This window comes from Martelella mediterranea (genome assembly GCF_021021415.1).
Lineage (GTDB): Bacteria > Pseudomonadota > Alphaproteobacteria > Rhizobiales > Rhizobiaceae > Martelella > Martelella mediterranea_C.
On the sequence record NZ_JAINWJ010000014.1, the window covers coordinates 1 to 113,558 of the forward strand.

Annotated in this window: 105 protein-coding genes, 1 tRNA gene, 2 pseudogenes and 2 riboswitches (1 of these 110 running past the window's edge); of the genes and pseudogenes, 48 read left to right on the plus strand and 60 right to left on the minus strand. The window is 61.7% G+C overall.

Going from position 1 to position 113,558, the window contains the following annotated elements; all coding sequences use genetic code 11:
* Positions 1-149: 149 nt before the first annotated feature.
* The 7 genes from K7H91_RS10485 to K7H91_RS10515 all read right to left on the minus strand — a co-directional run bounded on the left by K7H91_RS10485 (position 150) and on the right by K7H91_RS10515 (position 8,095).
* Positions 150-527, minus strand: a complete 378-nt coding sequence (locus K7H91_RS10485) for a GtrA family protein (RefSeq protein WP_230720181.1) — start codon at positions 525-527, stop codon at positions 150-152.
* A 35-nt stretch (positions 528-562) separates the two neighbouring features.
* Positions 563-1,846, minus strand: coding sequence for an NAD(P)/FAD-dependent oxidoreductase (locus K7H91_RS10490; protein WP_230720182.1), 1,284 nt, complete (start codon positions 1,844-1,846; stop codon positions 563-565).
* An 11-nt stretch (positions 1,847-1,857) separates the two neighbouring features.
* Positions 1,858-2,790: an NAD-dependent epimerase/dehydratase family protein gene (locus K7H91_RS10495; RefSeq protein WP_230720183.1), complete on the minus strand. Its 933-nt coding sequence runs from the start codon at positions 2,788-2,790 to the stop codon at positions 1,858-1,860.
* The gene (locus K7H91_RS10500) at positions 2,790-3,524 is read right to left on the minus strand and encodes an SDR family NAD(P)-dependent oxidoreductase (RefSeq protein ID WP_230720184.1); all 735 of its coding nucleotides are present in this window, start codon (positions 3,522-3,524) and stop codon (positions 2,790-2,792) included. The genes K7H91_RS10495 and K7H91_RS10500 overlap by 1 nt, the downstream gene beginning before the upstream one ends.
* A gap of 2 nt (positions 3,525-3,526) precedes the next feature.
* Positions 3,527-4,870 carry an FAD-binding oxidoreductase gene (locus K7H91_RS10505; protein WP_230720185.1) on the minus strand — a complete coding sequence of 448 codons (1,344 nt, stop codon included), beginning with the start codon at positions 4,868-4,870 and terminating at the stop codon, positions 3,527-3,529.
* Positions 4,867-6,330, minus strand: a complete 1,464-nt coding sequence (locus K7H91_RS10510; RefSeq protein WP_230720186.1) for a UbiA family prenyltransferase — start codon at positions 6,328-6,330, stop codon at positions 4,867-4,869. The genes K7H91_RS10505 and K7H91_RS10510 overlap by 4 nt, the downstream gene beginning before the upstream one ends.
* 223 nt (positions 6,331-6,553) lie before the next feature.
* Positions 6,554-8,095, minus strand: coding sequence for an ArnT family glycosyltransferase (locus K7H91_RS10515; protein WP_230720187.1), 1,542 nt, complete (start codon positions 8,093-8,095; stop codon positions 6,554-6,556).
* 334 nt (positions 8,096-8,429) lie between these two features.
* Here K7H91_RS10515 and K7H91_RS10520 point away from each other — a divergent pair.
* Together K7H91_RS10520 and K7H91_RS10525 are read left to right on the plus strand one after the other, a co-directional pair.
* Positions 8,430-9,039, plus strand: a pseudogene (locus K7H91_RS10520) (transposase); the annotation flags it as partial.
* A gap of 108 nt (positions 9,040-9,147) precedes the next feature.
* Positions 9,148-9,336, plus strand: a pseudogene (locus tag K7H91_RS10525) (integrase core domain-containing protein); the annotation flags it as partial.
* 514 nt (positions 9,337-9,850) lie between these two features.
* Here the strand turns inward: K7H91_RS10525 and K7H91_RS25830 are convergent.
* Together K7H91_RS25830 and K7H91_RS10530 are read right to left on the minus strand one after the other, a co-directional pair.
* Entirely contained in the window at positions 9,851-10,063 is a 213-nt protein-coding gene (locus K7H91_RS25830; protein WP_419197474.1) for a helix-turn-helix transcriptional regulator, read from the minus strand.
* A 350-nt stretch (positions 10,064-10,413) separates the two neighbouring features.
* Entirely contained in the window at positions 10,414-11,490 is a 1,077-nt protein-coding gene (locus K7H91_RS10530; RefSeq protein ID WP_230720188.1) for an NAD(P)H-dependent flavin oxidoreductase, read from the minus strand.
* Between the two features lie 133 nt (positions 11,491-11,623).
* On the opposite strand from K7H91_RS10530, the gene K7H91_RS10535 reads away from it, so the two are divergent.
* Entirely contained in the window at positions 11,624-12,517 is an 894-nt protein-coding gene (locus K7H91_RS10535) for a LysR substrate-binding domain-containing protein (RefSeq protein ID WP_230720189.1), read from the plus strand.
* A 215-nt stretch (positions 12,518-12,732) separates the two neighbouring features.
* On the plus strand, positions 12,733-14,208 hold the full coding sequence (locus K7H91_RS10540; protein WP_230720309.1) for a protein adenylyltransferase SelO: 1,476 nt from the start codon (positions 12,733-12,735) through the stop codon (positions 14,206-14,208).
* A 271-nt stretch (positions 14,209-14,479) separates the two neighbouring features.
* On the opposite strand, the gene K7H91_RS10545 is transcribed toward K7H91_RS10540, so the two are convergent.
* From K7H91_RS10545 to K7H91_RS10555, 3 genes are all read right to left on the minus strand, one after another.
* On the minus strand, positions 14,480-14,821 hold the full coding sequence (locus tag K7H91_RS10545) for a helix-turn-helix transcriptional regulator (RefSeq protein ID WP_230720190.1): 342 nt from the start codon (positions 14,819-14,821) through the stop codon (positions 14,480-14,482).
* Between the two features lie 44 nt (positions 14,822-14,865).
* The gene (locus tag K7H91_RS10550) at positions 14,866-15,267 is read right to left on the minus strand and encodes an AraC family transcriptional regulator (RefSeq protein WP_269066131.1); all 402 of its coding nucleotides are present in this window, start codon (positions 15,265-15,267) and stop codon (positions 14,866-14,868) included.
* A gap of 52 nt (positions 15,268-15,319) precedes the next feature.
* Positions 15,320-15,409, minus strand: a tRNA-Ser gene (locus K7H91_RS10555).
* A 254-nt stretch (positions 15,410-15,663) separates the two neighbouring features.
* Here K7H91_RS10555 and msrA point away from each other — a divergent pair.
* From msrA to K7H91_RS10605, 10 genes are all read left to right on the plus strand, one after another.
* Entirely contained in the window at positions 15,664-16,314 is a 651-nt protein-coding gene (gene msrA, locus K7H91_RS10560) for a peptide-methionine (S)-S-oxide reductase MsrA (RefSeq protein ID WP_230720192.1), read from the plus strand.
* Between the two features lie 234 nt (positions 16,315-16,548).
* Complete coding sequence (locus K7H91_RS10565) at positions 16,549-17,541, plus strand: BMP family lipoprotein (RefSeq protein WP_230720193.1); 993 nt, start codon at positions 16,549-16,551, stop codon at positions 17,539-17,541.
* Between the two features lie 138 nt (positions 17,542-17,679).
* Positions 17,680-19,185 carry an ABC transporter ATP-binding protein gene (locus K7H91_RS10570; RefSeq protein WP_230720194.1) on the plus strand — a complete coding sequence of 502 codons (1,506 nt, stop codon included), beginning with the start codon at positions 17,680-17,682 and terminating at the stop codon, positions 19,183-19,185.
* Positions 19,186-19,192: 7 nt separating this feature from the next.
* Complete coding sequence (locus K7H91_RS10575; RefSeq protein WP_018063512.1) at positions 19,193-20,305, plus strand: ABC transporter permease; 1,113 nt, start codon at positions 19,193-19,195, stop codon at positions 20,303-20,305.
* Between the two features lie 3 nt (positions 20,306-20,308).
* The gene (locus K7H91_RS10580) at positions 20,309-21,280 is read left to right on the plus strand and encodes an ABC transporter permease (RefSeq protein ID WP_018063511.1); all 972 of its coding nucleotides are present in this window, start codon (positions 20,309-20,311) and stop codon (positions 21,278-21,280) included.
* A 1-nt stretch (position 21,281) separates the two neighbouring features.
* Positions 21,282-21,680 carry a cytidine deaminase gene (gene cdd / locus K7H91_RS10585; protein WP_230720195.1) on the plus strand — a complete coding sequence of 133 codons (399 nt, stop codon included), beginning with the start codon at positions 21,282-21,284 and terminating at the stop codon, positions 21,678-21,680.
* Entirely contained in the window at positions 21,677-22,471 is a 795-nt protein-coding gene (locus tag K7H91_RS10590) for a purine-nucleoside phosphorylase (protein ID WP_230720196.1), read from the plus strand. The genes cdd and K7H91_RS10590 overlap by 4 nt, the downstream gene beginning before the upstream one ends.
* A 3-nt stretch (positions 22,472-22,474) precedes the next feature.
* Entirely contained in the window at positions 22,475-23,248 is a 774-nt protein-coding gene (gene deoC, locus K7H91_RS10595; RefSeq protein ID WP_230720197.1) for a deoxyribose-phosphate aldolase, read from the plus strand.
* A gap of 4 nt (positions 23,249-23,252) precedes the next feature.
* Positions 23,253-24,581: a thymidine phosphorylase gene (gene deoA / locus K7H91_RS10600; RefSeq protein ID WP_230720198.1), complete on the plus strand. Its 1,329-nt coding sequence runs from the start codon at positions 23,253-23,255 to the stop codon at positions 24,579-24,581.
* A 35-nt stretch (positions 24,582-24,616) separates the two neighbouring features.
* Positions 24,617-25,141 carry a hypothetical protein gene (locus K7H91_RS10605; protein ID WP_230720199.1) on the plus strand — a complete coding sequence of 175 codons (525 nt, stop codon included), beginning with the start codon at positions 24,617-24,619 and terminating at the stop codon, positions 25,139-25,141.
* Here the strand turns inward: K7H91_RS10605 and K7H91_RS10610 are convergent, their stop codons facing one another.
* The 6 genes from K7H91_RS10610 to purU form a co-directional block, all read right to left on the minus strand.
* Complete coding sequence (locus K7H91_RS10610; protein ID WP_230720200.1) at positions 25,142-25,414, minus strand: usg protein; 273 nt, start codon at positions 25,412-25,414, stop codon at positions 25,142-25,144. It lies immediately after the preceding gene.
* A 139-nt stretch (positions 25,415-25,553) separates the two neighbouring features.
* On the minus strand, positions 25,554-26,372 hold the full coding sequence (locus K7H91_RS10615; RefSeq protein WP_230720201.1) for an aldo/keto reductase: 819 nt from the start codon (positions 26,370-26,372) through the stop codon (positions 25,554-25,556).
* A gap of 68 nt (positions 26,373-26,440) precedes the next feature.
* Positions 26,441-26,827: a hypothetical protein gene (locus tag K7H91_RS10620; RefSeq protein WP_230720202.1), complete on the minus strand. Its 387-nt coding sequence runs from the start codon at positions 26,825-26,827 to the stop codon at positions 26,441-26,443.
* A gap of 36 nt (positions 26,828-26,863) precedes the next feature.
* Positions 26,864-27,193 (minus strand): DUF883 family protein, encoded by a 330-nt coding sequence (locus K7H91_RS10625; protein WP_230720203.1) that lies wholly within the window; start codon positions 27,191-27,193, stop codon positions 26,864-26,866.
* 87 nt (positions 27,194-27,280) lie between these two features.
* A complete protein-coding gene (locus tag K7H91_RS10630; RefSeq protein WP_230720204.1) occupies positions 27,281-27,487 on the minus strand; it encodes a hypothetical protein in 207 nt (68 codons plus the stop codon).
* Between the two features lie 543 nt (positions 27,488-28,030).
* Complete coding sequence (gene purU / locus K7H91_RS10635; RefSeq protein ID WP_230720310.1) at positions 28,031-28,915, minus strand: formyltetrahydrofolate deformylase; 885 nt, start codon at positions 28,913-28,915, stop codon at positions 28,031-28,033.
* Between the two features lie 321 nt (positions 28,916-29,236).
* Here purU and K7H91_RS10640 point away from each other — a divergent pair, with 321 nt between their 5' ends.
* Positions 29,237-30,334: a glycoside hydrolase family 5 protein gene (locus tag K7H91_RS10640; RefSeq protein ID WP_230720205.1), complete on the plus strand. Its 1,098-nt coding sequence runs from the start codon at positions 29,237-29,239 to the stop codon at positions 30,332-30,334.
* A 3-nt stretch (positions 30,335-30,337) separates the two neighbouring features.
* Here the strand turns inward: K7H91_RS10640 and epmA are convergent, their stop codons facing one another.
* Entirely contained in the window at positions 30,338-31,408 is a 1,071-nt protein-coding gene (gene epmA / locus K7H91_RS10645; RefSeq protein WP_230720206.1) for an EF-P lysine aminoacylase EpmA, read from the minus strand.
* Positions 31,409-31,541: 133 nt separating this feature from the next.
* Between epmA and efp the strand changes: the two genes are divergently transcribed.
* Positions 31,542-32,111 (plus strand): elongation factor P, encoded by a 570-nt coding sequence (efp, locus tag K7H91_RS10650; protein ID WP_230720207.1) that lies wholly within the window; start codon positions 31,542-31,544, stop codon positions 32,109-32,111.
* Positions 32,112-32,456: 345 nt separating this feature from the next.
* On the opposite strand, the gene hisG is transcribed toward efp, so the two are convergent.
* The 4 genes from hisG to K7H91_RS10670 form a co-directional block, all read right to left on the minus strand.
* Entirely contained in the window at positions 32,457-33,146 is a 690-nt protein-coding gene (gene hisG / locus K7H91_RS10655) for an ATP phosphoribosyltransferase (RefSeq protein ID WP_230720208.1), read from the minus strand.
* Positions 33,143-34,282: an ATP phosphoribosyltransferase regulatory subunit gene (locus K7H91_RS10660; protein ID WP_230720209.1), complete on the minus strand. Its 1,140-nt coding sequence runs from the start codon at positions 34,280-34,282 to the stop codon at positions 33,143-33,145. The genes hisG and K7H91_RS10660 overlap by 4 nt, the downstream gene beginning before the upstream one ends.
* 78 nt (positions 34,283-34,360) lie before the next feature.
* Complete coding sequence (locus K7H91_RS10665; protein WP_230720210.1) at positions 34,361-34,723, minus strand: VOC family protein; 363 nt, start codon at positions 34,721-34,723, stop codon at positions 34,361-34,363.
* A gap of 17 nt (positions 34,724-34,740) precedes the next feature.
* Complete coding sequence (locus K7H91_RS10670) at positions 34,741-36,111, minus strand: aspartate aminotransferase family protein (protein ID WP_230720211.1); 1,371 nt, start codon at positions 36,109-36,111, stop codon at positions 34,741-34,743.
* Positions 36,112-36,538: 427 nt separating this feature from the next.
* Here K7H91_RS10670 and K7H91_RS10675 point away from each other — a divergent pair, with 427 nt between their 5' ends.
* From K7H91_RS10675 to K7H91_RS10690, 4 genes are all read left to right on the plus strand, one after another.
* Positions 36,539-37,723, plus strand: a complete 1,185-nt coding sequence (locus K7H91_RS10675) for a M24 family metallopeptidase (RefSeq protein WP_230720212.1) — start codon at positions 36,539-36,541, stop codon at positions 37,721-37,723.
* Positions 37,724-37,726: 3 nt separating this feature from the next.
* Entirely contained in the window at positions 37,727-38,884 is a 1,158-nt protein-coding gene (gene argE, locus K7H91_RS10680; protein ID WP_230720213.1) for an acetylornithine deacetylase, read from the plus strand.
* On the plus strand, positions 38,881-39,537 hold the full coding sequence (locus tag K7H91_RS10685) for a GntR family transcriptional regulator (protein ID WP_230720214.1): 657 nt from the start codon (positions 38,881-38,883) through the stop codon (positions 39,535-39,537). The genes argE and K7H91_RS10685 overlap by 4 nt, the downstream gene beginning before the upstream one ends.
* 609 nt (positions 39,538-40,146) lie before the next feature.
* Positions 40,147-41,355: a GTP-binding protein gene (locus K7H91_RS10690; RefSeq protein WP_419197477.1), complete on the plus strand. Its 1,209-nt coding sequence runs from the start codon at positions 40,147-40,149 to the stop codon at positions 41,353-41,355.
* 6 nt (positions 41,356-41,361) lie between these two features.
* On the opposite strand, the gene dgcA is transcribed toward K7H91_RS10690, so the two are convergent.
* The 4 genes from dgcA to K7H91_RS10710 form a co-directional block, all read right to left on the minus strand.
* Entirely contained in the window at positions 41,362-42,348 is a 987-nt protein-coding gene (gene dgcA / locus K7H91_RS10695; protein ID WP_230720216.1) for an N-acetyl-D-Glu racemase DgcA, read from the minus strand.
* Positions 42,345-43,346: an N-acetyltransferase DgcN gene (gene dgcN / locus K7H91_RS10700; RefSeq protein WP_230720217.1), complete on the minus strand. Its 1,002-nt coding sequence runs from the start codon at positions 43,344-43,346 to the stop codon at positions 42,345-42,347. The genes dgcA and dgcN overlap by 4 nt, the downstream gene beginning before the upstream one ends.
* Before the next feature lie 231 nt (positions 43,347-43,577).
* Positions 43,578-45,011 (minus strand): mannose-1-phosphate guanylyltransferase/mannose-6-phosphate isomerase, encoded by a 1,434-nt coding sequence (locus K7H91_RS10705; RefSeq protein ID WP_230720218.1) that lies wholly within the window; start codon positions 45,009-45,011, stop codon positions 43,578-43,580.
* A gap of 45 nt (positions 45,012-45,056) precedes the next feature.
* Positions 45,057-46,475 (minus strand): phosphomannomutase, encoded by a 1,419-nt coding sequence (locus K7H91_RS10710; RefSeq protein ID WP_230720219.1) that lies wholly within the window; start codon positions 46,473-46,475, stop codon positions 45,057-45,059.
* Positions 46,476-47,017: 542 nt separating this feature from the next.
* Here K7H91_RS10710 and K7H91_RS10715 point away from each other — a divergent pair.
* Both K7H91_RS10715 and K7H91_RS10720 read left to right on the plus strand, forming a co-directional pair.
* Positions 47,018-48,514, plus strand: a complete 1,497-nt coding sequence (locus K7H91_RS10715) for an HWE histidine kinase domain-containing protein (protein ID WP_230720220.1) — start codon at positions 47,018-47,020, stop codon at positions 48,512-48,514.
* A 212-nt stretch (positions 48,515-48,726) separates the two neighbouring features.
* The gene (locus K7H91_RS10720; RefSeq protein WP_230720221.1) at positions 48,727-49,797 is read left to right on the plus strand and encodes a PRC-barrel domain-containing protein; all 1,071 of its coding nucleotides are present in this window, start codon (positions 48,727-48,729) and stop codon (positions 49,795-49,797) included.
* A 54-nt stretch (positions 49,798-49,851) separates the two neighbouring features.
* Here K7H91_RS10720 and K7H91_RS10725 read toward each other — a convergent pair whose 3' ends face one another.
* Positions 49,852-50,529: a phosphoribosyltransferase gene (locus K7H91_RS10725; protein WP_230720222.1), complete on the minus strand. Its 678-nt coding sequence runs from the start codon at positions 50,527-50,529 to the stop codon at positions 49,852-49,854.
* 134 nt (positions 50,530-50,663) lie between these two features.
* On the opposite strand from K7H91_RS10725, the gene K7H91_RS10730 reads away from it, so the two are divergent.
* The 7 genes from K7H91_RS10730 (at position 50,664) to folD (ending at position 55,465) form a co-directional block, all read left to right on the plus strand.
* Positions 50,664-51,641: a magnesium transporter CorA family protein gene (locus tag K7H91_RS10730; protein WP_230720223.1), complete on the plus strand. Its 978-nt coding sequence runs from the start codon at positions 50,664-50,666 to the stop codon at positions 51,639-51,641.
* Positions 51,642-51,825: 184 nt separating this feature from the next.
* On the plus strand, positions 51,826-52,167 hold the full coding sequence (locus K7H91_RS10735) for an AtpZ/AtpI family protein (RefSeq protein WP_230720224.1): 342 nt from the start codon (positions 51,826-51,828) through the stop codon (positions 52,165-52,167).
* A 58-nt stretch (positions 52,168-52,225) separates the two neighbouring features.
* Positions 52,226-52,978 (plus strand): F0F1 ATP synthase subunit A, encoded by a 753-nt coding sequence (locus tag K7H91_RS10740; protein WP_230720225.1) that lies wholly within the window; start codon positions 52,226-52,228, stop codon positions 52,976-52,978.
* 88 nt (positions 52,979-53,066) lie between these two features.
* On the plus strand, positions 53,067-53,294 hold the full coding sequence (locus K7H91_RS10745) for a F0F1 ATP synthase subunit C (RefSeq protein ID WP_018063478.1): 228 nt from the start codon (positions 53,067-53,069) through the stop codon (positions 53,292-53,294).
* A gap of 87 nt (positions 53,295-53,381) precedes the next feature.
* Entirely contained in the window at positions 53,382-53,966 is a 585-nt protein-coding gene (locus K7H91_RS10750) for a F0F1 ATP synthase subunit B (protein ID WP_230720226.1), read from the plus strand.
* Between the two features lie 4 nt (positions 53,967-53,970).
* On the plus strand, positions 53,971-54,456 hold the full coding sequence (locus K7H91_RS10755; protein WP_230720227.1) for a F0F1 ATP synthase subunit B: 486 nt from the start codon (positions 53,971-53,973) through the stop codon (positions 54,454-54,456).
* Positions 54,457-54,565: 109 nt separating this feature from the next.
* Positions 54,566-55,465: a bifunctional methylenetetrahydrofolate dehydrogenase/methenyltetrahydrofolate cyclohydrolase FolD gene (gene folD / locus K7H91_RS10760; protein ID WP_230720228.1), complete on the plus strand. Its 900-nt coding sequence runs from the start codon at positions 54,566-54,568 to the stop codon at positions 55,463-55,465.
* Between the two features lie 50 nt (positions 55,466-55,515).
* On the opposite strand, the gene K7H91_RS10765 is transcribed toward folD, so the two are convergent.
* Complete coding sequence (locus tag K7H91_RS10765; protein WP_230720229.1) at positions 55,516-55,758, minus strand: Lrp/AsnC family transcriptional regulator; 243 nt, start codon at positions 55,756-55,758, stop codon at positions 55,516-55,518.
* A gap of 380 nt (positions 55,759-56,138) precedes the next feature.
* On the opposite strand from K7H91_RS10765, the gene K7H91_RS10770 reads away from it, so the two are divergent.
* The gene (locus tag K7H91_RS10770) at positions 56,139-57,623 is read left to right on the plus strand and encodes an NAD-dependent succinate-semialdehyde dehydrogenase (RefSeq protein ID WP_230720230.1); all 1,485 of its coding nucleotides are present in this window, start codon (positions 56,139-56,141) and stop codon (positions 57,621-57,623) included.
* A 189-nt stretch (positions 57,624-57,812) separates the two neighbouring features.
* Here the strand turns inward: K7H91_RS10770 and K7H91_RS10775 are convergent, their stop codons facing one another.
* The 4 genes from K7H91_RS10775 to K7H91_RS10790 are packed head-to-tail and all read right to left on the minus strand — an operon-like array spanning position 57,813 to position 61,190.
* Entirely contained in the window at positions 57,813-58,751 is a 939-nt protein-coding gene (locus K7H91_RS10775; protein ID WP_230720231.1) for a biotin-dependent carboxyltransferase family protein, read from the minus strand.
* Positions 58,748-59,464, minus strand: a complete 717-nt coding sequence (gene pxpB / locus K7H91_RS10780) for a 5-oxoprolinase subunit PxpB (RefSeq protein ID WP_230720232.1) — start codon at positions 59,462-59,464, stop codon at positions 58,748-58,750. The genes K7H91_RS10775 and pxpB overlap by 4 nt, the downstream gene beginning before the upstream one ends.
* Positions 59,465-59,514: 50 nt before the next feature.
* Entirely contained in the window at positions 59,515-60,426 is a 912-nt protein-coding gene (locus tag K7H91_RS10785) for an NAD-dependent epimerase/dehydratase family protein (protein WP_230720233.1), read from the minus strand.
* Positions 60,423-61,190, minus strand: coding sequence for an SDR family NAD(P)-dependent oxidoreductase (locus K7H91_RS10790; protein WP_230720234.1), 768 nt, complete (start codon positions 61,188-61,190; stop codon positions 60,423-60,425). The genes K7H91_RS10785 and K7H91_RS10790 overlap by 4 nt, the downstream gene beginning before the upstream one ends.
* Positions 61,191-61,341: 151 nt before the next feature.
* On the opposite strand from K7H91_RS10790, the gene K7H91_RS10795 reads away from it, so the two are divergent.
* The 3 genes from K7H91_RS10795 to K7H91_RS10805 all read left to right on the plus strand — a co-directional run bounded on the left by K7H91_RS10795 (position 61,342) and on the right by K7H91_RS10805 (position 64,481).
* Positions 61,342-62,313 (plus strand): Bug family tripartite tricarboxylate transporter substrate binding protein, encoded by a 972-nt coding sequence (locus K7H91_RS10795; RefSeq protein ID WP_230720235.1) that lies wholly within the window; start codon positions 61,342-61,344, stop codon positions 62,311-62,313.
* A gap of 152 nt (positions 62,314-62,465) precedes the next feature.
* Positions 62,466-62,966, plus strand: coding sequence for a tripartite tricarboxylate transporter TctB family protein (locus K7H91_RS10800; RefSeq protein WP_230720236.1), 501 nt, complete (start codon positions 62,466-62,468; stop codon positions 62,964-62,966).
* 30 nt (positions 62,967-62,996) lie between these two features.
* Positions 62,997-64,481: a tripartite tricarboxylate transporter permease gene (locus tag K7H91_RS10805; protein WP_230720237.1), complete on the plus strand. Its 1,485-nt coding sequence runs from the start codon at positions 62,997-62,999 to the stop codon at positions 64,479-64,481.
* 21 nt (positions 64,482-64,502) lie between these two features.
* Here K7H91_RS10805 and K7H91_RS10810 read toward each other — a convergent pair whose 3' ends face one another.
* Positions 64,503-65,078: a hypothetical protein gene (locus K7H91_RS10810; RefSeq protein ID WP_230720238.1), complete on the minus strand. Its 576-nt coding sequence runs from the start codon at positions 65,076-65,078 to the stop codon at positions 64,503-64,505.
* Positions 65,079-65,149: 71 nt separating this feature from the next.
* On the opposite strand from K7H91_RS10810, the gene K7H91_RS10815 reads away from it, so the two are divergent.
* A complete protein-coding gene (locus tag K7H91_RS10815; RefSeq protein ID WP_230720239.1) occupies positions 65,150-65,704 on the plus strand; it encodes a DUF2975 domain-containing protein in 555 nt (184 codons plus the stop codon).
* 3 nt (positions 65,705-65,707) lie between these two features.
* A complete protein-coding gene (locus tag K7H91_RS10820) occupies positions 65,708-65,923 on the plus strand; it encodes a helix-turn-helix domain-containing protein (RefSeq protein ID WP_230720240.1) in 216 nt (71 codons plus the stop codon).
* Between the two features lie 9 nt (positions 65,924-65,932).
* Here K7H91_RS10820 and K7H91_RS10825 read toward each other — a convergent pair whose 3' ends face one another.
* From K7H91_RS10825 to K7H91_RS10850, 6 genes are all read right to left on the minus strand, one after another.
* Complete coding sequence (locus tag K7H91_RS10825) at positions 65,933-66,784, minus strand: IclR family transcriptional regulator (RefSeq protein ID WP_230720241.1); 852 nt, start codon at positions 66,782-66,784, stop codon at positions 65,933-65,935.
* Positions 66,785-66,852: 68 nt separating this feature from the next.
* A complete protein-coding gene (locus K7H91_RS10830; RefSeq protein ID WP_230720242.1) occupies positions 66,853-68,565 on the minus strand; it encodes a thiamine pyrophosphate-binding protein in 1,713 nt (570 codons plus the stop codon).
* Positions 68,566-68,970: 405 nt separating this feature from the next.
* A complete protein-coding gene (gene ribH, locus K7H91_RS10835; RefSeq protein WP_230720243.1) occupies positions 68,971-69,411 on the minus strand; it encodes a 6,7-dimethyl-8-ribityllumazine synthase in 441 nt (146 codons plus the stop codon).
* Positions 69,412-69,458: 47 nt separating this feature from the next.
* Complete coding sequence (ribB, locus tag K7H91_RS10840) at positions 69,459-70,670, minus strand: 3,4-dihydroxy-2-butanone-4-phosphate synthase (protein ID WP_230720244.1); 1,212 nt, start codon at positions 70,668-70,670, stop codon at positions 69,459-69,461.
* Positions 70,667-71,674 (minus strand): bifunctional diaminohydroxyphosphoribosylaminopyrimidine deaminase/5-amino-6-(5-phosphoribosylamino)uracil reductase RibD, encoded by a 1,008-nt coding sequence (gene ribD, locus K7H91_RS10845; RefSeq protein ID WP_230720245.1) that lies wholly within the window; start codon positions 71,672-71,674, stop codon positions 70,667-70,669. Before ribD ends, ribB begins: the two co-directional genes overlap by 4 nt.
* Before the next feature lie 100 nt (positions 71,675-71,774).
* A riboswitch (FMN riboswitch) is annotated at positions 71,775-71,929 on the minus strand.
* A gap of 109 nt (positions 71,930-72,038) precedes the next feature.
* Complete coding sequence (locus tag K7H91_RS10850) at positions 72,039-72,392, minus strand: DUF1428 domain-containing protein (RefSeq protein ID WP_230720246.1); 354 nt, start codon at positions 72,390-72,392, stop codon at positions 72,039-72,041.
* Between the two features lie 68 nt (positions 72,393-72,460).
* Between K7H91_RS10850 and K7H91_RS10855 the strand changes: the two genes are divergently transcribed.
* Positions 72,461-72,943, plus strand: coding sequence for a MarR family winged helix-turn-helix transcriptional regulator (locus tag K7H91_RS10855; protein WP_230720247.1), 483 nt, complete (start codon positions 72,461-72,463; stop codon positions 72,941-72,943).
* Here K7H91_RS10855 and uxuA read toward each other — a convergent pair.
* The gene (gene uxuA / locus K7H91_RS10860; RefSeq protein WP_230720248.1) at positions 72,924-74,120 is read right to left on the minus strand and encodes a mannonate dehydratase; all 1,197 of its coding nucleotides are present in this window, start codon (positions 74,118-74,120) and stop codon (positions 72,924-72,926) included. The genes K7H91_RS10855 and uxuA overlap by 20 nt on opposite strands.
* A 250-nt stretch (positions 74,121-74,370) precedes the next feature.
* On the opposite strand from uxuA, the gene K7H91_RS10865 reads away from it, so the two are divergent.
* The 5 genes from K7H91_RS10865 to K7H91_RS10885 all read left to right on the plus strand — a co-directional run bounded on the left by K7H91_RS10865 (position 74,371) and on the right by K7H91_RS10885 (position 79,636).
* Entirely contained in the window at positions 74,371-75,066 is a 696-nt protein-coding gene (locus K7H91_RS10865; RefSeq protein ID WP_230720249.1) for a GntR family transcriptional regulator, read from the plus strand.
* A 53-nt stretch (positions 75,067-75,119) separates the two neighbouring features.
* Entirely contained in the window at positions 75,120-76,103 is a 984-nt protein-coding gene (locus tag K7H91_RS10870) for a C4-dicarboxylate TRAP transporter substrate-binding protein (RefSeq protein WP_230720250.1), read from the plus strand.
* Positions 76,104-76,247: 144 nt separating this feature from the next.
* Positions 76,248-76,772, plus strand: a complete 525-nt coding sequence (locus tag K7H91_RS10875) for a TRAP transporter small permease (protein WP_230720251.1) — start codon at positions 76,248-76,250, stop codon at positions 76,770-76,772.
* A 4-nt stretch (positions 76,773-76,776) separates the two neighbouring features.
* Positions 76,777-78,057: a TRAP transporter large permease gene (locus K7H91_RS10880; RefSeq protein ID WP_230720252.1), complete on the plus strand. Its 1,281-nt coding sequence runs from the start codon at positions 76,777-76,779 to the stop codon at positions 78,055-78,057.
* Between the two features lie 271 nt (positions 78,058-78,328).
* On the plus strand, positions 78,329-79,636 hold the full coding sequence (locus K7H91_RS10885; protein WP_230720253.1) for a sensor domain-containing diguanylate cyclase: 1,308 nt from the start codon (positions 78,329-78,331) through the stop codon (positions 79,634-79,636).
* A gap of 30 nt (positions 79,637-79,666) precedes the next feature.
* On the opposite strand, the gene K7H91_RS10890 is transcribed toward K7H91_RS10885, so the two are convergent.
* The 3 genes from K7H91_RS10890 to K7H91_RS10900 all read right to left on the minus strand — a co-directional run bounded on the left by K7H91_RS10890 (position 79,667) and on the right by K7H91_RS10900 (position 83,973).
* A complete protein-coding gene (locus K7H91_RS10890; RefSeq protein WP_230720254.1) occupies positions 79,667-80,665 on the minus strand; it encodes a TRAP transporter substrate-binding protein in 999 nt (332 codons plus the stop codon).
* Positions 80,666-80,679: 14 nt separating this feature from the next.
* Entirely contained in the window at positions 80,680-82,476 is a 1,797-nt protein-coding gene (locus K7H91_RS10895; protein WP_230720311.1) for a TRAP transporter large permease subunit, read from the minus strand.
* 164 nt (positions 82,477-82,640) lie between these two features.
* Positions 82,641-82,743: riboswitch (TPP riboswitch) on the minus strand.
* A gap of 90 nt (positions 82,744-82,833) precedes the next feature.
* Positions 82,834-83,973: a lytic murein transglycosylase gene (locus tag K7H91_RS10900; RefSeq protein WP_230720255.1), complete on the minus strand. Its 1,140-nt coding sequence runs from the start codon at positions 83,971-83,973 to the stop codon at positions 82,834-82,836.
* A gap of 413 nt (positions 83,974-84,386) precedes the next feature.
* On the opposite strand from K7H91_RS10900, the gene K7H91_RS10905 reads away from it, so the two are divergent.
* Complete coding sequence (locus tag K7H91_RS10905) at positions 84,387-85,694, plus strand: UDP-glucose dehydrogenase family protein (RefSeq protein ID WP_230720256.1); 1,308 nt, start codon at positions 84,387-84,389, stop codon at positions 85,692-85,694.
* 136 nt (positions 85,695-85,830) lie between these two features.
* Here K7H91_RS10905 and K7H91_RS10910 read toward each other — a convergent pair whose 3' ends face one another.
* The 6 genes from K7H91_RS10910 to K7H91_RS10935 all read right to left on the minus strand — a co-directional run bounded on the left by K7H91_RS10910 (position 85,831) and on the right by K7H91_RS10935 (position 95,218).
* Positions 85,831-87,945: a GumC family protein gene (locus tag K7H91_RS10910; RefSeq protein ID WP_230720257.1), complete on the minus strand. Its 2,115-nt coding sequence runs from the start codon at positions 87,943-87,945 to the stop codon at positions 85,831-85,833.
* Positions 87,946-88,458: 513 nt separating this feature from the next.
* The gene (locus tag K7H91_RS10915; protein ID WP_230720258.1) at positions 88,459-89,604 is read right to left on the minus strand and encodes a glycosyltransferase family 4 protein; all 1,146 of its coding nucleotides are present in this window, start codon (positions 89,602-89,604) and stop codon (positions 88,459-88,461) included.
* A gap of 506 nt (positions 89,605-90,110) precedes the next feature.
* Entirely contained in the window at positions 90,111-90,896 is a 786-nt protein-coding gene (gene cysQ / locus K7H91_RS10920) for a 3'(2'),5'-bisphosphate nucleotidase CysQ (RefSeq protein WP_269066156.1), read from the minus strand.
* Positions 90,897-90,910: 14 nt separating this feature from the next.
* Positions 90,911-92,803: a sulfate adenylyltransferase subunit CysN gene (gene cysN / locus K7H91_RS10925; RefSeq protein WP_230720259.1), complete on the minus strand. Its 1,893-nt coding sequence runs from the start codon at positions 92,801-92,803 to the stop codon at positions 90,911-90,913.
* Entirely contained in the window at positions 92,803-93,702 is a 900-nt protein-coding gene (gene cysD, locus K7H91_RS10930; RefSeq protein ID WP_230720260.1) for a sulfate adenylyltransferase subunit CysD, read from the minus strand. The genes cysN and cysD overlap by 1 nt, the downstream gene beginning before the upstream one ends.
* A gap of 454 nt (positions 93,703-94,156) precedes the next feature.
* Entirely contained in the window at positions 94,157-95,218 is a 1,062-nt protein-coding gene (locus tag K7H91_RS10935; protein WP_230720261.1) for a LacI family DNA-binding transcriptional regulator, read from the minus strand.
* Between the two features lie 119 nt (positions 95,219-95,337).
* On the opposite strand from K7H91_RS10935, the gene K7H91_RS10940 reads away from it, so the two are divergent.
* The 5 genes from K7H91_RS10940 (at position 95,338) to K7H91_RS10960 (ending at position 101,640) form a co-directional block, all read left to right on the plus strand.
* The gene (locus K7H91_RS10940; RefSeq protein ID WP_230720262.1) at positions 95,338-96,150 is read left to right on the plus strand and encodes an ABC transporter permease; all 813 of its coding nucleotides are present in this window, start codon (positions 95,338-95,340) and stop codon (positions 96,148-96,150) included.
* Between the two features lie 21 nt (positions 96,151-96,171).
* A complete protein-coding gene (locus tag K7H91_RS10945; protein ID WP_230720263.1) occupies positions 96,172-97,257 on the plus strand; it encodes an ABC transporter ATP-binding protein in 1,086 nt (361 codons plus the stop codon).
* 86 nt (positions 97,258-97,343) lie between these two features.
* Entirely contained in the window at positions 97,344-98,387 is a 1,044-nt protein-coding gene (locus K7H91_RS10950) for an ABC transporter substrate-binding protein (RefSeq protein ID WP_230720264.1), read from the plus strand.
* 1 nt (position 98,388) lies between these two features.
* Positions 98,389-99,219 carry an ABC transporter permease gene (locus K7H91_RS10955; RefSeq protein WP_230720265.1) on the plus strand — a complete coding sequence of 277 codons (831 nt, stop codon included), beginning with the start codon at positions 98,389-98,391 and terminating at the stop codon, positions 99,217-99,219.
* A 15-nt stretch (positions 99,220-99,234) separates the two neighbouring features.
* Positions 99,235-101,640, plus strand: coding sequence for a beta-glucosidase H (locus K7H91_RS10960; protein ID WP_230720266.1), 2,406 nt, complete (start codon positions 99,235-99,237; stop codon positions 101,638-101,640).
* A gap of 75 nt (positions 101,641-101,715) precedes the next feature.
* On the opposite strand, the gene K7H91_RS10965 is transcribed toward K7H91_RS10960, so the two are convergent.
* From K7H91_RS10965 to K7H91_RS11005, 9 genes are all read right to left on the minus strand, one after another.
* A complete protein-coding gene (locus K7H91_RS10965) occupies positions 101,716-102,630 on the minus strand; it encodes a dihydrodipicolinate synthase family protein (protein WP_230720267.1) in 915 nt (304 codons plus the stop codon).
* On the minus strand, positions 102,627-103,814 hold the full coding sequence (locus tag K7H91_RS10970) for a mandelate racemase/muconate lactonizing enzyme family protein (protein WP_230720268.1): 1,188 nt from the start codon (positions 103,812-103,814) through the stop codon (positions 102,627-102,629). The genes K7H91_RS10965 and K7H91_RS10970 overlap by 4 nt, the downstream gene beginning before the upstream one ends.
* Complete coding sequence (locus tag K7H91_RS10975) at positions 103,811-104,749, minus strand: dihydrodipicolinate synthase family protein (protein ID WP_230720269.1); 939 nt, start codon at positions 104,747-104,749, stop codon at positions 103,811-103,813. Before K7H91_RS10975 ends, K7H91_RS10970 begins: the two co-directional genes overlap by 4 nt.
* On the minus strand, positions 104,746-105,582 hold the full coding sequence (locus K7H91_RS10980; RefSeq protein WP_230720270.1) for a carbohydrate ABC transporter permease: 837 nt from the start codon (positions 105,580-105,582) through the stop codon (positions 104,746-104,748). Before K7H91_RS10980 ends, K7H91_RS10975 begins: the two co-directional genes overlap by 4 nt.
* Complete coding sequence (locus K7H91_RS10985; protein WP_230720271.1) at positions 105,582-106,532, minus strand: carbohydrate ABC transporter permease; 951 nt, start codon at positions 106,530-106,532, stop codon at positions 105,582-105,584. Before K7H91_RS10985 ends, K7H91_RS10980 begins: the two co-directional genes overlap by 1 nt.
* 68 nt (positions 106,533-106,600) lie before the next feature.
* Complete coding sequence (locus tag K7H91_RS10990) at positions 106,601-107,845, minus strand: extracellular solute-binding protein (protein WP_230720272.1); 1,245 nt, start codon at positions 107,843-107,845, stop codon at positions 106,601-106,603.
* Between the two features lie 96 nt (positions 107,846-107,941).
* Entirely contained in the window at positions 107,942-108,754 is an 813-nt protein-coding gene (locus tag K7H91_RS10995) for an SDR family NAD(P)-dependent oxidoreductase (protein WP_230720273.1), read from the minus strand.
* Positions 108,751-109,824, minus strand: coding sequence for an ABC transporter ATP-binding protein (locus K7H91_RS11000; RefSeq protein WP_230720274.1), 1,074 nt, complete (start codon positions 109,822-109,824; stop codon positions 108,751-108,753). The genes K7H91_RS10995 and K7H91_RS11000 overlap by 4 nt, the downstream gene beginning before the upstream one ends.
* Before the next feature lie 19 nt (positions 109,825-109,843).
* On the minus strand, positions 109,844-111,556 hold the full coding sequence (locus tag K7H91_RS11005) for an SMP-30/gluconolactonase/LRE family protein (RefSeq protein WP_230720275.1): 1,713 nt from the start codon (positions 111,554-111,556) through the stop codon (positions 109,844-109,846).
* Positions 111,557-111,644: 88 nt separating this feature from the next.
* Here K7H91_RS11005 and K7H91_RS11010 point away from each other — a divergent pair, with 88 nt between their 5' ends.
* Positions 111,645-112,799: a mandelate racemase/muconate lactonizing enzyme family protein gene (locus K7H91_RS11010; RefSeq protein ID WP_230720276.1), complete on the plus strand. Its 1,155-nt coding sequence runs from the start codon at positions 111,645-111,647 to the stop codon at positions 112,797-112,799.
* Between the two features lie 155 nt (positions 112,800-112,954).
* On the opposite strand, the gene K7H91_RS11015 is transcribed toward K7H91_RS11010, so the two are convergent.
* Positions 112,955-113,558 carry the 3' portion of an ABC transporter permease gene (locus K7H91_RS11015; protein ID WP_230720277.1) on the minus strand. It continues 398 nt past the right edge of the window, so 604 of the gene's 1,002 nt are visible here — the last part of the coding sequence; its start codon lies beyond the right edge, outside the window; its stop codon occupies positions 112,955-112,957.

Consider the following 113,558-nt stretch of genomic DNA (forward strand, 5'->3'; position numbering starts at 1 on the left):
TGTCAAGCTGATTACCGATGCGGCGCAGACGACGCTTACGAAAAATCCAACATCCGGCGGACCAATAAATGGCGCACAGCAAAATGCTGGACGTCTAATCGCAGCTGGATGAAACCTCAGCGGCAGGTCAACGGTTCAGAAACTCTATCTCAACGTTTTGAGAAAGTGAAATACTTGTGCAGGAAATAACTTGTTATGGTTGGGCTGAGAACACCGATACTATGGGCGACCGTCTCGGAGTGGCGCACAAACCCGATCCAGGGGAAAACATAGTCCTCAAGGCCGACGCTGATAAGCCAGATCTGGAAAAGTGCGAAAAGATTGACCAATCCGAAACGAATGTACTCCTGGTGGAGATGACGGCCGGAGCGCTCGAAAGCGAACGCCCTCATCAAAACATAGGCCGTTGTCATGCCGAATAGATAAGCAATAATGATGGCGGGCGTGAAGCCCATAAAATTGGACAGCTCGATCCGCGTGAGAATGTTGACCAGAGCGGCAACGCCTCCTGCAAACAGGAATCGCATGAACGGTGACCGAAAGCTGGCCTCTAAAAAGGCCCTCATCCGTCAATAGCCTCGGCCATCATCTGGCCGTAACGCACACTCTCGGCAATACCTCTGTCTTCCGGATAATAATAGCAGGTGTCAGCGATCTGCAGGCCTCTAATCGGGGTCTCGATCGGTGGCAATTTGTCGAGGAAATCGGGCTCGCACACAGGCTGAGCATAACGAAGACGCCCGACAGTCGAATCCAGGAGATCGGTATCCTTGATCTCCGGATTGATCTTGCGAATATATGAGAAGGCCTCGTCAACAAACTGCTGATCGGTCCAGTTCCACTTCGACTGTGTCGTCGGCATATAATACGGCACATAGACGATAGTATCTTTAACAGGGCGGAGATTTGAAAATTCAATCAGCCCTGGAACCTCCATCCCCTCTTCGACAATATTCAGCCAGAAATTCTTGCTGATTGAAGTCTTCAAGCGAAGCAGCAGGCAGACAACGCCGATATTCTTGATCGCATCATATTGATCTTTCCAGTCCTGCGGCAGGTCTGGAACCAGGTTGGAAACCAGAGGGGTCGGCACAGTCGAAATCACAGCATCCGCTTCGAAAAAGCGATCGCCGGCCTTCACGCCCGAGACGCGACCATTTTCAGCAACGACTTGCTCTACCTTGGTTGCCAGATGCAGGCGACCGCCATTTTCCTCATACGCAGAAACCAAAGCATCCACGAGTGTCTGGCTACCGCCTTCTATGTACCCGAGCTCTTCCTGAAACACCGTTTTCCGGGAGTTTCCGACACGTCTGACGCGCGTTGCGATCCAGGAAGCCGAAATTTCATCTGCCAGCTCGTAAAACTTCAGATCCATCAGCCGCTTCCAGAGCGTATTGTAGACCTCTTTTCCGGAGCCTTTTTCCAGCCATTCGCGTGCGGTAAGGGACTCGATTTTCCTGAAGTTCTTGGCCTTGGTCGTCAGGAACATATGCAGGCCAGTGCGCAGTTTGGCGCCAAAGCTGAGATGCGGGAAACGAAGCAACGCAAAGGGCTCACCCCAAGCATGGATCTTGCCCTTGATATAATACGCCATCGATGTTGCGCGCCAGCGAAGCTTATCTTCTATCCCCAGCTCTTTCATCAACGCGAAAGTCGGCTCGTCCGACTTGCAAATGAAATGGTAGAAACGTTCGATGGACAAGCCGCCAAAGTCGAAATGTGCGGCCATACCGCCGGGCACGCTGTCGATTTCAATAAGGTCAACCTCGTGGCCAAGCTTCGCCGCCCGATAGGCTGCGGCAAGCCCCATGGCGCCAGCTCCGATTACAACGACTCGACTCATTCCACTATCCTTCAAAAATCCAGTACGATCTTGCCATAGGTCGAATCGAGATAGGTCTCGCGGATCGCATCCCTAAGTGGGGTCGCGGACACATCAAATATCTGCGGCCAGTCTATAACCGGAAAGGTCTCTGGCAGGACCAGCGCTTCGAGCTGGCTGGTGGTGAAGGGAGGGTTGCTGTTCAGCTTGCCATAGACGAACAGAAGCAACCAAAACAGGCTGTACGGAATGTGCACGATTCGGGCCTTGGGCTTCACCGTCTCATGGATCAGCCGGATGAGATCACCGTAGTAGATCTTTTCGAGGCCGGAGATATCGTACGTGCCGGTCTTTTGGCTATCGAGCGATGATATGATGATCGCTGCAAAGTCACCGACATAAAGCGGCTGACGTGTAAACTTGCCATCGCGCGGAATTGGGAACACGGCGGTCCGATCCATGAAACGACGCAACCAACCGAGATGCTTCCTGTCAAACCAGCCAAACATCAATGTCGGACGAAGCACCACATGCGGGATATCCTTCACCTGATCAATCAGTTGCTCCTGACGGGTCTTCGTCTGCGTGTAAAAGTCATCGGCTTCCGAGTTGACGACGGAAGATGAGATGTGAACGAAATAGGGCACTTTGTGGCGACGCATGGCGGCGACAATGTTTTCCGTCGCGACAACATTGTTGTCGATAAACTCCTGCTCATCAAGCCCGCCGATTTGCGCCTGGTTCAGCAGAACGGAATCAGCTCCTTCAAAATGAACTTCCCAGTCGCCCGGCTCAGCCAGGTCCGCTTCCACTACCTCAATTTCCGGATGGAGCTTGCGAAGCAGTGCGGTATTGGTCGGATGTTTGTCAATCGCCAGAAGCTTCAAGTCGGGCCGGTTGCTGAGGCGTGCAATGACATTCTGGCCAACCAGACCAGCGGCGCCGGTAATAACAAGTTTTTTCATCAAATATCCATTCGGTTGAAAATCGCAGACGGAAGATTGCGAATGATCAACATGATGTAGCGCCAGAACCAGGGGGCATAGTGAATGCCACCTTTGCGACCGCATCTTTCGACTACTTTGGCGATTTGTTCGGGAGTGGCCCACAGCAATCCGCCGCGTTCCATGCCCTCTGTCATGGGTGTAATCGTCGGGCCGGGTTTCACGAGACCGGCCCGTGGCCCCTTGTTGGCGAAGCGATGGGAAATCCCCTCAACAAGAGTCTCGAGTCCAGCCTTTGCCGCTCCATAAACAAAATTCGCGCGTCGACCGCGATCACCGGCAACGGAACCGATGACTACCAGGTTTCCATGACCCTGGCTCTCAAGCAGATTGGCCGCAGCAAGACACCATTGTGCAGCAGACGTGAAGTTCACCGCCAATATCTCGGCAGCGACCTTTTCATCCTGCTCGGCTTCGGGTTGGTTGCCGAGCGTTCCATAGGCGAGAAGTATAAGGTCAACGCCGCCGATCAGCTCTCGCGCATGATTCAGACCGGCGTCCTTATCGCCACAGTTCCCAAGGTCAGCCACAAGCGTCTTGACCAAAACCGCACCGCGCACAACGAGGTCATTCGCTATGACGACAAGCCGGTCTTCATTGCGGCCGACAAGCACGATCTCAGCCTTTTTCGCTGCGTAAAGCTTGGCTGTCTCCGTCGCAATGGCGGACGTGCCACCGAGGATCACGACCTTCATGTTTAGTCCCCCACATATGAAACGCGCTGCCAGAAAAGCGATGAAAAACCCGGATCGACATGGTTGGAGAATGCCTGCCAGTTCTCAAATCCAGATTGGAACATACGAGCAGACATGCGTCCATCCTTAGCCGGGTAAAGCCGACCGCCTGCTTCCTGCACGATATCGTCCAACCGATCAAGAAGGGCAAGCGTCGAAGGCCCATGATTGGGAAAGTCGAGTGCAAGCGTCGTGCCAGGCTTGGGGAAGGAAATCATTCCAGGAGCTTTGCGATGACCAAAGGTTTTCAGGACAGCCAGAAATGATCCCTGTCCGCCACGTTCGATCGCGTTCAACATCTCGCGTGTTGCATCCCGCTGATTTTCCGGAGGAACAACCGACTGATACTGGAACATGCCGCCGCGTCCATACATTCGGTTCCAATGTCCGATTGAATCAAGAGGATAGAAGAACGGATAAAGCGACACAGTCGCATTTTTTCGAGAAAGGCGTCCTTTCCAGTAATACAGTTTGTTGAAAGTCGAAATTGAATACCGATTCATGCACATCGTCGGCAGTTCGACCGGCATTGAAAAGCGTGTATTGCCTGCCCTAGGCCGGGCCGCCCCGTTCTTTGCATGGTTGCCGCGCACGAAAAGCCCGCGCCCTGTTGAAAGTCCGCCGGCCATGCAGTCGATCCAAGACACCGTGTATTCATGCGTTTCATCGCTTCTGCTGGACAGCTCGAAAAATTCATCGAGATTGCCAAAGGCGATCGTCTCCGCATCTATATAGCCATTCGACGCAGGAACTACTTCGAGCTCGACCCAGGTGATGAGGCCAGTCAAACCAAGGCCTCCAATCGTGGCGCGGAACAGTCCGCTTTGGTCGTCCGGACCGAGAATTATCTCCCGCCCATCGGAACGGAGCAGACCCAGCTTTCGCACCCAATCTCCGATGGAGCCATTTCTGTGATGGTTTTTGCCATGAACGTCATTGGCCACGGCACCGCCGAGCGTAACAAAACGTGTCCCCGGTGTGACCGGCAGAAAAAGCTGGTTCTCAAGAAGCAAAGGAATAAGCATATCGAAAGAGGCGCCGGCTTCCGCTCGCAACAACCTGTTCTCTCGATCAAGTGAGATCATTCTCGAGACCTGGTCCATCCTGATTACGGCACCAGCCGGATTGAGGACGCTATCTCCGTATGACCGGCGCAGTCCGGCAGCCAGCAATGGCTGATCTTTCCCGACAGCGGTTGCCACCAGGCCCTGCAGTTCATCCCGCCAATGTGGGACGGCGACCCGATGCTGTGCCTTGACGACACGGCCCCAAGACTGGAAATCATCTACAACATGAAAGCGGTTCATAGCGCACCGACGAACAACAACGCGATCAGCAGTGCAAGCCATAGACTTACACGATCGCGAATGGCAAAGCTGACCGGATCATCCGTCATCTTGCCGCGATGGGAAAGAAGCCAGATGCGCCCAAGCCAGATCGAAAGCAGAAGTGGAATCCCCCCCAGTAACTCGGGACGGGCATAGGCGTTCCCGGGGAGCATTTCCTGCAATATAAACAAAACGATCACGACGAGCGATGCCAATGCTGCTCCGACACCAATCGCCAGCGTCAACGGTTCATCCTCAGGCTCATAACCGCGCGCCCTCAGACTTTCGCTTCCCAAGGCGCTTGCACGCAGTATTTCTGTATGCCGCTTCGCTGCAGCCAGGGAGAAAAAGAAGAAAACAGCGAAGGTGAGCAGCCAAGCCGGGCTCGGTCCGTCAATCAAGACGATGCCCACGACGAGACGGATGGTGAACAACACTCCGATAACCAGCATATCCAACAGAGGCACGCGCTTCAGTCCGAGTGAATAAGCACCAGTGAGCACGAGATAGCCCAGAAGCGCCAGGAGAAGCTTCAGCGACAAGAACGCGGCAATCCCGAAGCCGAGGATGAACAAGGCCAACGATAAAGCCAAGCCTGTCCTGATAGACAAAGCACCGCTTGCAAGCGCACGGTTCTTCTTCGACCAGTGAAGACGGTCAGACCTGAGATCGGAAATGTCGTTGAGGAGGTACGTCCCCGACGTAACGGAAAGTAGGGCAATGAAGGCAAGAACAGTCTCCAGAACAAGGGCAATATCCCCCCACGCGTGAGCCAATATGAGCGGGACAAAAACCAGCGCATTCTTGCTCCAGTGATGAACGCGAATGGCCTTGGCAATAGCACTCACGCTCAGGCGCGGATTCTCAAAGCGTTCGAGGACTGGAATATCGAGTCTATCAACTGCCTTCTTGACGTCGCCCGAAATGCCGGCCGTCACGATCCCCTTGCTATGACGCCAGATTTCAAGATCGGCCCGATCGTTGCCAACATAGATGAATCCGTCGGGAAACCGGTCCACCAGATGCCGTGCCTTAGCCGCACCTTTGAGATTCTCACCGTTCGACCCCACAGCAGTCGCAAAAATACCCAATGACGCGGCAACCGCATCGACAATGCGTTGGTCGGCAGCAGAGCAGAGATGAAGTTCACACCCCTCCTGCTTCTTCTGATGCAGCCAGGAAACCAGATCCTCCCGAAAGGGCAGCGGAAAATCGACCAAGGACACCACATCAGCGACCTTTGCCTTGAATGCATGCCGCCCGTTCGCCAATGTCCACGCGCAGGAAAGCAGCGTCTGAGGATGGCGGAAGAGAGCAATCATAAGGCTCTCATGAAGAGAATCGGAATGAACGAGTGTCCCATCCAGATCGACAACTATCGGATATTGAACGTGCTGTGCATTTCCCAAGGGCGTCATCTCGGACGACGAAATCATCATGAGTATTCTCAACTCTTCAAAGGCAGACTTAAAGATAGACGAGCAATATCAGCAGGCAGCAGTTCGACCAAGTCTCGAATATCCATGCAGAATACAATCACCTAGCCATAGACGCCAATTAGCGGACGCCGACGACGCCGATTGCATTGCACGGCTGAGCAAGCCCTAAGTCAAACTGCGGAAAAGTGCGGGGTGCAAGACGGAGACTCTCGGGCCGCGTTCTTCAGCCTGTGGGAATTGGAATGTTCTCGGGACGGTATACCTTGCAGAAATCAAAGACACCCGCAGCTTCATGCGCTGCGAACCAATCGTCGGCTTTGGGAGAAGCGCTCTGTTCCTGCGACCATCGGCAATCGATGATTGCGCCCAGCTGTTTGTCGCCGAATATTTTCGTTGGATTCTCGAAGATAGCGTCTACCTGCTCCTTTGGAAGCCAGTCGGGAACGGCAATACCGCGTCGTCCAGCGTAGTAGGGAACCTCAGAGGACCAATCCTGGCCGAACACAACGATCGCGTCGTCCGGATGGGTGATCTTGCTCGCGAATTGGCCTGCCTGGTATTGGGCCATGTCCGGGTGATCATGCGCGGCTTGGATGAACATGTCATTGGTGAGCGCATAATAGATTTGACTGATGGAAATCACTGCGACGGCAATGGTCGCAATAATCTTGGTCCTTGCGCCGTAGGCGACTGAGATACTTACAGTCACAGCAAGAACCGCAAATATGCCACTGGCATACAGATAATAATCGTGAACGAAATAAAGATTCGTAAATATCATAAATGACGACACGAACACCAGCATCAAGAGTACAACAAGATAAAAGAATTTCGGTCTCGCCACGACGAGAAACAGCGACAACAATGCTGATATGCCGATGATGCCGAACAGGTCTACGAACATTCGCTTCACAACGACGCCCAGCCATAGGCCCTCGCTTATACGTTGAGAAAACGTGCCGAAATTCCATCCTTTAAGTGAGCCTGACATTAAATAGGCAGCTGCAATCGGGTTCTCCGACTTCACGGCATCGCTGTATGCCACCCAGCCGTAACCTATAGCCAGCGGCACCAATCCTGCGATCAGATAGGTGATAGTCAGAGGCACCAGCGCGCTCGATGTCCTTTGCCGATATAGAAGGAACAAGCAAAGAAGGAAACCAGCCAATCCCCAAACCAAAAAGGTTGTTGATTTCGTCAGCGCGGCCAGAGTTCCCATGATCACGCAGATTAAAATCTTCCCGAAGTCCTGCGGCTTCTCAATGTAAAGCAACATTGCGATCCAGGCAGCCGAGAAAAACAGGGCCGTCGATTCCATCATGAAGCTTCGCGACCAGAAGACATAGAGCGGCGAAGACAGGAAAATAATCGAGAAAATTAGAAATGACCTAGGGCCGATGGAGAGTTTGCGAAATATGAAATGAAACGGGATCAGCGTAGCAAGAAAGAAGAGGAACGAAATAGTTCGACCGGCGGCATTCAGTGGAATCCCCATGCGGGCAAAGAGAGCTACAATGCCCTGATATACTGGGAATTCGAAGGGAATTGACCATGGCGCGCCCAGTACCGGCGTCTCGTAGCGCAGCCAGTCACCTCCATGCATAAGCCAATAGGCGGATATCGCTGTTTGCGATTGGCGGAATGCGTGCTTGTCAAATACGACATTATCGAGCGAGGAAGTGAAGAAATAAGCCAAATTGCACAGACTTAAGGCGATTAAAATGTATAAAACCGCGTCGCAATATCGGTCCTTCCTTGCAAACATGTGCCGCTCCTCTTTTCAAACGCCTGGCAGGTAAAAAACCTTGAGAAGGCACCTATATGCTGTGCTGGCCGCTTACCAGGCATTGGCGCTTTCTGCGCGGGTCGATGTCGCATCGTTGCAGTTCTATAAGGCGCTCATTGGTAAGGCCCGTGCCTCCGGATACTCATCGGTAATGTTCCAGTCAAGGTTGCCATATGGTCGCCTCGAAATACCTGCCAGTTTCCGGCGTTTCATGATTCAGTTGGTTCGGGTTGAATTTTCGGAGATTGGTCATGCGCGGGCAGCCTGGTTTTTTGATGTTGATGAGCGGTATGCGCGGTTGAGCGCTGTCGGTGAGCGTTTCGGCGTGAGTGCTGCGAGCGTCAGCCGCTGGCGCAATCTGCACCTCCGTCAGGGTGACGCCCGACCCGGCCCTCTTGGCGGGGATCGGAACTCCCGGAAGACCGAAGCGCATGCGATTGAGATCATGGCCTGGCTCACCGGGAATCACGACGGCATACTGTTCGAACTCCGCGATGCTCTTTCCGCTCAGGACATCATGATCAGCAAGTCGGCACTGCACCGGTTCTTGGTCCGGCATGGCCAGACACGTAAAAAAGACTGGCCACGCGATAGAGCAGAGCCGCCCCGATCTCTTGGAGCAGCGCCAGCGCTGGTTCGACGATCAACTGGACCTTGATCCCGCCAAGCTCGTCTTCATCGATGAAACCTGGACGGCCACGAACACGGCGCACACTCATGGGCGGTGCAAAAAGGGGGAGCGGCTACGCATGGGCTTTCCTCACGGCCACCGAAAGACGACTACGCTCGTTGCGGGCCTGCGCAATACCGGAATGGTCGCGCCGCTCGTGATTGACGGGCCGATCAATGGAGAATGGTTCGAGGCCTATGTCGCGCAGGTTCTCGTCCCAACATTGAAGCCTGGAGATGTCGTCATCCTTGAACCGCGCCGGGTTTGCCGGAGATCCCAACTCCTGAGAAGTCGGGTCTATGACAAGCAAGACGACCAATAAGTATTCGCCAGAGGTCCGCACCCGGGCTGTTCGGATGGTGAAGCGCGCCGAAAACTGGCCCTGTGGCGATACGACTACAACAATATCAGGCCGCACTCATCGCTGGGTAATAAAACGCCGAACGAAGTGCGGAGAGAAATGGAAGAGCTTGATGCGGGCGCCACACAGGCCCCTGCCCACGCAGACCAACCAAACTACCAATCACTAACCCGCAGACTCTCGAATTGAACGTGGGACGCAAGGGGTGCAGGTCACTGCCGTTTGCGGTGCTGACAATATCATATGCGCATGGGGGCGAGCCATGTGTGCGTGGTTCGCAGTGAAGATCTTTCGGCAGATCGGGCGTGGAAGTCCGGCGATCGGGCCGGCCAGCACTTCCGCCTCTGGCGACTGAAAGTAGGCGTAAAGCACGTCGAAATTATTGGGAACGGTGAAGTAAGGCCTCATGGTCCCAGCACTCCCACGACATGCACGAGGGCTGACGCTTGCGTGTGCGCTATGCGCAGCAACCGTGCCTTTTCAGCCCGGGTCAGGTGCGTACACATCTGAAGATCTCTAACGATCGCCATGATTTCGCCAGTGCGGCGATCAAGCTCTTGCAGCCTTGCGCCGCCACCAGCCAGAAGGCAGAGACGAATATACCGCGACTTTTGCTGCTCGCGGCATTGCAGCATATGCCACCGGACTACCGGCGCCTCCGATCGCGTAAGGCGAGTCTGGAAAATTTCCGTCCTTCGAGAACTCATCGCCACTCCTCCTCCGCCAGAGGAAGCGAGTCGATGTACGCCAGCACTTCGGCCAATCGCCATCGGACGGTGCGAGGCCCCAGACGGACGGGTCTCGGGAAATCGAGGTCCTCGCGCAGCCTCCTGTCGATGGAGCTCTCGCTCCATGACAGCAGCTCCATGAGCTTCTGCTTGGGAGTCAGTCGGTGTTCTAGAGGGATTTTTGCCATCGTGGCCTCCGGAGAGTGTTTCGATGGCACGCCAATTTAAACAGATTTTCGGATTTCGATATAGGGGGAGTGGCTGGAAATGTGGAAAGTGGGCGGTTCCGCACGAATTATGTGGATAAACAAACTTCAGGTATTCCAATTCATAAAAGCGCTCGGCGAATTCTCGCGATTGTCCAACCGCCACGATGGCAGGCGCGGTCCAGCCCGCACCCGTTCATTGAACAAAGGGCCAAGAAACTATTTCTTTCCGGAAGATCTGCCATCAATTCTGCGGCCGGTCAGGGTTCTCGGGACGCTGCTCTATGTGATCGGCACCAGAGAGGAATCGAGGCGAGACCTCACCGTCACTTTTAACGGCGATCGTCGATGCACGACGCTGCACCGAGCCGCATTTCACGCGCGAGTGTTGCCATCAGCTCTGCCGCGGGCATGGCCCGCGCGAGCGGCGCACCTTGCCCCGCCCATTGCGCACCGTAACCAGCCTCGCCGCAGGCTTTGGCGGCGGCGTGAAGGGCCTTTCCGGCGTCGTAGGCAATGGGATAGTCGGGCGGCGTGGTTCCGTGAAGCGATGTTTCCGCCAGTTCCGTGAACCGGTTGGCAAGCGCACGTGCCGGCCGGCCGGAAATTGCAGTCGTCAGCCGCGTGTGGAAGGCGCCCGGTCCCTTCAGCGCCGCGCGATAGGCATCATCGGCGGCCGACTCGGGGCAGGCGGTGAAGGCTGTGCCGAGCTGCGCGGCGATCGCGCCGAGATCGCAGGCGGCGGCAATGCCCGCGCCATCCATGATCCCGCCTGCCGCGATGACGGGGATGCCAGTCTTCCTTGCCAGAAGCCGCGTCAGCGCAAATGTACCAAGGCCATCATCAACGGCCAGCGGATCGAACACGCCACGATGCCCGCCGGCCTCGATCCCCTGTGCGATGACGGCATCGAGCCCGGCGGCCTCGACGGCTTCGGCCTCGGCAAGGCTTGTCGCCGTCGCGAAAAGTCGGATGCCAGCGTCCTTCAGGGCAGTGATCGTTTCCGCCGGCGGCAGGCCGAAATGAAAGCTGACGACTGCCGGCTTTTTCTCGACCAGAAGAGACAGCATCTCCGGGTCATCGGAAAAGCTCTTGTAGATGACGCGCAGATCGGACGGCGGCGCGGCGTCGAATTCGGCGAAGACGGGCTCGAGTGCCGCCAGCCATGCCGCCTCCCGTTCCGGGTCCTGCACGGCAGGGCCATGCACGAAGACGTTGACGTTGAAGGGCCGGTCCGTTTGGGCGAAGGTCTCGTCGATCATCGCGCGGGCACCGGCGACATCGCTCGCGCCAATACCGATCGAGCCAAGACCGCCAGCGTTCGACACCGCCGCCGCCAGCGCCGGCGTCGAGACGCCGGCCATCGGCGCCTGAATGATTGGCAGCGTCATTCCGAGTCCTTCAAGCATACGCCATCTCCTTTCACCGTTCCGCATACATATCGACCAGGTCGGCACAAATTCCCTGAAAGAGAATTCACCTTGACGTTTATTTCCATTTAAAGAATATATATTTCCATTGGTTCTGCAATGGAGAATTCCGATGGACCTCGCCACACTCGCCGTCTTCAGGGCCGTCGCCAGAGAGGAAAGCATCACCCGGGCCGCCGAACTGCTGGGTCGCGTGCCATCGAACGTCACCACCCGGATTCAGCAGCTGGAGGCGGAGATTGGCGTGGCGCTGTTTGCCCGCGAGACGCGACGCATGGTGCTGACCAGCGAGGGCAAAACCTATCTCGACTATGCCGAGCGCATCCTCAATCTCGCCGAAGAGGCACGCCAGCAGATCAATCCCGAAGGCCCCGGCGGCACACTGCGCATCGGCTCGATGGAAAGCACGGTCGCAAGCCGCCTGCCCTCATTGCTTGCCACCTTCAACCGCGACTGGCCGGAGGTGGCGATCGAGCTCTCGACGGTGCCGACACGCCAGCTTGTCGATGCGGTTCAGGCCCACCGTATCGACTGCGCCCTCATCGCCATCGCGGTGGATGATGGCTGGAGCGCGCTCGACGCGCTGGAAACAGTCCCCGTCTTTCGCGAGGAGCTCGTCCTGCTCATGCCAAAGGGGCACCGCGCGGTTCGCGCGCCAGCGGACGTGGAGCGCAAGGCGCTGGCAGCCTTCGCGCCGGGCTGCACCTACCGGATGCTGGCGGAGGAGTGGCTGATGGGCGGAAGCCCCGCCCGCTCGCGTCTGAAGATCCAGGAGGTCGGCTCCTACCACGCCATGTTCGCCTGCACTGCGGCGGGGGCCTGCGTTAGCGTCATGCCGAAAAGCGTCGCCGACACGCTGTCCCATCTCGGCTCCGTGGAAGCTCATGGGCTGATGACCGTGGATACCCATCTGGCCTTCCGGCCGGGGTTCGCCACGCCCGCATTCCTCGAATGGCGCAAACGTCTTCTGGCGGCCTCGAACATCGAACCTTCCGCGAGCGCATGAGAGACCGGATGTCAGCAAAGAACTATGCCGGCCCGAAAGACGCTGCCGGGCTTGCCCTGCGTCCGCTTGGGGTTGGCTGCTTCGCCTTTACCGGCGTCTATCCGATGATGGTCTGTCAGGAATTGCCCTGGAAATCCGGCATCGGCAACGCCACCTATGTGCAGAATGGTCGAGAGCCAGCGGCCGATCAGTACGACGGAAGCGATGCGGAAAAGATGACGGTACATTTCGACTTCGATAACAGCTACGCGCGTCTCGGCGGCGCGTTCCACCGGCCTACCGCGCCGTCGCCCGTCACCGCGCCGAGTCTCCTGAAGCTGAACCGGCCACTCGTCAAAGAGCTCGGGCTCGACGCGGATGCGTTGGACACTGCTGAAGGGGTTGAGATCTTCGCCGGCAACCGGCTCCCGACAGGAGCCGAGCCGATCGCGGCCGCTTACGCCGGACATCAATTCGGAAACTTCGTGCCGCAACTCGGCGATGGGCGCGCCATCCTCCTCGGCGAGGTCGTCGACCGAAAGGGTCGGCGTCGCGACATTCAACTGAAAGGGGCTGGCCCCACCATCTTCTCGCGCAGCGGCGACGGACGGGCAGCACTCGGCCCGGTCCTGCGGGAGTATCTCGTCAGCGAGGCCATGGCCGCGCTCGGCATTCCAACCACGCGGGCACTGGCCGCGGTCGCGACGGGAGAGCCAGTCTACCGGGAAACGGCCCTGCCGGGCGCGGTCCTCACGCGTGTTGCCTCCAGCCATATACGCGTCGGCACGTTCCAGTTCTTCGCGGCACGGGGCGATGACCAAGCGGTTCGCCAACTCGCCGACCATGTGATCGACAGGCATTACCCCGAGGCCGCGGGCGCTTCCAATCCCTACCGCGCTCTGCTCGAAGGCGTCTGCGCCCGTCAGGCCGAACTCGTCGCACGCTGGATGCAAATCGGCTTCGTGCACGGCGTCATGAACACCGACAATATGTCCATCACCGGGGAAACGATCGACTACGGCCCGTGCGCCTTCCTCGACGCCTACGATCCCGCGACCGTCTTCTCCTCGATCGACCGGAACGGGCGTTACGCCTACGCCAACCAGCCCGGCATCGCGCACTGGAACCTCTTTCGTCTGGCAGAATGTCTGCTTCCTCATCTCGATCCTGATGAAAACAAGGCCATTGAAGCCGCGCAGGACGTGCTTTCCGGCTATGCCGACGCGTTCAACACCGCTTATCTCGACGGCTTTCGCGCGAAGATCGGTTTGCAGACATCGCAGACGGAAGACGCCGCTTTGATCGAGGATCTTCTTGGGCACATGGCACAGCAGAATGCGGACTTCACCCTGACCTTCCGCAGTCTCGGCAAAGCGGCGGAAAGCGCGCAGGCCGAGGGGGCCGTGCGCGGTCTCTTTGCCGATCCAACCGCTTACGACGGCTGGGCGGTTCGCTGGCGTCAGCGCCTCGAGGCCGAACCGGGAGAGCCGAGTGAACGTCGCGTTGCGATGGATGCGGTGAACCCGGCGATCATTCCGCGCAACCATCTCGTCGAGGAAGCGCTTGCCGCCGCGATGGCCGGCGACCTGGCACCCTTCGAACGCTTGAACAAAGCACTGGCCACGCCCTTCGAGGATCGGGCGGAATTCACCGATTATGCCGACCTTCCGCCGGTGCCCGAGACGGCGTACCGAACCTTCTGCGGCACGTAAGCGCGCGGCGCGCGAGCGACGTAATCCTATTTGGCGGACCGAGGGTGGCTCTTTCAATGGCGGTTATCGGCCTCGTTTCTGTTCGTCCGCAAGGCGCTGCCATTTCGGACTTTCGCAGGATTTCGGTTATACCCGCGAAGCTGCCGTTCGTTGAACGCTGATCAAATGCTTATAAAGGGCGGGAAGCCGTCGATTGCTGGGCCGAGCACCGAAGGCTGCGGTACGGACGAAGCTGAGCTTGGCCCCATGCGTAGGAGTGCATGTCGAGCACTCAAGCGACGGCATTTTCGATGCGTATGTCCCGACCAGGAGGTACATTGAAAAGACGGCCGTATTCCCGGGTAAACTGTGTCACGCTGGCGTAACCAACTGCGTGGGCTGCCTCCGCGATCTTCGTACCCTCCAGCAGCATGAGCCGCCTCGCTTCTATCAGGCGAAGCTGCTTCTGGAACTGGAGCGGTGACAGGGTCGTGATAGCGCGGAAGTGCTTGTGGAACGCGGGCTCTCTCATCGCGGCGGCCTCGGCGAGTTCCTCAACCCGGATCGGACGGGTGTATTCCCGCCGCAGGATGTCGACCGCACGCGCGATCCGTCCCGCGTGGCTGTCTGGCACCCGAGCGCAGCGATGGCCGGGCCGTGAACACCCATGAGAAGCCACTAATGCAGCTCACGCAGCAGGCCGTCGCCAAGCACCGACAGAGCCTCGGGCCGATCCAGCAGCCGCGCAAGGCAAAGCGAGGCATCGATGACCTCTGCGTCGATCGGCTCGACCCTCACAGGCCGCGCCTCACCCGACCGCACGGAGACAGCCGAGCGCAACGCGCGCAGGATCGCGGGATCGAGCTCGAGCGCATAGTAGGGTTCAGCGATGCTGGCGCGGGTGATCCGGCTGACCGTCGGGATATCCGCCGCGATCACCATCGCCTCCCCCGGCGCGTATTCGAAGCTGGCCCCCAGTGTGGTCACGCGCTTCCTTCCCTGCAGCAGCATGGCCACCACGGGCTTCTGGAAGGTCAGCCTCGACTTTCGTGCCAGAATGTACCTTGAAATGTACCTCAACCAACCCTGGAAAGAAAACCATGAATAAAAACATGATCTTGGGACGAGGTAATGGCGGACAGAGAGGGATTCGAACCCTCGATACGGTTTCCCGTATACACGCGTTCCAGGCGTGCGCCTTCAACCACTCGGCCACCTGTCCGTCTGATGCCGTCATCGGAGAAACCGAGCGGCGGGAACGGCGCGATATATACCGATGAAGGCGCGATGATCAACCCGAATTTGTCAGTTTCCTGAAATGATTGCGAGCGGTCGACAATTGCGTGGGTCCATCGCCCGGCTGCGGAACCGGAACTTGTGTCCGTCCGTTTCCATGCTTATCTATTGCGCATTGATTGCCGGGCCTGCGCAGACAAGGAAATGCGCGGCCGGCCCACCCGTTCAAAGGAGAATCAGATGTTTCTCTCGACCCTGAAAAAGGAAAAGACCACGCTGCCGACGGCTGAGACCGCGCTGCCCGGTCGCGCCGAGCCGATCCCCACGGCGCGCGAGCATTTCGTCAATGGTCGTCCGCTCGCCCCGCCCTATCCCGATCACCTGAAGGAAGTGATGCTCGGCATGGGGTGCTTCTGGGGCGCGGAACGGCTGTTGTGGCAGACGCCCGGCGTCTATGTGACCGTCGCCGGTTATTCCGGCGGAATCACCCCCAACCCGACCTATGAGGAAACCTGCACAGGGCTGACCGGCCACACCGAGGTGGTGCGCGTGGTCTATGATCCGCAGCAGGTGAGCCTTGAACAATTGCTCGCGATCTTCTTCGAGGCCCACGACCCGACCCAGGGCATGCGCCAGGGCAATGATATCGGCACGACCTATCGCTCTGCGATCTACCTTGAGGACGAGGACGACCTGGAGCTTGCCGAACGCGTGCGCGACCGCTTCCAGTCCGCCCTGAAGCAAAGCGGCCGGGCCGACCTGATCACCACCGAAATCGCAAAGGCCGGCGCATTCTACCCGGCCGAGGATTATCACCAGCAATATCTGGCCAAGAACCCCGCCGGCTATTGCGGCCTCAGGGGCACCGGCGTCTCCTGCCCGATCGGCTGACCTTACAGGGTTGTCGCCAGCAGATGTTGCCGAAGGGAGCGTTCGCGCTCCCTTTTTCGTCGTCAGCCCCTGTTGATAACCCCGCGCGGATTTTTACCCTTCGGGCAAATTTTGTGATGAAATTTTGTCTGAGCCGTGCAACGATGATGGCAGGGTCGGCCATTGCGCGCCGGCGACCTTCCCGGACAGGGGCCGGGATCTCAGGGTTTCACGCACAGGGAACAGAGCTGCGATATGAAGAAGACCATTTTGAGCCTTATGGCTGTAGCCGCCATGTCGACCACCGCGCTGGCCGCCGATTTCAAACCGGCGCTGGTCTACGGCACGGGCGGCAAGTTCGACAAATCCTTCAATGAATCCGCCTATAACGGCGCCGAAAAGTTCAAGGCCGACACCGGCGTTGAATACCGCGATTTCGAACCCACCGGCGACGCCCAGGGCGAACAGGCGATCCTGAATTTCGCCTCGATGGGCTTCAACCCGGTCGTGGCGCTGTCGTTTGCCTGGAAGTCGGCTGTCGAAAAGATCGCGCCGCAGTTTCCCGATACCGAGTTCTACATCGTCGATGACGTGATCGACGCGCCGAACGTCCAGTCCGTCGTCTTCAAGGAAGAGCAGGGCTCCTATCTGGTCGGCCTTCTCGGCGCGATGAAATCGGAAACCGGCACGGTCGGCTTTGTCGGCGGCATGGATATTCCGTTGATCCACAAATTCGGCTGCGGTTATGCCCAGGGCGCCCATGCGGCCGACGAAAACGTCAAGGTGCTGCGCAACATGGTCGGCACCACCGGCGCTGCCTGGAACGACCCGGTCAAGGCTGGCGAGCTTACCAAGAACCAGATGGACCAGGGCGCCGACGTGATCTACGCGGCAGCCGGCGCCTCCGGCCTCGGCGTGCTGCAGGCCGCCGCCGATGCCGAGAAATATTCGATCGGCGTCGATTCCAACCAGAACTACGTTCATCCCGGCTCGGTTCTGACCTCGATGGTCAAGCGCGTCGACAATGCCGTCTATGACGCCTTCAAGGCCAGCCAGGACGGCAATTTCGAAGCCGGCGTCAACAGCCTGGGCGTGGCCGAGGACGGCGTGGGCTGGGCCTATGACGAAAACAACAAGGCGCTGATCACCGAAGATATGATGGCCGCCGTCGAAAAGGCGAAGGAAGGCATCATCTCCGGGGAGATCGAAGTCCACGACTACTCGGTCGACAACACCTGCCCCTATTGATGTGAACCCTGACGGGCGTCTGCGCGTGTCGCAGACGCCCGTCTTTTGACTTCCGCCCTGCGCTTTTCGTCAAGCGGGCGGCGCCAACCTGCCTGCCTGTCAATGGCTGCGGCAAGACCTGTTGGAGAGTAACAGCATTTGAGCCCCGCGATCGAACTCATCGGCATCGATAAAAGCTTTGGCCCGGTCCATGCCAACAAGGACATCAATCTCACGGTTGAGAAGGGCACGATCCACGGCATTATCGGCGAAAACGGGGCGGGCAAGTCCACGCTGATGTCGATCCTCTACGGCTTCTACCAAGCCGATAATGGCGAAATCCGGGTGAACGGCGACAAGCTTGTGATCGCCGACACTGATGTCGCGATCGATGCCGGCATCGGCATGGTGCATCAGCACTTCATGCTGGTGGAGGATTTCACCGTTCTGGAAAACATCATGCTCGGCGCGGAAGGCGGCGCGTTGCTCGCCAAGGGCGCGAGCGCTGCCCGCAAGGAACTGAAGCGGCTTGAGGAGGAATACGGCCTGGAGGTCGATCCCGACGCGGTGATCGAGGAACTGCCGGTCGGCCTGCAACAGCGCGTCGAAATCCTGAAGGCGATGTTTCGCGGCGCCGAAATCCTGATCCTGGACGAGCCGACTGGCGTGCTGACGCCGTCGGAAGCCGATCACCTGTTCCGCATTCTCGGCATGCTGCGCGACCAGGGCAAGACCATCATTTTCATCACTCACAAGCTGCGCGAGATCATGGCGATCACCGACAAGGTCTCCGTCATGCGCCGCGGCGAGATGGTTGCGACCCGCGACACCGCCGAGACCACAGTGGAGGAGCTTGCCGAGCTCATGGTCGGCCGCCGCGTGCTGCTGCGCGTGGAAAAGGGCGAGGCCAAGCCGGGCGACGTCGCGCTTTCGGTGCGCAATCTCACCGTTCACGACAGCCGCGGCGTGCCGATGGTCAAGAACGTTTCCTTCGATGTGCGCAAGGGCGAGATCGTTGGCATTGCGGGGGTTGCCGGCAACGGCCAGTCGGAGCTGCTGGAGGCGCTGTCCGGCATTCGCAAGCCGCAATCCGGCGAAATCTGGATCGATGGCAAGAAGGTCGTTCACGCCGATCCGGCGAAGATCCGGCACGCGGGCGTTGCCCATATTCCCGAGGACCGTCACCATATGGGGCTGATCCTGCCGTTCGAGGAGCGCGAGAACAATATCCTCGGCTATCATCATCTCGAGAAATATGGCCGCGCCGGGGTGCTTGATCGTCAGGCGATCCTTGAGGACGCCCGCGAGAAGATCGAGAAATACGATATCCGTCCGCCCAATCCGATGCTGAAGACCGCCAATTTCTCCGGCGGCAACCAGCAGAAGATCGTGGTTGCCCGCGAGATCGAGCGCGACCCGGACATCCTGCTCGTCGGCCAGCCGACCCGCGGCGTCGATATCGGCGCGATCGAGTTCATCCACCGCCGCATCATCGACATGCGCGACAGCGGCAAGGCGGTGCTGCTCGTATCCGTTGAGCTGGACGAAATCCGCGGTCTTGCCGACCGCATACTGGTGATGTTCGCCGGCGAGGTCGTCGGCGAAACCACGCCGGCGGCGGACGAACAGAAACTCGGCCTGATGATGGCCGGGATAGCATCTTGAGGTCGACATGAGCGCCGCCAACACGCCCCTGCCCTCCTGGGTCACCTTTCTGCTGATGCCGCTGCTCAACCTCGTCACGGCGCTGGTGATTTCCGGCTTCGTGATCTGGATGATCGGCCAGAGCCCGTTCGAGGCGCTCGGCATCCTGATCAACGGCGCGCTCGGCAGCGGCATGGGCATCGGCTTCACGCTGTTTTACGCGACCAATTTCATCTTCACCGGGCTTTCGGTGGCGATGGCCTATCACGCCGGGCTGTTCAATATCGGCTCCGAGGGCCAGGCCTATGTCGGCGGGCTCGGCTGCGCGCTGGTGGCGCTGTCGCTCGGCAATTATGTGCCGTGGTATGTGACCATGCCCTTCGCCGTTCTGGGCGCGGGCATATTCGGCGCGGCCTGGGCTTTCATCCCGGCCTGGCTGCAGGCCAAGCGCGGCAGCCATATCGTGATCACGACGATCATGTTCAACTTCATCGGCGCGGCGCTGATGGTCTATCTGCTGGTGCATGTGCTGAAGCCGGCCGGCGCGATGTCGCCGGAAACGCGCGGCTTTGCCCCGGGCGGCCAGCTTCCGAACCTTGACTGGCTGATGGCGATGTTCGGATCCAGGCTTGGTCCAGCTCCGCTCAACGTCTCCTTCATCATCGCGCTTGTCATGGGCGTTGCCGTCTGGTTCCTGATCTGGCGCACCAAATTCGGCTATTCGGTGCGCGCGCTCGGCATGAGCAAGTCGGCCGCCACCTATGCCGGCATTCCCTATGCCCGCACGGTCATCGTCACCATGCTGCTGTCCGGCGGGCTGGCCGGCATGATGGCGCTCAACGTGGTGATGGGCTCGGCCGACCGCCTGCAGGTGGAATTCGTCGGCGGGGCGGGCTTTGTTGGCATCGCCGTGTCGCTTATGGGCCGCAACCATCCGCTCGGCATCGTGATCGCCGCGATCCTGTTCGGCATTCTCTATCAGGGCGGCGCCCAGCTTTCCTTCATGATGCCGCAGATCACCCGCGACATGATCGTGATGATCCAGGGTCTGGTCATCCTGTTTGCCGGCGCGCTGGAATTCCTCTACCGGCCGGCGCTGGTCAGGGTGTTTTCCAGACGACAGATGATGGCGGAGGCCTGATCCATGCAGAGCATCGACATCATCATCGGCATGCTGGGCTCGACCATTCGCCTTTCCATTCCTCTGATCTTTACAGCGCTTGCGGGGCTGTTTTCGGAACGCTCCGGCATTTTCGACATCGGGCTTGAAGGCAAGATGCTGGCCTCGGCCTTTGCGGCCGCCGTCGTCGCCTATTACACCGGCTCGCCCTGGCTCGGGCTGCTCGGCGGCATTCTGATCTCGATCGTCTTCAGCCTTGTTCACGGCTACGCCTCGATCACCGCGCGCGGCAACCAGATCGTCTCGGGCGTGGCGCTCAATTTCGTGGCGGCGGGGCTGACCGTGGTGCTCGGCAACGCCTGGTTCAGGCAGGGCGGGCGCACCCCGCAGCTTGAAAACAGCGCCCGCTTTACCGGCATCGATTTCCCGGGCGCGGAGGCGGCAAGCCAGATGGGCTTTTTCGGCAAGCTCTATGCCGACGTCCTTTCCGGCAACAATATCCTCGTCTATATCGCCTTCATCACCGTGCCGATCGTGTGGTGGGTGGTCTACAAGACCCGCTTCGGCCTGCGCCTGCGCGCCGTTGGCGAGAACCCCGGCGCGGTGGATACGGCCGGCATTTCGGTGACCTGGCTGAGATACCGGGCGGTGATCCTCGCCGGTCTGCTCTGCGGCTTTTCCGGCACCTATCTCGCGATCGCGCAATCGGCCTCGTTCATCAACAACATGTCGGCGGGCAAGGGCTATATCGCGCTCGCGGCGCTGATCTTCGCCAAATGGAAGCCGGTTCCGGTGATGTTTGCCTGCCTGCTGTTCGGTTTCCTCGAAGCGTTTTCCAATTTCATGCAGGGCAAGTCCATGCCGCTGATCGGCGAGGTGCCGGTGCAGGTGTTCCAGGCCATGCCCTATATCCTCACCTGCGTCCTCTTGGCGGGTTTCATCGGCACCGCCCGTCCGCCCAAGGCCGGCGGCGTGCCCTATACCAAGGAGCGGTAACATGACGACGCCAGCCGATCTGTTTGCGGCCGCGCGCGCGGCAAGCGCCAAATCCTATTCGCCCTATTCCAAATTCCCGGTGGGCGCGGCCATCCTTGCCGAAGATGGCGCGGTCTATGCCGGGGCCAATGTCGAAAACCTTGCCTATCCGGAAGGCATCTGCGCCGAGGGCGTTGCGATCGGCCACATGATCATGGGCGGCGCGACGAAGATCAAGGCGGTCGCCGTCTATGCGCCGCGACTGGCGCTGTGCTCGCCCTGCGGCGGCTGCCGCCAGAAGCTTGCCGAATTTTCCGATGCCGGCGCTAAGGTCTATCTCTGCGACGATACCGGCGTGCGCGAAACCGTGACCGTCGGCGGTCTGCTGCCCCACGCCTTCGACACCGAGGACATCGGATGACAGAGGCAGCGCTTCTGCTGAAGGAGGCGCTCGGCGACCTTTCGCCGCGCCACGCGATCGTGCTCGGCTCCGGCCTTGGCGGCTTGGCGGACGAGATCGAAAATCCAACGCGCTTTGCCTTTTCGGAACTGCCCGGTTTTCCGGTTGGCGCGGTCAGCGGCCATCATGGCAGTCTCGTTGCCGGGCTGCTTGCCGGCACGCCGGTGATCGTGCTGTCCGGCCGCGTGCATTATTACGAGCAGGGCGACGCGGCGGCGATGCGCCTGCCGCTGGAAACGCTGGCGGCGCTCGGCGTCGAGAACCTGTTCCTCAGCAATGCGGCCGGATCGCTGCATGAGGACATGCCGCCCGGCTCGGTGATGCTGATTACCGACCACATCAATTACTCCGGCATGAACCCGCTGATCGGTGAAACATCCGACCGACGGTTCACCGGAATGAGCCGTGCCTATGACCGTGAACTTGCCGACGCCATGCGCCGGGCGGCGGCCGATCTCGACATAATACTTGCGGAAGGCATATATATGTGGTTTTCAGGACCGAGCTTCGAAACGCCGGCTGAGATCCGCATGGCCCGGATCCTGGGCGCTGATGCAGTCGGCATGTCGACGGTGCCTGAGGTTATTTTGGCGCGCTTTCTGGGTCTGAAGGTCGCCGCGGCCTCGGTGATCACGAATTTCGGGGCCGGCATGAGCCAGGGGGAGCTTGGCCATGACGAAACCAAGAAAATGGCGCCGATTGGCGGCCGCAAACTGGCCGCCATCGTCAAGCGCGCGATCGGTAAGGGGTAAGCCATGAAACACCATACGATTCAGGAGGCCGCGTCGGTCTCGCTTTCGCTGCTTGACCTGACCAATCTGAACGACGACTGCACCGACAAGGATATCGAGACGCTGCTGGAACGCGCCCACACGCCCTATGGCACGCCGGCGGCGATCTGCATCTGGCCGCGTTTCGTCAGCCTTGCGCGACAGATGCTCGGCCCCGACCACCTGATCAAGATCGCGACCGTGGTGAATTTTCCCGCAGGCGACATGTCGATCTCGGCCGTGGAAGAGCAGACCGAACAGGCGATCCGCGACGGCGCAGACGAAATCGACCTCGTGATCCCCTATGCCAAGCTAAAGGCCGGCAATGAATGGGCCGTCAGCGAGATGATCCGCGCCGTGCGTTTTCTCTGCCGCGAGCCCGTTCTGCTCAAGGTCATTCTGGAAACCGGTGAGCTGGCCGATGCCGGCCTGATCCGCAAGGCCGCCGAACTGGCAATTGCCGAGGGCGCAGACTTCATCAAGACCTCCACCGGCAAGGTCAAGATCAACGCCACGCTGGAAGCCGCCGACATCATGCTCGGCGTCATCCGCCAGACCGATCGCAAGGTCGGCATCAAGCCCGCCGGCGGCATCTCGTCGGTGCGCGACGCCCAGCTCTATCTGAGCCTTGCCGAAACCGTGATGGGCGAGGGCTGGGTGATGCCCACCACCTTCCGCTTCGGCGCATCCGGCCTTCTGAACGACATTCAGGCCGTGCTGGACGGCAAGCAGTCGAGCGCGGCGTCCGGCGGGTACTGAGCCTATGCTCGCCCAGGAGATCATCCGCAGGAAACGCGACGGGTTGACGCTCTCGGGCGAGGAGATCGCCGCTTTCGTGCGCGCGCTCAGCGACGAGACGCTATCGGAGGCCCAGGCCGCCGCCTTCGCCATGGCCGTGTTCTTTCGCGGCATGGACGAGACGGAAACGGTCGCGCTGACGCTGGCCATGCGCGATTCCGGCCATGTGCTGTCCTGGCCCGGCATCGACCGCCCGATCGCCGACAAGCATTCCACCGGCGGCATTGGCGACAATGTCTCGCTGATGCTGGCACCGATTGCGGCCGCCGCGGGGCTGGCCGTGCCGATGATCTCGGGACGCGGGCTCGGCCCCTCCGGCGGCACGCTCGACAAGCTGGAATCGATACCGGGCTACAACATAAGCCCCGACGAAACGACGCTCCGGCGGGTCATCAATGAGACCGGTTGCGCGATCATCGGCCAGACGGCGGCGCTCTCGCCGGCCGACAAGCGGCTTTACGCCATCCGCGATGTCACGGCCACGGTCGAGTCCATGCCGCTGATCGTCTCGTCAATCCTGTCGAAAAAGCTCGCGGCCGGGCTGCAAACGCTGGTGCTGGACGTCAAGTTCGGCAATGGCGCGTTCATGACCGACCCCGAGGACGCCAGAGCCCTCGCCCGCCTTCTGGTGCGGGTCGCAAATGGTGCGGGGCTTGCCACCACGGCGCTCGTCACCGATATGAACGAGCCGCTCGCCGATGCCGTCGGCAATGCGGTCGAGATCGAAAACGCGCTAGCGTTTCTCAGGGGCGAGAAATCCGGAACGCGGCTTGAAACCGTCGTGCTTGCCTTCGCCGCAGAGATGATCGCCAATGCCGGCCTTGCCGAAGACCATGACCGCGCGGGCGAAATCGCCCGCGAAACGCTGACGAGCGGCAGGGCGCTGGAGACCTTCGGCAGGATGGTGGCAGGCCTTGGCGGCCCGGCGGATTTCGTCGAACGCTGGGAGAGCTATCTTCCCAAGGCCGCGATCATCCGCCCGGTCGAAGCCCCCGCCTCCGGTTATCTTGCCGCCTGCGACGCCAGGGCGATCGGTCTGAGCGTGGTGTCGCTTGGCGGCGGGCGGCAGCGTCCGACGGACCGCATCGACCACAGCGTCGGCTATTCCGCGCTGAGGCCGCTCGGCGCCGAGGTGGCCGCGGGCGAACCGCTCGCCCTTGTCCATGCCGCCACCGAGGAAGGCTGGCAGGCTGCCGCCGCAACGCTGCGCGCGGCCATCGCTATCGAAGATTATCCGCCCGCGGAGCGGCCGCTGGTGCTGGACCGGGTCGACCTAAGCGACAACGATCTGTAGTGTGAAAGACCGCGCTCCAGCAGAAGGTCGGTCCAATGTCTCTCAAAGCCCTGTTCGCCATTCTCGTTCTCTCCGCGCCGGCGCTTGCCGCCGAGCCGACGGATCCCGTTCGCGACGTCATGGCCGTGACGGAAAACAATTGGGCCACGGATCCGGCCGGCTATCAGGCGTTGTTCACCGAGGACCGTCTCTCGCGCCTGTTCAGCGCGGATTTCCAGATGCGCTATGCCGAGGCGATGAAGACGCCCTATGCCAGGGAGGCCGGCTCGCCCTTCGACTATGATGTCGTGACCAATGCTCAGGACGGATGCCCGCTCGAAAACGTGACGATCTCGCCGCCGAAACCGGTCGACGACGACGTGTTTCATGTCACCGTGCGGTTCCAGATGCTGGCCTGCGTTGGCGATGCGCCCGAATACCAGACCTATTCGACCGCACGTTTCTCTATGGTTGAGGAGAATGGCGAAGCGCGGATCGACGATATCGTCGCGATCAATCCCATCGGCCTGATGCTGTCAGCCAAAGAGCAGTTGCAGGCGGTTATCGACGCCGGCGATTGATCAGTGGATCGTGAACTCGCCCGACACCTGTCGCCATTCATTGGGGCCGATCAGCCGTCTGTGGGCGTAGCAGACGGAATGCAGCGGCCCGTCGAGCTTTTCCCGCCAGAAATCGAGGAACTTGTGCATCTCGGGAAAGTCTGGGGCGAGATCGTAGTCCTGCCAGACATAGGTCTGCAGCAGGTTTTCGAAATCCGGCAGGCGGTAGAGGATATGCGCTGTCGTCAGCCCATAGCCGGCAAGCTGCAATTCGAAGTCCGATGCAAGTCTCATGGTCCACCTCATTGTCGTTGACAATATCAGAGGCTGACGTATTTTGCCGGCGGCTTCAATCTGAAAATTTCGTTTTAATAAACAAATTCAATATCTTGTCAGCATATCACTCTGAGTGCTGCCAAGAAATCCGCAAGGATCAGTCCCAATCGGGCGCCCATTCCGGATCGATCAATCGCATGCGCGCGTCGAGTTCGCGGATGCGCATGACCTCCTCGCCGGAAAGGCGGATGGATGCCGCATCCAGATTGGACTTCACCCGTTCGGGCCGGCTCGAAGTCGGGATCACCACATGGCCTTCGGCCATCAGGAAGGCGAGCGCGATGACGCCTTCACCGGTTTCATGCGCGTCCGCCACTTCCTTCAGGATCGGATTGCCGGAGACCGTGCCCTGTGCCAGAGGAGAATAAGCCGTCAGCGCGATATCGTGCTCCCGGCAATAGTCGGCCACCACCCTGTTCTGGTTGAACACGTGGCACTCGACTTGGTTGGTCGAAATCTTGCGATCGCCGAGAAGGCTCGCAGCTTCCGCCAAAAGCGTCGTGTTAAAGTTGGACACGCCGATGCGCCTGGTCAGGCCATCGTCATAGACGGCGGCGAGTTCACCGATATAGTCCTCGAAGGCGGGCCCATCGGGACGGCCGGGCCAGTGCAGCAGGAGAAGGTCGAGCTTGTCTACCCTGAGCCGCGCAAGGCTCTCCTCCACGCTCGGTCGGAAGGAAGCCGGGCCGTAATTGTCGATCCACACCTTGGTGGTGACGAAAATATCCGCGGGCGTAAAGCCGGAATCGGAAATCGCATTGCCGACTTCGGTTTCATTGTCATAGGCTTGGGCGGTGTCGATATGGCGGTAGCCGGCCTCAAGAGCGGCGATCACCGTATCATAGGCCTCGCTGTCCTTCCGCTTCCAGGTACCGAAGCCCATTTGCGGTATGCCGTTGATCGTTTTCATGGTCATCTTTCAGTCTCACAAGCACGCAAACGAAAGGCGCCGGGTCGCCCCGCCGCCTGCCATTCGTTCCGTGTTCACTTCTTTTTCTGGTAAGCGCGCATCAGCACGAAGGCGAGCGCCGCGATGGAGGCAACGCCCGTGATCGGCTTCTGGTTGATCATGGTCGGCACGACGCCAACGACGCTCTGCAGCATCTCTTCGGTCGCATATTTCGCCGCGCGGAACCGCCGTCGCTCCATGCGGTTCATCATCATCGCATAGGCGAGGACGAACATCGCCAGCGCTAGAGAGGCGATGGCGATCGTCAAGGTGGCGCCGAGGGGGCCGAATTTTTCCGCAAGATAGATGGCAAGCGCTGCAACGCCGCTGACGAAGGCGGCGAGAAACAGGAAGAACAGAATAACGGCGACAACCGCGTTCCGCTTGGCTGAACGCGCAATGATGCGGCCATCCACTGCCATGGCGGCCGCCACGAGTGATATGAGCCGATCCATCATCTAGCGCCGCGTCAGGAGCGCCATCAGAAATCCGAAACCGGCAGCCATCAGGATCGACTGAAGCGGACGGCTGCGGATGTGATCCTCAACATCTTCCTCGAAGGACATGGCCTCATCGCGGGCACGATCATAGGCGTCCTGACCACTCTTGATCGCATCGTCGCGAAACTTCTCGGCCTTGACGCGCGCTTCAGAGGCTTTCTGATTGCCAAGAGTGCCGATCAGCTTCGTCAACTCGGCAATGTCGCCGCGCAACTGATCAATCTGAGCCTGGATATCGGCTTCCGTCGTCTTGCCCGCCTGGGCTTCCGTCGATTTATTGGCTACCATTGTGAACTCCTGAAATTAGGCTACTTCCTTACGATAACGCCCGAGCATGATCCTTGTTCCAGATCAAAGCAACAGGGAACGCGAAAATCAGCCCGCCAGAGCCTGATCAGGCCCCTCACGATAAAAGGTTTCCACATGGGTCCGGATGGCAAGGCGCAGTTCTTCCATCGTCTCGTACAGGCGGCCGTCGAGACCGTGCACGTGAAACTTCACCGCCACGAATTTCAAGCGACCGTTTTCGGGGATGACGATACCGACCGGCTGGCCGGCGAATTCAACCATCTGCTTTTTCATGAAATGCACCTCCGACCCTTGAAAAGCGGCCGGCCTCTTATGTTTTAGACGTATGTTTTCAACCTGCGTGTGCAGTCTGACGCATATGAAACCGGGTGCTCCTCAGGGCAAAGCCAAAGCTGGGCTCCCGGTTGATGGGTCAGGCCGCACTGCCTTTCGAAGGACAGACGCAAAACAGGACATAATTGAGATGTCGGCGTTGAGTGATTTCTAAAGTATCCATCTCGACGGGCATCGAACGCCTCCTCTCCTTGAAGCGGCACAGGGCCGCATTCCGGTTATCGTGATAGCCAAAACCGGCCACGAATACCAGAGTTATATTTTACCGATAATGAGGATATTCTTCAAATTCATGACACAATCGCTCGAAAAATTGAAATTTATTTTCCGGGCGAAAGCACCGATGGGTCCGTAATCCTCCGCCTTCCCATAGATAGCGCGAGGCAAACGACGAACAAGGGCCCGGCCGATAAAATTGACCGCCCGTCAACAAATACAATCCCTGGTGCAGCCTGAATTATGACCGCGTTGCGGGACGGGGCCTCAGCCCATCCGCTCGGAGGCGTAGGAGCCCGCGGACGGCGCGAAAATCACCGTGCGGTTGCCGTTGATGAACACCCGGTGATGGATGTGGGCGTGGATGGCGCGGGCAAGCACCAGCGCCTCGACATCGCGCCCGAGCGCCACATAATCGTCCGGGCTCTGGGCATGGGTGATGCGCACCGTTTCCTGCTCGATGATCGGCCCCTCGTCGAGATCCGGCGTCACGTAATGCGCCGTCGCGCCGATCAGCTTGACCCCGCGCTGATAGGCCTGCTTGTAGGGATTGGCGCCCTTGAAGGACGGCAGGAAGGAATGGTGGATATTGATTACCCGCCCCTCCATCTTCCGGCACAGCGTATCGGACAGCACCTGCATGTAACGCGCCAGCACGACAAGCTCGGTATCGGTCTGCTCGATCAGTTCCATCAGCCGCGCCTCGGCCGCCGCCTTGGTGTCCTTGTTCACCGGGATATGGAAGAACGGAATATCATGATTGACCACCAGCTTCTGGTAATCGAGGTGGTTGGAAACGACCCCCACGATATCGATCGGCAGCGCGCCGATGCGCCAGCGATAGAGCAGGTCGTTGAGGCAATGGCCGAACCGCGACACCATGATCAACGTCTTGATCTTGTATGCGCCGTCATGGAATTTGTAATCCATCGAGAACGGCGCCGCGATCGCCTCGAAACCATCCCTGAGACTATCGAGGCCGGCGCCGGTTTCGGAAATGAAGCTGATGCGGATGAAAAAACGGCCGGTGTCCAGATCGTCATATTGCGAACTGTCGATGATGTTGCAGCCCTCGGCGGCGAGATAGCCGGAGATCGCGGCAACGATGCCACGCGTGGAAGGGCAGGTCACCGTAAGCACATAATTATTCATAGCCATCTCCCATTCCTAGAGCGCCAGCCTGTCGCGGCGGCCGATCGGTCATAAAAGCTTGCGGCAGCGCTTTCAACCGCTGCCGTGTCCAGCGCATCAGACTATGGGCTGGGCTGTCACGCTTTTGCATTGGCGACGCATAAAGGTCGATTGCCGCCACGCAAGCAGGCTAAGGTCGGTCATAACTGGAAAAACGACGGCCGGGAAACCAAATAAGATATGTCGCCGTATCATTGACAAAGGTGTGCGCTATATTCCTGTTAATTCATCGCTGCTACCATAGAGGCGCCATCCGATGGAGCCATGTCCGGAGTTTTGTGAATGCCAAGTCTGAAAGGGTTTCTGCCGTGCCCCAGCGCCTCTGCCAGCCTCGGGAAGCTGTTTTTTACGGCGGCTGTTTCGCTGACCGCCCTTTCGGTTTCGGTGCAGGCCGGCATGGCCGCCGATTGTGAGATGAGCCTGCGCGGCATCAATGTCGCCGGCGCCGAGTTCGGCAAGCCGGGCGATCCCTATGGCGAGGGCTACATCTACCCCACCAAGGAAACCATCGATTCGCTTGCCAGCGACAAGTTCAACGCCATCCGCCTGCCCTTCCTGTGGGAGCGTCTTCAGCCGCAGTTGAACGGCATACTGGATTCCACGGAGCTGTCGCGCATTCAGCAAACGGTGGACGACGCCCATGCCAACAACATGGTGGTAATCCTCGATCCCCATAATTACGCGCGTTATCGCGGCGAGGTGATCGGCAGCCCCAACGTGCCGGTCGACGCCTTCGCCGATTTCTGGAAGCGCCTTGGCGCCGTGTTCGCCAATGACGAGGATGTAATCTTCGGCCTGATGAACGAGCCGCATGATATCGAAGCCGTGGACTGGCTGACGGCGGCCAACGCGGCGCTGAAGTCGATCCGCGATATCGGCGCCGGCAATCTCGTGCTCGTGCCCGGCACCGCCTGGTCCGGCGCGCATAGCTGGAGCCAGGATTTCTACGGCAACTCCAATGCATCGGTGATGATCGGAGTGCAGGACCCCGTCGACAATTTCGCCTTCGAAGTGCACCAATATGCCGATGACGATTTTTCGGGCAAAGCCGACAACTGCAACAAGATCGATGGCGCCGTCAGCGCGGTACAGAGCTTCACCAACTGGCTGAACGCCAATGACTACCAGGGCTTTCTCGGCGAGTTCGGCACTACCGACCAGCTCTCCTGCCTCAAGGGGCTGAAGCAGATGGTCGACATCATCGAGCAAAATCCCAAGGCCTGGATCGGATGGGCATACTGGGCAAGCGGCGAATGGTGGCCGAAGAATTCGCCGATGATCATCCAGCCGGATCTGCGCAATGGCGGCAAGGCGCAGCTCACCACGCTGCAGCCGGTCCTGAACGAGCCGGACACGCGGCTTGCCTGCAACGCCCACTGAAGTCTAGCTTCCGGCAACGGGCGCCCATAGCACGTCCTCGATGCGGCGGGCTCCGGTGGCGAGCATCACCAGCCTGTCGAAGCCGAGCGCGATGCCGCTTGCCGGCGGCATGAACCCGAGCGAGTCGAGAAAGTCCTCGTCGATCGGATAGGTCTCGCCGTAGATGCGCTGCTTTTCCGCCATGTCGGCGACGAAGCGCCGGCGCTGCTCGTCGGCATCTGTCAGTTCGCCAAAGCCATTGGCAAGCTCCACCCCGCAGACATAGAGCTCGAAACGCTCGCTGACCCGCGGATCGGCCTCGCTCTTGCGCGCGAGCGCCGCCTCGCAGGCGGGATAGGCATCCAGCACCGTGGCCGCCCCGTGGCCGAGTTCCGGCTCGACCTTTTCCACCAGCACGCGCGAAAACATGTCCGACCAGCTATCGTCCGGGCCATAGCGAAGCCCCGCCTTGACCATGCGGGCGGCCAGCGCACCCCGGTCCCCTTCCCCGTCATTACCGATCGTTGTCAGAAGCTCGATCCCCGCATAGCGCTCGAAGGCCTCGGCAACGCTTACCCTTTGGATGGCAGCGAACGGGTCGCAGGTTCTGCCGCGCCACGAGAACTGCGTCGCACCCGCCGCCTTTGCCGCCAGCGCCAGCAGCGCCTGGCAATCCTCAAACAACCGCTCATAGGGCGCGCTAGCACGATACCATTCCACCATGGTGAATTCGGGATGGTGCAGCGGTCCGCGCTCGCGATTGCGATAGACGCGGGAGAAGCACACCAGCCGCTCCTCGCCCGCCGCCAGCAGTTTTTTGGCGGTGAATTCCGGCGATGTGTGGAGATACATCGGCCGTCCAGCGCCGTCATTGCCAATCATGTTGGCGGCGAAGGCATGGAGATGGGTCTCGTTTCCGGGCGAGACCTGCAGCGCCGGCACATCGGCCTCGATGAAATCCTCGGCGGCAAACCAGCCGCGCATCGCCGCCATCATCCGGTTGCGGGCGAGGAGCGCCGGCCGGCGGTCGGCATGGCGGTCGGGACGCCACCACGCTCCGTCGCCCGCATCTCTTCTGTCAGTCAGCTTGTTCATATCGGTTTCCGAAGCCTCACAGGCGGTTTGCCGCGTTTGGCACTGGCATTCAGGTGCGATTTGCGTTAGTCCCGCTCTCACAATTCATAAGGGATTGCGGCCTCGGGCCGCGCTGAGATAGCAAGGAAGTTTCATGGTCAAGGTCATCGCCTCGTCGCTGCGCAAGGGTAATGTCGTCGATGTCGACGGCAAGCTCTATGTCGTGCTCACCGCCCAGAATTTTCACCCCGGCAAGGGCACGCCCGTTACCCAGGTGGACATGCGCCGGATCGCCGACGGCGTCAAGGTTTCGGAGCGCTGGAAGACGACGGAACAGGTCGAGCGCGCCTTCGTCGAGGACAATGACCACACCTTCCTCTACGCCGATGGCGAAGGCTATCACTTCATGAACCCGGAGACCTACGACCAGCTCACCATGAGCGCGGACGATGTCGGCGATGCCGCCGCCTATCTCTCCGAAGGCATGACGGTGGTCCTGTCGATCCACGAAGGCATTGCGATCGCCCTCGAACTGCCGCGCCAGGTGACGCTCGAAATCACCGAGACCGAGCCGGTGGTCAAGGGCCAGACGGCCTCGTCCTCCTACAAGCCGGCCATGCTTTCCAACGGCCTGCGCACCATGGTGCCACCCCATATCGACGCCGGCACCCGCGTTGTGATCCTCACCGAAGACGGCTCCTACGTGGAACGCGCCAAGGACTGAGCGGTATTCGTTCCGCGAACCTTCCAGCAAATAATCTCTCCCCTTGAGGGAGAGATGCTCCGACAGGGGCAGAGAGGGGTGAACCCTCTTCGAGAGTGCGGTGAATGCGGCTTATGCGCGTTACCCTTAAAGCGACACCGCAATCGCCGGTGGCTTCACCCGCATAGCCCTCAATCTTCTCGCCCCGGAGGGGAGAGATGTCGCGAAAGCGACAGTGAGGGGGAGTCCATCCCCGCGAATGCCCTCACGATTTGATACGCTGCACCACCCTCACTGCCCCTTTCGGGGCATCTCTCCCGCCAGCGGGAGAGAGTAATGGGAGCAAGCCGCCAGTATCACCGGCCCTCACCCCCTCATCGCCGCAGCGATTTCCTCCACCACCGCATTACCCTCATGCTCGCTCTTCCTGGCGCGCATGAAACAGGCTTCCGATTTCAGGATCAGCCCGTCGGACAAAATCTTGAGGTGGTTGGCCCTGAGCGTCGAGCCGGTGGAGGTGATGTCGACGATGATATCGGCCTGGCCGGCCATCGGCGCGCCCTCGGTGGCGCCGAGGCTTTCGACGATGCGGTAGAGCTGGATGCCGTGGGTGGCGGTGAAGAACTGCTGCGTCAGCCGCCAGAATTTCGTGGCGATCGCCAGCCGGCGGCCATGGCGGCTGCGGAACTCGGCGGCGACGTCGTTGAGGTCGGCCATGGTATCGACATCGAGCCAGATTTCCGGCACGGCGACCACGACATCGGCCTGGCCGAAGCCGAGGCGCGAGACGATCTCGACGCGGGCGTCGGCATTGGCGACATTCTCGCGCACGACATCCTCGCCGGTCACGCCGAAATCGACGGCGCCGCTGCCGACCTCGCGCGCAATCTCGGAGGCCGAGAGAAACGCGATCTCGATATCGCCGCGCCCTTCGATCTGGCCGCGATAGGAGCGGCTGTTGCCATTGGTCACGACCGTGAGGCCGGCCGCCTTCAGCGCCTGTTCCGCGCCTTCCTTGATGCGCCCCTTGGAGGGCAGGGCAATGGTGACGGTCATCGGATATCCTTGGCTTGGCTGCCTGCCCGCTCGATCCGGTCGAGCCAGAGGGAGAACCCGACCGCAGGAATATGGCCGCTTGCGCCGAGCAGCGTCAGCAGCCGGTCATAGCGCCCGCCGCCGGCCAGAAGTGCCGCGCGCGGACCGGCTTCGGTGATCTCGAAGACGAGGCCGGTGTAATAATCGAGCGGCCGCCCGAAGGCGGCGCGATAGGTGATGTCGGCAACGGCAACGCCGCTTTCCGCGATCGCCGCGATCCGGTTTTCGAAGGCGGCAATCGCCGAACCGATGTCGAGGCCGAATTTCTCCGCGAAACCGGTGAGCGCATCCGACGCCTGATCGAGACCGATATCGAGCGACAGGAACGTCGTGAGCGCGTCCAGCGCCTCGGCATCCAAGCTGGTGACCGACAGCGCCAGCTTTTCCTTCAGCCGCCGCGCGATTTCCTCCGGGCTGCGACTGGCATTGGTGGAATAGCCGGTCGCCTGCATGGTCTCGTCAATATGCGCGATCAGCCCGGCCTCGTCGCCATCGGCGAGGAAACCGGCAACGCGCCGGTCGAGCCCGCCGACCGGCTGCGGCCGGGCAAGGGCGTCGAGCAGCGTTTCCAGCCGCTTCTGATTGCCGAAGGCATGGATCAGCCGCTTCTGCCAGCCGCCCGGCAGGCCGAGCGCGCCGACGACCGCTTCGAAAAGGTTCTGGTCGCCGAGCGTGACCGCAAACCGCACATCCGGCAGACATTCGCGCAGGATACCGAGCGCATCGGCAATCGCGCGGGCATCGGCCTTTGCGAAATCGGCGCTGCCGAGATCCTCGATACCTGCCTGGAAAAACTCCGACGCGCCATCATCGCGCGCCTGACGGAACACCATGCCGCAATAGGCATAGCGCTTCGGCGTGCCGGCATTGTTCTCGATATGATGGGCGCAGACGGGAATGGTGAATTCCGGGCGCAGGCAAAGGCTTTCGCCGGTCTCGCTCTCGGTCATGAAGATGCGGCGGCGCAGCGCCTCGCCGGCCATATCCAGAAACGGCGCTGCCGGCTGGATGACCGGGATATCGGTCAACGCCGTGTCGCGCGCCGCGAAGGCTTGAAGGATGGCGCCGGCGCAATCCGGCAAGCTGGTGGACGGCATGGATGGACGGTCTCTTCTGTTCGCCGCAACCGATGACCATCCTTTGCGGCAAATGTCAACGATTGCGGGCCGAAAAGCTCACGCGATCGCCTGCATCAACTCGATGCGATTGCCGAAGGGGTCGTAGACATAAGTCCGCAAAAAACCTTCCAGTGGCGCGTCGGCCTTCACCGCGTAGCCGGCCTTCGAGACCCGTGCGGCGAGCGTACCGACATCGTCGACCAGAATGGCCGGATGCGCCTTGCGGGCGGGCCGGAAATCCTTCTCAACGCCGAGATGGATACGCAGCCCATCCGCCTCGAAACAGCAGCCGCCGCGCGGTTTCAGATTGTCGGGCTTTTCCACTTCGGGCACGCCGAGAACATCCCGATAGAAGGCGCGCGCCCGATCCTGGCCGCCGGCCGGCATGGCAAGCTGCACGTGATGGATCGCCTTCAGCATCGCGCCTCCTTTCGTCTCTATCCCAGAACTGCAGTCACCGCCTTCTTCGTGGCCGCCACGATCTGGTCGGCCTCGTCGCGCGTCAGGCAGAGCGGCGGGGCATAGCCCAGGATATCGCCCTCCGGCATGGCGCGGGCGATGACGCCTTCGGAAATCAGCGCGGCGGCAAGGTTGGGGCCGACCTTTTCGGACGGATCGTAGAAAGTCCGGCTGTCGCGGTCCCTGACGAATTCGACGGCCATCAGCATGCCCTCGCCGCGAATATCGCCGACATGGGGATGATCGGCAAGCGCGTCCTTCATCGCGGTGCGCAGATAGGCCCCGGTTTCGGCGGCATTTTTCACCAGACCCAGCTCATCGATCAGCTTCAGGTTGGCAACGCCTGCGGCAGCCCCGATCGGATGGGCGGAATAGGTCCAGCCATGGCCGATCGGGCCGTTTTCATCCGTGCCCTGTTCCAGCACCTTCCAGACCTTGTCGGAAACGATCGTGCCGGAGAGCGGCGCATAGGCCGAGGTCAGGCCCTTGGCAATGGTGATCAGGTCGGGCTTCAGGTCGTAGTGATCAGAGCCGAACATCGAGCCGAGCCGGCCGAAGCCGGTGACGACCTCGTCGGCGATCAGCAGGATATCATGCTTTTCCAGCACCGCCGAAATCGCCTTCCAGTAACCCTCCGGCGGCGGCACGATGCCGCCGGTGCCCAGCACCGGCTCGCCGATGAAAGCCGCGATCGTATCCGCGCCCTCGCGTTCGATCCGCATTTCCAGCTCGGCAACGCAATGGGCGACGAAATCGGCCTCGCTCATCGCAAGGTCCTTGCGGCGGTAATAATAAGGCGCGGTGGTGTGGAACACCCGTTCCAGCGGCAGGTCGAACTTCCTCTGGAAGCCGGCAAGGCCGGTGAGCGACCCGGTCATCAGGCCCGAGCCGTGATAGCCGCGCCAGCGCGAGATGATCTTCTTCTTTTCCGGCCGCCCGAGGATGTTGTTGTAGTACCAGATGAGCTTGATATTGGTCTCGTTGGCATCCGATCCCGACAGGCCAAAATAGACCTTGGACATATGGTCCGGCGCGCGGTCGATGACCATCTTCGCCAAGTTGATCGAGGCCTCTGTGCCATGGCCGGCATAGGCGTGGTAATAGGCAAGCTCCTTCGCCTGCTCGGCAATCGCCTCGATAATGCTTTCCCGCCCGTAGCCGACATTGACGCAATAGAGCCCGCCGAAACCGTCCAGCAGCCTGTTGCCGTCGCGATCCTCGATGAACACGCCCTTGGCCGTCTTCACGATCCGGCTCGGACTTTCGCCGCGCGCATGTTGGGCGAGATGGGTGGAGGGATGGAAGAAATTCTCGCGGTCGAAGCGGTCGAGCTGGTCGTTGGTAAGCATCGTATCCTCGTGCTGTGAAAAGGGCTTGCGCGCCGTGTTGAAAACGTGTTGTATACAACATCGAGAGAGAATGCAAAGCGGAACACTCTGCACGTGAATATCGCGAGTCCTCTCCTCCCTTTCTGCGTCATCCTCGGGCTTGACCCGAGGATCCAACCACGTGTGTCGCGAGCGGCGTTGGCGGGTGGAGCGCATTGGGAATGCGAGGCGCAAGAACACGCACCTCCTCTCGTGGGGAGATGGGATTAGATCCTCGGGTCAAGCCCGAGGATGACGCCCGAAGAGAGGCTGGCACAAAACAATCTCCCCCTCAAAGGGGGGAGATCGGCGCTACTGGCAGGTCGATTGAGATGGCAGAGCCTATGATTCAATAAATGTGGGAAAACGTGTCACATCCACTGTTGTGCACAACAAAACGAGGAAAGCCATGGCGGCGATGGAACTGCCCTTTTCGAAATCGGAATATGACCGCCGGCTGGCGCTGACCCGGAAGGCGATGGAGGCCTATGGGCTGGATGCGCTGGTGGTGACTTCGCCCGCCGGCATGAACTGGCTGACCGGCTATGACGGCTGGTCCTTCTATGTCGATCAGGCGGTGATCGTCACCGGCGACGGCATGCCTTACTGGTGGGGTCGGCTGATGGACGCCAATGGCGCGCGCCGCACCGCCTTTCTCGCTGAGGATCATATCCTCTGGTACGCCGACCGCTATATCCAGGCAGACGGCATCCACCCGATGGACGACCTTGCCGAAAAGCTTGCGGGTCTTGGCCTCGACAAGGCCCGCATCGGCGTGGAGATGAACGCCTACTACTACTCCGCCGCCGGCCACGCGGCGCTGATGAAGGGCCTGCCGGGCGCAACCATCAAGGACGGTTCGGGCCTTGTCGACTGGCAGCGCGTGGTGAAGTCGGAGGAGGAAATCGCCTTCATGCGCAAGGCAGCGCAGATTTCCGACCGGGTGATGGGCCATGCGATGGAGATCGCCGAGCCGGGCATGAAGAAGAACCATTTCGTCGGCGAACTGATGAAGACCGCGATCACCGGCGTCGACGATATCTGGGGCGATTATCCGGCGATCATGCCGCTACTGCCATCCGGTCCCGACGCCTCCGCGCCGCATCTCACCTGGAGCGGCGACGAGTTCAGAACCGGCGAGGCCACCTTCATCGAGCAGGCCGGCTGCTATCGCCGTTACCATGCGCCGCTCAGCCGCACCGTGTTCTTCGGTAAGCCGCCGCGATACATGACCGACGCTGCGCAAGCGCTGGTCGCCGGGCTCAACGCCGGCATCGAGGCGGCGCGGGCCGGCAACCGGGCGGGCGATATCGCGGCAGCGCTGGAAAAGGAACTCTGGAAGGTCGGCATCGAACGGCCAAACCGCTGCGGCTATGCCACCGGCCTTGCCTATCCGCCGGACTGGGGCGAGCACACCGTCAGCATCCGCACCATCGACGAAACCCTGCTGAAACCGGGCATGACGCTGCATTTCATGCCGGGGCTGTGGATGGATGACTGGGGACTGGAAATCACCGAGACCATCCTGATCACCGAAAACGGCCCTGCGGAGGCACTCTGCAGCGTCGAGCGCAAACTGTTCGTGAAGGATTGACCGTTGAGCGATCTGACCGCAGCCCGCGATATTCTCGCAGACCTTGTCGCCTTTCCCTCGGTGTCGTCGGAAAGCAATTTGCCGCTGATCGCCTATATCGCCGAGCGGCTGTCGGATTGCGGCGCACGGGTGGAAATCCTGACCGACGCCACCGGGACCAAAGCCAACCTGTTCGCAACGCTCGGCGACGACCGCCCCGGCGGGCTGATGCTGTCCGGCCACAGCGATGTCGTGCCCGTGGACGACCAACTCTGGACCAACGACCCGTTCACGCTTGCCGAACGCGACGGCAAGTTCTTCGGCCGCGGCACCTGCGACATGAAGGGCTTCATTGCCGCCTGCCTTGCCAAGCGGGACACCCTGGCCGAGATCGCGGCCAGCAAGCCGATCCACTTCGCCTTCACCCATGACGAGGAGGTCGGCTGCATCGGCGCGCGGGCGCTGACGGAATGGCTGTCAGAGCGCGAAGTCCGTCCCGCGCTCGCGATCGTCGGCGAGCCGACCATGATGCGGGTGATCGAGGGGCACAAGGGCTGCTGCGAATACACCGTCACCTTCACCGGCCGCTCCGGCCATTCCTCGGCGCCCGAGCTGGGCGTCAACGCGGTCGAATATGCCGCCCGCTATATCGCCCGGCTGATGGAACTACGGGAAAAGCTGATGGCGCGCGTGCCGGAAGGCTCGCGCTACCAGCCGCCCCATGCGACGCTCAATGTCGGCGCGCTGGAGGGCGGGTTGTCGCATAATGTCATTGCGCCGCGCGCGGTGCTGCGCTGGGAAACCCGGCCGGTGATCGCCGAGGACCTGTCGCTGGTGAAAGACGACATTGCCGACTACTGCGCCCGCGACCTGTTGCCCGCCATGCGCGCAGTGGCGCCTGAAGCCGATATCGAGACGGAGGTGATCGGCGAGGCCGCGGCGCTGTTTCCGAGAAATGAAAACGCCGCCCGCGACCTCGCCTTCCGGCTCACAGGCGCGGACAGCGCCGACGTCGTGCCCTTCGGCACCGAGGCCGGCTTCTTTCAGGAAATCGGCATGGACGCCGTTGTCTGCGGGCCGGGCTCGATCGACCAGGCTCATAAACCCGATGAATATCTGAGCGCAGACCAACTCGGCCAGTGCCTTGCGATGCTCGACCGGCTTGCGGGCGCGTGGCGATGACGGCGGAGCCTGCCACCGGCCGCGACCGGCTTATCCAGATCCACGACGTCATTCGCGAGCGGATCATGATGCTGGACTATCCGCCGGGCGAAAAGCTCTCGGAAGTGGCCCTTGCGAATGAATTCGGCGTGTCGCGCACGCCGCTCCGGCGCGTGCTGGCTGGGCTGGAGGATGAGGGGCTGCTGCTCTCCGTCCATGGCGTCGGCACCATCGTGACCGATGTCGACTTCGATGAGCTGGCGCAGGTCTATCGTCTCCGGATGGAGCTTGTCGTGCTGATGGCGCATCTAGATCCAGCACCGGTCACCGAGGGGATCGTGGCGGATTTTCGCGCACTCCACGAGCGCGCTCTTTCGCTCAGGAACGCCCCCGCGCCGCGCGATTTCGCGGCACTCGACCGGGACATGTTTCTGGCGCTCAACCAACTTTCGCTGAACCAGCCGCTCCGAGACACCGGCGAACGCCTCTATTTCCGCACCGCCCGCATCTGGCTGCAGGCCATCACCGCCTCGGCGGCGGATCTCGAAAATGAAGCGGAGATCTATTGCCGGGAAACCGCCGAAATCCTCGCCGCCGTCGAGGCCGGCCAGCTCGACGCACTCAGCCACCTCCGCCGCGCCCATATCGCCATGAGCTTCGAGCGGATGCGTTGATCAGTTACGATCGAAAGCCCCGGCCGCCTGTCCGCGTTTAGCGGGAATCGCCTGGCTCTGTTGAGCGACAAAGCCGCCCCATATCCTGCTGCGTCACTGCGCTCGACCGCAGGGCGGCCGCATGTGGGATGGCTTCTTGCCCCCAATACTCTCTCCCGCTGGCGGGAGAGATGCCCCGAAAGGGGCAGTGAGGGTGGCGCGGCATTTCAAATCGTGACGGCGCTCGCGGTGATAGACTCCCCCCTCACTGTCGCTATCGCGACATCTCTCCCCTCCGGGGCGAGAAGATTAGGGGGCTATGCGGTGAGGCCATGCACGCGACCGAAGGCCCCACAACGAGGGCCCGGCTGCGCCTATAGAATCTCGGCGGGATGAGCCTGTGGCGGGAGGGGCGCGCGGATTACGTTCGAACACGGCCAACGTGGAGCGCTCGCTGGCCCGAGAAAACCCACTTATCAGGCTTGGCCAGCAACCTCGCTCCTATTTGCCCTGCCGCCACGAGTTGACGCCAGTCGGGCTTTTGGTTATCAACGTTACGTTATAACATTTAGTGACCAAACGATGCCCGTTCGTTTGGCATTCTCGCGCAAGTTCAGGACACGACCCATGCTGCAAAACAATGACACCCGCCTGCCCGTCACCGTGCTTTCCGGCTTTCTCGGCGCGGGCAAGACCACGTTGCTGAACCACATTCTCAACAATCGCGAGGGTCGGCGGGTCGCGGTGATCGTCAACGATATGAGCGAGGTGAATATCGATGCCGATCTGGTGCGCGAGGGCGGCGCCGATCTATCGCGCACCGAGGAAACCATGGTCGAGATGACCAATGGCTGCATCTGTTGCACGCTGCGCGACGACCTTCTGACGGAAGTGCGGCGGCTTTCGGAGGAGAGGCGCTTCGACTATCTGCTGATCGAGGGAACCGGCATTGCCGAGCCGCTGCCGGTGGCCGCGACATTCTCCTGGCGCGACGAGCGCGGCGAGAGCCTCTCCGATCTCGCCCGGCTGGATACCATGGTCACGGTGGTCGACGCGGTGAACCTGCTGCGCGAATATGGCGGCCATGAATTTCTGAAGAACCGTGGCGAGGTCGCCGGCGAAGGAGACGAACGCACGCTGGTCGATCTTCATGTCGAACAGATCGAATTCGCCGATGTCGTGGTCGTCAACAAGGTCTCGGACGTGAGCGCGGAAGAGCGCGAGAATGTCGTCAAGATTGTCCGCGCGCTGAACGCCGATGCCAAGATCATCGAGACGGATTTCAGCCGTGTCAATCTCGACGAACTGCTCGATACCGGCCTCTTCAGCGAGGACAAGGCGAGCCAGCACCCGCTCTGGGCCAAGGAGCTTTACGGTTTTGCCGATCATGTACCGGAGACCGAGGAATACGGTATTTCAAGCTTTGTCTATCGCGCCCGCGCGCCGTTCGATCCGCTGAAATTCGACGCGTTCACGCGGATGAATTTTCCCGGCCTGATCCGCGCCAAGGGGCATTTCTGGCTGGCGACGCGGCCGGATTTCGCCGGCGAATTCTCGCTTGCCGGCGCGATCGTGCGCAACGGCCCGCTCGGGCGCTGGTGGGCGGCCGTTCCGCGCAGCCGGTGGCCGAATGCGCCGGAGCTGCAAAAAATGATCGATGATTGCTGGGACGAGATCTATGGCGATCGCCGGCAGGAGATCGTCTTCATCGGTGCGGGCATGGACCAGGCGGCAATCCGAGAAGCCCTCGATGACTGCCTGATCGACATCGGGCCTACGTTCAATGAACGCGATTTCGAGTTCCTGACCGACCCCTTCCCTTCGTGGACGAGAGGCTGAGGCGGACTAGCCCCACAGCACCGGCTCAGCCGGGTGCATCACCGAGCCATCGAACCGGATTGCGTTCGCGCGGTCCTGGGCAAGCAGCAGCGGCCCGTCGAGGTCGACGAAGGCCGCGCCCTCGGCCACCAGCATGGCCGGCGCCATGGCAAGAGAGGTGCCGAGCATGCAGCCGATCATGATCTGGAAGCCCATGGCCTCCGCTTCCTGCTTCAGGAGCAGCGCCTCGGTCAGTCCGCCGGTCTTGTCGATCTTGATATTGATCGCGTCGTATTTGCCCTTGAGATCGGCAAGCGAGGGGCGGGCGTGGCAGCTCTCGTCAGCGCAGACCGGCAGCGGGCGCTCGATATGGCGCAGCGCCTCGTCATCGCCGGCCGGCAACGGCTGTTCCACCAGCGCCACGCCGAGACGCACGAGCGCAGGCGCAAGTGCCTGATAGGCCTCGACGCTCCAGCCTTCATTGGCATCGACGATGATCGTGGCATCGGGCGCGCCGGCGCGCACCGCCTCGATGCGGCCAAGGTCGTCGTCAGTGCCGAGCTTGACCTTCAACAGCGGCCGGTGGGCGTTTTCGGCGGCCTGAGCGCGCATCTTTTCCGGTTCGCCGAGCGAGATGGTGTAGGCCGTCGTCAACGGGCCGGGCTTTTGAAGGCCGGCAAGCTGCCAAACCGGCTTGCCGCTGCTTTTGGCTTCAAAATCCCAGAAAGCGCAGTCGAGCGCATTGCGCGCCGCGCCCGGCTTCATCCGCGTCTGCAAGGATTCGCGATCGAGCCCGGCGCGGATTTCCGCCTCCAGCGACAGGATATCGGCAATGACGCCGTCAACCGTCTCGCCATAGCGGGCATAGGGCACGGATTCGCCGCGCCCGGTATGCGCGCCATCGGTGAGCGTCACCGTCACCACGCGGATTTCGGTGCGCGAGCCGCGCGAAATCGTGAAGGAGCCCGCGACCGGAAACACGTCCTCGCGGGCGGAGACGTAAAGTTCGCTCATAGCGCCGCCAGCGCATCGGCGAGGCGTTCGGCCCCGTGGCGGAACGGATCGACCGTCGGCAGGCCCATGCGCGCTTCGGTCTGCCGGCAATATTCAAGCGCCTCCTCGTCCGACATGGCTGAGGTATTGAGCGAGATGCCGACCACCTTGCAATCCGGATTGACGATACGGGCCATCTGCAGCGCGAGATCCCGCACCGCTTCGAGGCTCGGGAGCTGATAGTCCGGCAGGCCGCGCATATGCGGCCGGTTGGGCTCGTGGCAGATCACCAGCGCATCCGGCTGGCCGCCATGGATCAGCGCCAGCGTCACGCCGGAATAGGAGGCGTGGAACAGGCTGCCCTGCCCTTCGATCAGGTCCCAGTGGTCGGCATCATTGTCCGGCGAGAGATATTCGATCGAGCCGGCCATGAAATCGGCGATCACCGCATCGAGCGGCACGCCGCCGCCGGTGATCAAAATGCCGGTCTGGCCGGTGGCGCGGAAGGTCGCCTTCATGCCCTTGTCACGCATCGCCTTTTCCACGCAGAGCGCGGTGTACATCTTGCCGACCGAGCAATCCGTGCCGACAGCGAGCATGCGCTTGCCGGTCCGCTTCTTGCCATTGGCAATGGGGTATTGCACGGCGGGAATGCGCACATCATGCAGCGTGCGGCCGAGTTCCCTGGCCTTGGCGGCAAGGTCGGCCTCGTTGCGCAGCAGGTTGTGCAGGCCGGAGGCGAGGTCGAGACCCGCCTCCATCGCCTCGATCAGCACGCTCTTCCAGGCCGGCGAGATCACGCCGCCGCGATTGGCAACGCCGATCACCAGCGTCTTGACGCCCTTGTCCACGGCTTCCGCGATCGACAGATCGGGCAACTTCATGTCCGCCTTGCAGCCTTCAAGCCGCAACTGGCCGACGGCATATTCCGGACGCCAGTCCTTGATGCCCTGCGCCACCTTGGCGGCAAGCCCGTCGGGCGCATCGCCCAGGAACAGAAGATAGGGAGTTTCGATCATGTGCTTGACCACCCGGCTGTGAGAGAGAGTTGCGCGACGATATCGCGACGGGACGGTAGCGGTCAAGCTGGAGCGATGAAAGTTTGCGCGAATTGGCGCGCACCACGCAGGAATCGCGAATTATGATAGCCCGAAATGTGATTTTGACGTTTTTTTGGGCCTACAGCGCAAGGTGGAAGATTGACGCAAATCTGCCCCCGCGCCGAGCGGCGCAGGGGCCTTGCCTCTCAATCAGCCGCGACCGAAATCGTCGACGATGCGGATGATGTCATCCTCGCCGAGATAGGAGCCGGTCTGGACCTCGATCAGTTCCAGCGTGATCTTGCCGGGATTGTAAAGCCGGTGGACGGCGCCGAGCGGAATGTAGATCGACTGGTTTTCGGTCAGCTGCTTCACGTCCTCGTCCACCGTCACCTCGGCCGTGCCCTTGACGATGATCCAGTGTTCGGCGCGGTGGTGGTGCTTCTGCAGCGACAGCTTTTTGCCGGGCTTAACGAAGATGCGCTTGGCCTGGAAGCGCTCGCCCTTGATGATCGAGGTATAGCCGCCCCAGGGTCGGTAGGAGGTCGGGTGTTCCTCGGCCAGCGCCCGGGTTTCCTTCGCGCCCTTCAGTACCTTGACGATATTGCCGACATTCTGGCTGTCTTCGAGCTTGCCGACATAGACGGCATCCTCGGAGGCAATCACCGCCATGCCGTCGAGCCCCTGCATGGCGATATGCATGTCGCGCGAGATCACCAGCGAATTCTGGGTGTCGAGCAGCGTCGCATCGCCGGAGACGACATTGCCGCTGCCATCCTGTTCGCCATCCTTCCAGATCGCATCCCAGGAGCCGAGATCCGACCAGGTGAAGGCCGACGGCACGACGGCGGCTTCGCTGGTCTTTTCCATCACCGCATAGTCGATGGAAATATCGGGGCACTGCGCAAAGGTCTCCTTGTCGAGACGGGTGAAGTCGAGCTCGAGATCGCTCTCGTCCTTCAGCACGGCCTGCTCGGCGAATTCGAACACTTGCGGGGCGTATTTCTCCAGTTCCCGGATCAGCACCGCGACCGGGAACATGAACATGCCGGAGTTCCAGGTGTAGTTGCCGGCCGCCAGCATCTCCTCGGCCTTGTCCTGCGCGGGCTTTTCAACGAAGCGGGCTACCTTGCGGGCGCCGGAGGGAAGCTCCTCGCCGGCCTCGATATAGCCGAAGCCGGTGGCGGGTTCGGTCGGCTCGATGCCGAAAGTGACGAGCTTGCCGCTCTTCGCGGCCTCAAGCGCGGTATCGATCGCGCCGAAATAATCCGCGCCCGCATCGATCTCGTGGTCGGAGGCCAGCACCTGCATGATTGCGTCGTCGCCGAAATTGGCGCGAACCATGGCGGCGGCGGCGGCAACGGCGGGGGCGGTGTTGCGGGCGATCGGCTCAAGAATGATGCCGGAGAGCTCGATATCCAGTTCGCGCGCCTGTTCGGCGGCAAGGAAGCGGAAGTCCTCATTGGTCAGGATGATCGGCGCTTCGTAGCGATCGCTGTCCGACACACGTTCCAGCGTCTTCTGGTAAAGCGTCTTCGGCCCGAGGAAACGGATGAACTGTTTCGGCGCTGTCGCGCGCGACAGCGGCCACAGGCGCGTGCCCTTGCCGCCGGCCATGATGACGGGAACGATCTTGCTGCTCATGTCGATAAATCTCCTAATGAATGAATCTTTTGAATAAGGGTCTGTTTAACGGGCCTTGAAACCTTCGATCAGGGCGAGCCCCTGTTTCAGAAGTTCGCGCGCCTCGCCGGCGCTCGCCGCCTCCACGTAACAGCGCATTTCGGGTGCGTTGCCGGAGGGGCGGAAATGGATGATGCGGCCGTCATCGAGCGTGACCCGCAGGCCGTCGATGTCGCTCTTGTCCGCAACCGTGCCGATCGGCGCAAGGAATTCGGAAAGATTGTCGTCGCTTTCGCGCAGGTAGTCCATCAGCGCGGCGCTGCGCGCCTGCTCGAAGTTCTTGATCCGGTCGGCATCGGCGACCGGCAGGCTGTAGGCCTTCGCGAGTTCCGACAGCTTGCGCTTGTCGCGATGGGCGAGATAGAGCGCGGACAGGACGGGCAGGAAGCAGTCCCGCGTCGGCAGCGGCGCGATCGTGTCGCCGGCCGGGCGGAAGGGTGAGGCCGTCAGCAGGCCGCCATTGGCCTCGAACCCCATGACGCCGTCCTTGCCTTCGGCAATCGCCTTTTCCATGCCGGCGATGACGTAGGGTGAACCGACCCTTGTCCTGATCACCTCGAAATCGCCGTTCTTCTCGATGCCGGAATTGGAGGTTACCGGGGTCACGACCACTTTCGCGCCGAGAAAATTGGCGGTCATCAGACCGATCAGATCGCCGCGCAGCGGGGTGCCGGTCTCATCCGCCACAAGTGGCCGGTCGGCATCGCCATCGGCGGAGATGATGGCGTCGAAACCGTGTTCGCCGGTCCAGCCCTTCAGAAGCGCGACGGTTTCCGGCGCCACCGCCTCGGTATCGACAGGAATAAATTCCTCGGAAAAGCCGAGCGGCTTGACGTCGGCGCCATAATGCTCAAGCACCGCGATGAACAGATCGCGCGCCACCGTGGAATGCTGATAGACGCCGACCTTCATGCCGGAAAGGGCATCATCGGGAAGGATGGCGGTGCAGCGCGCGCCGAAGCCGGCCAGCGCCTCGCTTGCCTCGTCCTCGCCCTCTGCGGTTGTCTGATCGACGGTGCCCGCAAGCTGCTCTGCAAAGCCGGAAATCGCCTCTTCATCCGCCTTGGTGATCTCGCCATCGGGAAGATAGAATTTGATGCCGTTGCGATCGGCCGGAATGTGGGAGCCGGTGATCATGATCGAGGCGGCTTTCCGCTTCTGCCCGTAAAAGGCCAGCGCCGGCGTCGGCAGCGCGCCGCAATCGACCGGCGTGAAGCCCGAGGCCGCGATCGCGCCCATGCAGTTTGCCGCGATCGCCGGGCTCGACTCGCGATAATCCTGCCCCACAAGCACGACATCGTCTTTTTCGGCATAGCCTGCCTTTTGCAGGTGATGACAGAAAGCCGCCGTGTAAAGGGAAGAAGGCTCCCCCAGGAGATCCGTTGACAGGCCGCGAAGGCCGCTCGTCCCGAATTTTACGCTCATCGGTACTGTTTATCCCAGTCTTTGCGCCGCCGCCGGGCAGAGGTCCCGACCGGCCGCCTTTCAAAACAATGGAGCGGCCTCGGCCACTCCGTTTCGGACAGTCTATCGCACGAACCCGTCGATTACCAAAACTCGAGGCGCCAGGTCCGCGCGGAGGGGGTAATCTTCGCCAAAATGATGCCCCTTACAAGCTTGGCAATACTGAAACGATAAGTTGAGAACGTTTTTCCTGGAACATCGCAGTTCCCAAGCCCCTTTCCTGTCGAACAGCGGTTTTTCGCCACACAGTGTCGCGCTCGAACGCCCTCTTTTTCGTCCATGACATTTAACGCCTAACTTTACTATTTGTTCCGTGGCGCTACCGCTCGCGGAGTTGAAGCCGTTAAAAAAAAGCGTCAGCGGTGGAACCGATCGCCAAACCGGGACGTTTCGATGCGAAGTCGGAAGTCCTTGCACCTTTCCGGTACGGTGACTTATAGGTGTGCCCGGGCCGGGGATTGTCTGCCTGAGCGAGAATAAAAGAGCTTGAGCCTGTGGAACATTTGCCATCGGAAATTGTGGAGGCGATCAGGGACGAGGACCGTCTGAAGACGCTTTCGCAATCGATCATGCGCGCGGCGGAAGTCGACGAGAATTTCGTCGCGATCGTCGAAGCTGCGGCAAACCGCTTTTCCTGCCCCGCCGCCCTGATCCTGATTGCCGATTCCGACGAAAACTGGGTTCAGGCCGTCCATGGCATGAAGGTTGATGACGTGCCCACCCGCTCGGGCCTGTTCGTCTACCCGATCGCGCTCAAGAAACAACGCGCGCTGATCCTCAACAATCCCGAGACCCATGAGGAACTTGCCCGTTCGGTCCCGATGTTCGAAGGCAAGCGGGTGAAGTTTTTCGCCGGCGCTCCGATCCCGGTTCACGGCGTCAATGCCGGGGCCATCTGCATCATCGACGGCGAAAACCACCGCGACACCACTGAAGAGGATGCCGAAGCGCTGCGCCGACTGGCGAACCTTGCCGGCTCGCTTTATGAACTGAAGCACGCCGCGCGCGGCAAGGCTTCGGCCGATATCGCCCTTTCGCAATCGGAACGCCGCCATTCGATGGCATTGCGTGCCGCGAATATCGCGACCTGGAGCTGGGACGGCATCAGCGAGACGGTTGAATGCGACAATGCTCTACGGGAAATGCTTGCGCTTTCACCCGATGAGCCGGTGACCTGCCGCCGGGTGCTCGGCGCCATTAACAAGGACATGCGCTTTTCCCTGATGCGCCGGTTCAAAGCGGCGCTTGACCGGGGCGAGGAATATCAAAGCGAATTCAAGGTGGAGTCCACCGGTAAATGGCTGCTTTCGCTGGGCGGCGCTTATGAAGACGCATTGCTTGAGGAGCGCAAGGGGCCAGTGTTCGGCGTGGTGGTCGATATCAGCACCACCAAGGAAAGCGAACAGAAGACCCGCCTTCTGCTGCGCGAACTCAACCACCGCGTCAAGAACACGCTGGCGATCGTACAGTCGATCGCCGGCCAGACGCTGCGGCGCTCGCGGACCTCGGCCGAATTCAACATGTCGTTCTCCGGCAGGCTGCAGGCACTTTCCGCCGCGCATACCCTGCTGTCCGACGAGCAGTGGGGTGCAATCGCGCTCGACCGGCTGCTGCGCTCGCAGATCGCGCCCTACAGCGACAGTTCGGGCCGGCAGGTGGATATCCACGGCAGCGCCGTCTATCTCGATCCCGACGAAGCGCTGGCGCTCGGCCTCGTCATCCACGAACTTGCCAGCAATGCCGCCAAGTTCGGTGCGCTTTCGACCCGGGCCGGCGTCGTGGATATTACAGTGGCCTGTAAGGATGAAGGCGGCAACGCCCATCTGGAACTCGACTGGGTCGAGGTTGGCGGGCCGCGGGTGACCACGCCCGAGCAGCGCGGCTTCGGGTCCGTTCTGATCGAACGCAGCCTCGACAAGGTCATCGGCAGCAAGGTCGATGTCGACTATGCCGAAACCGGCCTCAAGGTCCACATATCCATGCCGTTGCGCTACTGCTGAGCGAACGCAAGTTCGCATAAAGACACCCGCCCGTTTCCCGAACGCGGCGGGTTTATTTTTTTCCGCTCTTTTTTCCAAAAAAGTCATCGGTCGGAGGAACAAGGGTCATTCGGGCACGTTTAATTGTCGTGAGCAAGGTGAGATAAAAACAAATAACGCAACTATTAAATCGCACCTAAATTGGAGCAATTCAAGAAAAGAGGAGTATTGACATGCTTCGCAAGATTCTTTCGACCACCGCACTGGTAGCTGTTGTTTCCACGGGTGCAGCCTTTGCCCAGGACACCAACACCACCGAACCCATGAACCAGCCTGAAGCAAGCTCGGGCATGGAAAACGGCGCGGCGCCGATCTTCCCTGACCGTCAGGCAGCAGGCGAAGACGCCAAGAGCTTTTACGGCGCGACCGGCGAGCAGGTTCTCGCAAGTTCGCTGCTTGGCTGGCCGGTCTACGGCATGAGCGCCGAAACCCAGGAACGTGAACAGGTCGGCGACATCGCGGACATCGTGATGAACACCGATGGCTCGGCCAACGCCGCCGTGATCGGCGTCGGCGGTTTCCTCGGCATCGGTGAAAAGGAAGTCGCGATTTCCTTTGACCGCCTCTCCTGGCAGCAGGGCGAAAACGGCGCGTGGCTCAGCATCGACGCCACCCGTGAGGAACTCGAATCCGCGCCGGAATTCGAATCCGACAACGAGAACCTGATGGAAGTTGGCCGCGCTCCGGCGCCGGAAGGCACCATGGCGGATGGCTCCACGGATTTGGCTAACACCGCAGGAACCGCGCTCGACGAAGCCGGCAACGCGACGGGCGAAGCCATGAACGACGTGGCAACCGGCATCGGCACTGCCGCAGACGCTACCGGCAACGCCATGAACGATGTCGCCTCCAATGTCGACAATGCCGGCGATGCGATGCAGAACGACGGCACCATGGCCGAAAACCCGATGCTGGAAGGCATGAGCGAAGTCGACACCGCCTCGATTTCCTATGACGAGCTGGAAGGCGCACCGGTACTGGGCGCTGAAGGCGACAATGTCGGCGAAATCTCCGACATCATTGTCTACGGCGACAATAACGAAAACGTCTTCGTCGTTGATGTCGGCGGGTTCCTGGGCATTGGCGAAAAGCCGGTCGCCATTTCCGCGGAAGCGGCCACGGTCATGAGCGATGGCGATACCTATGTCGTCCAGACCGAGTATGACCGTGCCACGCTCGAAAACCAGCCGGAATATACCGAGCAGAGCCTGAACGATAATCCGGATGCCGTTCTTCTGAACTAATTCCGGCCCGACGTTCCTTGCAGAAAGCCCGTGATCTCGCGATCGCGGGCTTTTTCATGCCGGACGCCAGAGCCCGTCGCCTCCGCGCAGCAGCAGCGGCGTGGCAAAGCAGGCGTGAATATCCTCGACGATATCCGCATCGAAAGCGGCAAGCGCCTCGACATGGCGCGCGGTCTGCAGCATGGCGGCGGCGATCGCCACGGGGCGCACGCCGCATTGCTTCAGGAGCGAAAGCCCCGCGACGATCGATTTGCCCGAGGAGATCACGTCATCGACGAGCGCGACCCGCTTCCCCTCAAGCAGCGGCAGCATGCGTGGATCGATATAGAGCCGCTTCTGCTGACCGGGCGTGGTGATGGAACTGACCGGAAGCGACAGCGCGTCCTCGTACCAGAACTTGCGTGAATTGCCGAGCGGCACGTAGCGGGAATGGCCAAGCGCCTCGGCCACAGCAGCCGCCAGCGTGAGGCCCAGCGTCGGCAGGCCGACGATGATTTCGGGCTTCAACGGGGCAAGCCGGGCGGCGAGATCCTCGGCAAGCGCCTTGGTGACCGCGAACGAAGCCTGGTTGATGATCAGAGACGCAAGTCCCTCACCGCTGTCTCCGAGCGGGCGGATCGGCAAAAGTAAACGGCGGCCGTCGGCAAGCCGCGCGGTATAGGCGGCGTCATGGGCGGCCGTCTCAGCCGGCGCGGGCGGCAGCAGTTCCTGCCAGAAATGATGGGGTTGCATGGCGGATGAAATCTCGAGGCTTGGCCAAAAACAGTCTTGCCCTCATCATTAGGCTTCGGTAGCCCTTTGAGGCAAGGGGGCGCTGTGCGCCGGTGCGCATTCACTGGCGCGCGATCTCGAAAAGCGGGGTTTTGATGATCCATCTCTACAAGGTCGGAGGGGCGAAGACGCCGATGTCTTCCACCGGCACGCCCGCGCCGCTTGAGGACGACGTGATCTGGATCGACATGCTCGATCCGACCGAAGACGACATGCGCCACATCGAAGAACTGCTCGGCGTGGTGCTGCCGACGCGCGAATCGCTGAAGGATATCGAGCCCTCGAGCCGGTACTATACGGATGGCGACGCCGTCTACATGACGGCCTCTGTCGTCATGAATGTGGATTTCGGCCTCGCCCATCTGACCGATATCGGGTTCATTCTCGCCGAGGGACGGCTGATCACCATCCGCCACGCGGAACCGAAGCCGTTCTTCCTGTTTGCCGCAGACATGAAGCGGCTCGAAGTTGCGCCCGGACAGGGCGCCAAGGTTCTGGCCTATCTGCTCGACACGATCGTGGACCGCACCGCCGAAATCCTGGAACTGGCTGTCGCCAAGATCGACAATATCTCGATTGCCGTGTTCGGCGAGGGCGCGCGCGGTCGCAGACGCCCGCCGGCGGAGCTGGAAGAACGCCTGATCGAGATTTCGACCTATCATCGCCTCGTCAGCAAGACCCGCGACAGCCTGACCACGCTGTCGCGGCTTGCGACCTATGTGCAGACGCTGCGCCGGGTGCGCGACGACAAGGCGACCAAGGATCTGTGCCGGATCGTGTCCCACGATATCCAGTCGCTCTCTGAGCATGCGGGCTTCGTCGCTTCCAACATAACCTTCCTGCTCGATTCCTCGCTTGGCCTGATCAATCTCGAACAGAACAACATCATGAAGCTGTTCTCGGTGGTCTCGGTCGTGTTCGCGCCGCCGATGCTGATCGCCGGCATATACGGCATGAACTTCGACAAGATGCCGGAGCTGCACTTTTCGTGGGGATATCCGGCCGCTCTCGGCCTGATGTTCCTGACCGGGGCGGCGGCGGTCGTCTGGCTGCGCAAGCGCGGCTGGCTGTAGCGACGAAACACACGCATTTCTTGCAATAAAATCAGATATTTACAGCATGCGACATTGATGCCGCCCCTTGTCTTGACTAGCATGGGCGCTAAAACTATGGTGCGCACCACTTGACCGGGCCTTTCCGCCGCTTTATCGCGTGGCCGGAGCCTTCTTGACGGGGACGCGCTCAAGGAGGGATGTCATGGCAGAGAACGGACAGGACGATCTGGAGGCCCGCCGCAAGCGGCTGGAATCCGAACTCGGCTCGCTGCGCAAGGACGAGGTTTCCGAACGGGCAAAGACGGCGGCCTCCGCCAAGGACCGCAAGGAAATGTCGAAGGGCCTGAAGCTTTCGAGCGAGTTCATGGCGGCGATCTTCGTCGGTTTCATGATCGGATACCTGCTTGATCGCTTCGCGGGGACAGGCCCCTGGGGATTGATTGTATTTATTCTCCTCGGATTCTGCGCCGGGGTATTGAATGTACTGCGCTCCGTGGGTTATGTGGCGGAGCCGGAAGACCGTATGAAAAAAGACGGCAAGTAAAGTTTTGGTTGCCGGCGGCTGAAAACGGCCGCAGGCAGGGCAAGAAGAGAGAGACTAGGTGGCAAACGATCCGACCCATCAATTTCAGATCCACAGCATCGTTCCGATCAATGTCGGCGGGCTGGACCTGTCCTTCACCAATGCTTCGCTGTTCATGGTGATTTCCGCCGGGGCCGCTGCGGGCTTCCTTTACCTGGCAACCGCCAAGCGCGGCCTTATTCCCTCGCGCACCCAGTCGATCGCCGAGCTTCTCTATGAATTCGTCGCCTCGATGCTGCGAGAGGGCGCGGGAACCAAGGGCATGGTGTTCTTCCCCTTCGTGCTGACGCTGTTCATGTTCCTGCTGACGGCGAACCTGATCGGCATGTTCCCCTATTTCTTCTCCGTCACCAGTCAGATCGTGGTCACCTTCTCGCTGGCGCTGATGGTGATGTGCGTGGTCGTCGGATACGGGCTTTACAAGCACGGCTTCCATTTCTTCAAGGTGTTCGTGCCATCCGGAGTTCCGGTGGCGCTACTGCCGCTGGTGACGCTGATCGAGATCGTTTCGTTTCTCTCGCGTCCCATCAGCCTTTCCGTCCGTCTGTTCGCCAACATGCTGGCCGGCCACATCACGCTGAAGGTTTTTGCCGGCTTCGTGGTCTCGCTGATCTCGATCGGCACGATCGGCACCGGCGGCGCAATCCTGCCGCTTGCCATGACCGTGGCGCTGACGGCGCTGGAATTCCTGGTGGCCTTCCTGCAGGCCTACGTCTTTGCAGTCCTGACCTGCATGTATCTCAACGACGCCGTCAACGCGGGCGAGCACTAGGATAGAAAAGTCGCCGGCTTCGTCTGGACAGGCGGAACCGGCATCGCTATTAAGCCGCAACAACCCAATTCTTCTAAGGAGTTCTCATATGGAAGCGGAAGCAGCAAAGTTCATCGGCGCCGGTATTGCCTGCCTTGGCATGGGTGCAACCTCCATGGGCCTCGGCCGCATCTTCGGTGATTACCTCACCGGCGCGCTGCGCAACCCGTCCGCCGCCGACAGCCAGTTCGGCCGTCTGGTGTTCGGCTTCGCCGTTACCGAAGCGCTCGGCATCTTCTCGCTGCTCGTTGCCCTGCTCCTCCTCTTCGCCGTTTGATTTTTTGAACGGTCCGACTTTCGGTTGCGGCGCCTGGCCTGAGGCCGGCGCCGCGCCCCTTGTTGTCGAAGACCCTTGGAGGTGAGCATGTTTGTGACCCCGGCTTTGGCCCAGACGTCGCATGGTGCAGAAGAACAGCACACGGAAACCACGCTGGCCGAGGTGGAACATCACGAACAGCAGGTGTTCCCCCCATTCGATTTCGCGACCTTCCCGTCGCAGATCCTCTGGCTGGCCATTACGTTCGGTCTCTTCTATCTTGTGATGAAGAAGGTGATCGTTCCCCGCGTCGGCTCCATTCTGGAAGACCGCCACGATCGCATTGCCCAGGACCTCGATGAGGCGGAACGCCTTCGCAGCGAGGCCGATGCCGCGATCAAGGCCTATGAAAAAGAACTCGCCGAAGCCCGCAACGAGGCCCGCAGCATTTCCGCCGCAGCCGCCGACAAGGCGCGCGCCGAGGCCGATGCCGAGCGCGAACAGCTCGAAGCCGAGCTTGGCAAGAAGCTTGCGGCCGCCAATGAACGCATTGCCGCGGTTCGCAACGAAGCGCTTCAGGAAGTCGGCGGCATCGCCGAGGAAACAGCCGCTTTGATCGTTACCCATCTGATTGGCGGCCGTGTCGCCAAGGGCGATATCGAAAGCGCGGTTTCGACCGTCAGGGAGGGCTGAGCCCATGTCTCTCGATGCAACATTCTACGCCTTTGTCGGCCTGATCCTGTTCTTCATCGTCGTCGCCTATTTCAAGGTGCCCGGCATTCTGCTGCGCTCGCTTGATTCGCGCGCCGACGAGATTCGCGACGAGCTGGCGGAAGCCAAGCGTCTGCGCGAGGAAGCCCAGCACGTGCTTGCCGATTATCAGCGCAAGCGCCGCGAGGCCGAGGAAGAGGCCAAGGATATCGTTGCCGCCGCCGAGCGCGACGCAAAGGCGATCAAGGAAGAAGCCCGCCGCAAGACGGAAGAATATGTCGAGCGCCGGACCGCATTTTCCGAACAGAAGATTCGTCAGGCCGAGCAGGAAGCCGTTGCCGCAGTGCGTGGCGCTGCCGTTGACGTTGCCGTCGATGCCGCGCGCATCGTTCTGGAAAAGAAGGCGACGCCCGCGGTACGCTCCAAGCTGTTCTCGCAGTCGGTCGACGCGGTCAAATCCCGCCTCAACTGATCCGGCCGGGTTAAGTGTGAAAGACATTGGCAAGCGTTCCGGCGCTTGCCGTTTTTGTTTCTGGCGTCCGCTTGATTGACCCGGGACGCCGCAAAAGATGGTGGCAGACATGGCAAAGCGGATAGACGGCAAGGCGATCGCGGCGGATGTGATCGGGAAGGTCACGGCGGCAAGCGCCGCGCTGAAGGCTGAGAAAGACGTCATACCGGGACTGGCCGTTGTTATCGTCGGCGATGATCCGGCAAGCCACACCTATGTCGCGGCCAAGGGCAGGCGCGCCAAGGAATGCGGGTTCCACTCCGTCCAGGTCACGCTGCCGGCGGAAACCAGCCAGGCGGAACTGGAACAGGTTGTCCGCGAACTGAACGACGATCCCACGATCCACGGCATTCTGGTGCAGCTCCCCCTGCCCGGCCATCTCGACGAGTTTCCCGTCATCCAGCTGATCCGTCCCGAAAAGGACGTGGACGGGCTTTCGATCGTCAATGCCGGCAAGCTTGCCCTCGGCGACACAAAGACAGGCCTGATCTCGTGCACGCCGGCCGGCGCGATGGTGCTGATTCGCTCGATCCATGGCAGCGACCTCTCCGGCCTCGATGCCGTCGTGATCGGCCGTTCGAACCTGTTCGGCAAGCCGATGGGACAATTGCTGCTTCAGGCCAATGCCACGGTCACCATGGCCCATTCGCGCACGGCCGACCTGCCGGAAATCTGCCGCCGCGCCGATATCCTGATCGCGGCCACCGGCCGGGCGGAAATGGTCAAGGCCGATTGGGTGAAACCCGGCGCGACGGTGATCGATGTCGGCATCACCCGCATACCCGCACCCGAGCGCGGCGAGGGCAAGACGCGCCTGATCGGCGATGTCGATTATGCCGCCGTCGAAAAGATCGCCGGCGCCATCACGCCCGTCCCCGGCGGAGTCGGCCCGATGACGATCACCATGCTGATGGCCAACACAGTGATTGCTGCCTGCCGCGACAGCGGCGTGACTGTACCGGAATTCTGAGGCGAACCGCGGCCCGCCGGCCGCTTTCGCCCCGTTTTGCCTGCGAGGCTTCAGCTAAAGGCCTTGAAGGTCACCAGGGTGAAGGTGTCCTTGACGCCTTCGATGGTCTGCAGATTGCTGGTGACGAAATGGCCGATATCGGCATCCTTGGCCAGGTAAAATTTCGCCAGCAGATCGTAATCGCCGGAGGTCGAATAGATTTCCGAGGTTTCCTCAAGCGTGCGCACCACCAGATCGGCAACGTCATACGCCTGTCCGGGATGGCATTTGAACTGAACGAATATCGTCTGCATCGGCTACTAGGTCCTCTTTGCGCATCATCATGGCATCGCCGCTTCGTGTATAGCACCAGCCGGCGGAGGGAGGCCAGATGGTTCGATACGAGAGATTGACTATCAGAAAAATAAAACTTAATTCCATTATACGTTATTTATTGTTTCAGAGCCCACAGAACGCTTCCGTGAAAGTGGATGTGGCTTTGTCTCCGGCGGCATGAGAATCGAAGGGAGACAACGCATTTCCGGCACGCGTATTCTGAGCAGAGATAATCTTCGGAACCGGCGCGCCAGAATTTAGTTTGGCGAATGAAACGGCCGGTCTATATGCATTGTGAGCGTCGACCACGGTCTTTCAGTCACAGGCCGGCAGACGAAGGAAACAGGGAGTAAGCATCATGGCAATCGCAAAAGCGTTATCGGACAAACTCAAGAAGGCGGACCTCGCCGAGCCCCGCGCCTATATCGCCGGCGAATGGCGCGACACGGTGGCCAGCGGCAAGACCTTCGATGTCGTGAACCCGGCCAACGGCGACGTCATCGCCACGCTCCCCGACTGCGGCAAGGAAGAGGTCGAGGAGGCCGTCGCCGCCGCCTATGAGGCCCAGAAGGCCTGGGCGAAGAAGACTGGCAAGGAACGCGCCCAGATCCTGCGCAAACTCTACGACCTGATGGTCGAGAATGCCGATGATCTTGCCGTGATCCTGACGGCGGAAATGGGCAAACCGCTTGCCGAGGCGCGCGGCGAGGTGCTTTACGGCGCGGCCTATATCGAATGGTTCGGTGAAGAGGCCAAGCGCGCCTATGGCGATATCATTCCCGGCCATCAGGCCGATAAGCGGATCATGGTCATCCGCCAGCCCGTCGGCGTCGTCGGCGCGATCACGCCGTGGAACTTTCCCAACGCCATGCTCGCCCGTAAGATGGCCCCGGCGCTCGCCGCCGGCTGCTCGATCGTGTCCAAGCCCGCCCAGCAGACGCCGCTTTCGGCGCTCTCCATGGCGCTGCTCGCCGAGCGCGCCGGCCTGCCGAAAGGCCTGCTGTCGGTCGTCACCTCGACCAGTTCATCCACCGTCGGCAAGGTCTTCAGCGAGGATGACCGCGTCCGCAAGATCACCTTCACCGGCTCCACCGAGGTCGGCCGGATCCTGATGCGCCAGGGCGCTGACCAGATCAAGAAGATGGGCCTCGAACTCGGCGGCAATGCGCCGTTCATCGTGTTCGACGACGCCGATCTCGACGCGGCGGTCGAGGGCGCGATTGCGTCCAAATTCCGCAATGCCGGCCAGACCTGCGTCTGCGCCAACCGGCTTTACGTGCAGTCGGGCGTCTATGACGCATTCGCCGAGAAACTCTCCAAGCGCGTTGCCGGCCTCAAGGTCGGTTCCGGCATGGAGGACGGCGTCGAAATCGGCCCGATGATCGAAAAGGCGGCCGTCGAGAAGGTCGAGGATCATATCGCCGACGCCACCGCCAAGGGCGCCTCGGTCAAGCTCGGCGGCAAGCCGCATGAGCGCGGCGGCCTGTTCTTCCAGCCGACGGTGCTCACCGGCGTGACGCCCGAGATGAAGTGCGCGCGCGAGGAAACCTTCGGCCCGGTGGCCCCGCTGTTCAAGTTCGAGACCGAGGACGATGTCGTCGCCATGGCCAACGACACCGAATTCGGCCTCGCTTCCTATTTCTTCTCACGCGATGTGGCGAAGATCTTCCGGGTCGCCGAAGCGCTGGAATACGGCATTGTCGGCGTCAATACCGGCCTGATCTCCACGGAGGTCGCCCCGTTCGGCGGCGTCAAGCAGTCCGGCCTCGGCCGCGAGGGCTCCAAATACGGCCTCGATGACTATACCGAGCTGAAATATATCTGCCTCGGCGGCATCGCCTGAGGGCGGGCAGCGCTCCTCGTCGGGAGGCGACGAAGCCTCCCGGCTTCCAGGCGTGGTGTTCGTGCCTGACACGAGCATCCATGCCACGCGGAAAACGCCGCCTGGACCCTCGGGTCAAGCCCGAGGGTGACCCCGATTGGGATTTGGTCTCTTAAACAACCAAGGCCCCTTTCTACTTCTTGTCGCCCCTCACACCGGCGTCGCAATCGACCGGATTGCCGCTTCGACCCGTTCGCGCTCGGCCAGAAGCCGCGCCTCGGCTTCGTCCTGGCCGATGCGGACGAAGTGGAATGGCTTGCCGGCCGGCATCTGCGCAAGTCGCGGCAGGTCGGCGGAAATCACCGTGGCGATCTTGGGATAGCCGCCGGTCGTCTGCCGCTCCGCCGTCAGCACCGTGGCGATGCCCGAGCCCGGCACCTGGATCGAACCGGCGGGCGTGGCATCGGAAATGATATCGTGGCCGCCGATGGCGCGCAGCAGCGGCCCGTCGAGCAGGCTCGCCATCCGGTCGCGCCGGCTGGAGACGAAAAACGGCTCGGTAAGAAGCAGCGACCATGCCCGGGTATCGAACCGGTCATCCTGCGGCCCGGCGACGATCCGGATCGGGCCCTGCGGATAGTGGAAAAACTCCGTCAGTCTTCGCGGCGGGGCAAGTGCGCTGTCGCCGAGCGGCAGCATATCGCCCTCGGTAAGTACCCTGCCCTCGAACCCGCCCATCGCGTTTCGGACATGGGTGGCGCGCGAGCCGAGCAGTTCCGGCACCGCGATGCCGCCCGAAAAGGCGATATAGCCCCAGACCGCGCCTCTCATCGGGCCGATCTCCAGCGTTTCGCCCGGCCGCAGCGCATGGCTTTCCCAAAGCGGCATGGCGCGCCCGTTGATCGTCACCTGCGCGGCCCCGCCGGTGACGGCCACCATGCAGGGCGCGCTGACGCGATAGCTGCCGCCGAACTGGGCAAACTCCAGCGCCGCCGCGTCATCGCCATTACCGACAAGCGCCTGCGCGATCAGAAAGGCCGCCTCGTCCATCGGCCCCGAAGGCGAGACGCCGGCGGCGAGATAGCCTGTGCGCGGCCGCGCCTGCACGGAAACCATGAGCCCGGCCCAGACGACCTCCAGCCTGTTCATGCCGCCTCCGGTTCCACAATGACTTCGCCTGCCGCTATACGACGTTCCAGCGCCGCCATGTCGTCGGCGCCAATCTCGAAAAACCGGATCGTGTCGCCGGCGCGGAAGAAGGATGGTTCGGCGCGCTCCGGGTCGAACAGGCGCAGCGGCGTGCGGCCGATATAGCGCCAGCCGCTGGGACCGGACAGAGAATTGATCGCCGCCTGCGCGCCGCCAATGCCGACCGCGCCCGCCGCCACCTTCTGGCGCGGCACCGCGAGACGAGGCGTGTGCAACGCCTCAGGCATGCCGCCGAGATATGTGAAGCCAGGCGCAAACCCGATCATGTAGACCCGGTAGTCAGCCCCCGTGTGAAGCGCGATCAGCTCTTCAGGACTGATATTCTTGAGTTCGGCAAGGTCTGCGAGATCAAGCGCGTTATCGCCCCGGTAGCAGACCGGCACCCGGAAATGGCGGGCGGTGTTTTCCCCGCCCTCGGTGAGATGGTCCACCCGCTCGTGAAGCAGCGGCATCAGCTGTGCGCCGCGAATGCGGCCGGGATCGTAATAGACCAGCAGCGAGCGATAGGTCGGAACGGTTTCGACAATGCCTTCCACCGGCCGCACCTTCAAAGCGTCGGCGAGCGCGATCACGCGGGCGTTGACGGCCGCGTCGATCCTGTCGTCGAATTCCACGGTCACGGCCTGATCGCCGGCCGGTTTGATCCTTACCACTGTCCACTGCTCCAAGCGGCACCCGTTTGGCCGGGCGCGCGCTCAGGCTATCAGCTTTCGACGGTTTCGCGAAAGACCTCGATCGTCCGCTGCGTCCCTTCCACAAGCGAGATGGCCGTCCAGGTTCCGAGAAAGGCGCGCAGCGGGGCGTTGTCCATGGTCTCCGGCACGGGCCGCGGATTATCCGCCACGGTGATCGCGGCACCGGGCACGACCGCGCGGATGGCATCGGCAACGTCGTGCATGGATTCGATCTCGGTGGTCAGGTCGCTGACAACCGGCTCGCTTGCCGGCTTGTCGAGGCAGCGCAGGAATATTTCGGTCACCTCGTCGACATGCTGGAAGCACATCTTTCCGGAAAACGGCAGCTCATACGCCTCGCCCCGCGCCGCGGCCTGCATGGCAAGCGTGATCGCGGCGGTCTCGCCGCTGGTGCGGCCGGGACCGTAGACCACATTCGGCCTGAGCCCGACCGAGCCGAGGCCGTGATCGAGAAAATACACCTTCGATATTTCCTCGCAGCAATGCTTGAACACGCCATAGAGATTGGCCGGCGAATCCAGCGACCCGCGCGGGCGGGCGGCGAGCGAACTTGCATAGACCACGCGGTCTATCCCCGCCTTCACCGCCGCCTCGAGAATATTGATATGGCCGATGACATTGACCTTAGCGCCGAGCACCGGGTTGGAGCGGCAGGCCGGGATGACGAGGGCTGCCAGATGCAGGATGGCATTGACGCCGAAACGGGCAATCACCGCGTCGATCGCGCTCGACCGGGTGATGTCGCCTTCCACATAGGTGACGCCCGGCAAACGCGCCTCTTCCGGCGGCAGGTTGAGGTCGAACACGATCACCGTATCTCCACGTTCGGCAAGCGCATCGGCGAGCGACTGTCCCAGAAAACCCGAGCCGCCCGTGACAAGCACCGTCAGCGGCATGCGCTTTTCGTTGTGCCCGCTCATGATGCCATCCCCTGCCCGCCATTGACGTCCATCAACTGCCCGGTGATGAAGCCGGCCTCATCGGCGGCGAAGAAGGCCACGGCGGCAGCGACATCCTCGACCCTTCCGTTGCGGCGCACGGGAATGCTGTCCACCGCCTTTTGCCGCTCCTCCGGCGACATCCGCTCGCTCAACAGCCGCTCGACCCGCGGCGTCAGGATCGCGCCGGGGCAGACGGCATTGCATGTGATGCCATGGGGACCAAATTCCTGCGCCATCTGCAATGTCATCGACTGGATCGCGCCCTTGGCGGCAACGTAATTCGCGCCCGTGAACAGGCTGCCATAGCGCCCGGCCTTGGAGCCGAGATTGATCACCCGGCCGAAGCCTGTCTTGATCATGCCCGGCAGCACATGACGGCTGACGCGCACGGCCGCCGTGACGTTGAGCGCCATCACCCGCTCCCAGTCGTCATCGCTTTCCTCCAGAAAGGCTTTAGGCGTATGCAGTGATCCGCCGGCATTGTTGACCAGGATATCGAAGGTCATACCCATATCGGCGAATTCCGCCATCATCCGGGCGATGTCATCGCCATCGGTCAGATCGCCGGCAATGAAGACGGCGTCGCGCAGTTCCGGGGATTGGCGCGCCTTGTCGATCGCCTCCGGGCTGCGGTCGATGATGCCGATCCGCGCGCCCTCGGCGGCGAGCCTTGCCGCTATCGCAGCGCCCAGCCCGTCCGCCGCACCCGTCACCAGCGCGGTTCTGCCCTTCACCCGTTCCATATATCCTCCCTTTGGCCTTCCCTTTTGAATGAGGGATTGACCCGTATTAAAAATGGTACATAATACCACTATGCAGAACTTTTGGCATTCTGCCAACGGTTTTTGCGAGAGCTCCTGGCGGAGCGCGTGAATATTTGGGAGGAGATTCATGATGAAATCAGCCAAGGGGGGCGCTGGCCGCCTCGCATCCGTAATGGCAGTGGCCGCGACATTTGTCGCCTTCACCGGCGGCGCCGAGGCCCAGTCCAACCGTCCGGTCACCGTCGTCGTGCCGTTTGCCGCCGGCGGCGGCACCGACATCACCACCCGCGCCATGCAGGAAGGCATGTCCAATTCGCTGGGCGTCAGCGTGGCGGTGAAGAACACCGCAGGCGCCGGCGGCACGATCGGCGTTGGCGAGGTTGCCCGCGCGAGGGCGGATGGCACCACGCTCGGCATGGCCCCGGTCGGCCCGCTGACCACCCAGCCGCATCTGCGCAAGCTGCCCTATGACGTCGACAGTTTCGACTATATCTGCCTTGCCTATTCGGCGCCGACGGTGATCGCGGTCGGAAAGGATGCTCCCTTCGACAACCTCGAAGACCTCGTCAAATATGCCAAGGAAAACCCGGAGGGGGTAACCTTCGCCGTGCAGGCGATCGGCTCGATCCCGCATATCGCGGGTCTGGCGCTGGAGGATGCAGCGGGCATCAAGATGACCTATCTGCCGGTCGACGGCGATGGTCCCGCGCTGAAGGCGCTGCTGGACGGCACCGCCGACGTGTTCATCCCGCATGTGTCCTTCTACACCAGCAATGCGGACCAGCTTAAATCGCTGGCGCTGCTTGCCAAGGACAAGCTTGCCGAACAGCCGAACCTGGTGACGGCCGCCGAGCAGGGCTACAATCTCGACTTCCCGATCTGGGGCGGTCTGGTTGCGCCGAAAGGGCTTGAGGCCGCCGACATCACCAGGCTGGAAACCTCCTGCAAGGCAGCGATCGATTCCGCGCCCTTCCAGGAGCGTATGGAAGCGGTCAAGCAGCCGATCGCCTACATGAATTCGGCCGATTTCGACGCTTTCGTCCACGAAAAATACGAAACCAACCGCAAGCTGCTCGAAAAGGCCGGGCTTCTGGCGAACTGATCGGCTAACGGCTGCCGCGGCTTGCGGCAGCCGTTCCGATGCCGCGCGCTTTCCCAAGCGCGCTGAAACACGCTATCTATTGCTAGAAAATTGCGGCAGGCCCCATCTTGCCGGCATTGCCTATGTCACGTCGAAACGGGCTTGGAGGAAGCATGGACGACCGGCAGATCAGCGACGGCAAGGTGTCACTGGCAGCACGCATCAGCGAAGCTGCGGTCATCGGCGCGCTCGCGCTCCTTGTCCTCGTGTTCTTCATCCAGACCTTCGAGGAAATCAGCGCCTTTGCCCGCGCGAGCCAGGGCCGCGGACCGTTCTTCTTTCCCCGCTTCGTGCTCGGGGTGATGGCGCTGCTGATCGCGCTTTTGATCCTGCTGTTGCCGGGCGCGCGCCATCGCGGCTCGGAACTGCCCGCGCTCAAGCCATCGCTGCGCATGCTGGCGCTGATGGCGGCAACGGCGGGCTATTGCGCGGCGATGCCGGTGATCGGGTTTCTCGCATCTAGCATCGTCTTCGCGATCGTGGTTCCCGCGATTTTAGGCCGGCGCGACATTCTTGTGCTCGCCGCCGTCGCGGGCAGCTATTCGCTCGCCGTCTGGTTCCTGTTCGAGCGGGTGTTCCTGATCCTTCTGCCCGGCTTTTCATGGCCGTGGTGACCTCGTCAAACCGTTAGCCAGGGACGTTTCATGGATCTCATAGTTTCGGCCGCAACCCAGATCGCGACACCGCTCACGCTTCTGGCCATCATCGCGGGAACGCTGGTGGGCGTGATTGTCGGCGTCCTGCCGGGGCTCGGCTCGGTGATCGGGCTCACCATGGTGCTGCCCTTCACCTTCTCCATGCCGCAGATACCGGCCATTGCGCTGATGCTCGGCGTCTATTGCGGCTCGGTCTATGGCGGCTCGATCACCGCGATCGTGCTCAACACGCCCGGCACGCCGCAATCGGCGGCGACCGCGCTGGAAGGGTTTCCCATGGCCCAGCGGGGCGAGGCCGACCTTGCCATTGGCTGGGTCACGACCTCATCCACCATTGGCGGGCTGTTCTCGGTTCTGGTGTTCGTGCTGGCCGGCCCCTCGCTTGCGGCCTTTTCGCTGCAGTTCACGCCGATCGAATATTTCGCGCTCGGCCTGTTCGCGATGACCTGCATCGCCGGCGTCTCCTCCGGCAATCTCTTGAAGGGCCTTGCCGCAGGCGCGCTTGGCGTGCTGCTGGCCACCGTCGGGAATGATCCGGTCACCGGCGATCTGCGCTTTACCTTCGACAGTTTCCAGCTTTCCGCCGGCATCGGGCTGATCCCGGTCATCGTCGGCCTGTTCGCCTTTTCCGAAATGTTCATGCGGGTGCTGACGATCGACAATGACGGGCCGCCGCCCGAACAGATGCGGGTCGGCTTCCGCATGCCGCCGCTTGCCGCCTGGAAGGGCCGCCTCGGCATGCTTTTGCGCGGCTCGCTGATCGGCTCCTTCGTCGGCGCGTTGCCGGGCACGGGCGCCGCCACCTCCGCCTTCATCGCCTATTCGGAGGCCCGGCGCGCCTCCAAGCGCAAGGATAATTTCGGCAAGGGCGAGCCGGACGGGCTGGTGGCCTGCGAAAGCGCCAACAATGCCGTCACCGGCTCGGCGCTGGTGCCGACGCTTTCACTCGGCATCCCCGGCGACCCGGTGACCGCCGTCATGCTCGGCGCGCTGGTGGTGCAGGGCATTGCACCGGGCCCGCAGCTCTTCGCCAACCATCTCGACCTGATCTATGCGATCTTCTTCTGCCTGATCATCGTCAATCTGGCGATGTTTGCGATCGGCGCGCTCGGCGCATCGCTGTTTACCCGGGTGCTGCGCATTCCCGAGCCGATCCTGATCGGCCTGATCCTGATCATCGCCACGGTCGGCGCCTATGGCGTGAACGGCAACCCCTTCGATGTCTGGGTCGCCTTCATCGCTGGCGTCGTCGGCGTGGTGCTGCGGCATTTCCGCTTCCCCGTCGCCCCGATCGTGATCGGCATGGTGCTGCAGCCGACCATCGAAATGTCGCTGCGCCAGGGCCTGATCCTGACCCATGGCAATTTCTGGGCGTTCTTCGAGCGCCCGATCGCGGCCATCCTGTTCGTCATCACCGCGCTGACGCTCTGCTGGCCGCTGCTGCGCAAGGGGTATGCCCGGGTCAAACGCTGACCTCTTGCGCGGGCATCCTTCTCACCGTTGCAGGGCACTACAATCCGGCAGACGCTCGATGCCGCGGGTCGCCAGAAGCGCGCCAAACGTCGCGTTCTTCAACAGCGGAATGGCTGGCTCGCCGTACCGGAGTGTCAGTGCGACATCCACAACCATATCGGAAAGATCCGTACCGCCATCCACACAGCGCGCCGTGAAGGAAACGGAGAACGCGCCCTTGCCTTCAATGCCGGCCTCTCTGTCCTTCCTGATCTCAGACAACAGCGTCGACATGCGTTCTGCCTCATCGGGCGCAAGCACAAGCTCGACCGTATCGCGGTTAGGCGCGGCGTCGAGGCGGCGCGCGACCCGCAGGCCCGCCTGCTCCTCCAGCGCCACCCGCCCCGGAACGGCCCAACTGAGCGAAAGGGCGAGATCGCCATCCCCCACCTGCAACACCGTCGGCTTGGTCAGGGCGACGACGAGCGCATTGGGATCGGCATCGAGCGGAGAAGCGGCCTCAAGCGCCCGCGGCGTAACGCCACCCATGGTGGAACACGCGGCCGGAAGCGCCAGGGTTGCGCAACAGAAGGCGCGAAGTAAAAAACGTCGAAACATGACATTCCTCTCGATTGACAGACATTTATTATTGTTTTACGATAATTTTATATCGTCAATCAAGAGGCATCATGATGAACAACCAAAATTCGCGCGCCATGATCCGGCTGTGCAAGCGGATGAAGCTCCTGACGCGGGTTCTTCAGGCCATGCTTGCAGCCGGCCTGATCTACGTGGCCTGGACGGCACTTTTCCGGACTGACGGGCTTGCCGCATGGCTGGCGGACGCTCTTGACCTGAACGTCGCTGTGACCATCACCCCGGCGATCGGACTGGCTTTCGTCGCCACCGCGGTAATCCTGGCGGGGCTGGTTCTCGTCGGGTTGCAAACCGTCTGGCAGCTTTTCGACCGGCTTCAGCGCGAGCGCCCGTTTTCCTATGAGGCGGCCGCCCTTTTGCGCCGCGCGGGCCTGATCGCGCTTACCGGCGCGATTGCGGGCATGGTTCTGCGCCCGGTCGCCACGCTGCTCGCAACGCTTGCCAATCCGCCGGGCGCGCGGGCGATATCAATCGGCCTTGGCAGCGATCAACTGATGCTGTTTCTGCTCGCCGGATTCCTGTTCGTGATGGGCCATGTGATGGTTCTCGCCACCTCGATCAACGAAGACTATGAGCGTTTCGTCTGACCCATGCCGATCATTGTCAATCTCGATGTCATGCTCGCCCGCCGCAAGATGCGGGCGAAGGTCCTCGCCGAACATGTCGGCATCACCGAGCAGAATATTTCGCTGCTGCGTTCGGGCAAGGTGAAGGGCGTGCGCTTTGAAACGCTCGAAAGGATCTGCGCCGCGCTCGACTGCCAGCCCGGCGATATCCTCGAATACAAGCCGGAAGAGAGCGGCTGAGGGAGAGCCCTAAAAATTGCTGGCTGAAAGCGCCGAGATCTCCTGCGCAGCCCGCATCAGCATCGGCAGATGGATCGAGTTCAGCTTTTCCGGCGGCAGGTTGCGGGCATTGCCGCCAACGCTGAGCGTATAGATGTCGCCGGTCATCGGCGCGCGCAGGACAACGCCGATGGCGTTATGTCCCTCCTTCCACTCGCCGAAAGAATCCGAATAGCCATTGCCCGACATCCGCGACAACGCCTCTTCAAGCGCGGGTCGTTTCTCGGCGTCCCAGGCATCGCCGTGAATGCCGGCCAGAAGCGCAAACGCCTCGGCGCGTTCCGCCTCGCCCATGGCGAACAGATAGGCCCTTCCGGGCGCGCTTTCAGCCAGCGGAATGCGCGAGCCGACATTGAGGTTGAGCGCCACCGCCGTCGGTCGGCGCACCAGTTCGACGAACATCATGTCCGGCCCGTCACGCACCGACAGCGCCACCGCGCAATCGCCCACTGCGGCGATCTGGTCCATATGCGAGCGCACAAGCTCGCCAAAGCCGAACCGGCCGATCGCCGCATAGCCGAGCGTCAGCACCTGGTTGGAGACGGCATATTTGCCGTATTCGGGCATGTAGCGCAGATAGCCGAGCTTGGTCAGCGTGCCGAGCAGCCGCGAGACCGTGGTCTTGTGCAGGCCGGTGCGCTCGGCAAGCGCCTGGGTGCCCAGCACCTTGTCGTCCGCCCGGAAGGCGCGCAGAATCGAAAGACCGCGCGCCAGCGAACTGACGAACGGCCGCTCCTCGTTCAGGGCCGCGGCCCCGATATCCTGCCGCGGGCGGCCGCGCCGCCGGACAGGTTGATCATTTGTTTGATTGTCCTCGCTCATGACCCCTGTTTAGCCCATCCCGCGCCCGTTTGTCATTGGATTTGACGGGCGCGGGAAGGACAAAATTCCTATTTGAGGGCGGAGGGATCCGGCAGGTCGTCGTAATCCGAGCAATCGCGGTGGCTTGCGGCCGGATCGACCTTGACGTCGATGACGACCGGGCCACCGCGGCTGTGGCCTTCCCGGATCGCATCGCCGATCTGATCGGCCTCGGTCACCGTGATCCCGGAGCCGCCGAGACCCTCGGCCACCTTGGCGAAGTCATGATCGCCGAAGTCGACCCCGATCGCCTTGTTGCCGAGATTGTCGCGCACCATGCCGAGCCCGGCATTGTTGGCGACCACATAGACGACGTCGAGATTGTGTTCCGCCGCCGTGGCAATCGCATCCATGGTCATGACGAAACCGCCATCGCCGATCACGCCGGTGACGCGCTTTTCAGGGCAGGTCACCTTGGCGCCGGTTGCCGCCGGCGTCGACCAGCCCATGCCGCCAATGCCGCCGGGGGCGACGAGCTGATGCGGCGTTCTGAGCGGCAGCGACGAGGTCGCCCAGATGCGGTTGGTGCCGGCATCGAGCGTCAGCAGGTCGTTTGGCGTCAGGAAACCGTCGAGCCCGCGCATGATATCGGCGTAATGCACCGTGCCGGGGCGGGTCTTGTAATGCGGCAGGTCGCCATAGCGGTTTTCGGCCTTGATCCTGCCGATGAAATCGCTGCGCCTCGCCGCCTGCGCGGCGTCGACGCCGATGGCATCGAGCAAATAGCGGATCACGTCGGCGGCATCCGCCGTCACCGCCATGTCGACCGGCACGACCCAGCCGGCATTCAGCGGATCGAGATCGACCTGGATGATGGTCTGCTCGCCCGGCCGTATCATCTTTTCATCGCGGAAACGGGTATATTCCGGGCCGAGGCTGCAGCCGAGCACGAGGATGACATCGGCGGCCTGGACCATGCGGTTTGCCGATTTCGCCGCCCAGTTGCCCATCATGCCGACGGCCACCGGCGTGGTCTCGTCGATGACGCCCTTGCCGTGATAGCTGGAGGCGACCGCGATCCCCTCGCGATGGGCGAGCCGCGACAGCATCTCGCCGGAGCGGCTCATATAGACGCCATTGCCGGCGATGATGACGGGGCGTTCGGCAGACTTCAGGGTCTCGGCGATCCTGTGCAGCGCATCGCCGTCCGGCTTCATCGGCGTCGAGCGCAGATAGCCCTCGGTCGGGTAGAGTTTGGCGCGCGGGTGATCCGGCACCTCCTCCTTGATGATGTTGGTGCGCATCACCACAGCCGCCGGTCCCTGGCGCGGCGTCATGGCGTGTTTCACCGCAAGCTGGGTGCCATAGATCGCCTCTGCCGGCGTGGTCGCGTAGGTGGCGTATTTGGTCATGGTCTTCATCACCGCGAAGGCATCGCCCGCGCCGTAATCGCCGGTCATGGTCTGGTAGACGCCGTACTGGGCGAAGCCGTCATAACAGGATGTGTCGGTGAGCACGACCATCGGCGTCGAGGAGAAATAGGCCTCCAGAATGCCGAAAGCGCCGGTGGAGCTCGCAAACGGACCCTGCGCCATCAACAGGCCCGGTCGGCCGGTGAGCTTGCCCGCGACCTGCGCCATGACCGAGGCCGACTGTTCCGAGCGCGCCAGCACCAGCTCGAATTCGTCCTTGCGATCAAAAAATGCCGGCAGCGACCATGTGATGCCGAGACCCGGCAGCGTGAAGCCGCGCGTGATGCCGGCCTCGATAAACGTCTTGATGACGCCCTCATTGGTTTTCATCGATTTCCTCCATTTTGAAAGGAGGATAATCAATCCCATTAATTCTGCCAAGCGCAATTTTGTAGTGATATGTGGATTTAATGACGAAAGGTTTCGCACCGTCAACCACGTGCGGTCTCCAAGTCTCCAACATCACGGGGCTTCGCCGAAGACAAACGGCTATTTTTTGGGGGGAAGCTGGAGCGTTCGGCGGCATGCACGGGCCAGACCGGGGACGCCGCCGTTTAGAGCGTCGGATGAAAAAGTGGAATCCGGTTGCTCGAAACCCGACGCGGCACGGAAAAAACAGTTCATCGGGAGCCTCACACGAAGCACCCGATGATCTGGAGTATCCGCCTGGATCAATAAGCTGGCGTGGCCAAGATGGATACTCCACCTATCTGCCAGCGGTCAGTTCGTTCTCGCTCAGGCCGCCGCGACCCTTGCCAGCGCTTCCAGGGCTTCCACGCAGGCAGCCGCCGCCTCGCGGCCCTTGTTGTGCTCGTCGTCACCCGAGCGGTCGAAGGCCTGGAAGGCGGTGTAGGTGGTGAGGATGCCGAAGGTGACGGGAATTTCGGTTTCAAGCGAAACCTGCATCAGCCCGTGAGCGGCGGCTTCCGAGATATATTCGAAATGGGCCGTCTCGCCCTTGATCACCGCGCCGATGCAGACGACACCGGCGAATTTGCCCGTTTGGGCGAGCTTCTTGGCGACCAGCGGGATTTCGAAGGCGCCCGGCACGTCGAAGATATCGGCGTCGGAAACCGGCGCGCCGCGTTCAGAGAGTTCCGCCTTTGCGCCGTTCAGAAGGCCGGTGGTGACCTTTTCGTTGAAGCGGGAGATGACGATGGCGATGCGATGGGACACGCTGTTTCCTTTCAGTGTCAAGATGCGCCGGAACAGGCAGCCAGAGTTCAGATCGGCAGAGTGTGACCGAATTTTTCGCGCTTGGCCGCGAGATAATTTTCGTTGTGAGGGTTGGTGGCGATGATCAGCGGCAGGCGCTTTTCAACCGTCAGCCCGCAGCGCGCGAGCGCCTCGGGCTTCGCCGGATTGTTGGACAGAAGCTGCAGCCGGGAAACGCCGAGGCTCTTGAGAATATGGGCCGCGGTATAATATTGGCGGGCATCGGCGGGCAGGCCGAGCGCGAGATTGGCCGCGTGGGTATCGAGCCCCTGCTCCTGCAGGCCATAGGCGCGGATCTTGTTGGCAAGGCCGATGCCCCTGCCCTCCTGGCCGCGCAGATAGACCACGACCCCGCCCTTCTCGCCGATCAGCGCCATGCTTTCGGCAAGCTGATCGCCGCAATCGCAGCGCAGCGAGCCGAACACGTCGCCGGTCAGGCATTCCGAATGCACCCGCACCAGCGGGTTTGCCGAAAGCGGGCCCTTGACCAACGCCAGATGCTCCACGCCGTCGACCCTGCTCGTGAAGGCGTGGACCTTGAAAGCGCCATGCGCGACCGGCAGGTTGGCCGCCGCGACCTCGTCAACGAGGATCTCGGTGCGCATGCGGTATTCGGCAAGCTCGGCGATCGTCAGGAACGGCATGTCATGCTGTTTGGCAAACGCCATCAGGTCGTCGCGGCGGGCCATCTCGCCGTCGTCGCGCATCACCTCGCAGATCACCGCCGCCGGGTTGAGACCGGCGAGGCGTGCGAGATCGACCGCCCCCTCGGTGTGGCCGTCACGGGCAAGGACGCCGCCTTCGACGGCCCGCAGCGGGAACATGTGACCGGGCGAAACGACATCGCCGGGCTTCGCCTCCGGATTGGCGGCGGCGGCGACCGTTCGGGCGCGCTCGGCCGCCGAAATGCCGGTGGTGATGCCCTCTGCCGCCTCGATCGAGACCGTGAACGCGGTGGTGTGGCGGGCGCGGTTGTCGGCCACCATCGGGGTCAGGCCGAGACGGTCGACCTGCGCGCCCGTCAGCGTCAGGCAGATCAGCCCGCGCGCGTACCTGGCCATGAAATTGACGGCGGCGGCATCGGCGAACTCGGCGGCGACCACAACATCGCCCTCGTTCTCTCGGGCTTCATCATCGACCAGCAGCACCATGCCGCCGGCGCGCATGGCCTCAAGCGCGCGCTCCACCGGCTCCATAGAAAAATCACGTTCCATCTTCATTGGTCTTCTCCGGGCCCTTTAACGGCATCAAATTCGGGATTGGCATGGGTGATCGCGATACGGTCGGGATTACCCTTGGTGATCAGCACATATTCGTCGGCAAGGCCGGCGTCGAGCACGGCGGCGGTGAGCAAAGGTCCGGCCTCGACCAGCACTTCCAGCGCGCCCCGCGCGCCCAGCATGGCGAGCGCTTCGTCAAGGCCGGCGGGATTGAGCACGGTGAAACCGCGCGCGCGGGCCGCTTCGAGATAGCGCTGCGGCACCCGCCCCCGGCGGTCAAGCAAAGCCAGAAACCGGCGCTTGCCGGGAAAGTCAGGCACATGGCGCACGGTGAATTCAGGATCGTCGGCCAGCACCGTGCCCGATCCGGTGAGGATCGCATCGGCGCGGCGGCGCAGCCTGTGGGCAAACACCAGCGAGGACTTCGAGGTGAAGGTCTTGCGGCCGGCCGGCGGGACCATGCCGCCGGTCTCGTCCACCGCCTGCTTGACGGTGACCCAGAGCCTTCCCGTCCGGGCATGTTTGGCGAAGGGAGCGATCAGCCGTCTGGCGGCAGTGCTCTGGCGACGGAGTTCCGGTTCATCGGCGATGAAGACGACATCGAGCCCCGCCGCCTTCAGCCGCGCGCCGCCCCCGCCCTTGACCGACGGGTTGGGATCGGCCGCGCCGATGACCACACGGCGCGCCGGGGTCGTAAGGATCGCGTCCGAACAGGGCGGGGTGCGGCCATGGTGATTGCAGGGTTCGAGCGTGACCACCACGGTGTGAATGCGGCCGAAAACGCCGAGCGCGCGGGCGCTGGCGATCGCCGCCGCCTCGGCATGGGCCTCGCCGGCCTTCATGTGGTAGCCTTCGGCCAGCACCGCGCCGTGCTCGTCCAGCAACACGCAACCGACCGGCGGATTTGGGGAGGTGGCGCCGGCAAAGCGCGCGGCACCCTCAAGCGCCCGTCGCAAGGCGGCATGCTCGGCTGATGATATCGTTATGTCCGGGGCTGTGATCATGCCCTTGGCCTCGTTATTGCAACAAGACGCCAGCAGGGCAAAAAGCGTAAAAACAGCGTAAAATACCCTCGCAAAAGGGTAGATTCCGCGCGTCGATACGCTTCGTTCTCTTCCATCCGGACTCTAACCGTCGGCTCCGGAATTACACCGGATCTGCTGACCCTTCTTCGACTTTCGAAAAAGGCGCTCGCGGGCTGATGCTCGATAAGAGCAATTACCGCCGGTGGGGAATTTCACCCCGCCCTGAGAACGTCACCGGCCCAACCGGACCGGCGACGTAAACTTAGGGGGGCTATCTGAAAATGACAAGCCCGATTCTGTCCTCAAAGGCGGAGAAGGGCGAGACACAGTGTCAACGCGGCGTTCATGCGTCGAGTTCGAACACCGGCACGAAACCGCCAAAGATCATGCGCTTGCCATCGAAAGGCATTTTCATCTCGCCCATTTCGGGGTCATCGAACATTTTCTGCCAGGCCGCGTCGCGCACCGCCTTGTCCGGCCAGATGACCCAGGAAAACACGACGACTTCGTTTTCCTCCCGCTTGACCGCCATCGGGAAGGAGGTCACCTTGCCATCCGGCACGTCATCGCCCCAGCATTCGACATAGTCGAGCGCGCCCCATTCCCGGAACTTTTTTGCCGCCTGTGCGCATAAATCCACATAGGCCTTCTTGTTTTCAGCGGGAACAGGGACCAAAAACCCGTCTACATACGCCATCAAATCCTCCGATATCTTGACTTTGTCCGTTGCGGAACATACGTTGATATCAACATAAAGGCACGGATATGCGCGAAAGTCTACCCCTGTCAGTCACCGTTGAAGTACGGGACCGGTGTATCTGCCTTCACCTCCAGCGCGCCGCGCGGACCGTGGGCCGGTATTTCGACGAGGTGCTGCGACCGCTGGGGCTGACCAACGGCCAGTACTCGCTGCTGGTCTCGCTCAACCGGCCGGAACCGCCGCGCGTGGCCGAGGTCGCCCATGTGCTGGCGATGGACCGCACCACGCTGACGGCGAGCATCAAGCCGTTGGAGCGCCGCGGTCTGATGACCTCGTTCCAGGACGACAAGGACAGGCGTGTGCGCCGGCTGAAACTTACCGATGAGGGTCGCAACCTTCTGGAGAAGGCCGTGCCGATCTGGCGCGAGACCCATGACCGGATCGACAAGGTCGTTGGCGCGGATATCGACCGGCTGCGCGACAACCTTTTGGCGATGACCTTCGCCTTGCCCGACCCCGACGACGAGATCAGCGATCCAGAGCCTTGAGGATGCCGCGCAGTTCCGCAAGCCCCTTCAGCCGGCCGATCGCCGGATAGCCGGGCTGGGCCCTGCGCTTCTGGTCATCGAGAATGTCGAGGCCGTGATCGGGCCGGAAGGGAATGTTCCAGTCGGCGCGGCCCGCGGCCTTGCGCCCCCGCTCCTCGGCAATCGCCGCCGCCATCAGCGCCACCATATCGGTATCGCCGCCGAGATGTTCCGATTCATAGAACGAGCCTGCAATGTTGGCGCTCTCGCGATGGACATTGCGCAGGTGCAGGAAATGCACCCGGTCACCCAGCCGCTCCATCATGCCAGGCAGGTCGTTGTCGGGCCTTACGCCGAGCGAACCGGAGCAAAGCGTGATACCGTTGGCGGGGCTATCGACCGCCTTCATCATCGCCCCGTAATCGGCTTCCGTCGACATCACCCGTGGCAGGCCCAGAAGGCCGAAGGGCGGATCGTCGGGGTGGCAGCAGAGCCTGAGCCCGAGATCCTCCGCAACCGGCGTCACTTCTTCCAGGAAATCAATGAAATGGGCCCTCAGCCCTTCGGCTGAAATCGTTGCATATTCGGCGAGATGCCGGCGCACATCTTCCAGCGTGAAACTCTCGGCCGCGCCCGGAAGGCCGAAGACGATGTTCTTTGCCAGTTCAGCCTTGCGCGCTTCATCCATTTCGCCAAACTGGCGGTCGGCCTCGGCGCGCACATCCTCGGCGAAATCCTCATGCGCGCCGGGACGCTTCAGGATATGGATATCGAAGGCGGCGAAATCGGCGTAGTCGAAACGCATGCAGGTCGCGCCGGTCTTCAGCCGGTAGGCAAGATCGGTGCGGGTCCAGTCCAGCACCGGCATGAAATTATAGCAGATTGTCTCGATTCCGGCCTCGGCGAGATTTGCCATGCTTGTCTTGTAATTATCGATATGGCGGCGCCAGTCGCCCTTCTGCTTCTTGATATCCTCCGAAACCGGCAGGCTTTCGACCACTTCCCATTTCAGCCCGGACGGCGCGCCGTCGCTCATCAGCGATAGCTCGGCCTGCCTCCCAGCGATCTCGGCCGGCGTCCAGACCTCGCCGGTCGGGACATGGTGCAGCGCGGTGACCACGCCTTCTACGCCAGCCTGCAGCATATCGTCGATCGATACGCGATCCAAAGGTCCAAACCAGCGCCATGTCTGCCGCATACTCTCTCTCCCGAAACATTTTTCATCTCATTAGAGCATTTCCGATGGAAACCGAATCCCCGGAAATGCCCTATCCATTTGTTTTACGCGTGTCCGGTCGGCAAACGGTATGCATTTTTCCTGGACGCGCTCAAGCAGCCAAGCCCGGGCGCGCAAACACCCGGATGGCCACGGCACAGGCTTAGCATTGAAATGTCCTGTTGACTAGTATGGAAGTATGGTGCAACCTGAGAACACAGGGAGGAACGCAATGCTGCCAGAGACAGTGCAAACGACGATTGCTCCGGGCGCGCCGGTCGGCGCCCAGCTGCATGGCATTCTGCGTGACCTCATCCTTCACAACGATCTGCCGCCCGGCTCCAGACTTTCCGAGTCGGAGCTTGCTGCCCGCTTTTCCGTCAGCCGCCAGCCGGTGCGCGAAGCCTTCATCAAGCTTTCGGAGGAAGGCCTGCTGGAAGTACGTCCGCAGCGCGGCACATTCGTGCGCCGGATATCGCAGGCCGCGGTCATGGATGCCCGCTTCGTGCGCGAGGCGATCGAGGCCGATATCGTCAAGCTTCTGGCTGCAAGACCCGATGCCGGGCTGGTTGAGGAATTGCGGCTCCAGTTGCAGGAACAGCGCGAAGCGGCCCGCACCGACGCCACGCGCTTCATCAAGCTCGACGAACTGTTTCACAAGACGCTGGCCGACGCCGCCGGAAAGGCGCGCGCCTGGGCCCTGATCGAGGGCCTGAAGGTGCAGATGGACCGCGTGCGCTATCTCAGCCTGCTGCGCTTCCCGATGGTCAAGCTCACCGACCAGCATGAAGCCATTGTCAACGCGATCGGCGATGGCGACCAGCAAGCGGCGGAGGCCGCGGCGCGCGGGCACTTGCGCGAAATCCTGAGCGACCTGCCCGCGATATTCGAGGAAAAGCCTGAGTTTTTCGAGGAGCCGGGACGCTAGGCCCCGGACATTGCCACCGGGGCAAAGCCCCGCCGTCTGAATGGGAGGACGATATGAACTACATCGCCAATATCAAAAGCATCGCGCTCGCCGGCCTTGCCGCAAGCCTGATGGCGGGCACGGCGCTTGCCGCTGACTATACGCTGAGCGTCAACACCGCGCTCGCCACCACGGACCCGCTTTACAAGGGCCTTGAGGCCTTCCGCGACAATGTTGCCGAAGCCTCCGACGGCGCGCTCGAAGTGCGCCTGTTCCCGAACTCGCAGCTTGGTCCCGACGAGGATGTGCTGGAACAGGCGCGCGCCGGCGCGCCGGTCGCGGTTGTGGTCGACGGCGGCCGCCTCGCCGTCTTCGTCAACGAATTCGGCGTGCTGGGCGCGCCCTACCTCGCCAATGGCTATGACGGCATCCGCAAGGTCGTCACTTCCGACATGTTCGACGAGTGGGCGACCACGCTTCACGACGAGGCCGGCCTTGACGTTCTGAGCTTCAACTGGTGGCAGGGCGAACGCCATCTCCTGACCAAGAAGCCGATCAACGGGCCGGATGACCTTTCCGGCGTGCGCATGCGCACCCCCGGCGCGCCTGTTTGGACCGGCACGATCGAGGCCATGGGCGCGACGCCGACGCCGATGCCCTGGGGCGAGGTCTACTCCGCGATCTCCTCGAATGTCATCGATGGAGCCGAAGCGCAGCTACCCGCCGTCGTCGGCGCCAAGCTTGACGAGGTCATCACCAACATCACGCTGACCGGTCATATCAACCTGATCACCGGCCTCATCACCTCCGCCGCGTGGGTGGATTCGCTGCCGGAAAACCTGCAGACGATCCTGCACGAGGAAGCGCTGAAGGCCGGCGACATCGCCTCCTACGGCACCCGTGACGCGCTGGCGAGCCTGGAACAGCAGTTGAAGGATGGCGGCGTCACGGTCGAGGCAATCGACGTTACCCCGTTCAAGGAGCGGACCGCCGTGGTCTATGACAATCTCGGTTACGGCGATCTACGCGACAAGCTGCAGGCCATCGCCGCGCAGTAAGGCGGCCCGACCCGCTTGAGATAAAGACGGCCGCGCCCTTTCTTCGGGGCGCGGCCGAAAACAACATTCGGCTTCCCCTGGGGAAGCCCGGGAAAAACACGCCGGGGAGCTGTCGCTCCTCGTGCCATATCGGGAGGGGCCACCATGCCCGGTTTCCTCGCAAAGATCGAATATGTCGCAGGCGCGATCCTGCTTGCGGTCATCACCTTTCTGGTGTTCATCGCCGCGACCATGCGTTTCTTCGGCCATCCGCTGATCTGGTCCGTCGATCTTGCGCAGCTTCTGTTCATCTGGCTCTGTTTCATCGGCGCGACGCGGGCCATGCGCGAGCGCGGCCATCTGGGCGTCGATTTCCTGGTCCGCCCGTTTCCGCATCGCTACCGGCTGGCGCTGGAGACGGCGCTCGCCGCACTGTTCCTCGCCTTTCTCATGCTGCTTGCCTATGAGGGCTACAAGCTCACCATGCTCAACAAGGAACGCCAGTTCGGCGACTCCGGCCTCTCCTATGCCTGGGTGACGATTGCCGTGCCCGCCGGCTGCGTGATGCTGTCGATCTCGATCCTCGGCAATCTCTGGCAGGCCTGGCGCAATGTGAAGGACGGGATGCTGGTTTTCACCCGCACCGCGGCCTACGACGAACCGGTGATCCACGCCGGTCCGGCGGAGTAAGCCCATGGCCCTGATCGGTATCGTCTTCTTCGCCCTGATGCTGCTTGGCGCGCCGATTGCCTTCGCGATCGGCATTTCGGGCTTCACCTTCTTCCTGACCTCCGACATCATGCCGGTCTCGATCGGCGTGCAGAAGATCGCGACCGTTTCGCAAAGCTTCCCGCTGCTGGCGGTTCCCTTTTTCGTGCTCGCTGGCCATCTGATGAACGAAAGCGGCATCACCGACCGGTTGTTCACCTTCTCCAAGGTCGCGGTCGGCTGGATGGCGGGCGGCCTCGCGCAGGTCTCGATCATCCTGTCGACGCTGATGGGCGGCGTGTCCGGCTCGGCCGTCGCCGATGCGGCCATGGAAGCGCGCGTGCTCGGTCCGCAGATGATCTCCAACGGCTATTCGAAGGGCTATTCCTCCGCCGTGATCGCGATGTCCTCGCTGATCACCGCGACCATTCCGCCATCGATCGGCCTGATCCTCTATGGCTATGTCGGTCAGGTCTCGATCGGCCGGCTGTTCATGGCCGGCATCGTGCCCGGCTTGCTGATGATGGCGTTCCTGATGGTTGCCGCCTGGCTCGTCGCCCGCAAACGCAACTACGTCATGAGCGACATGAGGAAGCCGACCGCCGGCGAACTCGGCCGCGCCGCCTGGGGCGCCAAATGGGCGCTGCTGTTTCCCGTGCTTCTGATCGGCTCGATCCGCGGCGGGCTGTTCACGCCATCGGAAGTTGGTGCGTTCGCGGTGGTCTACGCTATCCTCGTCGGCGTCTTCGCCCACCGGGTGATGACGTTTGAGACGATCAAGCGGGCCTTCGGCCATGCGCTGTCGGATATCGGCCTGATCATGCTGATCATCCTGATGTCGGGCATGATCGGGTTCGCGATCATCTTCCTTCAGGTGCCGCAGAGCGTGGCGGGCTTCATGCTGGAAAGCCTCGCAAATCCGGTTCTGATCGTCACCGTCATCCTGATCGGCCTGTTCATCGCCGGCCTGTTTTTCGAAAGCACGATCCTGGTGCTGCTGCTGACGCCGATCCTCGTCCCGGTCGTGGTCAAGGCGGGCGTCGACCCGGTGCATTTCGGCATCCTGATGATGACCATCGTCACCTTCGGCGGCATGACGCCGCCGGTCGGCGTCGCGATGTTCACGGTCTGCAGCCTGCTGGACACCAAGATCGAGGATTATGTGAAGGAATCCTGGCCGTTCATCGCCGCCATCATGGCGCTGGTGGCGCTGCTTCTGTTCGTGCCGGGCATCGCGCTGTTCCTGCCGAACCTGATGTACGGGTAGCAGCGTCACGCAGGCTTTCGCCCTCGACCCATGCCGTCTGAGGAGCCGTGTTATCAACCGCCGGCTGCGAAGACACTCGCTGCGGAGATGCTGGGTCCATCCCGCCACGTCATCGTCCGACGAAAGCGCTGCGCATGCTCGACGCGGCTTACCGTCCGGGCCCAAATGACAACTTGGAGATAGTTGAACCAGACCCCTGTTCGGTTTAGTGCACCACCGAAACACACTGGAAAAGCGAACAACGGCATGATGCCGCGGGGGATATTGTTGGATGGACAAATCGGGTGATCCCGGCCTGTTTGGCCGCTGGTTCCGAGGGCTTTCTCTCAGGGCCTGGCTGATCGTCGGCTTCATGATGGCGCTGCTGCCGGTCGCGCTCCTTTCCGCCTTCTGGTATCTGGACTATCGCGACCAGCTGCGCGAGCCATTTCGGCAGGTTCTCAACACCCAGCACAACGTATCGCTGGCGCTGGAGCGAATCCAGGGCAATCTCTGGGATATCGCCATGGACGTCAACGATTTTGCTCAGACCGGCGACGAAAGCTACCGCAATCATTTCGAAGCGGCGGAGCGCGAGATCGCCGCCAACCTGCGCAATCTGGAAATGATAACCGATGACTATCCCTCGTTTGAACCTGTGCTGGAGGGGGTGAGCCAGCAATGGGCCCTGTTACTGCAGGCCGCTTCGGACGTTGCCCCTTTACCCGGCACGGCCGATCAGCCCCTGATGCGCTTCGAAAGCGTCATCGCCGAAACCGGCAAGCGCGTGGAAAGCATTGCCGAGAGCATGCGCCTCCTGAATGAGGAAAGCCATAGGGAGGCGCTTGCCACGATGGAGCGGCTCGACCGCTTTGCGGCGATTGCGGGCGTCTTGGCGCTGGTGTTTTCCGGGATCGGCATATTCATCATCGACCAGGCGCTGATCCGCAGCACCGACAAACTGGTGGAAGGCGCGATGCTGGTCGCGGGCGGCACGCGCAACCGCGAAATCGAGGTGCAGGTTCCGCCGGAGCTTGCCTCCGTGGCGCAGGCCTTCAACACCATGCTCAAGCAGATCAACCAGCAGGAAGATGCCCTCGCCGCGGCCGCGCGCGCGGATGGCCTGACCGGTCTTTACAACCGCCGCGAGTTCGACCGCGCGATCGACGAGGCTATCGCCGTATCGAAGGAGAGCGGCGAGCCGTTCTCCCTGCTGATGATCGACGTCGATCATTTCAAGCAGTTCAACGACACTCATGGCCACCTCGCGGGCGATGACGCGCTCAGACAGGTTGCGGCGACAATTGAACTGACCGCGCGCGAGAATGACCGGGCCTATCGTTACGGCGGCGAGGAATTCGCGATGATCTTGCCGGGACTTCGCACCTATGAGGCAACTGCGATCGCCGAGCGCCTTTGCAACACCATCGCCGCGCAGACGCTCATCCTTCCCGACGGACAGAAGCAGACGCTGACGGTCAGCATCGGCATCTCGGTGTTCAGCCCGCGGGTTTCGCCGCCCAATATCATAGAGCTCGCCGACCGCGCGCTCTATGCCGCCAAGATGGAGGGCCGCAACAAGGTGAAGGTCACCGGCTGACCTTCAAAGGCGGTTTCGGGCGATCGCAGGTCAGCCCTGCGCCACCCCTTCGATCACATCCATCCCTCCGACGACGGGCGCGAAATCGCTCCACACGCCCCGCGCTCCCGCGCGCCAGGCGTCCATCTCCTCCGGCTCAAGGAAAGTGGCGCCGTTGGCCTCGGCAAGCGCCACGGATTGGGCCTCGTCCTCGACGATCAGGCGATTGAAATAGAGCGCGGCCTCGGCCGAGATCGCGCGGAGGATGGTCTGTGTCTCGGGATCCAGACTGTTCCAGAAGCCGGCTGAAAAATAAAGCACCCCGGCGGCGCGGATATGGCGGGTTTCGGTCATGAACGGCACCACTTCGTAGAGCTTGAAGCCGGCATAGGCCGATTTGGTCAGGTCCATGGCATCCGCCACGCCGGTGGCGAGCGCGTTATAGGTTTCGGTGATCGGGATGCCGACCGGCGTCGCGCCGTAGGCGTTCCACAGGCGCGTGTGGAGCGGCGTGTTGATGACGCGGATGGTCTTGCCTTCCATTTGTCCGGGCCGCGTGACTGGTGCCTTGGCCAGCAGGTTGCGGGCCCCGTAATCGATGAAGCCACCGACGATAAACTGCTCTTGCGCAAGCCGGGCGGAGAGGTCGTCGCCGATCGGCCCGGTGACGACCTCGCGAAGATGGGCGGCATCGCGAAACAGGAAAGGCAGGTCGAGCAACTGCAATTGCGGCGTCCAGGCCGAAAGCGCCGAAACGGTGGAGAGGCTCGCCTGCACCGATCCGAGACGGATATTCTCGGCCACCTGTTTTTCGCCGCCGAGCGCGCCATTGGTCACGATCCGGAAGCGGAACCGGCCAGGAAACCGCTGTTCGACCTCATCGGCGAAGAAGCGCCAGACCATGGTTTCCGGCTTGTCCTCGCCGAGGAGCGAGGCGATGACGACATCGCGCGTGGCGCCGCTGGCGGTTCGCAGATAGGCGGGCGCGGCAAGCATTGCGGCGGCCGCGGCGCCTGTTTTCAGGAGATGGCGACGATTGAGCGTAGTCATGGCAGACAAACCTTTCAGACAGGAACAGCGAAGAGGGTGATGACGAACAGGGCGGCGAGAAGCGCCAGAAGAAAGGGACGCATCGCCCTGAACAGGCTTTCCGGCGAAAGACCGGTGACGCCGCCGACAACGAAGGCCAGCATGCCGACCGGCGGGGTTAGCCCGCCGATCATCAGGTTGACGACGAGGACGACGCCGAAGCGGATCGGATCGATCCCGGCGGAAACGGCGACCGGCAGCAGGACGGGACCAAGAAGCAGGATCGCCGCCCCGATATCCATTACCAGGCCCGCAATCAGCAGGATCACATTGGCGAGCAGGAGCACGGCAACGGCGCTGCCCCCGAACAGGCCGGCGAGGTGGCGCACCAGACCGGCGATATCGTCGATCGCGAGCAGGAAGGCGACGGGGGCCGCCGCGCCGATCAGCAGACCGATCGCCGCCGCCTCTGCCGCCGACTGGCGGAAGGCGGCGACAATGCTTGAACCGGAACGGCGGGATAGCGCCGCGAGGATCAGCGTGTAGAGCGCCGCAAGACCCGCCGCCTCGGTCGTCGTGACGATTCCCAGGCGAATGCCGAACACCACGATCAGGCCGAGGCCGAAGACCGGCAGGGCCGCGATCCCGGCCTGCCTGCGCATTTCAGCCGAAGCCCGCGGCGCGCCGCTCGCGGCCCCCATCGCAAGCCTTATGGCTACAGCGAGAAAGGCCGCCATCAGCAGGCCGGCAAACAGCCCGCCGACAAGCAGCGCCCCCACCGAAAGATTGGTCGCCGTCGCCAGGATGAGAAAGGCGATCGACGGCGGGATGACGTTGTCGAGAACCGAGGATGCGGCGACAAGCGCGCCGGCGCGGGCGGGCGAATAGCCATGGCGCACCAGTTCGGGATGGAAGGTCGAGGCGGCAAAGGCGGCATTGGCGACGGAAGAACCGGACGCGCCGGAAAACAGAACCCCTGTCAAAAGCGTCGTCTGCGCCAGCCCGCCACGATAATGACCAACGAGCGAGGCCGCGAACTGCACGAGTTTGCCGGCCGCGCCCGAGAGCTTCAGAAACGCGCCCGCGAGGAGAAAGAACGGGATCGCCAGCAGCAGGAATTTCGACATGCCGGCGACCGTATTGGCGATGATCGCCTGCTCCGTCTGCAGCGCGCCGAAGGCGATCGCGCCGTAGGACGATGCCAGAAACACATGGGCGAGCGGCGCACCGGCGATGACGCCGAGCGCGGCGGCAAGGGCGAGCGGCAGGCTGGCCGGTAGTGCGATATCGATCGCGAACCGGCCGACAGCCCAGTAAACAAACCCGCCGAGCGCGAAGCCGAAGATCAGCCGCGCGCCGCTTGAGCGCTCCAGGTGGCGCAGGCAGAGCAGCACGAGCAGACCCAGCCCGCCCGCCACCGGAAAGGCGAAGCGCACCCATTCCGGAACCCCAAGCGTTGGCGACATTCCGCCAAGCAACGCGATCGCCTCACGTCCGCCGAGGCACAGGATCAAGCCCGCGACGACGCTGAAGCCGTCGGCCACAGCAGCGAGCACGCCGGACGCCCGATCGGGCAGCAGCCTTGCAAGCCCATCGAGCCGCATCGACAGCGGGCCCGAAAGGGTAAGCGGCAGGCCGGCCGAGATCAGCGCGATGTTCAGCCAGACGCCCAGATCCTCCATGCCGACGACGCCGGTGTGGAAGCCATAGCGCAGCACGACGCCCGCCACGACAAGAGCGAGCATCGCCATCAGAATGACAGCGGCGAGCATGCCGAGCGCCGTTTCCAGCGCGTCCGCAAACCGTCCGGCGGTGCTGCGGATCGCCGTCATGGGCACGGACGATGCCGTTCGCAGGCGGCGCCTGTCTCGAAACATCCGTTCGGACGGCTGAACCATCGGCGGCCCGCGCATGGCATTGGAAGGCAAGACTTCATGATGCGATCCCCAGGATGTTGCAATCACGGAGACCGGCGAGAAGAGAAAGGTTATGGCAGAGCGGCCAGATTTTCCGTTCCTACGCCGGCATGACCCGGATCAGGTTCAAGGGTCCGGCTCACCGCCGTCTCAGCATCGCACGATGCACCCCTCGGAATAGTCAGGTTTTGTCCGGCTTTTGGGCCTGTGTCAATGGCATGCCGCAAGGCATGGCCGGAAGCGCCGATGCCGGTTATTTCGGAACGGCCGTTTTCACTTCAGCCTTTGCAGCAGAGCCATGGACGGTTCGCCCGTGACATTCAGCCCGTTCTGCCGCTGGTAGGCGGTGATCGCGGCGCGGGTCTGGTCGCCGAACACGCCGTCGATGGTGCCGGCATCGTAGCCCGCCGCCGAAAGCCGCGACTGCAATTCCTTGCGCTGGTCGGCGCTGAAGCCGTAATTGTCGTCGGGAAAACTGCCCCTGAGCGGGCCGGCGCCCGCGATCCGGTCTGCGAGATATCCCACGCCCAGCGCGTAATTGGTGGAATTATTGTAGCGCTTGATGACGTTGAAATTGTGCCCCACGACGAAGACCGGACCGCCCGCCTGCGGCTGTATCCTGGTGCCATCGACGGCGGCGCCCGGCGAGCCCTCTTCGCCGCCCCAGGGCTGACCTTTCCGCCAGCCGGAGCGGGCAAGATAGTTCGCGGTGCTCGCAAGCGCATCGGTCGGGTCGGCGTCCCAGATATCGCGCCGCCCGTCGCCGTTGAAATCGACGGCATAGCCGAGATAGGAGGTGGGGATGAACTGGGTATGGCCCATGGCGCCGGCCCAGCTTCCGGTCATCCGCTCGGGCGTGATATCGCCGTTCTGCAGGATCCGCATCGCCCCGACCAGCTGGCTTTCGAAGAAAGCGCCGCGCCGCCCCTCGACGGCGAGCGTCGAGAGCGACGAGACCACCGGAATGCTGCCGCGCCGTTCGCCATACATACTTTCCAGTCCCCAGATGGCGACGATGACATTGGCGTCGACGCCATAGGTCGCCTCGATCCGCTCCAGAACATCGCGGTAACGGGCGTAGTTCGCCCGCCCCTTGGCGACACGCTCGTCGGACGCGGCGATGGCCAGATAATCTTCCAGCGTGCGCTTGAATTCGGTCTGGTTGCGGTCCTGCTCGATAACCCCCGGCGTGTATCCGGCATTTGCGAACGCCGCCGCCAGCGTGTTGTTGGAAATCCCGCGCGCGGCCGCGCGGCTCTTGAACCCGGCCACCCACGCGTTCCATTCCGGATTGGCCACCGGCCGCATCGCCGGATCGGCAACGGAGGAAAAACTGCCCACCGAACTGTTCGTACACGCTGAAAGCGTCGCGGCAATCACCCCAAGAGAAAACACGCGTCGCGTCAGATACATAGCGATAACCCCGCTCCATTCGTGCACAAACCTAGCGCATCGGCCTCCTGACCGAAAGAGCATGCGCTTGCGTCTATTTTATGGAGATGCGGGAGAGGAAAGCACAGCGGCGAAAGGTTTCTCCGCTGTGCAACCAGGGCTGGCAGGATTCCAGCCCTGTCGGCCTGCGTTAGAGCATCGGGCGAAAAAGTGGAACCCGGTCTTTCGATAACCCGACGCGTCAAAACAGGGAGCTACCTTGCCGATATCGAGAACGCGAAAAGGCGACACCGAACCTTTCCCGTAAAGCCGAAGGCCATCGTGACTTTCTTTTTTGAAGGCCGCTACTCGACAAGGCCTGTCGTGCAACTGTAATCAATTCATCTCAATAATACATGCGATCCGTCAACGGCCAGAAGAGTGAACATTTTCCCATGAAAATCGCAATGATCGGCACCGGCTATGTGGGACTCGTTTCCGGTGTCTGCTTTTCCGACTTCGGCCATGAGGTGGTTTGCGTCGACAAGGACCCGGCCAAGCTTGACATGCTCAGAGCCGGTCAGGTGCCGATCTATGAGCCCGGTCTACAAGAGCTTATGGCCAGAAACATGGAGTCCGGTCGGTTGCACTTCAGCAGCGATCTGCCCGCGGCGGTGTCGGAAGCCGATGCGGTCTTCATCGCAGTGGGCACGCCGGCGCGCCGGGGCGATGGACATGCCGACCTGACCTATGTCTTCGCCGCGGCCGAGGAGATCGCCCACGCCATCGACGACTATACTGTCGTGGTGACAAAATCGACGGTACCGGTCGGAACCAACCGGCAGGTTCAGGAAATCATTGCAAGGGCCAACCCCCAGGCTGATTTCGATGTCGCCTCCAACCCGGAATTCCTGCGCGAGGGTGCGGCGATCGACGATTTCATGCGGCCGGACCGGGTGGTTGTGGGGGTTCAGCATGAACGCGCGGCAGAGGTGATGGGCGAGATCTATCGCCCTCTCTTTCTGCGCGACTTTCCAATCGTTACGACCGACCTGGAGTCGGCCGAAATGATCAAATACGCGGCCAACGCATTTCTCGCTACGAAGATCACCTTCATCAACGAGATCGCGGCGCTCTGCGAACGCGTGGGGGCCGATGTTAAACTCGTATCCAAGGGCATTGGCCTCGACAATCGGATCGGCAACAAGTTTCTGCATGCAGGGCCGGGCTTCGGCGGCTCGTGCTTTCCCAAGGACACCAAGGCGCTTGCCCGGATCGGTCAGGAGCACGGCGTGTCGATGCAGATCACCGAGACGGTAATCAAGCTCAATGACGACATCAAACGCAGGATGGTCGAAAAGGTCACGGATCTGTGTGGCGGCACGGTAAACGGCAAGACCATCGCCGTTCTTGGCGTGACCTTCAAACCCAACACCGACGACATGCGCGACTCGCCATCGCTGACCATCGTGCCGGCGTTGGTGGGCGGAGGAGCGCATGTCAGAGTGGTGGATCCCCACGGTCGTCGTGAGGGCGAGGCCCTGCTACCGGGCGTCCAATGGCTGGAAAACGCCTATGAGGCAGCAGAGAATGCCGATGCTGCCGTGATCCTGACCGAGTGGAACGAATTCCGTGCGCTCGACCTGTCCCGGCTGGCGGGCGTAATGGCGACGGCGAGGCTCGCCGACCTGAGAAATATATATAACAGAGGCGACGCCGAGGCAGCCGGGTTTATCGCCTATGTGGGCGTAGGGCGTCGGTAGTCATCTACGGCCCGCCGAGATATCCGCGGATCGGAGCCACGAAGGGTCCGGTCCGGACGGAAGCGCATTGCGGTTCCTGCTCCGTGTTTCACGGTCCTGTCGCAGGTGCCGATTCATCAGTTGCGCGCGAAATGCCCTAATCGCTCGCGGTGTCGTAATATTTATCGCCATAGTGGGCGGCATAGCCATAGCCATAGCCATAATTATAGCCATAACGCTTGAACCCGTTCGGATCGATCTGATTCAGGACCAGCCCCTCGATCTTGCCTTCCTCGAACGAGCGGATTGCTTCTTCGACCTGACGCTGATGTGTCGAATCCCATTTGACGATGAAGAGGATGGCATCGACAAACTGGCTCAGCACGCGGGCATCGGGCACGATCAGCACAGGCGGCGCGTCGACGATGACGAAATCATACTTGGACCGGGCTTCGCGAAGAAGCTCATCCATCTTCCGTGAGGAGAGAATGTCGGCCGCATTCTTCGTCGAGCGCTCTCCAAACAGAATGTCGATATCGAGTTCGTCATGATGGAAAACGGCTTCCTCAAGCGACGTTTTTCCTGAGAGCACGGAAATAAGGCCGGCAGCGCGTTTGGAATTGTCAAAATACCGATTGAAGGTCAATCGACGCAGATCGCCCTCGACCAGAAGAACTCTCTTTCCCATGCTGGCGAAGTTGAGCGCGAGACCAATGCTGCTCGACGTCTTGCCTTCGCCAGGTATTGATGACGTCAGCAGGATCACCTGCGGAGGGTTATCGAGATGGGCGAGCAGAACCGATGTTCTGAGATTGCGCACAGCCTCGGCAAACGGCGATGTCGGGTGACTTTGAAGATAGTGGAAGAAATCATTCCGATGTTTTGCCGGAACGAGGGGCAGCATACCAACCACGGGCAAGCCGGCCAGTTCCTCCAGTTCCTGAGATGTGCGGAAAGTCTTGTTCCGCATTTCGAGAAGCATGCTGAGCGCACAACCGAAAATAAGACCCACAAACCCGGAAAGCAGAACAATCCGCTTCTTGGACGGCGCGCTAGCGGCCCCGGGCTCGACTGCGTAGGAAAGGATGACGCTGTCAGCCTGCTGCACCCCCTGCTGGGCAGAAGTCTCCTTGAGGCGCGCCAGGAAATATTCATAGAGCGTCCGATTGGCTTCCGCCTCACGCGTCAACTGCTCCAGTTCAAGATAAGCGGCGCTTTCCGTCTGAATTTTCTGCTCAACCGCCGCTTCCGCAGACTCCAGTGAGGCAAGCTGGCTCTTGTTCTCCGTCGCATCCCTGCGACGTTCGGCGAGCAGCGTCTCCATTCTTGCATTGAAGCGTGATGCAGCGCTTCTGCTGCGAGACGCGGTCGCCGACAGATCGATGAGCGTTGCATCGCCGAGCAGAACAGCCTTGTCCTCATAGCCCGTTGCCTGCTCGAATGCGGCAAAGAAATCGTCAGAGGCCGCGACCCTCTGTCGGGTCTCGTCGATGCGATCACGGATCGACTTCAGTTGCCGCTCCAGTCCACTCAGCACTTCAGGGGTGGTCAGCGGCGTATCGGTCTTGAACTGCTTGACCGCGTTTTCGGAATTTTGAAGCGCGACCTTGAGTTCAGCCACGCGGTCGCTGAGCCAGTCGATCGCATCGACCGTGGCGCCGCGTTTGACGTCGATCTGACGCTGGACATACTGCTCGGCAATCGTATCTGCTATCAGCGCTGCCTTTTCAGGATCCTCAGACTGCACGGTTATTCTGAAGGTTGTGGTCCCGGGAACCACGTTCGCCGTGAAATGCGCAAGAAGAGCGCTTACCACCCGTTCGCGCGTCCGCTCCGGATCAACCCGACCGGCGGTAGGTTTGGAATTCGTTGGCAACAGACCTTTGATGCTGGAGACCAGTTGCGAAAATGCCGTCGGTTCCCTCAGAGCTCCGTTGAACTCAGGATCCGAGGTCAGATCCAGCATATCAACGACTTTTCCGATCAGTATGCGCGATCTGATTACCTCGATTTCGGACTTCAGCGCGACATCATCCGTTCCAATCTGCGCAAGAACGCTCGGCAGATCGATGAGTTTCTCCGACTGGCTGCTCACCATCGTGACTGAGGAGGCCTCATAGATCGGAGTCGTCATTTTGAAGGCGTAGTACCCGCCCGCCAGAACGAACACAGTGCATATCAGCGCGATCAGAAATTTACGCCGCCAGAAAATGAAGAATATTTTCTGAAGATCGATTTCATCATTTTCAGTACTGGTTCTAATGTTCTGCATGTCGCTCAAAATTTCAGGCCGTTTCTGGAAATCGGGTTGGTCCTGTCGTCAGTCGATCCTGCGCCTTTTCAACGCAGTCGTTCATGGGGCGAGCCGGTTCGGGCGATAGACCAAGCGTCCCGACCAGTCAAGTTTCCGACTGTCGAAGCCAGGATTGCAACAGTTTCGCGATTTTGCGGCTCATTGCGGCCACCTTCTACCAACACCGGAAAGCGCTCTGCGACCAAACCGCTCTTTCGCCCGGAACCGGACGCCTGCAGGAAATTCTGCCAGCGCGGGAAAAGGCGCATTATGCGCAATGCCCCAGCCATGGAACACAACCAAAAGATCGTGGAGCGGGTTGCACAAGCTTAATCAAAATCGTTTCTCATCAAGGCCAGATTGCATAGTCTTTTAAGATCCTAATAAGTGCAAGCTATGTACGCCCCTTTCCGTGCGCGTGTCGCCTGAAAAACGGGCCCATGCGTCGTTTAACAGTGGCAGAAGACAGAGGGACGTCAATTTGCACTCAGTTCATCCGCCTTTTCTGTGCGAAAGTCTTTTGAGATTCAAAGGCCTGTTGAAATGCACCTTAGTCCCGGCGGGAAGACGCAGGCAGCTCGCGAGCCGGGCGCCGAACTGATAAGTCGCCACGAACAGGCCGGCGAAGAAAACGATAGAAAGCGCGGCGGCTGCCGGGTTGTGCCAGAACAACACACCGGCAATAGCCGGCGCGGTGAACATCGGCGCCAGGATCACCGTCGTCATGGGATTGCTGATATGCCGCGCATTCCGGCCGAGCAAACCAATCTCGAGGGCGCGCATGACCAACTGATGAAAATGCAGCCGGTCGGGTTGATCGGTGGGACGACCGGCGATGCGGCGACGGAATATGGCAAGCAATGTATCGGCGATCGGCCAGAAGAATATCAGCAGCAGCGCCCACGGAGTCAGGTCCGGAATGAAGTTCAGTATCAGGAAGGCAAGCCAGGCAAGAATATGGCCGATGCCATAAGCACCCGCGTCTCCCAGGAAAATTTTCCCCAATGGGAAATTGAAGACAAGAAATCCGAGCAGCGCTCCGATAACGATGGCGCACCAAGCGCTGACCTCGAACAAACCGTTCTGGGCAGCAATAGCCGCCAGGGAAGCCGCGACGACGACGGCAATCAGACTGGAAAGGCCGTTGACGCCATCAACCAGGTTGAAGGCATTGCAAATGCCAGCTCCGCCAAAAATGGTCACGGCGATCGCAAACGGCGCAAACGTTATGATCGTGCCGATCAGCGGGATGTCGGCTCGCGGGATCCAGAGCTTGAACAGCACGACAGCGAGCAGCGACGAGACTGCGGCGGCGATCAAGCGGCGACGCGGCGACACGTGAAAACCGAGATCCTCCGCCAGACCGGCAAGGAAGACCGGCATCAGCGAGGGCAGCAACAACCATAGATGATGACCGGTCGTATCCGGTATGAACATACCGAATGCAACAAGAGCGACTATGATAGCCACCCCGCCAATTCTCGGCGTCGGCACTCGATGAGCACTCTGAACAGCTTTGGTGTCTTTGCGACGATCAGAAAATCTGAGATGAAACTTCCGCGTCGATACAATCAGCGCGCATATCGCTGCGGAAACAAAAAATGCGCACACCAGCGCCTGGAAAAAATACCCACTCATGAAAGGTGGAACCCCTGCGTGAAAATACGGCTGACCAGGCCGCCCAAACTAATTTCATCGATCAAAATTGAGTAAAATTACAAATAAACGTTTGATCTAACTCAAACATCGCAACTAAAAAATGTAACCTACTAAAAAATAAAGTTTTACGCATCCAGCTTTGGCTGTAAATTAGCAGATATTGAAACCTCGTCAACCGAGAACTGAAAGACTTATTTGCTTGTGAGATTACGGATCGCTAAAAAGATGCGGATTCTCATATATTCAATCTTAAAGTGTATTAACCGCTAAATTTCTTGCCGCGGGGACCCGCAAATTCGAAACAGCCAGGGCTGCCTCATTGGCTTCACATCAGCGTCGATGCCATTCGCTGCGATATAGGCACTACAAGCGATGGAAGCAGAGTGTCTGCCCGCGACCGAGAGAGGGCCCGAAGGGCCACCTTGTATGAAGCGGGTACGCTCCGCACCGCCGCCGCACAGTCTTCCTCCGCAAATTTCTTGAAGTTACCGTCGTGAGAACGGATGAGCCCATCCGATAAACGGCGGATTGGCGAAATCGTTGTCCTCGGCCTGCCGCGTCTTGCCATATACAAAAACCGTATTGTCTGCACACTCGGTCGTGCCTCCTGCGGCGCGCAGGACTGCGTCGCCGGCGGCGGTATCCCATTCCATGGTTCGCCCGAAACGGGGATAGACATCGGCAACGCCTTCCGCGAGAAGGCAGAATTTCAGCGACGAGCCCACCGAGGTGAAATCGGAAACGCCGATCTGCCGCATGAACTCCTCGGTTTCGGGGCTGTTGTGCGATCGGCTGGCAACCGCGGTCAGAACCTCGCCCTTTGGCCGGCATCTGATCGTTTCGGAGCGCACGACGGCGCCATCAGCCACAATGAGTTTCTCGGCGCCGTCGGCCGTGGTGCGGTAGGCCACGCCCTTGGCCGGGGCATAGACGATGCCCGCAACCGGCACGCGGCCTTCAATGAGCGCGATATTGACCGTAAAGTCTTCCCGCCTGTTGATGAATTCCTTCGTCCCGTCGAGAGGATCGACCAGGAAGAAAGCCTTGCCGGTGATATCGGGAATGCGCCCCGCCGCAACGCTCTCCTCGGCGATCACGGGAATGTCGGGAAAAGACCGAGCGAGATGGGCAAGAATGATCGCCTCGGCCTGCTCGTCGGCTGCCGTCACCGGCGACTGATCCTTCTTGTAGGATACGTCGATGCCGTTCTCATAGATCGACATGATCGTACTGCCGGCTTCAAGAGCTGCATCCAGGAACACTTGCTGCATATCCGCTATGGCGCTCACTCCCCCTGCTCCCGGCTCGCGAGGAAATCCTCGATCCGGCTTGCCAGTTCAAACGGCTCATGGCCGACGGTGTGGAGATGAAGCTCGGCGTTTTCCGGCGGTTCATAGGGCGAGGAAATGCCGGTGAAATTGGCGATTTCTCCGGCCTGCGCCTTTTTGTAGAGCCCCTTCGGGTCACGCTCGGCGCAGACCTCGATCGGGGTGTCGACGAAAATCTCGATGAACTCGCCGTCCTCCATCATCTCGCGCGCCAGCCGCCGTTCGGAGCGGAACGGCGAGATGAAGGACACCAGTACGATCAGCCCGGCATCGGCCATGAGCTTCGCCACCTCGGCCACGCGGCGGATATTTTCGACCCGGTCTTCGGCGGTGAAGCCGAGATCGCGGTTGAGGCCGTGGCGAACATTGTCGCCGTCAAGCAGATAGGTGTGTTTGCCCTTGGCGTGGAGTATCTTTTCCAGCGCATTGGCGACCGTCGATTTGCCCGAGCCCGAAAGCCCGGTGAACCACAGCACCGCCGGCGTCTGCGCCTTAAGGCTCGCATGCGCCTTCTTGTTGATCTCGACCGCCTGCCAGTGGACATTGTCCGCCCGGCGCAGCGCGAAATCGATCATGCCGGCGCCGACGGTCTTGTTGGATATCCGGTCGATGATCACGAAATTGCCGGTGGCGCGGTTGTCCGCATAGGCATCGAACACGATCGGCGCCTGGGTCGAGATGTTGCAGACCCCGACCTCGTTCATGTGGAGCGCCTTGGCTGCCTCATGGGCGAAGCTGTTGACGTTCACCTGATATTTGAGGGCGGTGATCGTCGCCGGCGTCTGGTCCGCCTCGGTGCGCAAGATATAGGAACGGCCGGGGATCATTGCGTCCGCGTCGAACCAGATAATCTTCGCCTGAAACTGGTCGGCAACATTGGGCCGCTCATCGGGCGCCACCAGGATATTGCCGCGCGAGACCTCGATCTCGTCCTCGAGCGCAAGCGTGACGGCCTGACCGGCCTCGGCGCTTTCAAGGTCGCCTTCCATCGTCACGATCTGGCGGATCGCCGAGGACTTGCCGGACTTGGCGACCGTGACGCGGTCCCCGACGGCAACCCGGCCGGACGCGATCTGCCCGGCAAAGCCGCGGAAATTGAGGTTAGGACGGGTGACAAGCTGCACCGGCATGCGGAACGGTTTTTCCGCAAGGGCGGATTCGACCGGCACCGTTTCAAGATGGTCCAGAAGGGCCGGCCCCTTGTACCAGGGCATGTTTTGCGAGGGCTGGGTGACATTGTCGCCATAACGCGCCGAGATCGGGATCGGCACGATCGTCTCGAACCCGAGATCCCTGGCAAATTCCAGATAATCGGCGACGATCCGGTCGTAGACCTCCTGCGAATACTCCATCAGGTCGATCTTGTTGATCGCGACCACGATATGGCGAATGCCGAGCAGCGAGGCGATGAAGGAATGCCGGCGGGTCTGCCGCAGAATGCCCTGACGGCTGTCGACCAGCACGATGGCGAGATCGGCGGTCGAGGCGCCGGTGGCCATATTGCGGGTATATTCCTCATGGCCGGGCGTATCGGCGACGATGAACTTGCGCTTGGCGGTCGCGAAAAAGCGATAGGCGACATCGATGGTGATGCCCTGTTCGCGCTCGGATTCCAGCCCGTCGACCAGAAGCGCGAAGTCGATATCCGCGCCGGTCGTGCCGTGTTTTGCGCTGTCGCTTTGAAGCGAGGCAAGCTGGTCCTCGAAGATCAGCTTGGTGTCGTAAAGCAGGCGGCCGATCAGGGTCGACTTGCCGTCATCGACGGAACCGCAGGTCAGGAAGCGCAGCAGCGATTTCTTTTCCTGTTCGGCGAGATAGGCGATCATGTCGCCGGAAACATCCTCGACCATCAGAAATACCCCTCGCGCTTCTTCTTCTCCATCGACCCGGCCTCATCCTTGTCGATCATCCGGCCCTGACGCTCCGAGGTTCTGGCCGTCAGCATCTCGCGCACGATCGCCTGCAGGTCGTCAGCATCGGATTCGACCGCGCCCGTCAACGGATAGCAGCCAAGCGTGCGGAAACGCACCATCTTCTCCGTCACGGCCTCATCAGAGCCGATCGGCATGCGCGCGTCATCGACCATGATCAGCGCGCCGTCGCGCTCGACCACCGGGCGTTTCGCCGCGAAATAAAGCGGCACGATCGGGATATTCTCCTTCATGATATATTGCCAGATGTCGAGCTCGGTCCAGTTCGACAGCGGAAAGACGCGGATCGATTCGCCCTTGCCGACACGGGTATTGTAGGTCTTCCACATTTCCGGACGCTGGTTCTTCGGGTCCCAGGCATGCTGCGCATTGCGGAAGGAAAAGATGCGTTCCTTGGCCCGCGACTTCTCCTCGTCGCGCCGCGCGCCGCCGAAAGCGGCATCGAAGCCGTATTTGTCGAGCGCCTGGCGCAAGCCAACCGTCTTCCAGAGATGGGTGTGGGTGTTGGAGCCGTGATCGAAGGGATTGATGCCGACCTCGACCGCTTCCGGATTGACGTGAACGAGCAGGTCTATGCCGAGATCGTCCGCCATCTTCTGCCGGAAGTCATACATCGCCTGGAACTTCCAGGTGGTGTCGACATGGAGAAACGGAAAAGGCGGCTTGGCCGGATAGAACGCCTTCATCGCCAGATGCATCATCACCGACGAATCCTTGCCGATGGAATACAGCATCACCGGCCTCGAAAAGCTCGCGGCGACCTCGCGGAAGATATGAATCGATTCCGCCTCCAGTCTCTGCAAATGTGTAAGAGCCATTGAATATTCCCGATAATATGAATGAAACCGAATTTTCCAAATGTCGCCTAGAGATAAAGGTTCATACGCAAAATTAAAATGTCAATTTGACCCTTGATCCCGTTGTCTTTAGAAAAAAATCCTAAAAACCAGCCGTCCGGAAACTTGCTTGCAGGACTTTCCCTCGGCCACAGCCTGAATTTCAGGCCTCCTCAGCTCTGTCGACGAGTTGAACGTGGGGCTGCAACGCGCTCCCTGACCAGCGATGTGCCGCTGCTTATATCTTGAAAATCGTGCGTCACCGGGCATATCCGATTTTGGCGCGCAGAGCAGAGCCGCCAGTGGTCGGCCAAGTATTTGATATGGCCTTGCCTCCGGTCTGAAAATCACGCGGCTTAACACTAGCGTCACCGACACCGCCGATCCTGCTAATCCACAACCGTGCGCTCTGCAATAGCTGCGGCCACTGTGTATCTTAACGTATCCTTGAGGTCGACTTCCGTGTGACGAGTTCCGTCTGGTAAACCACGGTGCGCACCTTTCGATCGGGGTTCTCGATCGCTTCCACGACCAGGTCGATGGCGGCCAGGCCCATGGCCTGCAGCGGCCGGCCTACCGAGGTCAGCGGCGGCGTCAGCAGGTTGGCGATCGAATTGTCGAAGCCGATGAGGGACATGTCGTCCGGTACGCTGAGCCCGGCCTCGCCGAGGGCCTGCAATGCCCCGGCCGCGAGAATGTCGCTGGAGGCGAGGACAGCCGTCGGGCGGCGCTCGATGCCGAGCAGGTCGCGCATCATCTTCCGGCCTTCGCTTGCCGGGTCATCGCCCGTCAGCGGGAAATAAAGCCCCAGCCTGATCAGGGCCGGATCATCATCAAGGCCGTGGCGGGCAATGGCGGCGCTAAAGGCGGCGAGACGATCCTCCTCCATCGAGGTGCCGTGCACGCGGGCGCGGTTATAGCGGTCGGGCGCGCCGCCGATAAAGGCGATGCGCCGATGTCCCAGCGCCTGAAGATGATCGACCGCCTGGTCGATGCCGCTTGCCGGATCGATCAGGACCGCATCGGTTCCCCCGCAGACCTCCTGCTCGATCTGGATGACCGGTACGCCCGCCTGCAGTAACGGCGCCATGCCACTGGCGTTGATACCGTAGGAGAAGATCACCGCATCGGCGCGCTGCTGCAGGAGCTGGACCACGGCGCTCGCCTCGACTTCCGGCTTCATGCCGTGCTGGAACATCAGCACATTGTATCCGCGGGCAAGCGCCTCGCTTCGGATGGCCTGGCTCAACTGGCTGAAGAACGGATTGAGCGAGCCGTCTACGACGATCAGGCCGATCGTCCAGCTGCGCTTGGTTCTGAGCCCGCGCGCCACCGCGTTCGGCCGGTATCCCGTCGCCTTGAGCGCCTCGCGCACGCGCCGCTGTTTTTCCGGTCCGACCTTGTCCGGCTCGTAGAGCACCCGCGCCACGGTGGCCGGCGACACGCCCGCATGCCGCGCCACATCCCCCATGGTTGACAAGTGTCGATTTTTTTCCACGCCGGGCCTCTTTTTCTATTGATGATGACGTCATCATTTGCAAATGGTGACGTCATCATATGATTTCGAGCGGAATTTTCCACTTTTTTCAGCGGCGCTTGCGAGGAAAAGCAGATCCCATGATTTCGAGCCACCTTCTTTCGAGGTCCATCTTGTCGGCGCTGATCGTGATTGCCTACGCGGTCATTCTCGCGCCCGTGGTGACCGTGGTGGCGATCAGCTTTTTCGACCAGGGCATCATCAGCTTTCCGCCCGACGGGCTCACCCTGCGGTGGTTCGTCAACGCCTGGGCGCGGCGTGAATTCACGCAAGGCCTGATCATGAGCCTGGAGCTGGCGCTGATCGCGACCGCCATCGGCGTGCCGCTCGGAACGCTGGCAGCCTACGGGCTCAATCGCGGCCGGTTTCGCGGCAAGGGCGTGATTTCCACGCTGCTGCTCGGGCCGCTCGCGGTGCCAGCCATCATCATGGGGACCGCGCTTTATATCTTCTACATCCGCGCCGAAGCGATCATCGACCAGACGATCGTCGGCACGACGGCGGGACTGGTGGCCGCCCATGTGCTGCTGACGATCCCGTGGACGGTGCGTCTGGTCGCCGCCAGCATGGAAGGCGTCGATCTGCGCGTCGAGGAAGCCGCCGCCAATCTCGGCGCGCCGCCGGTTGTCGTCGCCTGGCGGATCACCCTGCCCATGCTGCGCTCCGGCATTGTCGCGGCCAGCATGTTTTCCTTCATCCAGAGTTTCGAGAATCTAGAGCTTTCGCTGCTGCTGATCGGCCCCGGCAAGATCACGCTGCCGGTCGCGATGCTGAACTATCTCGAATTCAAGATCGACCCGACGCTTGCCGCTGTCGGCACGATCCAGATCCTTCTGATCGGCGTGCTGATGCTGGTGACCGACCGCTACGTCAAGCTGTCGCGCGTCCTATGACCCCAAGGCCCGGAGAGTGTTTTGAGCGAACTGATCATTGAACATCTTGCCAAGGCCTATGGCGACACCCGCGTCGTGAAGGACATCAACCTTCACGTCGAGGAAGGCGAACTGGTGGCGTTGCTCGGGCCATCGGGATGCGGAAAATCCACGACATTGCGGATGATCGCCGGCTTCGTGAAGCCGACCGAGGGGCGGATCCTGCTTGGCGGCGAGGACATCTCCCGGCTACCGCCCTACCGTCGCGACACCGGCATGGTGTTCCAGTCCTATGCGCTGTTTCCGCATATGAGCGTCGCCGCCAATGTCGGCTTCGGCCTTGAAATGCGCAAGATCGGCCGGGCCGAACGCGACGAGCGGATCAGACAGGCGCTGGAAATGGTGCGGCTCGACCATCTGGCCGAGCGCATGCCGCGTCAGCTTTCGGGCGGCCAGCAGCAGCGCGTGGCGCTCGCCCGGGCGCTGGCGATCAACCCGAAAATGCTGCTGCTCGACGAGCCGCTTTCCAATCTGGACGCCAAGCTGCGCGGCGAGGTGCAGCATGAGATCCGCAACCTGCAGCAGCGGCTGGGGCTGACGACGCTGATGGTGACCCACGACCAGGACGAGGCGCTGACCATGGCCGACCGCCTGGCGATGATGGAAGGCGGCGTGGTCCGCCAGATCGGCACGCCGCAGGAAATCTACGACACGCCGGATGATGTCTATGTCGCCGGCTTCATCGGCCGCTGCAACCTGATCGCGGGCCGGCAAAAGGCGCCGGGGCTGTTTGTCAGCGAGGGCGGATCGGAACTGCCCTGCGATCCCGCGAGTGATGCGGGCGCGCGGGAGGTGACCTTCGCCCTGCGCCCGGAAAAGATCACACTTGTCCCCGTCGCCTCCGAGCCCGACCCCGGAGACGCCGCGACGCGCCAGCGCGCGCGGATCAGCGGCATGGCCTATCTCGGCGCCCAGACGGAGTTCGAGCTCGATCTTGCCGGCACATCGCTTGTCGCGGTCATGCCCACGCCCTCCCGCAACACCCCTCTTTCCGCTCTCAAGCCCGGAGCGGAGGTTTTCGCAACATGGCAGGCGCAGGACGCGCGCCTGCTTGCCGAGCGGCCCTGAACGGCCCCGGACCAGGCAAGCCGGGTCTGAACGATCCGGACGAGAAGACGATCAAAAGGAAGAGTGAACAGCCTATGTCAGACAGAATGAAAACAACCCGCCGCGCTTTCCTCGTGGGCACCGCCGCGACATCGCTTATCGCGCTCGGCGCCGCCGGGCCGGCCTTTTCCGCCGACAAGGGCACCGTGATTGCCTCCGTCTTCGGCGGCGACTATGGCGATATCCTGCGCGCGACCGTCGATGAGGCGATCATGGCCCCGGAAGGCTACGAGGTCCTTCAGGACATCTCCTCGACCGAGGCCCGCCAGACCAAGCTCAGAACCGAGAAGATGCGCGCCAAGTCGAGCTTCGACGTGGCCGTGCTCGCCGACCTCGACATGTATCCGATGGCAAAGCTCGGCGTGCTGTCGGAAGTCACCGAGGAGAACGTTCCGCGGCTTTCCGCGGTCATCCCGGCTCTGCGCAAGACCTATTCGGTGCCCCAGATCTATTCCTACATCGCCATACTCTACAATCCGGAGAAGGTCACCACGCCGCCGACCTCCTACGCCGATCTGTGGAAGCCGGAATACAAGGGCAAGATCGGCGTATCCGACAAGCTGCATGTGGCGACCTCGGCCGTGGCCGCGCTGGTCGGCGGCGGCTCGATGAGCGATTTCACCCCCGGCCAGGCCAAGCTTCTCGAACTCAAGGACAAGCAGGACGTCCAGATCCTGCCCTCGAACGAAGCGATCGCCGGGGCCTTCGAAAGCGGCGATATCTGGATCACGCTCAACTACGTCTCCAGGGCGTATTCCTGGCGCCAGAGCGGCCTCAACATCGAACGCGCCGTGCCATCGGAGGGCGCGATCCCGATCGCGTTCGAGATGGCCGTGCCGAAGAACGCCCCCAACAAGGAGGGCGGCTTCGCCTATCTCGATGCGGCGCTCGACCCCGAGGCCCAAATCGGCTTCGCCGCCAAGATGGGCTACCTGCCGACCGTGACCGACGCCGAACTGCCTGCGGAACTCGAGGCGGCAATCGGCCTGCCTGCGGCGGACCAGGATCGCCTGATCCGGCTCGATGACGACTATCTGATGCAGCATCAGACGGAGATCCTCGACTTCTGGAACCGCGAGTTCAAGGGCTGAAATGGCACTCCTGGTTTTTCCCGCCGCGCTGCTGGTTTTCGTTCTGCTGGTCCTGCCGATGGCGGGTCTCTTCAGAATGTCGCTCAACCACTACAGCCCGATGGAGATGATGACCGCGGCGTTCAGCGGGAAAAACTACATCGCCGCGCTGACCGATCCCTATTACCAGGAGATCATCCTGACGACGGTCGGCGTGGCGTTCCTGTGCATGACGCTCTGCCTCCTGCTCTCGCTCGCGCCGGCCTATTGGCTGGCGCGCATGCAGAGCCGGTGGAAATCGGTGCTGATCATCCTGACGCTGTTTCCGCTGCTGGTCGGCAATGTGGTCCGGGCGGCGGGATGGATGGCGCTGCTCAGCACCCATGGCGCGATCAACGCCTTCCTCGGCATGTTCGGCATCGGCCCGCTCACGCTGATGTACACCCCGCTCGCCGTGGTGGTGGGCACGACGGCGGTGGTACTGCCCTATATGATCCTCACGCTTTCCTCCGTCGTGGAAACCGTTCCGCGCGACACCGAGGAAGCCGCCGCCAATCTCGGCGCGACACCGTTGAAGGTGTTCTTCCGCGTCCTGTTACCGCAAGCGGCCCCCGGGGTTCTCGCGGGCAGCATGCTGGTGTTCATCCTTTCCATGAACGCCTATGCGACCCCGGTCCTGCTCGGCGGCCCCGGCTTCACCATGCTGGCCCCTGCCGTCTACGACCAGTTCATGACCGCCGGAAACTGGCCCTTCGGCGCGGCGCTCGCCTTCGTCCTCCTGGCCACGACCCTCATTCTAACAATGGCTGTGAGCTACGGGCTCTCGCGGTCCCTCAAGCGCCGCGCCGGCTGAAACAGATATTTTGACATGACCGACATGACCCTCGACGAAAAGCTCGACGCGATGACGCTTGCCGAGCAGGTCAGCCTGCTCTCCGGCGCGTCCTTCTGGCGCACGGCAGCCATCGATCGCCTCGGCATTCCAGCCGTGAAGATGACCGATGGCCCAAATGGCGCGCGCGGGGAGGATTTTTCCGGCGGCGTGCGATCCGCCGCCTATCCGGTCGCGATCGCGCTCGCGGCGACGTTCGATCCCGACCTCGTCCATGAAATCGGCGCGGATCTGGCCCGCGAGGCGCGTTCGAAGGGCGCGCGCATTTTGCTCGGCCCGACCGTGAACATGCATCGCAACCCGCTCAACGGGCGCAATTTCGAGTGTTTTTCCGAGGATCCCGTTCTCGCCTCGACCATGGCGGTCGCCTATGTCAGGGGCGTCCAGTCGCAGGGCGTCGCCGCCACGATCAAGCATTTCATCGGCAATGAATGCGAGCATGAGCGCCGCACCACCAGTTCCGAGATCGACGAGAAGACGCTGCGCGAGATCTATCTCCCGCCCTTCGAGGCGGCTGTGAAAGAGGCCGGCGTTGCCTGCGTGATGACCGCCTATAACGCGCTCAACGGCGTCCATACCTCCGAAAATCCGTGGCTGCTCGATACCGTCCTGCGCCAGGAATGGGGGTTTGAGGGCGTCGTGATGTCGGACTGGACGGCAACCCATTCAACCGCAGCGGCCCTTGTCGCCGGTCTCGATCTCGAAATGCCGGGACCGGGGAAATTCCGCGGCGACATGCTGGTCGAGGCCGTCGAAAACGGAGATGTGCCGCGCGAAGCCGTCCGCCGCGCCGCCCGAAGGGTGCTGAGGCTGATCGAGCGCGTTGGTGCGAAAACGACTGACGATCTGGAGACCGAGCGCGCCGAGGACCGGCTCGAAACGCGCACCCTGATCCGTCGCGCCGGCGCGGAGGCCGCCGTCCTGCTGAAGAACGACGGCGATCTACTGCCGCTCGCCGGCCCGACGCCCCGCCGCATCGCCGTCATCGGCCCCAATGCGGCAAGGGCGGTGATGTTCGGCGGTGGCTCGGCCCAGATCAATGCCCATTATGCGATCTCTCCGCTCGAAGGCATCCGCGCGGCGTTTCCCGATGCGCAGGTCGACTATGCGCTCGGCTGTCCCGGCGACCGTTACCTGCCGCTGATCGACGGCCCCATCGACATCCGTTTTTTTGCGGGAACCGATTTTTCCGGCCCGCCAGTGCTCACCAAGACCGGTGCCAGGAGCGAGTTCCGCTGGTTCGGGCCGGTGGCGGCCGAGGTCGATCACCGCGCGTTTTCGGCACGGCTTTCGGCTCGCTACGAGGCGCGCGAAACGGGATGGCATGAGATCGGCCTGATGAGCGCGGGCACCAGCCGCCTCGCCATCGATGGAGAACCTATTCTCGAAGCATGGGAGACTTGGACGCGCGGCTTCAGCTATTTCGGCCATGGCTGCGCCGAGCGGCGCGGCCGGGTCCATCTCGAAGCCGGAAAACGCTATGAAATCAGCGTCGATTACGCCTGCGGCGACGGCATCACCACCACGCTGAAGGCCGTGCGCTTCGGCCTCAGGGCGCCCTCGGCGCTCGGTTCGCTCGAGGATGCCGTGGCGCTCGCGCGCAAGGTCGATGCGGTCGTCGTGGTCGCCGGCCTCAACGACGACTGGGAAACCGAGGCGGAGGACCGCGAAAGCTTCGACCTGCCGCCCGCGCAGAACGCGCTGATCGAGGCGGTGGTGGCTGCAAACCGCTCGACCATCGTCGTCATGCAGTCCGGGGCGCCCGTTGCCATGCCCTGGGCGGCAAAAGTGCCAGCGATCCTGCAATTATGGTATCCGGGCCAGGAATGCGGCAACGCGCTGGCCGACATTCTTACGGGCAAAGCCGAGCCGGGCGGACACCTGCCCCAGAGTTTTCCCGCCGAGGGTGAGGACTACGGCGCGCTCACCCGGTGCCCCGAGGCCCACGGCAAGGTTGTCTACGCCGAAGGAACGGCCATCGGCTATCGCGGCTTTGCCGCGCGCGGCACGCGGCCGCAATTCCCCTTCGGCCACGGCCTTGGTTACGCAAGGATCGAATTTATCGATGCACGGCTCGCCTGCGCGGGATCGGCGGTCACTGTCGAGCTTGATCTTTCCAACCGGTCGGAGCGCGCCGGCGGCACGGTCGCGCAGATCTACCTGATGAGCGAAACCGGCGCGCCGATACGCCTCGTCGGCTTTTCGAAGGTCACGCTCGAAGCCCGTGAGGCCCGGAGCGTCACAATCACGATCCCGGAACGCAGGCTTTGCACATGGGACCCCGACCAGCGCGCGTGGGTACGTACCCCCCTCCCCCTCACACTTGCCATCGGCGCTTCGTCCGCAGATTTTAGCATTATGAAAACCGTCGCGCCTGAATAGTAGTAGGTGGTTTGGGCGGATCATCCACGATTTTTTTGCAAACGTGGATGATCTCCTGCCTGATATCAAAGACCATCAGGCCCCTTCCACGGGTCGCTCACCGCCGGCCAAGGCAATCGCGGTTGCAAAACGGTCTATCTCGGACAGGCCGAATTCGGTTGGCCGAAGAGCAGGCGCACGGTCCCTCACCTCTTCTATGCCGGCCTGCGAGGCGAACAGACGCTTGCCGTAGCAGAGCATGGCGGGAACGGAGCGCGACATGAACACGATCGCCGGCAGAATTTGACCGTGAATGCGTTCCGCCTCGGCCACATCGCCGTTCTGCCAGGCATTGAAAAGCCGCACCTGCGCCTTCACGAAGTCCGGCGCCGGGATCAACCCCACGCCGCCGGAGCGCAGCAGCGAGATGAACTCGATGCCGCCATGACCGCCGAAAACCCGGTAGGCGCCTTCAGAATCCCTGATGACGCGAGCGATATCGACCGAGAAGCCTTCGCCTTTGAGCAAGGTGATGTTGGGGTGCTGACGGTTCAGTTCTACGAGTCCTGTGGTCGACAGAGAGACATCGAGATTGACGGGATTGTTTTGAACGGCGACCTCGATATCCACCGCATCGGCGACGTGGCCGAAAAAGCGGATCAGGTCGGCCTGGGACGTGCCCTTGATCGCCGGCGGTTGCAGGATGACCCAGTCCGCACCCGCCCTAGCCGCGGCCCTTGCAAAGGCAACCTGGCCGGCGGTTGAGGGTTCGCCAACGGTCACTGCATAGGGCACCCTGCCGCCAATCATCTCTCCGACCATTTCCGCAAGATGAAGGCGCTCATTGACGTCCATCTTGTGCACCTCGGTGACAAGCCCCAGCACCGCGATCCCATGCGCGCCCGCTTCGATGCAGTATTCGACCTGGCGCGCCATGGCGGCACGGTCGAGACGGCCCTGATCGTCCCAGAAGGCATAGAGGATCGGGTAAATGCCCTTCCAGTCGCTCATGCCGTCCCCTTTCGGATATGTTCGAACACCGCCTCGTTCGGCACGACGCCCAGGCCCGGACCTGTCGGAATGGTGTAATGCCCGGCCCCGCAGGCCATGTCGCCATCGGTGAAGGCAAGGTTTCGGTCGAAGATCGAGTGCTGGTATTCGTGGTAGGGTACGCGCTGGAGCGCCGCGGTTGCCTGAAGCGAGGCGGCGGTGAAGATGCCGATCGAGATGGAAGCATGCGGAATGACATTGACATGGAAGGCGTGGGCCATGACGCCGATCCGGGAAAATTCGGTAATCCCGGTATGGCCGATCTCCGGCTGGATGATGCCCATGGCGCGGGCTTCGAACCGCGGGCGATATTCATAGGTCGTGCGCCATTCCTCGCCCAGCGCCAGCGGCACGCCGATGCCGCGCGCAACCCGCGCCTGGCCTTCCAGATCCTCCGGCTGGCAGGGGGCTTCGGCAAAATAGAGGTTGAACGGCTCCAGCCGCCGGATCAGGCGGATCGCCTCGCTCGCTTCGAATTTCCAGTGCAGGTCGACCATCAGGTCGATATTGGGACCGACCGCCTCGCGCAGCGCTTCCATCTCGCGGACAATGCCGTCGTCGCTGACGGCTGCGGCGAATTTGATGGCGCGAAACCCCTTGCCGACCCATTCGACCGCGAGCTGGCAGCGTTCCGCCAGCGTCGCCTTGGGCAGGCCTGAGACATAGGCCGGCAGCGTCTCGTGCCGGCGGCCGCCCAGAAGCTGGGCCACAGAAAGGTTCGCCAGCCTGCCGAACAGATCCCAGCAGGCGATATCGACGCCGGCCAGGGCATCGACATAATAGCCGCCGAAAAAGCCGCGCACCCGCATCAGGTCGTAGAGGTCCTCATGGATCACCGCGGCATCGGACGGGTCGCGGCCGAGCATCACCGGGGCCAGAAGGTTGTCGATGATCGCCTTGACGGCCTCGGGCGCTGCAATCCCGTAGGTCTCGCCCCAGCCCACCATGCCGCTTTCGCCGGTGATCTTGACCAGCACCGTGAGATCGGATGAGGGATAGATCGAACGGTTGCCCTTGCGGACCAGATAGCCCTTTTCATTGATGAACTCGCCTTCGCGCAGCGGCCCGAGATAGGGAACCGCGCGCGGAATGTCGATGATGAAGGTTTCGACCTTTGCGATCGCATCCAGTTGATTGCGGCTCATATGATCGTTTCCTGTTCTTCCCGCGTCGCCTCGGCAAGCGGATCGTTCTGAAATTCCGGTGACAGGCGCTGCAAAAGCGCCGCCAGTTCGGCGCGGTCGCCGGCATCCATCTTCGGCCCCTTGCCGCGCACATGGGTGGTCGCCAGCACACCGCGCCGGCGCAGCGTCTCCTTGGTCATGTGCATGCGGAAGACGGCCTGGAAGGTGAGCGCAGGCAGGCTGACTTCGTAAAGGCGCCGCGCCTCGTCCCGGTCGCCGCGCTGCCAGGCGCCCACCATGCGCACATGCAGATCGGCAAACTCACTGGCCGGCATCGTGCCAAGCCCGCCGCGCGCCAGTTCATCGATGACATAGCGCCCACCCGCGCCGCCGAAGACGCCCTCGATCGCATCGCCGCAGGCCTCGCGGATCAGCGTCAGGTTCTGCCCGCAGGGCAGCGTCTCTTCCTTGACGTAGCGGATCGCGGGAACGGCGCGGGCGAGCGTCGCCATATCATCCGCCTTCAATCCCGCCCCGATCGGCACCGGCTGGTTCTGCAGCATCAGCGGCAGCGGACTGTCGGCGCCGATCTGCTCGAAATAGGCAAGCTGGGCATTAAGATCGTGGCCAATGGCCCCTTGGGCGATGACCATGGCGACGGCCGCCCCTGCTCGTGCGCCGCGCTCGATATGTGTCAGCACGGCATCCGGATCGGGATCACTCGCCCCGACGATGAAGGGAATACGCCCCTGCAGGCGTGCGCCGAGACGCGCGACCAGCAGGCCGCGCTCATCCGCGCTCAGCGTGTCGACCTCGCTGGCAACGCCGGGAAAGACGCAGCCCCCGGCGCCTGAACGCAGAACGAAGTCGATGACCCGGTCAAACTGGTCGGGCGCAACCGCGCCGTCATCGCCAAAGGGGGTGCACAGAACTGGAAAGACACCGGACAATTTCATTTTACGGCCCCCGCTGTTGCGCCCTGGATGAAGAAGCGCTGCAGCGCGATGAAGGCCACCGTCACCGGCAGCGCCGCCATCAGCGACGCGGCCATGGCCCCGCCCCAATCCGCGCTGGTTTCATTGAGATAGGTTAGAAGCAGGCCCGGTCCGATCGTGCGCTTGTCCTCGGAAATAATCAGCGTCAGCGAATAGAGAAGGTCGTTCCAGCTCCACATGAAGGAATAGAGAAACACCGTGACGATCGGCGGGATCGAGATCGGAAGCACGATCGTGTGCAGGATCCTCAAATCCCCGGCCCCATCTGCGCGCGCTGCCTCGATCAGCTCATTCGGCACCTGACTGAAATAGCTGTAGAGCATATAGGTGGCGACCGGCAGCGCGAAGACGATGTAGGAAATCATCAGCCCGAGCCTCGTATCAAGCAAACCCCAGTTGACCAGCGCCGGATAGATCGTGATCAGCAGCAGGCCGAAGGGAAACATCTGCGCCGACAGCATGAACAGCATCACCGGCCGGCGGCCGATGTAGCGGTATTTGGCGAAGGAATAGCCGGCATAGACCGCAAGCGTCGCGTTGAGCGCCGCCGAGGACGTGGAGACCAGAAGGCTGTTGCCGAGCTGGCGCAGCAGATCGCCTTCGAACAGTGCGGTCGCGAAGTGCTTCAGCGTCACATCATGAGGCCAGAATGTCGGGCGGATGCGGTACAACTCGGCATCGGCCTTCAGCGACGAGATCACCATCCAGTAGACCGGAAAGAACAGGAAGAAACCGATCACCAGGGCGCAGGCGACAAAGCCGAGCTTGGCGCGGGTTGTCGAGAGATCGAGCATTATTCGACCCCTTTCATCAGTTGGCGCAGGTAGAAATAGGCGGGCGGCATGATGGTCGCGACCCAGAGCACGCCGACGGTGGCGGCCATGCCGATGTCCCACTGCTCGAAGGCGCGGCGGTAGACTTCGATGGAAAGCACCGATGTGGCGCGCACCGGCCCGCCGCCGGTCAGCGCCCAGATCGTGTCGAAATGCTGCAGATTGCCGATCATGCCAAGCACAACGGTGACCAGCAGCACCGGCCTGAGATGCGGCAGGATGTGATCGCGGATCACCCGGTAATTGCCCGCGCCATCGACGCGCGCCGCCTCGATCTGCTCCTTGTCCATCGAGGCGAGGCCGGCGAGAAAGAACGCCATGAACAGCGGTATCGAAAGCCACACTTTGGTGATCACCACCGCCGCCATGGCGCCCGTTGATGTGGAAAGCCAGGCGACCGGATACTCGATCAGCCCCATATCCTGGCCGAGCGCGTTCAAGAGCCCGTAGCGTGAATTGAATATCCAGCCCCACAGAAAGGCCGAAACCGTGGCCGGCATCACCCAGGGCAGGAGCGAAAGGCCGCGAAGCGCGTTGCGACCCATGAAAGGCTGGTTGAGAATCAGCGCCCAGGCCATGCCGATGGTGATGGAAAAGAAGGTTGCAAGCGCGACATAGATCAGCGTCGTCACCAGCGAACCGAGGATCGCCGGATCGCTCAGCACGCGGAGATAATTGCCGAAACCGATGAACTTCGGCTCGCTCATCTCGATCGTGTATTTGTAGAACGACAGGCCGAGCGCCTCGATGAACGGCTTCAGCACGACGATGCAGAACGCCAGCACCGCGGGCAGCAGCAGCAGCATGCCGATCCGGCCTTCGCCGGCCTTGAGCCCGCCCTTGCGGGCGTAAGGCGAGACTTTGAGCGGGGGCGCGGACTGCGCCGCGCCCGTTTCGGGTTCAACGGACATGGTTTACCTAAGAATGCTGAAGAGGGTTGCGGGGCGGATTTCCGCCGCCCCACTCTGGCGTTTCCCGGTCAGTTGCCAAGAATATCTTCCAGACGCGCCTGCATGTCGTCGGCTGCCTCCTGCGGCGACTTCTGACCCAGAAGCGACGCCTGCACCTCTTCGCCGATCACGGTCGTGACCTCGGCGCCCTGCGGCAGAGAGGCGATCGTGTTGCGCTTGGGCGAAACCGAGGCGGCAGCCCAGTCGGCGAGATACTGGTCGCTCTGCACTTCCTCCGACGCGATGCCGGACTTGGTCGCGGGAAGCGTCGAAAGGCCGACGGCATAGGGCACCAGTTCCTGGTCGGAGAGAAGATGCATCACGAATTCGACAGCGGGGCTATCGGCGCTCGCGTTCTCATCGCCAAAGACGGTCAGCACATGGCCCCACTGAATGGATACCGGGGTATCGCCCTCTTTCAAGACGGGCGCCTTGATCGGCTTCACGGCTGCATCGATCTCCTCGCCACGGCCGGAGAAATCGCGGGCGAAGCTCAATGCCTGCGGCGCGTCGATGTAAAACGCGGTCGCGCCCTGGGCAAACAGGCGGCGCGCGTCCGGCCGGTCGATTTCAGGGGCTGCCAGCCGTTCGGAAACGGCATCGGTCATGAATTCAAGCGCCGCAACGGCTTCGGGTGAGTTGACGGCGGGCTTGCCGTCCGCCGTCAGCGGTTCGCCGCCGAAGGTCCAGACCCAGGTGATATAATCGAGCAGGATCGAATTCGGGTTCTTGGTCGCGAGGCCAAGCGGCACGGAATTCGGCACATTGTCGCGCACGGCGACGAGAGCCGCTTTGAACTCATCCATGGTTGCCGGAATGCCCTCAACGCCCGCAGCGTCCAGAACCTCCGTGTTGGCGACCATGCCGATCGTGCCGACGATCCATGGCAGGGCAAGCTGCTTGCCGTCGATCTCGCCCATGGCGAGGTAGCCTTCATCGAAGGTCTCGAGCAGCTTGTCGCGGCCGATGATCTCGTTGAAGTCCTGCAGGTCATCGATATTGGCGATGATCGGCAGCAGGCGCGCCTGGCTCTGGCCGACATCGGGCAGCGTGTTGGTGCGGTCGCGCAGAAGATAGTTCTTGTTCATCTCGCCCCAGGCATAGCCCTGCGCCTCGACCTCTCCGCCATCGAAGCTTTCGATCATGCTTTCAATCAGCGGTTTGTTGGCATCTTCGGCGTAGGTCCAGGACATGAACTCCACGTCGGTCGCTGCTGCCGGCAGGGCCATAAGCGCGGCCACGGCCGTTGCCATCGCAAATCTTCCGAATTTCATTTCTCACTCCTCCCAGAAATTAATGAAACTTTGTTCCAACTGTATTTTTAGGCGAAAATCCGCCTTTCCGCAAGAACTTTGAAACTAAGTTCCAATCTAGACGACGCCGCCATCCACGATCAGGCATTGCCCGGTGACCATGCGGCTATCATCCGCGGTGAGAAAAAGCGCCATCCGCGCCACATCCGGCGGCAACAGGAATTCCTTCAGGCACTGGCGCGACAGATAGTCGTCGAACTTGCCCTGATAGATCGCCTTGGCGCGGCTGACCTGCCGCTCGGTCAGAATCCAGCCGGGCGCGATGGAATTGACGCGGACGCCATGTCCGCCGACCTCGCGCGCCAGACTGCGCGTCATGCCGTGCACGGCGGCCTTGGCGGTTGTATAGGGCAACAGTCCTGCGGCTCCCTGCATCCAGCTGTTCGAACCCATATTGACGATACTGCCGCCGACGCCGGCCATATCCGGCAGAACCGCCTGCGCGGCAAACACCTGATGGCGCAGGTTCACATTCTGCCGGTCGTCCCAGTATTCCGGCGTGATCTCTGAAAGCGGCAGCCGGTCGTCATTGCCGGCATTGTTGATCAGTGCACGGAAAGGCCCCGCTTCAGACCGAAGCGCATCGATCGCGCCACGCAGGGCGTCGATATCCCGCAGATCGGCGATCCGGTGAAACGGCCTGTTGCCGGTGGTTTCCGCGCAGACGGAGGCCACATGTTCGGCGGCTTCCGCATCGATATCGATGAAGGCAACCCGCGCCCCTTGCGCGCAGAAGGCCTCGACCAGATACATGCCGATGCCAGAGCCACCGCCGGTGATCAGCACACCGCGCCCTTCAAGGCTGGGATAGCGAGCGGCCTCAATTTCGACCGGGACAAGTTCGGGATGATCCGAGCGTTCCAGCCTCATGCCGCCACCGGTCGCCTGGCGACATCAACGGCAAGGCCATCCTCGGCAAAACCATAGGTCTGCGCCGCATCGAAGGCCACGGCGCGCAACACGCCGCGCTCGACCTTCTGCTCGCCCTCAAGCCGCACCTGAAGCAGCCGGTCAAGGCCCTCCACCTCCAGGTGGGCGAATGTATCGGAGCCCAGATGTTCCGTCGCAACGACCCGGCCGGAAAGCCGGCCGTCGCCGCCTTCGCCGAGCCGCAGATGCTCCGGCCGCACACCGATTTCGCTGACGCCGCGCACGGTGGTGGAAAACAGGCCGTCGCCGGGAAGACGCAGTCCCGAACCATCCTCCGTTACCGGCAGAAAATTCATCTTGGGTGAGCCGATGAAGCCGGCAACGAAGCGATTGGCCGGGCGCTGGTAAAGCTCGATCGGCGAGCCGACCTGCTCGACCCGCCCGTCATGCAGCACCACGATCTTGTCAGCGAGCGTCATCGCCTCGACCTGATCATGCGTCACATAGATCATCGTCGTGCCGAGCCGTTCCTTCAGCCGCGCAAACTCCATGCGCATATCGACCCGAAGCGCTGCATCGAGGTTGGAGAGCGGCTCGTCGAACAGAAAAACCTCCGGCTCGCGCACGATAGCCCGGCCGATGGCGACGCGCTGACGCTGGCCGCCGGAAAGCTGGCGAGGCTTGCGCTGAAGCAGCGGTTCGATCTGCAGGATGGAAGCCGCCGTGCGCACACGGGAATCGATTTCGTTCTTCTCCGTGCCGGCAAGCCGAAGCGCGTAGCTCATATTCTCTGACACCGTCATATGCGGGTAGAGCGCGTAGGACTGGAAAACCATGGCCACGCCGCGCCTTGCCGGCGGCACATCATTGACGATCTCGCCGCCAAGCGCGATCGTTCCGGCGGAAACCTCATCAAGCCCGCAGATCATCCTGAGCAGCGTCGACTTCCCGCAGCCCGAAGGACCAACGAAGACGACGAACTCGCCATGCGAGACATCAAGATTGATATCCTTCAGAACCTCCACCGCGCCATAGCGCTTGTGAAGGCCGGTAATTTTCAGATCGGCCATGTTTCCTCCCAAAAGCAGTTCAGCCGGCGAACGGCCGGTCCGGTTGCCCCTTGATCTCCGTGTTGATTGCCAGGACGCTGCCGGAAAGCGGCGCATCCGACAATTGCCGCGTCGACAGCCTGATGCGGGCCGTGGTGACAAACAGCGTCGTCATGTCCTTTCCGCCGAAGGTGCAACTCGTGGGCCGCGGCACCGGCAGCGTGATCCTGCGCTCCGGCCTGCCGTCAGGGGCGAAGCGCTGAACGCTCCAGCCGTCCCAGAGCGCCGTCCAGACAAACCCCTCGGCATCCACCGTCAATCCGTCGGGAACCCCGTCATGAGCAGCGATCTCGGCAAAGACGCGCCGGTTGGCGATCTCGCCCGCCTCAAGGTCGAAATCATAGGCGTAGATCGTGCGCTTGCCGGAATCTGTGAAGTAGAAGGTGCGGTTGTCGGGGCTCCAGCCGAGACCGTTGGAGATGTGGATTCTGTCCGCCATGCGCGTCACCGCGCCATCGGGATCCACCCGCCACAGAGCGCCCCGCCCCGGCTCGGTGTTGATTGCCAGCGTACCGACCCAGAGCCGCCCCCTGGCATCGCATTTGCCATCATTGAAGCGATTATCCGGGCGCTCCGCCTCGGGATCGGCGAGCGTGGTCAGGGTGCCATCGGCCGAAAGCGACTTGATGCCGGTCTCGGTGGCGCAGACGAAGCCGCCGGAGACCTTGGGAACTGCGACCCCGACCAGTTCCGACATCGGCAGAAAACTGCGCTCTCCGGTTTCGGGATCGCCGGTGATGACCCGCGGCGCAAGAATATCAACCCAGTGCAGCCGCTGATCGGCCGTTGACCAGAACGGCCCTTCACCCAGGAAATCCTCACCGGGTAACACGCAGCGGATATCCTCGCGACCGGTATCGAGCGGACGCGGGCCAACGGCGATGGACATGGCAAGCTCTCCGATATTCCCGGCGATCCGGCGCGCGGCCTCAATCACATCCCGACCAAGCGCATGAAGCCGGTCGGCATTGAGGCGATAGGACGGGCCGACAATCCCGATGGCGCCGATCGGGCGGGCGCGATGATCGAGGATCGGCGCGGCAACCGCGCTGATATCCTCGTGCTGCTCGCCGATGCTGATGGCATAGCCGCGCGCCTTGATGATGTTGAGCTGCTGGTCCAGATCGCCCTTCGAGACGATGGTGTGATCGGTATAGACCTGCAGATCCTGCGCACTCAGAAGACGGCGGCGATCGGCCTCCGGCAAATGCGCCGCAATCGCCTTGCCGAGCGCTGTCGCGTGAATGGCGGCGCGCGAGCCGATACCGTTGGCGATGCGCACCTGACGGTGCTTTTCCCGCTGGTCGATATAAAGAATCATACCGCCGTCCAGGAGGCCAAGCCGGGTTGCCTCGCTGCTTTCTTCTGCAAGGCGCAGCAGTTCCGGTTCGGCGGCGCCGCGCAGGTCGAACTGGTCCCACACCCTGTGGGCAAGCTGGAACGGACGCGCGCCGAGCCGGTAACCCTGGTCGCGCTCGTCAAAGGTCGCATAGCGTTCCTCGACCAGCGTTTGCAGAATGCGGTGCAGTGTGCCCTTGGGCAGGCCGGAGCCTTCCTGAAGCGCGGTGAAGCGGACCGACCCCTCGCCCTCGCTGATCAGGTCGAGTATCCGCAGCCCGCGCGAAAGCGCCTGCATGCCGGGCGGAATGCCGCCGATTTCCGCGTCGTCCTCGTTGTTTTTCGCGTCCGACAATGACCGCTCCTCAATCTTCACTCTTCCCTTTCGTATATTTTGAAACTAAGTTCCAAGTCAAGCAAGGTTTGGGAGGAGTCTGGCCGAAATGCGCATTTCCACGATCGATCACTGGCTTGTCCGCGTCCCGTTTTCCGAAGTGATCGCCTGGGGCTCGGGCACGCGGATCGGCACGACGCGGCTGATCTGCAGATTGACGACCGATGAAGGGGTCGAGGGCTGGGGCGAAACGCTGTGCCTGATCGACGCCGTGCCGGCCGTCTTCCGCGAAGTCGTGGCAAAGATCGGGCCCGGCTATGACATCAACAATGTGGAGCGGCTCCACCGCCATGTTCTGGGGGCGGGCTACTACCACCACAAGCGCGCCGCCGTCATGGCGATCGCGGCCCTTGAAATGGCGATGTGGGACGCGAAGGGCAAAGCCGCCGGCCTGCCGCTCTGGGCGATGTGGGGCGGCCGCTGGCGCGACAAGGTCGCGGCTGCGGCCTACACATTCACCCGCGAGCCTGCACAGCTTGCCGAGCGGCTGATGACCTTCAGGGAGAGCGGCTATTCCAGTTTCAAGGTCAAGATAGGCTTCGACGCCGAAAGTGACATCGCGCTTGCCACGATAGCGCGCGACACCCTCGGCGACGACGCTCATATTCGCCTTGACGTCAACGGCGCGTGGACCCGCGCCACCGCGAAACGCCAGCTGGAACGGCTGAGGCCGCTGGCGCCGGCCTATGTCGAGCAGCCGCTTGAGCTCGACGACCTTGTCGGCGCAAGAGCGCTCGCGCAGAACCAGCCCCTCCCGATCGCGCTCGACGAAAGCGCCTACACGCTGCAGGATGTCGGCAATATCGTGACAAATCAGGCCGCCGAGATCCTGCTTCTCGACCCGCACCAGGCCGGCGGCCTGTGGCAGGTCATCAAGGCCGCTGCGATTGCCGAAGCAGCAGGCATCGAGGTGGGGCTTCATTCGGGCGCGGAACTTGCCATCAGCCAGGCCGCCTATCTGCATCTGGCTGCATCAATACCGAATATGACGCTCGCCATCGATACCGAGCGCGCCTATCTTGCCGGCGATATCGCTCACGACCCGCCGCAACTTGCCCATGGAAGCTTCGCCGTGCCTGAGGCTCCCGGCCTCGGCGTAACCCCCGACCCGGAGATGATTGCCCGCTACACAGTCGACCGGATCGAAGGCGCCTATCTCGATCCTGCGCGCCCCGACTGGTTTCCGGTCAAGCCGCAATACTGACCGAGAAGCCGATATATCCGACTCGGATCAGGATATCGCAAGGTGTCGCGCTGTCCGTCTCGAAGTGACGACCGAGTTTCGCGCCACAATCGCCGGCGGCTCCCCAAAAACGACTGGACGTTGACGCCCTGCGATCCCTTCTGGCTATTCGGCAGCTAGCCTTTAGACGTCGTTGCGGCTTTATCGAGCAAAGACATCGCCGCCTGATGCCGGCGTCTTTCGCGATAGGCGGAAAATTGCGTGTCGGCGATCACGCCTGCCAGAATGACGCTGCCCATGACCGCGAAATTCAGGGATGAGGGGATGCCGAGAAGGTTGACGAGGTTCTGCAGCATCTGAAGCAGGATGACGCCAAGAACGACGCCGATGATCGAGCCCTCCCCGCCGCGCAGCGAAAACCCGCCAAGCACGGCGGCGGCAATCCCGTAAAGCTCGTAGAAATTGCCGTGCGATGCCGGCTGCACTGAACGGGTGTACATCGCGAAGAACACCGCCGAAAGGCCGGTCAGCAGCATGCACAGCACATAGGCCGAGACGATCACCCTTCGCGTATTGATCCCGGAATAGCGCGCCGCCTCCTCGTTCTTGCCGACGGCGAATAGATGCCGCCCGAACACGGTGCGGTGCAGGACGAACCAGGAGACGACGGCCACAAGGGCGAAGGCGATCACGGAGTGCGGGATGCCGAAGCTGCGCCCGGCGACGAGATATTCGAGCGCCGGAAAATCGGTTCCGAAGGTGAAGCCGGCCGTGCCGTCG

What these genes read in the sequence shown, in the direction of transcription:
- K7H91_RS10485 (WP_230720181.1), bottom strand. Translation starts at nt 527, where the DNA reads ATGCGATTCCTGTTTGCAGGAGGCGTTGCCGCTCTGGTCAACATTCTC.
- K7H91_RS10490 (WP_230720182.1), bottom strand. Translation starts at nt 1,846, where the DNA reads ATGAGTCGAGTCGTTGTAATCGGAGCTGGCGCCATGGGGCTTGCCGCA.
- K7H91_RS10495 (WP_230720183.1), bottom strand. Translation starts at nt 2,790, where the DNA reads ATGAAAAAACTTGTTATTACCGGCGCCGCTGGTCTGGTTGGCCAGAAT.
- K7H91_RS10500 (WP_230720184.1), bottom strand. Translation starts at nt 3,524, where the DNA reads ATGAAGGTCGTGATCCTCGGTGGCACGTCCGCCATTGCGACGGAGACA.
- K7H91_RS10505 (WP_230720185.1), bottom strand. Translation starts at nt 4,870, where the DNA reads ATGAACCGCTTTCATGTTGTAGATGATTTCCAGTCTTGGGGCCGTGTC.
- K7H91_RS10510 (WP_230720186.1), bottom strand. Translation starts at nt 6,330, where the DNA reads ATGATGATTTCGTCGTCCGAGATGACGCCCTTGGGAAATGCACAGCAC.
- K7H91_RS10515 (WP_230720187.1), bottom strand. Translation starts at nt 8,095, where the DNA reads ATGTTTGCAAGGAAGGACCGATATTGCGACGCGGTTTTATACATTTTA.
- K7H91_RS25830 (WP_419197474.1), bottom strand. Translation starts at nt 10,063, where the DNA reads ATGGCAAAAATCCCTCTAGAACACCGACTGACTCCCAAGCAGAAGCTC.
- K7H91_RS10530 (WP_230720188.1), bottom strand. Translation starts at nt 11,490, where the DNA reads ATGCTTGAAGGACTCGGAATGACGCTGCCAATCATTCAGGCGCCGATG.
- K7H91_RS10535 (WP_230720189.1), top strand. Translation starts at nt 11,624, where the DNA reads ATGGACCTCGCCACACTCGCCGTCTTCAGGGCCGTCGCCAGAGAGGAA.
- K7H91_RS10540 (WP_230720309.1), top strand. Translation starts at nt 12,733, where the DNA reads ATGACGGTACATTTCGACTTCGATAACAGCTACGCGCGTCTCGGCGGC.
- msrA (WP_230720192.1), top strand. Translation starts at nt 15,664, where the DNA reads ATGTTTCTCTCGACCCTGAAAAAGGAAAAGACCACGCTGCCGACGGCT.
- K7H91_RS10565 (WP_230720193.1), top strand. Translation starts at nt 16,549, where the DNA reads ATGAAGAAGACCATTTTGAGCCTTATGGCTGTAGCCGCCATGTCGACC.
- K7H91_RS10575 (WP_018063512.1), top strand. Translation starts at nt 19,193, where the DNA reads ATGAGCGCCGCCAACACGCCCCTGCCCTCCTGGGTCACCTTTCTGCTG.
- K7H91_RS10580 (WP_018063511.1), top strand. Translation starts at nt 20,309, where the DNA reads ATGCAGAGCATCGACATCATCATCGGCATGCTGGGCTCGACCATTCGC.
- cdd (WP_230720195.1), top strand. Translation starts at nt 21,282, where the DNA reads ATGACGACGCCAGCCGATCTGTTTGCGGCCGCGCGCGCGGCAAGCGCC.
- K7H91_RS10590 (WP_230720196.1), top strand. Translation starts at nt 21,677, where the DNA reads ATGACAGAGGCAGCGCTTCTGCTGAAGGAGGCGCTCGGCGACCTTTCG.
- deoC (WP_230720197.1), top strand. Translation starts at nt 22,475, where the DNA reads ATGAAACACCATACGATTCAGGAGGCCGCGTCGGTCTCGCTTTCGCTG.
- deoA (WP_230720198.1), top strand. Translation starts at nt 23,253, where the DNA reads ATGCTCGCCCAGGAGATCATCCGCAGGAAACGCGACGGGTTGACGCTC.
- K7H91_RS10605 (WP_230720199.1), top strand. Translation starts at nt 24,617, where the DNA reads ATGTCTCTCAAAGCCCTGTTCGCCATTCTCGTTCTCTCCGCGCCGGCG.
- K7H91_RS10610 (WP_230720200.1), bottom strand. Translation starts at nt 25,414, where the DNA reads ATGAGACTTGCATCGGACTTCGAATTGCAGCTTGCCGGCTATGGGCTG.
- K7H91_RS10615 (WP_230720201.1), bottom strand. Translation starts at nt 26,372, where the DNA reads ATGACCATGAAAACGATCAACGGCATACCGCAAATGGGCTTCGGTACC.
- K7H91_RS10620 (WP_230720202.1), bottom strand. Translation starts at nt 26,827, where the DNA reads ATGGCAGTGGATGGCCGCATCATTGCGCGTTCAGCCAAGCGGAACGCG.
- K7H91_RS10625 (WP_230720203.1), bottom strand. Translation starts at nt 27,193, where the DNA reads ATGGTAGCCAATAAATCGACGGAAGCCCAGGCGGGCAAGACGACGGAA.
- K7H91_RS10630 (WP_230720204.1), bottom strand. Translation starts at nt 27,487, where the DNA reads ATGAAAAAGCAGATGGTTGAATTCGCCGGCCAGCCGGTCGGTATCGTC.
- purU (WP_230720310.1), bottom strand. Translation starts at nt 28,915, where the DNA reads ATGAATAATTATGTGCTTACGGTGACCTGCCCTTCCACGCGTGGCATC.
- K7H91_RS10640 (WP_230720205.1), top strand. Translation starts at nt 29,237, where the DNA reads ATGCCAAGTCTGAAAGGGTTTCTGCCGTGCCCCAGCGCCTCTGCCAGC.
- epmA (WP_230720206.1), bottom strand. Translation starts at nt 31,408, where the DNA reads ATGAACAAGCTGACTGACAGAAGAGATGCGGGCGACGGAGCGTGGTGG.
- efp (WP_230720207.1), top strand. Translation starts at nt 31,542, where the DNA reads ATGGTCAAGGTCATCGCCTCGTCGCTGCGCAAGGGTAATGTCGTCGAT.
- hisG (WP_230720208.1), bottom strand. Translation starts at nt 33,146, where the DNA reads ATGACCGTCACCATTGCCCTGCCCTCCAAGGGGCGCATCAAGGAAGGC.
- K7H91_RS10660 (WP_230720209.1), bottom strand. Translation starts at nt 34,282, where the DNA reads ATGCCGTCCACCAGCTTGCCGGATTGCGCCGGCGCCATCCTTCAAGCC.
- K7H91_RS10665 (WP_230720210.1), bottom strand. Translation starts at nt 34,723, where the DNA reads ATGCTGAAGGCGATCCATCACGTGCAGCTTGCCATGCCGGCCGGCGGC.
- K7H91_RS10670 (WP_230720211.1), bottom strand. Translation starts at nt 36,111, where the DNA reads ATGCTTACCAACGACCAGCTCGACCGCTTCGACCGCGAGAATTTCTTC.
- K7H91_RS10675 (WP_230720212.1), top strand. Translation starts at nt 36,539, where the DNA reads ATGGCGGCGATGGAACTGCCCTTTTCGAAATCGGAATATGACCGCCGG.
- K7H91_RS10685 (WP_230720214.1), top strand. Translation starts at nt 38,881, where the DNA reads ATGACGGCGGAGCCTGCCACCGGCCGCGACCGGCTTATCCAGATCCAC.
- dgcA (WP_230720216.1), bottom strand. Translation starts at nt 42,348, where the DNA reads ATGAGCGAACTTTACGTCTCCGCCCGCGAGGACGTGTTTCCGGTCGCG.
- dgcN (WP_230720217.1), bottom strand. Translation starts at nt 43,346, where the DNA reads ATGATCGAAACTCCCTATCTTCTGTTCCTGGGCGATGCGCCCGACGGG.
- K7H91_RS10705 (WP_230720218.1), bottom strand. Translation starts at nt 45,011, where the DNA reads ATGAGCAGCAAGATCGTTCCCGTCATCATGGCCGGCGGCAAGGGCACG.
- K7H91_RS10710 (WP_230720219.1), bottom strand. Translation starts at nt 46,475, where the DNA reads ATGAGCGTAAAATTCGGGACGAGCGGCCTTCGCGGCCTGTCAACGGAT.
- K7H91_RS10720 (WP_230720221.1), top strand. Translation starts at nt 48,727, where the DNA reads ATGCTTCGCAAGATTCTTTCGACCACCGCACTGGTAGCTGTTGTTTCC.
- K7H91_RS10725 (WP_230720222.1), bottom strand. Translation starts at nt 50,529, where the DNA reads ATGCAACCCCATCATTTCTGGCAGGAACTGCTGCCGCCCGCGCCGGCT.
- K7H91_RS10730 (WP_230720223.1), top strand. Translation starts at nt 50,664, where the DNA reads ATGATCCATCTCTACAAGGTCGGAGGGGCGAAGACGCCGATGTCTTCC.
- K7H91_RS10735 (WP_230720224.1), top strand. Translation starts at nt 51,826, where the DNA reads ATGGCAGAGAACGGACAGGACGATCTGGAGGCCCGCCGCAAGCGGCTG.
- K7H91_RS10745 (WP_018063478.1), top strand. Translation starts at nt 53,067, where the DNA reads ATGGAAGCGGAAGCAGCAAAGTTCATCGGCGCCGGTATTGCCTGCCTT.
- K7H91_RS10750 (WP_230720226.1), top strand. Translation starts at nt 53,382, where the DNA reads ATGTTTGTGACCCCGGCTTTGGCCCAGACGTCGCATGGTGCAGAAGAA.
- K7H91_RS10755 (WP_230720227.1), top strand. Translation starts at nt 53,971, where the DNA reads ATGTCTCTCGATGCAACATTCTACGCCTTTGTCGGCCTGATCCTGTTC.
- folD (WP_230720228.1), top strand. Translation starts at nt 54,566, where the DNA reads ATGGCAAAGCGGATAGACGGCAAGGCGATCGCGGCGGATGTGATCGGG.
- K7H91_RS10765 (WP_230720229.1), bottom strand. Translation starts at nt 55,758, where the DNA reads ATGCAGACGATATTCGTTCAGTTCAAATGCCATCCCGGACAGGCGTAT.
- K7H91_RS10770 (WP_230720230.1), top strand. Translation starts at nt 56,139, where the DNA reads ATGGCAATCGCAAAAGCGTTATCGGACAAACTCAAGAAGGCGGACCTC.
- K7H91_RS10775 (WP_230720231.1), bottom strand. Translation starts at nt 58,751, where the DNA reads ATGAACAGGCTGGAGGTCGTCTGGGCCGGGCTCATGGTTTCCGTGCAG.
- K7H91_RS10785 (WP_230720233.1), bottom strand. Translation starts at nt 60,426, where the DNA reads ATGAGCGGGCACAACGAAAAGCGCATGCCGCTGACGGTGCTTGTCACG.
- K7H91_RS10790 (WP_230720234.1), bottom strand. Translation starts at nt 61,190, where the DNA reads ATGGAACGGGTGAAGGGCAGAACCGCGCTGGTGACGGGTGCGGCGGAC.
- K7H91_RS10795 (WP_230720235.1), top strand. Translation starts at nt 61,342, where the DNA reads ATGAAATCAGCCAAGGGGGGCGCTGGCCGCCTCGCATCCGTAATGGCA.
- K7H91_RS10800 (WP_230720236.1), top strand. Translation starts at nt 62,466, where the DNA reads ATGGACGACCGGCAGATCAGCGACGGCAAGGTGTCACTGGCAGCACGC.
- K7H91_RS10805 (WP_230720237.1), top strand. Translation starts at nt 62,997, where the DNA reads ATGGATCTCATAGTTTCGGCCGCAACCCAGATCGCGACACCGCTCACG.
- K7H91_RS10810 (WP_230720238.1), bottom strand. Translation starts at nt 65,078, where the DNA reads ATGTTTCGACGTTTTTTACTTCGCGCCTTCTGTTGCGCAACCCTGGCG.
- K7H91_RS10815 (WP_230720239.1), top strand. Translation starts at nt 65,150, where the DNA reads ATGATGAACAACCAAAATTCGCGCGCCATGATCCGGCTGTGCAAGCGG.
- K7H91_RS10820 (WP_230720240.1), top strand. Translation starts at nt 65,708, where the DNA reads ATGCCGATCATTGTCAATCTCGATGTCATGCTCGCCCGCCGCAAGATG.
- K7H91_RS10825 (WP_230720241.1), bottom strand. Translation starts at nt 66,784, where the DNA reads ATGAGCGAGGACAATCAAACAAATGATCAACCTGTCCGGCGGCGCGGC.
- K7H91_RS10830 (WP_230720242.1), bottom strand. Translation starts at nt 68,565, where the DNA reads ATGAAAACCAATGAGGGCGTCATCAAGACGTTTATCGAGGCCGGCATC.
- ribB (WP_230720244.1), bottom strand. Translation starts at nt 70,670, where the DNA reads ATGAAGATGGAACGTGATTTTTCTATGGAGCCGGTGGAGCGCGCGCTT.
- ribD (WP_230720245.1), bottom strand. Translation starts at nt 71,674, where the DNA reads ATGATCACAGCCCCGGACATAACGATATCATCAGCCGAGCATGCCGCC.
- K7H91_RS10850 (WP_230720246.1), bottom strand. Translation starts at nt 72,392, where the DNA reads ATGGCGTATGTAGACGGGTTTTTGGTCCCTGTTCCCGCTGAAAACAAG.
- K7H91_RS10855 (WP_230720247.1), top strand. Translation starts at nt 72,461, where the DNA reads ATGCGCGAAAGTCTACCCCTGTCAGTCACCGTTGAAGTACGGGACCGG.
- uxuA (WP_230720248.1), bottom strand. Translation starts at nt 74,120, where the DNA reads ATGCGGCAGACATGGCGCTGGTTTGGACCTTTGGATCGCGTATCGATC.
- K7H91_RS10865 (WP_230720249.1), top strand. Translation starts at nt 74,371, where the DNA reads ATGCTGCCAGAGACAGTGCAAACGACGATTGCTCCGGGCGCGCCGGTC.
- K7H91_RS10870 (WP_230720250.1), top strand. Translation starts at nt 75,120, where the DNA reads ATGAACTACATCGCCAATATCAAAAGCATCGCGCTCGCCGGCCTTGCC.
- K7H91_RS10875 (WP_230720251.1), top strand. Translation starts at nt 76,248, where the DNA reads ATGCCCGGTTTCCTCGCAAAGATCGAATATGTCGCAGGCGCGATCCTG.
- K7H91_RS10880 (WP_230720252.1), top strand. Translation starts at nt 76,777, where the DNA reads ATGGCCCTGATCGGTATCGTCTTCTTCGCCCTGATGCTGCTTGGCGCG.
- K7H91_RS10885 (WP_230720253.1), top strand. Translation starts at nt 78,329, where the DNA reads ATGGACAAATCGGGTGATCCCGGCCTGTTTGGCCGCTGGTTCCGAGGG.
- K7H91_RS10890 (WP_230720254.1), bottom strand. Translation starts at nt 80,665, where the DNA reads ATGACTACGCTCAATCGTCGCCATCTCCTGAAAACAGGCGCCGCGGCC.
- K7H91_RS10895 (WP_230720311.1), bottom strand. Translation starts at nt 82,476, where the DNA reads ATGACGGCGATCCGCAGCACCGCCGGACGGTTTGCGGACGCGCTGGAA.
- K7H91_RS10900 (WP_230720255.1), bottom strand. Translation starts at nt 83,973, where the DNA reads ATGTATCTGACGCGACGCGTGTTTTCTCTTGGGGTGATTGCCGCGACG.
- K7H91_RS10905 (WP_230720256.1), top strand. Translation starts at nt 84,387, where the DNA reads ATGAAAATCGCAATGATCGGCACCGGCTATGTGGGACTCGTTTCCGGT.
- K7H91_RS10910 (WP_230720257.1), bottom strand. Translation starts at nt 87,945, where the DNA reads ATGCAGAACATTAGAACCAGTACTGAAAATGATGAAATCGATCTTCAG.
- K7H91_RS10915 (WP_230720258.1), bottom strand. Translation starts at nt 89,604, where the DNA reads ATGAGTGGGTATTTTTTCCAGGCGCTGGTGTGCGCATTTTTTGTTTCC.
- cysQ (WP_269066156.1), bottom strand. Translation starts at nt 90,896, where the DNA reads ATGCAGCAAGTGTTCCTGGATGCAGCTCTTGAAGCCGGCAGTACGATC.
- cysN (WP_230720259.1), bottom strand. Translation starts at nt 92,803, where the DNA reads ATGGTCGAGGATGTTTCCGGCGACATGATCGCCTATCTCGCCGAACAG.
- cysD (WP_230720260.1), bottom strand. Translation starts at nt 93,702, where the DNA reads ATGGCTCTTACACATTTGCAGAGACTGGAGGCGGAATCGATTCATATC.
- K7H91_RS10940 (WP_230720262.1), top strand. Translation starts at nt 95,338, where the DNA reads ATGATTTCGAGCCACCTTCTTTCGAGGTCCATCTTGTCGGCGCTGATC.
- K7H91_RS10950 (WP_230720264.1), top strand. Translation starts at nt 97,344, where the DNA reads ATGAAAACAACCCGCCGCGCTTTCCTCGTGGGCACCGCCGCGACATCG.
- K7H91_RS10955 (WP_230720265.1), top strand. Translation starts at nt 98,389, where the DNA reads ATGGCACTCCTGGTTTTTCCCGCCGCGCTGCTGGTTTTCGTTCTGCTG.
- K7H91_RS10960 (WP_230720266.1), top strand. Translation starts at nt 99,235, where the DNA reads ATGACCGACATGACCCTCGACGAAAAGCTCGACGCGATGACGCTTGCC.
- K7H91_RS10965 (WP_230720267.1), bottom strand. Translation starts at nt 102,630, where the DNA reads ATGAGCGACTGGAAGGGCATTTACCCGATCCTCTATGCCTTCTGGGAC.
- K7H91_RS10970 (WP_230720268.1), bottom strand. Translation starts at nt 103,814, where the DNA reads ATGAGCCGCAATCAACTGGATGCGATCGCAAAGGTCGAAACCTTCATC.
- K7H91_RS10975 (WP_230720269.1), bottom strand. Translation starts at nt 104,749, where the DNA reads ATGAAATTGTCCGGTGTCTTTCCAGTTCTGTGCACCCCCTTTGGCGAT.
- K7H91_RS10980 (WP_230720270.1), bottom strand. Translation starts at nt 105,582, where the DNA reads ATGCTCGATCTCTCGACAACCCGCGCCAAGCTCGGCTTTGTCGCCTGC.
- K7H91_RS10985 (WP_230720271.1), bottom strand. Translation starts at nt 106,532, where the DNA reads ATGTCCGTTGAACCCGAAACGGGCGCGGCGCAGTCCGCGCCCCCGCTC.
- K7H91_RS10990 (WP_230720272.1), bottom strand. Translation starts at nt 107,845, where the DNA reads ATGAAATTCGGAAGATTTGCGATGGCAACGGCCGTGGCCGCGCTTATG.
- K7H91_RS10995 (WP_230720273.1), bottom strand. Translation starts at nt 108,754, where the DNA reads ATGAGGCTGGAACGCTCGGATCATCCCGAACTTGTCCCGGTCGAAATT.
- K7H91_RS11000 (WP_230720274.1), bottom strand. Translation starts at nt 109,824, where the DNA reads ATGGCCGATCTGAAAATTACCGGCCTTCACAAGCGCTATGGCGCGGTG.
- K7H91_RS11010 (WP_230720276.1), top strand. Translation starts at nt 111,645, where the DNA reads ATGCGCATTTCCACGATCGATCACTGGCTTGTCCGCGTCCCGTTTTCC.